Here is a 115343-nt window from a genome sequence, read left to right as displayed (position 1 = left end):
TTGTCCAGCCCAAAATTATTTTAATGTTAGTGCTTACATCCTCTATATTAGGCTTTAATTGGGGGTTGTTTATTTGGGCAGTCAATAATAACCATATGCTCGATGCCAGTTTGGGCTATTACATAAACCCATTACTGAATGTGCTGTTGGGCATGCTATTTTTAGGCGAACGACTGCGTAAGTGGCAAGGGTTTGCAGTGTTTTTAGCCTTTGCTGGTGTGGTACTGCAGTTGGTCAGTTTTGGTTCGTTTCCGGTGGTGGCGTTTTCGCTTGCCACGTCTTTTGCTATTTATGGCTTACTTCGTAAAAAGTTACCGGTTGAAGCGCTGCCGGGCATTTTACTTGAAGCGCTAATTTTATTGCCTGTTGCATTAATTTACTGGTGGGTGATGGCCCCAACGCCTACCTCTGATTTAGCCGTTAACGATTGGCAGACCAATGCGCTGTTAATTAGTGCTGGTATTATTACGACCTTGCCGCTGTTATGTTTTACCGGCGCAGCTAAGCGTTTGCAGTACACAACATTGGGCTTTTTTCAGTATATAGGGCCCAGTTTAATGTTTATGCTTGCTGTGGTGTTTTACGATGAAGTGTTTGATGCCGAGCGAGTGATCACGTTTGCGTGTATTTGGAGTGCTTTAGCTATATTTACGTGGGATTCTTATCATCAATCACGTAAGCGTAAAAAAGCGACGGTAACCGCCGCCGAAGTCTAATGCCAATGCGCAATAATAGTTTAAGCAAGTAGCTATAAAGCAGTGTTAAGGTTTAGCTTATTACTTTATTACGGCCGGTTTCTTTTGCATCATATAGCTTTAAATCGGCCTGTTTTAGCAGTTCATCTATCTGGTAAATAGGGCCGCTTGCAAAACCAATAGAAATTGTAAATTTAATTTTTTCTTGGCTAAACTCTTGGCTATTTAGCTCTATAAACTGCCTAAAGCCTTCTAAGCGTTTTAGCGCTTGTGCTGTGGTTGCATCAGTAAAGTAAACGGCAAATTCTTCCCCACCTAAACGAGCAACTAACTGCTTTTCGAAGTACTTTTTAAAACACACTGCCAACCCTTTGAGCACTTCATCTCCGGCATCGTGGCCGTATGTATCGTTAATCGATTTAAAATGGTCTATATCAAGCATAGCGAGTGCGCCATCTTGGTTCGATTTTTTTAAATACTTGAGTGACTTACTCGATTCTTCAAAAAAGTAGCGGCGATTAGGTAGATTTGTTAAGTAGTCTGTATTGGCCTGGCGTTTAATTGTGGCTATTTGCTCAAGCATGTCGACGTTTTGACTTAGGCGGCAGTAAAACTCTTCGCTGTTAAAGGGTTTATGGAGGTAGTCATTAGCACCATTTTTTAAAAATAGGCTCGATAATGCTGATGAGTCAGCCCCTGAAATGCCGATAATGGCTTTTTCATCATTACTGTAAAGCCGGCGAATTTCAGCGCATAACTCATCACCATTCATGTTTGGCATTTCGTTATCGGTAATAATAACAGACACGTCTTTTTGGCTTTCGAGCACCTCTAGCGCGTCTTTTCCGTCCTTTGCTTCGAGTATTTGATACTTATGGCGCTTTAGTAAGCTGCAAATGTATCTACGGGTAGACGTTGAGTCGTCGACAACCAGCACTTTTACGTTTTCGTTACGGGGTAAACGGCTCAGTTGTTTTTCTAGGTATTGGTAAGCTTGTTTGTTTTCTTTGATTATGTAATCAATGATTGGGTACTTTTCTACTGTGTCGCGAGTTTGCTTATCTATGTTGCCTGTCATTACGATGGTAGGAATGTCAGCATTAATAGTATACGGAATCGCCTCACCCGCAGGCGCATCAGGAAGGATAAAATCTACAACAGCACAAAAGTAGCTATTGTTTTTTATTAGTTCTTTTGTTGCCGCCAAAGACTCGGCTATATCAACTTCATAACCCACTTTGAGCGCGATATGCTTTTGCACACGCGCTATAGTAGGCGTATCTTCAATTATAAGTATTTTTCGCGTCACGTAACAACCTTGTTTGATATTTTGCAAAAGTGTTTGCTTATACAAGTTGTAACTGCTAAAACGCAAAAAAGCAAATAACTTAGAGGGTTATACGCTATCTGACTCGCCATAATCGTCTTGGCTTATTGGCATTGGCCCTGACATTTTTGAGCGACCAAAAAGTGTATGAAACTTGGTTTTACAAGTTGTTAGTTTTAAATATTTAACCCAGGCTTTTTCGATTGGGTTTGTAGGTTCTTTATTGCCACAAACTACATCAACAAATTGCGCTTGTAAGGTATTTTGTGGCGCTAACGTTTTATTATAAAGCCCTTTTAGTACTACGCCATGTTGCTCTAATATACTGGCTTCTAATAAGGTAAAGTTTCCGCTGCGGCTAAACCCGCGAGGAAAGTTTTGATCATCATAAAATTGACGCTGGCTAACAAACGCTTGGCGAAGTAGTGAAATATCGTTGCTCATAACTGTATCCTCAACCCTGTTTATTGCTGGAGTATGATGCAAGTTTGACAATTTATTAAACAAGTTATTTTTATCGTGAGGATAAAAAATTGGATATAGATTTATTAAAAACATTTGTAGAGGTTGTGCGCACGCGTCATTTTGGTAAAGCGGCTGAAAACCTATACATCACTCAATCGGCAGTCAGCTTCCGCATTCGTCAATTAGAGCAGGGGCTGGGTGTAAACTTGTTTATTCGCCAGCGGAACAATATTCAATTAACGGCGCCAGGAGAGAGATTGCTTCCGCATGCTAAAATGATCATCACCGGCATGCAGCGTGCCAAAGTGGATGTGGCATTGGCCGATAACATGCACAAGCAAATAAGCCTAGCAGGGACACCCAATATATGGGATGCCTTTTTACAATTTGGCATTACTAATATAGTGTCGGCTATGCCTGGGGTGTCGTTAGTTGCAGAGGTTAAAGCCCAGCAAGAAAGCACACGCTTATTATTAGAGCGGACGCTTGATTTAGCCATTTTATTTGACCCACCTAAAGTGGATGAGCTTGTGGTTGAGCGAATTTGCGAGCTACCTATTATTCCTGTCAGTGGCTATGACACAGCGACTAACGAAAACTTTTTTGATAACCAATATGTATATGTTGATTGGGGCACTACTTTTTCGCTGTGGCATGCGCGTCAATTTACGGGTAAAACGCCTCCTTATTTTAGAACCAGTACGGGGCGTATTGCCCTTGATTTAATTATTCAGTGTGGTGGCAGTGCGTTTATACCCGAGGTGCTTGTTGAGTCTCATTTAGAAAAGGGTGAGCTGTTCCATGTAAAAGATGTTGAACATACCTCGCGTGATATTTTTGTGGCCTACCACAGAGACAACGAACAAAAAGAGCTAATAGAAACCTTGATTAACTTATTACCTAAAATAAATGCTCATCAGCCTATTGATGAACACTAAATACCGACTATTATTTTTAGTGAGATTGAGTGGGTACAATTTTGTTTATTAAATATTCATGTCGGTTTGTTTTCAGAATTTAGACACTTTTATTAAAATAAAAAGACAAAAATGTTTCCTTTGTAATATACCTGTCATTTAACGATGACAAACTGCAGTTGTTTTAAAAAATTAGTTTTGTGATTATCGAGGAAATAACATGAATTGTGTAAAATCGAGCTTATGTATCGCTCTAGTAAGTGGTTTATCTTTTAGTGCGTTTGCAGATGTTGATGTATACGGTAAAGCGAATGTTACTGTGCAATCATCTGATGACGGTGAAGGGTCTTTCACTGAAATTAAAAGTAATGCATCTCGCTTTGGCCTAAAGGGATCTGAAAAGATTACAGATGGATTAGAAGCGGTTTATAAGTTTGAGTTTCAAGTTGATGTATCTGATGCTGACTCTAAAGGTGATAACGACGACAATATTTCTGCACGCAACCAATACGTAGGTTTAAAAGGTGCTTATGGTCAAGTTGTTGTGGGTCGTAACGATACGGCACTTAAGCAATCACAGGGCAAATTAGATTTATTTAATGATCTTGAAGGCGATATTAAAAACGTCTTTAAAGGTGAAAACCGCTTGGGTGATTCAATCACTTATACATCTAAAAGCTACGAAGGTTTTAAAGTACTTGCTACATTTATTGCCGAAGATGACGTAGATGCAGATAACGGTTATTCAATGGCGGTTACCTACGGTGACGCTGCACTTAAAAAGAGTGCGGTTTACGCCTCGGTTGCAGCCGATAGCGAAGTAAATGGCTACGATGTAGTGCGTGCGTCAATCCAAGGTAAAGTAGAGAGCTTTAAATTAGGCGCTATGTACCAAACTCAAGAAAAAGTAGACGGTAGCGCAGAAGCGGATGGCTACTTATTAAACGCAGCCTACAGCATGGGTAAAAACACGTTTAAAGTGCAGTACCAAGCAATGGACTTTGATGATAGCGATGACAAAACGGCAGTTTCTGTAGGTGTTGATCATAAGTTTAATAAAAACATTAAAGTATTTGGTTTTTACTCAAGCTTTGATATGGACAACAATGTTGACCAAGACTACGTTGGCTTAGGTATGGAATACAAGTTTTAACTATTCGCTAAATTAGTTAAAACGCTCCCTTTTTAACCGTGCCTAGGGCGTGCTGAACTTTGATGGTTGAATTTGCAGCAGCGTGTTTGGTTTTTAGGCAAGGCAGAGCCTATGAAGTGTGGTTATTCCACATAAATAGGCGATAACGCAGCATAAATGCCAAACATGCGCTGCCCTTCGGGTTCTTCTTAGGGGCGATAAACTCTTTGTTGCTCGATTTTCACTTAGCCCACTAGGTTACAAATCTCGCGCCGCGATTTAATCGCCCCTAGATTGAACAAATTTCAATCCGCAAAGAACAACACGCCCTGATGTGCGCGGTTTTTTTGCTTTAAATTATTTACTTACCCGCCCATAATAGACGCTCATTTGGAATGGGGTGAAATTCCTCAACTATTCCCGTAACTGTAATGAGCAGCGTGCTTTAAGTCAGATACAAATGAATGAAATATTTTAACGAGCGGGTAAACTCATTTTATTAGTGCACTAGTTTTTTAGCGGTGCCTTAGTGAGTGCGCGTTTTTAAAGGACTCACTTTGCAAACTACATTAGCGCCAAACACGCCTTTATTAGACATTCAAAATGTGTCGTGGGAAGTTGATAATCACGCCATTTTAAACACTATTAATTTGCCTATAACAAAGGGGAAATTTATTGGCTTAATTGGCCCAAATGGGGCGGGTAAGTCGAGCTTACTGCGCTGTTTGTATCGCTTTAATAAACCCACCACAGGCAAAATTACCTTTAATCAGCAGGATATTTGGCAGCTTAAAAGTGAAGATTACGCAAAATATGTTGCTGTCGTTCTGCAAGAAACGCCTGCTCAATTTAACCTAACGTTATTTGATGTGGTTGCCCTTGGGCTTACGCCTCATAAACCACTATTTAGCGCCACTACCCACAGCGACAAACAAAAAATTACACAGGCAATAAAAACCGTAGGGCTTGAGCAGCAGTGTAAGCAAAATTTTGAATCACTTTCGGGGGGCGAAAAGCAACGAGCATTAATTGCCCGCGCTATAGTACAACAACCGCAATTACTCATTATGGATGAGCCAACCAGCCATTTGGATGTTAAATACCAAATACAAGTGATGGAATTAGCAAAATCGCTAGGGGTCACTGTGTTTGCCTCATTTCATGATTTAAATTTAGCAGCTGCTATGTGCGATGAACTGGTGGTTATTAATAAGGGCAAAATAACACATACAGGCTCGCCTGAGCAGGTACTTAGTGAAGAAATGCTAGCAGATGTTTTTGGGGTATGTGCACACGTAACCAGCCACCCACAGCGCACAGAAAATGGCCAAACTATTCCTCATATTACTTACTTTTATGGCTATTAATTAAATGGATATAACAAACATAAACCCGTGGACTGTTTTTATAGCTGCCTTATTAATTGCGCTGGGCAGTCTTTTTAGTGCACTGAGCTTTGGCGCAGCAGATACGCCGTTAAGTGATGTACTCACCGGTGTTTTATCAGCAGGGGAGGGCTCGCTTAACGCACGTATTATTTATGAGCTTAGGTTGCCCCGTACTTTACTTGCCTTTATGGCGGGCGCAGGTTTGGCTATTGCTGGGCTTATTTTGCAAACGGTTACTCGTAACCCGCTCGCCGATCCATACTTATTTGGTATATCGTCAGGTGCGTCGTTTGGGGTTGTACTGCTTATGGCTGTAACAGGTATAAGTGCTGGGTTTATGTTATCGACTGCTGCCTTATTAGGAAGCTTTTTAGCTATGGGCTTATTGATACTTATTGCTGGGCGGCAAAAAAATACGCACGTAGAGTCTATGTTGTTAGCGGGTGTGGCGCTGTCGTTTTTATTTAGCGCATTTACCAGTTTATTGCTGTATTGGAGCGACCCGCAAGCAGTGGCTGGTATTTTATTTTGGACGTTAGGCAGCTTTGCCCGCGCGCAATGGGCCACGTTATGGTTGCCATGTGTGGTTATAGTGGTGTGTATTGGCTTTATGCTGAGCTTTAAAAGGCAGTTAAATGCGTTGCTTCTTGGCGATGAAAGCGCCATAACGCTTGGGGTGCGTGTACACCGGTTTAGAATTTTAATGCTGGTATTGAGTTCGTTAATAACGGCCGTGCTGGTGGCCTTATGTGGCGGTATTGGTTTTGTAGGTTTAATGGTGCCGCACATAGTGCGCTTTTTTATATCTCAAGGCAGTACTGCTGGCTTACTCATCACAAGCTTAGTGGGCGGCACGTTTATGGTGTGGGTCGATGTGCTTTCGCGCTCATTACTTAAAAACCAAGAGCTCCCTGTAGGGGTGATTACAGCAGCTATGGGTAGCGCATTTTTTCTAAGCTTGCTCTTTTTTAGAAAAACAAAGGCATAGTGCGGATGAAAACCTTAATGATTCAAGGCACTACGTCAGATGCCGGAAAAAGCACCTTAGTCGCTGCGCTTTGCAGAGTATTTGCAAAGCGGGGGGTAAAGGTTGCGCCTTTTAAACCGCAAAATATGGCGCTTAATAGCGCGGTTACAAAAGAAGGCGGCGAAATAGGCCGAGCGCAAGCTTTGCAAGCAATAGCGGCTAATGTAGAGCCTCAAAACGACTTTAATCCTATATTACTTAAACCAAATAGCGATACGGGCGCACAAGTTATTATTCATGGCAAAGCCATTAGTAATATGGAAGCGAGCAAGTATCACGACTACAAAAAAGTGGCGATGGATGCGGTGCTTGCCTCGCATAAACGCCTAGCTAAACAGTTCTATTTATTATTGGTTGAGGGCGCAGGCAGCCCCGCAGAAATAAACTTGCGCGAAAACGACATTGCCAATATGGGGTACGCAGAAGCGGTAGATTGCCCTGTCATTATTATTGCCGATATAGACAAAGGCGGTGTGTTTGCGCATTTAGTGGGCACACTTGCGCTGCTAAGCGAATCTGAGCAAGCGCGCGTAAAAGGCTTTGTTATAAACCGCTTTAGAGGCGATATCAGTTTATTGCAAAGTGGTCTAGATTGGCTTGAGTGCTATACGAAAAAACCTGTGCTTGGGGTGCTGCCCTACTTGCATGACCTAGCCCTTGATGCCGAAGATGCCGTTGCAATAGATAATAAAGTAACACATGCCACCATTAATATAGCTGTACTTTTATTGCCGCATATTAGTAACCATACCGATTTTGATGCATTGCGACTGCACTCAAATATTAATATAAATTATGTGCGCCATACTCAAGCAATTCCGCCGGTCGATCTGGTTATTATTCCAGGTAGTAAAAATGTGCTGGGTGATTTAAGTTTTGTAAAAAATGAAGGTTGGGATAAGCAAATAAAGCGCCACATACGCTATGGCGGTAAAGTGTTAGGGGTGTGCGGCGGTATGCAAATGTTAGGGAATAGCATTACTGATCCCATGGGGGTTGAATCGTCATTAAAGCGTGTTAAAGGCCTTGCATTAAGTGACTTTGATACCACTCTTAGCACCCAAAAAGTACTCACTAAAGTAACCGCAACTATGCAGTTAAATAATAATAAAACCCCCTTTAGTGGCTACGAAATTCATGCGGGTATTAGTGAAGGTGCAGCACTTAATAAGCCATTTTTAACGTTTAACTCGCACCCTAACGGATTTGTAAGTGATGGCTTTATTAGTGATGATAATGCCCTTGCTGGTACTTATTTACACGGTTTATTTGATGAGCCAGCTGCCACATCGCAAATTTTAAAGTGGGTAAAACCAGAGGCCGCAATAACGCCAATTAGTATTGCTAAGCACCGCGAACAGCAGTTAGAACGTTTAGCAACTATGTGCGAGGAACACTTAAACATACAACACATTATATCGATTTACGAAGGACATAATAATGACAGATAAAAGCAACGATAAGCATAAGCAGCGTCAACAAAAAGTAAAAGAGCAAGTAGATGCACGCGTTGCTGCAGCGCAAGATGTTAAAGGCATATTTCAGGTAATTACGGGTAATGGTAAGGGTAAATCTACCTCTGGGTTTGGTGTGGTTGCACGTTGTGTAGGGCATGGTAAAAAAGCCGCTGTTTGTCAGTTTATTAAAGGTACATGGGAGTGTGGAGAGCGTAACCTATTACAAAGCGCAGGGGTTGAATTTGCGGTGATGAATACCGGCTTTACGTGGGATACGCAAAACAAAGAAGCCGACACTGCCGCAGCGCAAGCAACGTGGCAAGAAGCCAAGCGCATGCTTGCCGATAGCAGTATAGATTTAGTATTACTTGATGAGCTTACCTACATGGTGACTTATGGGTATATTGATCTTGATGAAGTAGTAAGCGCTTTAAATAACCGTCCTCCCATGCAGTCGGTTATTATTACAGGTCGCGCAGCGCACCGCACGTTAACAGACCTTGCCGATACAGTAAGCGAAGTACGTAATGTTAAACATGCATTCGACTCAGGCATTAAAGCACTTGAAGGGTTCGACTACTAATGTACAGGGCATTTATAGTTGGCCTTGGGCTATGTAGTTTAATAGCTAGTGCTGTTGCAAACGAAACAACGCCCCCAAAAAAGCTGCGTGTAGTTGCACTTGCGCCGCATATAGTAGAAAACCTATTTGCTATAGGTGCGGGGGATAATATTGTTGGCACTGTTGATTATGCCGACTACCCTGCTGAGGCTAAAAATATTGAGCGCATAGGTGGCTACTATGGTATTTCCCTTGAAAAACTACTAGCGCTAAAACCCGACTTAGTGATTGGTTGGAAAAGCGGGAATCAAAGTGGAGACTTAGAACAAATTAAGCGCCTTGGTATAAAAATACATTTGAGTGATCCAAAAAAAATAGAAGAAGTAGCAAATGAGCTGATCACTTTTGGTAAATTTACTGGGCGTATTGAGCAAAGTAAGCAAGTAGCAAACACGTTTAATACCAAACTTAAAAACATAAAAAAACAGCAGCAAGGTAAAAAAATATTAACTGGTTTTTATCAATTATGGCCAGAGCCAATGATGACGGTAAGTGAAAATACATGGATAAACCAGCTTATTGAAACATGTCATGTAAGCAATGTATTTGCACACAGCCCAACCGACTACCCGCAAATAAGTATTGAAAACGTGGTAATGGCTAAACCGCAAATTATTATAACCCCTGATGAAAAATCAAAAACACCACAACCGGTAGTTAATTGGCAAAAATGGCCAGAAGTACCCGCGGTTAAAAATAATCATTTTATACGTGTAAACGCCGATTTATTACACCGTTTTTCACCACGCATGTTAGAAGGGCTTGCCGATATGTGTGATAAAATAGATGCATCACGCAAACAAATTAAGAGTACACAATGAGCGATTGGCCAGCCTTTTTAGAAGATGAATTACAGCACCCTTATATGCAGCAAACATTAGATTATGTAGCAAAACGCCGCGCAGAAGGGGTTGCTGTGTACCCACCCAAAGAGCAAGTATTTAGTGCCTTTGAAGCCACAGCCCTTAACGATATTCGCGTGGTTATTTTAGGCCAAGACCCATACCACGGAGAAGGCCAAGCCCATGGCTTGTGTTTTTCAGTATTGCCAGAGGTTAAAAAGTTACCGCCGTCATTAAAAAATATGTACAAAGAATTGGCAACGGATATACCTGGTTTTGCAATACCTGAGCATGGCTACTTACAAAGCTGGGCAGAGCAGGGCGTATTTTTACTCAATACGGTACTTACTGTTGAGCAAGGGCAAGCTCATTCTCATAAACACTTAGGGTGGGAGCAATTTACCGATAACGTCATTGCGCATATAAACGAGCACTGCCGAGGCGTGGTATTTATTTTGTGGGGCGCGCATGCGCAAAAAAAAGGCAAAAATATTAACTGCACTCGCCATCATATTTTAAAAGGGCCGCATCCGTCTCCGCTTTCTGCACACCGAGGTTTTTTTGGCTGTAAGCATTTTTCACAAACTAATAAATTGTTACAAGCCCAAGGGGACAGCCCCATTAATTGGCAGGTTTAATGGATATATTAAAAAGGCTTTCATACACTGAAAGCCTTTTGTTTATGAGCGTTTATAGAATTAAAAATCTAGCTCATCAATTTCGATACTGTCTGTAAAAAAGTCCAACTCCTGTAGTTCTTTACGTAACCGTTGCTTGTCTTTTATGGCCTCAATCTCGCGCCACTTTCTTTTTTTATTCTTTTGAGAGGTTTTTCTTGTTGTATCAGGACCTTCTAATATCTCTAATATATCGTTTAGGCTATCCATGACTATCTCCTATTGATTTTAGTGAACCTCGAGAATACCTATACCACAGGCCTAGCTAAAATAGAATAAAAAAGTGACAATAATGTTGCAAGTATGTGATGCCTTAATGAATGTTAACTTAGTTCAGCAAATAACGTAGGCATAAAAAAACGCCGCAAGTGCGGCGTTTAATAAAGCGTAATTAGCGTGTATTACATTGCTTTAAAGCGTGCTTCTAGCTGCTCTTGCGCATCTGCGAATGAGCGAATGCCTTCAGCTAGCTTTTCAGTGGCCATAGCATCTTGGTTATGTAACCAACGGAACTGCGACTCAGTAAGTGGAGCAGGCTTTGGCTCTTTAGGAATATCACTTTTTAGTAAGTACTCTTCTGCGCCTTCTAAATTGCCTAAGTCTTCTAGTAGATTAGGGCTAATTGTTAGCTTGTCGCACCCTGTAAGCGCAATAATTTCGCCGGTATTACGGAAGCTCGCGCCCATAACAACGGTTTTGTAATCATGGCGTTTATAAAACTCAAAAATGCTACGTACTGATTGAACACCTGGATCTTGTAGCGGATCGGTTGGTTTTTCCATACCATTTGCTACGTGCCAATCTAAAATACGGCCTACAAATGGCGATATTAAAAATACGTTTGCATCAGCACATGCACGTGCTTGAGCATCGCTAAATAATAAAGTTAGGTTACATTTAGTGCCTTCTTTTTCTAGTTGCTCAGCAGCTTTAATGCCTTCCCATGTAGACGCAACTTTAATTAAAATTTTGTCTTTGCTTACACCTTCTTTTTCATAAAGGCTAAGCAGGGTGTGTGCTTTATCAATAGTTGCTTGGGTGTCGAATGATAAACGAGCATCTACTTCAGTAGAAATATAACCAGGTACAATTTCGCTAATTTCTTTACCAATTAATACGGCAAAGTAGTCACATGCAAGTTCAAGCTGTTTAGCTGCATCTTGCTCTGTTTCTTTTGCATAGCTCCAAGCTTTATCTAGATAAGGCTTGTATGCTTCAATCTCGCTCGCTTTTAATAAAAGCGACGGGTTTGTGGTTGCATCTTCAGGTTGATGCTTTTTGATCGCTTCAATATCGCCAGTGTCGGCTACGATAGATGAATGTTGTTTTAGCCTTTGTAGAGCGCTAGTCATTTGCCTTCCTCATTCCAAGCAAGTTAAAAGAAAATCTAAACTACCTTAATATAAGTATTCAATACTGCAACAGTGTGACAATGCTTGATAGGTCTTATGTCCTTATCAATAGAAAAACGACGATGCATGATTTATTAAGGTAGGATTTAGGCCATTGCGATTAATTTTCAATGGTATTTTATAAACAAAACGTGCTTTTCGTCTCATTTAATGTTGAAATTGACATTAAATAAATTACAAGTCAATAGCTAACTATGATCACTGTTATTTCACCTGCAAAAAATCTTGATTACGAAACGCCACCCGCAACAGATAAGTTCACTCAGCCTGAATTACTAGAGCACAGCGAAGAGCTCATGAAAGTATGCCGTGAACTAACGACTGCACAAATTGGCAGCCTAATGAAAATTAGCGATAAGCTTGCAGGGCTTAACGCTGCACGCTTTAGCGAGTGGTCACAACCGTTTACGCAAAGCAATGCTAAACAAGCGGTGCTAGCCTTTAATGGCGATGTGTACGGTGGTTTAGATGCCGCAACACTCACTGCAGCTAACCTTGATTATGCGCAAAGTCACTTACGTATACTTTCAGGTTTATACGGCTTATTAAAGCCGCTTGATTTAATGCAAGCCTACCGCCTAGAAATGGGCACTAAGCTTGATAACCCTCGCGGGAAAAATTTGTATGAATTTTGGGGCAGCATTATTGCGAAGAAATTAAACGAGGAGTTAAAAGCGCAAGACGCACAATACCTCGTTAACCTTGCTTCAAACGAGTACTTTAAAGCAGTAGATAAAAAAGCGCTTAATGCGCAAATAATTACGCCGCATTTTAAAGACTGCAAAAATGGTCAATATAAAGTAATCAGCTTTTACGCTAAAAAAGCACGCGGCATGATGGCCCGCTACATCATAGAAAACCAAGTAACGCAGCTTAGCCAATTAAAAGAGTTTAGTGTGGCGGGTTATTACTTTAGCCCTGAAGCAACCACTAAAGATCTAGAGCCTGTTTTTATGCGCGACGAGCAAAACTAAGCGTTTATACTCAGCAAACAATGAGTTATACCAATCCGCGATAACACTTAATCATTTTAAGGGGCTAAACGTGTCGCTATCTGCGTTAAAAAATTCTCATTTAGAACAACTAAATAGCGAATTTTTTGCCTTGCTATCAATACGTTTTTCCATCCTCAAAATAGATCACTTAATTATACGGATTGGTATTAAAAAGCCATGCAATGCATGGCTTTTTTTATGCTGGCGCTAAACTTGCTAACTTCACCTACTATTAATGAAATAAAAAAATAGATAGGTGTAAAAATATGATCAGTATTCCTTCAGTTGGTGAAGCCGAAAAGCTTATAGAAGAAAAACTTGGCGGTTGGTTTGATGTTGTAATTAGCCATATTCCAAACTTTATTGTAGCTGTTGTAATTGCTATTTTGTTTTCAATAATAGCGCGCTTTGCCGGCCAGCTAATGAAAAACCTATTAAGGCGCTCACTCGACTCTAAGCAAATAGCTGATTTAATGGCCTCTATTTTTAAAGTGATTGTATTATGCGTAGGTTTATTTATAGCACTTGATTTTATGGGGCTAAAAGGCACTGTAACATCGTTACTAGCGGGTGCAGGTATTGTGGGTTTAGCCATAGGTTTTGCATTTCAAGACATGACCGAAAACCTAATTGCCGGTATTGCTATGGGAATACGCAAACCATTTAAAGCAGGTGATGTAATTGAAACCGACGACGTATTTGGCTCAGTGCATTCTATAAACCTGCGTAACACGCTAATAGAGAGCTTTTACGGGCAGTTAATACTGGTACCTAACAAAGTATTATTTAGAAACGTGCTAAAAAATTACACCACGCTAGGCGTTAGACGCATAGAGGTACCGGTGGGAATTTCATATGGCGACGACATTGAAAAAGCCAAAGAAGTGATAGTAGATAAAATTAACGAATTTGACTTTGTAATACGTAAAGATGAAACCGCTGTATACGCAGAAGGTTTTGGCGACAGTAGTATTAATTTACTGGTGTGGTTTTGGATTAAATACCCAGGTGAGCCAGACTTTATGACAGTTCGCCACAAGGGCGTAGTAGCCGTTAAACAAGCACTTGATGACGCTGATATTAGTATTCCATTCCCAATACGTACGTTAGATTTTGGCATTAAAGGCGGTGAAAAGCTCGATGCCATGATAAGCGATAAAATAAGCCAGCAATCAGCAAATAAAAAGGGTGATAATAATACTGATGCAAGCCAAGGTGAGTAAATAATTTAAAACTCACAACGCAAAAGCATTGGGAAATAGTTACCGACTATCAGCGCGTTTTTACAAAGTAAAAGCGCGCTTTTTGTACTAAAAAAAGGAATTGGTGAGCAAAAATATTTTAAGTTTTGCTACTTCTTTAAATACCCCGCGGTATATGCACACTTTTTTATCCGGTGTGCTTTCAGGCTCTAGCGCTTTCACATTGCTGCTAGTTTAAGCAAAGTAAAGCTAACCATCTACGCTGTTAATATTTCCAGCCTGCAACAATCCCAACCTGCAATAGTACCAGCCCATAATAATGCTTAACTAGTTTAAGAGCTCACACATGTGCTAGCTGCGTTAAAACTGCTGCAACTATAACAACTGCATCGGCGAGGTTACCCTATATTAAAATAGATTAATTAAATTACTACTGACGTTGGTTAAAGCTCTACAGGGTTTGTCGCTTCTTAAAGAACGTTTATATGAGTAGGGCACCGTGTTTTTTTGTGTGAAGGGAGCAAGCTAAAAGGCATTTACTAAGCTATTTAAACTGGTTTATGAATAGGTTTGCAGCCGTTGAGATTATGTAGACCATAAAAAGCGCCGCTTGTGTTGGAGTAACAAGCAGCGCTGAGGAATAAGTTAGGAAAAAGGTATATTAAATAACACTAATTTTGTTACGAATAATTTTAACGCCATCCATATTTTCTAAAAACTTTTGTGCAAGTGCACGCTGAAAACCTGTTTGTGCTTCACCGTATAGGTCAACTTCACCGTCTTCAACCTGCACGCGAATATCGTTTAGTGCTAAATTTGGGTTAGTGCGTAACGTGTTGGTGATTGTTTGTTGTAAGTTAGGTTGAGTAGCCACACTGCTTACTACGGCTAAGTTAGTTGCTGCACTTACTTTTGTAGCGCAAGCTAATAAAAATAAACAACAAAATGATACTAAAGCGATAGTTAACTTAAAGCGGTTCATAACTTTATCCTTACATTACGGTTAATTGTGCAGCTGTTCTTAGCTGAGTTACTATCTCAGTTACAATTTCGATGCCAAAATTAATGTATTGAAATATAAGGTTATTTTATTAATGCAGAATTCAGGTGGGCAATAATTACATTTTACTGAGTATGAGTTACATGCTTGGGTTACATTTGTAACAGGTACAAATAAGCCGGCAATGGCCGGCTTATTTAGGGGTTATTTCTTTTTGTTTTTAGCTTTGGCTTTTTTCTTGGCCTTCATTTTAACAGGGTCTTTACGCTTTTTAGCGGGTGGCTTAGCTTCTTTGTGTTGTGGCTCAAGCCCTTTAATTATACGACGCTTAAGCTTTTGCTCAGTGTAGCGTTCAACCTTGTATAAAATACCAATGTCGTGTGCTTCAACTAATGAGATAGCAATCCCTTTTTTACCAGCACGGCCAGTACGGCCAATACGATGCACATAAACATCGGCCGTGCGCGGCATGTCAAAGTTAATGACGTGGCTAATATCAGAAACATCAATACCGCGGGCCGCAACATCGGTTGCTATTAAAATGCGCGTTTTACCACTGTGAAAGTTTTCCATCGCTTTCATGCGCTTATCTTGTGGCATTTCGCCACGTAGCCATGCGGCCTTTACACCATTATTAGTAAGTTCACCAATAAGTGTTTCTAGGCGCTCACGGGTTTTTACAAACACAATGGCTTTACTTACATCTGGGCCGTTTAGGGTATTAACCAACAGCTCAAGCTTGTGGTGGTAGTCATCAGCAAGGTGAACCCATTGATGAATTTTTGCTTTTTCTTTACGCGACGATTCGGCTTCAAGTAAAGCTGGGTCGTTTAAAGTACGCTCTGCAAATAACTCAACGCTATCGCCTTCTAAAGTCGCAGAGAATAAAAAGCACTGACGACGATTTTTAGCTTCGTCACATATGCGCAGCATTTCTTTTCTAAAGCCCATATCTAACATGCGGTCGGCTTCATCAAGAATAAGCATTTCTACGTTTTCGGCATGGAAATTTTCGGTTTCAAGATATTCCATTAAACGCCCAGGTGTGGCGATTAAAATATCGTTATTGTTTTCAAAAATTTCTTTGTGGGTACCGTAGTTTATACCGCCTGTTACTACACCAATTTTAAGGTGAGTGCCTTTAGCAAGCAGTTCACATTGCTCATGAATTTGATAAGCCAGTTCACGGGTTGGGGTCATTATTAACACACGTGCAAAACCTGGGTCGCGACGCGGAAAATCCATTAAGTATTGAATAGCCGGAATTAAAAATGCCGCCGTTTTACCTGTGCCAGTAGGTGCTGATGCTAAAATATCGCGACCTTGCAGCGCTTCAGGAATAGCTTGTTGTTGAATGCTGGTTGGTGTCTCGTAGCCCATTTTATCAATGGCGTTGAGGAGTTTAGTATCAAGATCAAATTCAGAAAATTGCATAGAGTGTCTAAAATAAGGGACAATTACTTGCAATTATACGCGCTATACACCAGTTGGTGAATGAAAAGGTGAAAAAATGTCAGGGTTTACGTTTAAACAATTTAAGGTTGAGCACGATAAGTGCGCCATGAAGGTCTCAACCGATGGCATTTTACTTGGTGCATGGGCGTATTTAAAAGGGGCCAACACATTACTCGATATAGGCACAGGCACCGGTATGCTGGCGCTTATGTGTAAACAGCGCCAACCGGCACTTAGCATAACCGCAGTTGAAATTGATGAAGCAGCTTACAATCAGGCACAACAAAATATAGCCTCTAGCCCGTGGCCCAATATCAGAGTAAAGCACACCACTATACAAGCGTTTAAACAAGCGGCGCCATTTGATGTGGTGATTTCTAACCCCCCTTATTTTAACTACAGCTTAAAAGGGCTAAGCGATGCCCGTAACACCGCACGCCATACCGATGGTTTAAGTTTTGACGAGCTAATAAATGCCTATATGCGTTTAAGTCATAAACATTCGTGCTTTAACGTAATTTTACCCACCACAGAAGCGAGCCTATTTATTGAATTAGCAAAACAAAGTGGGCTTTATTTAAACGCGCATTGCCAAGTAAAAACCACACCAAGTAAAGCATTTAGCCGCAGCTTAATGCGCTTTAGCTTAATAAACACTTCGCCTGAGCTTACTTCCCTATGCATAAAAAATGAAACCAATTGCTACAGCGATGATTATATTGCGTTATGTAAAGCGTTTTACTTGAAGATGTAATTTTAAGGCAGGTAATTATCTAGTAATAAAGGATAGTTTACCCATTATGCATACGTATTCAGTTTTTATTTGAGCAACTCTCAAACTAGTGTTAATCACTTGTAAATAACGTCGAGTCTGTTGTTTAACTCGCCCAACACTGGAAACACACACTATGAAACTGAATAAAATGATCACCACTGCAGGTCTTAGCTTAGGTTTAACCTTACCAAGTTTAGTATCGGCTGCGCCTACAACATTTGTGCATTTATTTGAATGGAATTGGCAAGATGTAGCCCAAGAATGTGAGCAGTTTTTAGGACCAAAAGGGTACGCTGCTGTACAGGTGTCTCCGCCTAACGAGCATATTACAGGTAGCCAATGGTGGACTCGCTATCAACCGGTGAGCTACCAACTACAAAGCCGAGGCGGTAACCGTTCGCAATTTATAGATATGGTTAATCGCTGTAACGCCGCAGGCGTCGATATATATGTTGATACATTAATAAACCATATGGCAGCCGGCAGTGGTACGGGCACTGCTGGTAACACTTTTGGTAATAAACAATACCCTATTTATAGCCCACAAGATTTTCACGAAAGTTGCTCTATTAACCCAGAAGATTACGGTAATAACCGTTATCGCGTGCAAAACTGTGAGCTAGTAGGGCTGGCTGATTTAAACACTTCTTCAAATCATGTGCAAAATACATTAGCGGCATATATTAATGACCTTCAAGCTATGGGTGTTAAAGGTTTTAGGTTTGATGCTGCTAAGCATGTTGCTGCAAGTGATATTCAAAGTTTAATGGCAAAAATAAATGGCTCGCCTGTGGTGTTTCATGAGGTGATAGATCAAGGTACTGAAGCGGTTGCTGCCTCAGAGTATTTAAGTACAGGACTAGTTACCGAGTTTAAATACAGTACGCAACTTGGTAATACCTTCAGAAATGGCTCGCTTGCATGGTTAAGTAATTTTGGTGAAGGCTGGGGCTTTATGCCAAGTTCATCAGCTGTGGTATTTGTAGATAACCACGACAATCAGCGCGGCCATGGTGGTGCAGGTAATGTAATTACCTTTGAAGATGGCCGTTTATACGACCTAGCCAACGTATTTATGTTGGCATATCCGTATGGGTATCCAAAAGTAATGTCGAGTTATGATTTTCACGGCGATACAGATGCGGGTGGGCCAAGTGTACCGGTGCACAATAATGGTAATTTAGAATGTTTTGCAAGTAACTGGAAGTGTGAGCATCGTTGGTCTTATATTGCGGGTGGTGTCGATTTTAGAAATAACACAGCCGACAATTGGGCAGTAACAAATTGGTGGGATAACACCCATAACCAGATTGCATTTGGACGTGGTAGCTCTGGTCATATGGCAATTAATAAAGAAGACTCAACGCTTAATGCAACAATTCAAACAGATATGGCGCCTGGACAGTACTGCAATGTGTTAAAAGGCGAGCTTTTGGGTAATGCTACTAGCTGTAGCGGTGAAGTAATAACAGTTAATAGCAACGGCACCATAAATTTAAATGTAGCGCCATGGGATGCAATAGCAATTCATAAAAATGCTAAATTAACCCAAGGGACAGCGCCTAATAATAGCGACTGGCAAAGAACCGTTGTTTTTATTAATGCTCAAACACAAAGCGGACAAGACATGTTTGTACGCGGTGGTATAGACCACAACTATGCAAATACAAACCTTGCTAGAAACTGCCAAACAACAAATGTTGAATGTGCTATGCCAATTCGCCATAACAATCTAAAAAACAACACCACAACACCTTGGAAAGCAAACGATAACTACCTAGATTGGTATGGAATTGAACAAGGCCAAAACAGTGAAGCGCAAGGTACTGCCATGGATTGGACTACAAATGTTTGGCCAAGTGAATATGGCGCCCAAAAATCGGTAACAGTAGATGGCTTTGGTGTTACACCCCTTAATATATGGGGCGAACACTATTGGATGCTTGATGTTAATATGGATTGCAGTAAAGCGGTTAACGGCTGGTTTGAGCTAAAAGCATTTATAAAAAATGGCCAAGAGTGGGAGGGTGATATAAGCCAAGCAAATACCCCCTATACAAGTACTAACCATATGGCACAGTGTGGCAAAATTAATATGTTTGAATTTAACAGCTCAAGTGTAGAGGTACGTGACTTTTAAATACGTACTTTAAAACGCGTACATTAAAAAACTATCAGCCAATTTAAAAACCAAGTGGGTTAACGCGCACTTGGTTTTTTACTTTTATATGTATCTAAATAGCAGTTTAATTTAATAGTGCGTTTATAAATCAGCTGGTATTATCGTTTTATTCGCCATTTTAAATTTAGGCAACACAATGAAAAAGTTAAACAAATTACCGTTACTAACAACACTCGCTGCGGCTTTATTTATAAGCCAAGGTGCGCTTGCAAACATGACTCCTGTTGGGCTTTGGAAAACCATAGATGAAGACACCAACGAGGCTAAATCGTACGTACGCATTACTCAAAATGATAAGGTGCTCAGTGGTAAAGTTGAGACTATTTTAGACCCAGCTAAACAAACCGGTATTTGTAAAGAGTGTGATGGGGCATTAAAAAATCAGCCTATTTTAGGAATGACGATAATCACTGATGTAAAACCAGAAGATGATGGCGTGTGGGGCGATGGTGAAATACTTGACCCTACAAAAGGTAAAACTTATACCGTGCAACTAACGCCACAAGACGACGGTAAAACATTGGAAGTACGTGGCTATATAGGCTTTTTTTACCGTAACCAATATTGGCAACGTGTGGAGTAGCACTACTCGTTTGCTGTTTTTAAAAACTCGCGTTTAAGCCATGCTCGTAATGCGTTTACCTGTGGGTGATTAAGCATGGCGTGGCTCGTTGCAAAATAAAACTGCTGATGCGGATTTACAATGCTTTGGCCAATTTGCGTGAGCATGCCGTGCTTTATATCGTCGCGTACAAATTGTTTGTGGGTGACCAAAATGCCAAGCTGGCGCATCGCGGCTTGCGTTGCTTGCACTGAAATATTAAAGGTTAAGTTATTATGCTGCTTAGGCTGCGCTAAATTATTGGCCTCGCACCATGTTTGCCAATCGTTTTGCCTACGTGGGTTGGTAACGTAGATTGCTTTAAAGCGTTGCAGCAAATTTTGCGCGGTTAACTCATCTTTATTTAAGCCAACTAAAAGTTGTGGGTTACAGACTAAAATTAACTGATCGTCGGCTAGTTTTTCACAGTGATATTTTTGCCATTTATCGGGCTGGCCATGAATAATCGCTGCATCAATCCCTTCGCGCTCTAAATCAAATTCACCCACCAAGTTAGAAATACGAATGTCACTGTTTGGCGAAATGCGCTGAAAATCAGCCACCCTAGGGATCCACCAGTGCAGAGCTAGTGAGTTAACCATATTGAGTGTTAAATAAGTTGGCTCATTCGCTGTGTTACTTGCCTCTTGGCTGGCTGCTAAAATTTCAGCCATGGCTGGGGCTATGCGTTTGTAATAGCGCTCACCCACAGGGTTGAGCTCAACGCGGCGACCAATGCGATTAAAAAGCGGTGTATTAAGTTGTAACTCTAACGCTTTAATAGACTGACTTACCGCTGAGTGACTAATACTTAGCTGCTCAGCCGCGAGCACCATACTGCCAGTTTCGGCAACAGCTATAAACGTGTAGAGAGATTTTAACGGCGCTGATTTGATCATAGGTTGTTTATTAACAGTTAAGTTTTACTTACAGGTTGGTTTAATATTATTCGCTTTTAAATTTATAAAGTACACGTAAAATTAGCGCCATAAAAGCCAATGCCAATTTTTTGAAAATAATAAATAGATTAAAAAAATTAAGCCTTTAATTTTGCTTTTTACATTCATTTTTTATTCAAGGGATAACTGCGGTGACGTTAAATTCTCGTGCTAGTGTGTTTATGTTGCATTCTACATTTACCTTGGCGTTAAATAGCTTTATAGCCAAGTTACTTACCGATTACTTTAGCACCAGCGAAGTGGTTTTTTTACGGGTGTTTTTACCCGCGATTATTATGCTGGCATTGGCGGCAGGTATTAAATGGCAGCTACCTAATAAATCAGCATGGCGAACCTTTGCTATTCGCGCAATTTTTATAGTGCTGTGCCAAAACTGCTTTTTAGTGGCGCTAAATACTTTAACGCTGGTGGAGGCTGTTATTTTATTTAGCACTGGGCCGTTATTTATACCGCTAATAGAGCGGGTGCTTTTTAAAACTAAATTAAATTGGTTATTGCTACCTACAATGGCGCTGATGTTTGCGGGTGTGATTATTCAAAATATTCATAGCGACGGCATACAATGGCGCTGGAGCTTATTAATTGGCTTAGGGGCGGGGATTTTTAATGCCTGCTCGCAAATTACCTTGTTTCGAGCAAGTAAAATTAACCTTCCGATGATGGTTATTAACGGTTGGAGTTTTACACTGGCTGCCATTTTTATGGTGCCAGTATTAATGTTTACCAGCGAAGGTGAGCGCTTTTACCAAGGTTTTGCAATCGATATAAGCAATTACAGTTTATTACTGATGGTGGCATTAATTGGGTTTTCGACCGCTGCAACGCAGTTTTTTAGAGGAAAGGCGTACCGATTAGCCAGTTCTAACTCGCAGCTAGCACCGCTTATTTATTCTAACTTATTATTTGCGTTGTTATTTCAGCTAATTTTTTACGATACAACATTAAGTTTATCGCAAGTAATAGGCTCAGCGCTTATTGTACTGGCATGTATTATTAATACCTTTGCGCCTAATTGGCTATTGCAAAGGCAAGCAAAAATACGTGAAAAAAAGTGCGCTAAAAAACTTAGTTATTTGTAATGTATTGGCCTAAACATGGTTTAGGCCAAACTCGTTATAGCGTTTCGCTATACTCTGTCATTATTTGTTCAACCCAGCTGGCTATGCGCTCATCGCTTAGCTCGTATTGGCTGTCTTCATCAAGCGCGAGCCCAACAAAGTGTTTGCCATCGGGGGTAAGTGCTTTTGACGCTTCAAACTCGTAGTTTTCATCGTTTGGCCAAAAACCAAGTTGCGTAAACGACTGGGTATTTATTTCATCGTGAAGCATACCAAGGGCGTCTTGAAACCATTGTCCGTAACCTTGTTGGTCGCCCATGCCAAATAAAGCAATGGTTTTACCATTTAGGTTTACATCTTTAATGTCGTCCCACTTAGACTCCCAGTCTTCTTGTATTTCTCCAAAATCCCATGTTGAAATACCAAAGATGATAAAGTCGTACTGCTCTGCATTTTTTAGTGGTTCGTCTTTAATATTGTGTAAGGTCACTACATCGGCGCCAATAAGGTCGCGAATTTTTTCTGCTGCCATCTCTGTGTAGCATGTAGTAGAGCCAAAAAATAAACCAATCTGCATCGTATTTATCACTGTGTAATTGCCTGTTATGATAGGGCGCAGTTTACCGTAAGGTATTTTTAATTGATACCTTCTACCGTGGGTATTACCAACATGAGATCACAACGTGACAACGCTACCTGACGATTTACCTGAACCAAATACCGAGCTAAACAGCAATAGCGACTTTTTAGAAACCTTTTTAGATAGCTTGTACTTAGAGCAAGGTGTAAGCGAAAACACCCTTAGCGCGTATCGCAGTGACCTAGATAAGTTTTGTCAGTTTTTAAAAGGCGAAAGCTTAATGACGGTAACCAGCTTAGATATAGAAAGCTATCTAGCGTATCGCGTAGATTTAGGGTTAAAACCACGTAGCACGGCTCGCAGCATAAGTGCGTTAAAGCGGTTTTATCAGTATTTTGTACGTGAAAAACGTATCACAAGCTCACCGCTTGAAAACATTGCGCAACCAAAAGCGGGTCAATCGTTACCTAAAACGCTCTCAGAAGCCGAAGTAGAGGCATTATTAAGTGCGCCCAATATTGAAGGGCCAATGGGGCTGCGCGATAAAGCCATGCTAGAGCTACTTTATGCTACGGGCTTGCGTGTAACCGAGCTTGTAGGGCTGCGTATGGAGCAAATTAACTTGCGCCAGTCGGTGGTGTTTGTAAAAGGTAAAGGCAACAAAGAGCGCTTAGTGCCATTAGGCGAAGAGGCCATGTATTGGCTTGAGCAGTTTTTAAAAGGGGGGCGTGCGCAAATGATAAAACACGCCACCGATTTTGTGTTTCCTTCAAAACGCGGTGTAGGTATGACCCGACAAACCTTTTGGCATCGTATTAAACACTATGCTATTTTGGCGTCTATTGAGTCAGATTTATCGCCGCATACATTGCGTCATGCCTTTGCAACACATTTACTTAATCATGGTGCCGACTTAAGAGTGGTGCAGATGATGTTAGGGCACAGCGACTTATCGACTACACAAATTTATACCCATGTTGCCAATGAGCGATTAAAATCGGTACACTCAGAGCATCATCCGCGCGCGTAATATGAAATTTAATATCAGCTTAGCGGTCAATTTAGTACGTATTATTAGATAGAGAAAATTATGAAAAAATTAATGTTAGCAAGTGCAATGTTGTGCACAAGTATGAGTGCATTTGCAAATGGCGTAGCCACAACGCCAGATGCTAATGATCCTATTGTTACTAAATTTGCCACGTTAGGTGTAACAGTTAAGCAAATAAACCCAAGCCCCGTTGCCGGTTTAAAAGAGCTTATTACAAATAAAGGTGTACTTTACGCCAGTCCAGACGGCCAGTTTTTAATGCAAGGCACGCTAATTGATTTAAACAACCGTAGCAACTTAACCGAGCAAGCGCTAAATGGTGTACGTGTTGAAGGCATTAAAGAATATGAAGACTCAATGATTGTTTATAAAGCGCCAAACGAAAAACACCAAATTACGGTATTCACCGATATTAGCTGTGGCTATTGCCGTAAATTACACCGCGAACTAGACGACTTGCTTGATGCAGGCATTACTGTTCGTTATTTAGCGTTTCCGCGTGGAGGGCTGCAAGGTTCGGGCTATGCCGATTTAATGAATGTATGGTGTGCACGCGACCAGCAAGAAGCACTGACAGAAGCTAAATCGGGCGAAGACACAACAGTTGTTGCCGGTTGTAGCGCACCAGTAGCTGAGCATTACCAGCTAGGCCAAAGCTTTGGTATTAGCGGCACGCCAGCCATTATTTTAGAAGACGGTACAATGATCCCTGGTTATCAGCCAGCAGCCGCATTGAGTGCAGCGCTTGAGGCAAACAAAGCGTCTTAATAAGGCGTTTGCGTTTATTAAAAGGCCGTAATGGCCTTTTTTTGTTTTTATTTTGAATTTATAAGTACACCTCAGCATGAAAAAACTGATCATTGCGCGCGAAAATGTAGACGATTCTTACCTGCCAAGCGATCTGCACCCTGTTATTAAACAAATTTATGCCACGCGTAACGTGCAAAATGCACACGAGCTAAATAATAGTGCAGCCACATTAATCGACTTTAAACTGTTTAAAGACATCGACAAAGCCACCGAGCTATTAATTGATGCGCTGAATGCACAAAGCCGTATATTAATTGTGGGCGACTTTGATGCCGATGGCGCAACCAGTACCGCTACGCTAATGCAAGGTTTAGCCATGTTTGGCTTTAACAACTTAGACTACCTAGTACCAGACAGGTTTAGCTTAGGTTATGGCTTAAGCCCAGCGCTTGCTGAACAAATTGTTGATATAAAACCAGAGCTGGTTATTACGGTAGATAACGGTATTTCGTGTATTGCAGGCATAGACATATTAAAAAAAGTGGGCATTAAAGTACTGGTAACTGATCACCACTTACAAGGCGAGCAGCTCCCTAATGCCGATGCCATTGTTAACCCAAACCGCCATGATTGTAGTTTTCCTTCAAAATCTATTGCCGGTGTAGGCGTTGCCTTTTACTTGCTTATAGCCCTTAGAAGCACGCTGCGTGAGCAAGGCTACTTTGAAAACCACGCTATGCCAAACTTGGCTGACCTACTTGATATAGTTGCCCTAGGTACTGTGGCCGATGTAGTTGCGCTTGATGCAAACAACCGCACCTTGGTACACCAAGGTTTAGCGCGTATTCGCAGCGGCAAAACACGCCCAGGTATAACGGCACTTATTGAAGTAGCTAATCGCAATGCCGCACGTTTAAGCGCCAGTGACTTTGGTTTTTCGCTTGCGCCGCGTTTAAATGCTGCAGGGCGATTAGACGACATGAGTTTGGGCATAGCGTGCCTATTAAGTACCGATATAAACCAAGCAAGGCGTATTGCCAGCGAGCTTGATAGCTTAAACCATGCACGGCGCGAAATAGAGCAGGGCATGCAAGCTGAGGCGCAAGCTGTGCTTGATAGGCTTGCATTTAGTGACGACAACATTCCCGATGCCATTTGTTTATACCAAGAGGATTGGCACCAAGGTGTTATTGGTATTTTGGCGGGTCGCTTAAAAGAAAAATACCACCGCCCAACCGTTATTTTTGCCGGTGGCGAAAACGGTGAAATAAAAGGCTCGTGCCGCTCTATTGAAGGGCTGCACATGCGCGATTTACTCGAAGGGCTAAATACCGCCGACCCGCACTTAATTAATAAATTTGGCGGCCACGCCATGGCGGCAGGGCTAAGTATTGATGAGCAAAACTTTAATGACTTTAAAAACGCGTTTGATGCTGCTGTAAGTGCGCAGCTAAGCGAAGAAAGTAAACGCTGCATTGTATTTACCGATGGCGAGCTGCCAAGCGAGTGCTTTACTATGGACTTTGCTCAGTTATTAAAGCAATCAGGCCCGTGGGGGCAGCAATTTCCTGAGCCGGTATTTGAGCACACCTTTGAAGTTATTCAACAGCGTATAGTCGGCGAAAAACACTTAAAGCTGGTGCTTAAACATCAATCAGGACGCTTAGTAGACGCCATTGCATTTGGAATAGATGTAAAAGCATGGCCCGACACCGAGGCCCGTTATGTCAAAGTGGCTTATCAGCTCGACATAAACGAATTTAGAGGTAAGTTTAGCCTGCAATTAATAGTAAGAGAGCTTGAAAAAGTGCATTAAAAAATATGCACAATGCATGCATAAAAGGCTAATAAAGCGCGCGGTTTTTTGTTAAAATCGGGCGTTTTTATCATTTGACGATAATTTATTGCGTTTAGTGCTAATTTTAGCGCGCAATAATCTAGCCATTTTGGAGTAATGTACATGTTTGAAGTGAATCCTGTGATTAATCAAATCAAGGAAATTCGCGAACGTACTGAACTGCTTCGGGGGTACCTTTGACTACGCTCACAAACAAGAGCGCCTAGAAGAAGTAAACGCCGAACTTGAAGATTCAGCCGTATGGAATGAACCTGAGCGCGCACAAGCACTTGGCCGTGAAAAATCAGCTTTAGAAGCCGTTGTTGAAACAATCGACAACCTAGTTGCCGGTGCTGACGATGTAGAAGGTTTATTAGAGCTTGCAGTAGAAGCAGAAGACGAAGACACGTTTGTTGAAGCGCAAACTGAACTAGAAGGCTTAAATAAACAGCTTGAGGGTTTAGAGTTTCGCCGTATGTTTTCGGGCTCTCACGATGCAAACGACGCTTACCTTGATTTACAGTCTGGGTCTGGCGGTACTGAAGCACAAGACTGGTGTAACATGCTATTACGCATGTACTTACGCTGGGGCGAAGCAAAAGGCTTTAAAGTTGAGCTTGTAGAAGCAACTGACGGCGATGTAGCCGGCATTAAAGGTGCAACAGTGCGCTTTGTAGGCGAATACGCATACGGTTGGCTGCGCACAGAAACAGGTGTACACCGTTTAGTACGTAAAAGCCCATTTGACTCAAGTGGTCGTCGTCATACCTCGTTTGCCTCTGCGTTTGTTTACCCAGAAGTAGATGACAATATTGAAATTGATATTAATCCGGCTGACTTACGTATAGACGTTTACCGTGCATCGGGCGCGGGTGGTCAGCACGTTAATACCACCGAGTCGGCAGTACGTATTACTCACGTACCGACCAACACGGTTGTACAGTGTCAAAATGAACGCTCGCAACATAAAAATAAAGCCCAAGCAATGAAGCAGTTAAAAGCAAAATTATTTGAGCTTGAACTTCAGCAGCAAAATGCTGAAAAGCAATCACAAGAAGACGCAAAATCGGATATTGGCTGGGGAAGCCAAATTCGTTCTTACGTACTTGATGATGCACGTATTAAAGACTTACGAACTGGCGTTGAAAACCGTAATACGCAATCGGTACTTGACGGCAACCTAGATAAATTTATTGAAGCCAGCCTAAAATCTGGCCTATAACCACCAAGCTAAAAAAGAGCTAAAAAATGACTGATCAAATCCAAGACGAAAATAAGTTAATCGCTGAGCGTCGCGGCAAATTAGACGCTATTCGCGAAAATTGCCCAGCCAACGGTCATCCTAATCAGTTCCGTCGTGAACATTACACGGCTGATTTACAGGCTGAGTTTGGTGATAAGACTAAAGAAGAATTAGTAGAGCTTCAGCACGTTGTATCAATTGCTGGCCGTATTTTAGCTAAGCGTGGTCCTTTTATGGCCATTCAAGATATGAAAGGCCGCGTGCAAGCTTACGCATCTAAAGATGTACAAAAAGACTTAAAAGCAAAATATGGCCAACTAGATATTGGCGATATTATTGGTGTTAAAGGTGCGCTTAATAAATCAGGTAAAGGCGATTTATACGTAGAAATGACCGAGTACGAGCTACTTACTAAGTCACTACGCCCATTACCAGAGAAGTTTCATGGTTTATCAGATCAAGAAACCAAGTACCGTCAACGTTATGTTGATTTAATTACTAACGAAGCAACGCGCGAAACATTCCGCATTCGCTCACAAGTAGTTGAAGGTATTCGTCGCTTTTTAGCAGAACGCGACTTTATGGAAGTAGAAACGCCAATGCTACAGGTTATTCCTGGCGGCGCATCTGCGCGTCCGTTTGTAACTCACCATAACGCACTTGATATAGACATGTACTTACGTATAGCGCCAGAGCTTTACCTTAAGCGTTTAGTGGTAGGTGGTTTTGACCGCGTATTTGAAATTAACCGTAACTTCCGTAACGAAGGGTTATCAACGCGCCACAACCCAGAATTCACTATGATTGAATTTTACCAAGCGTATGCTGATTACATCGATTTAATGAACATCACCGAAGACATGTTACGTACAGTTGCAACAAACGTTTTAGGTAGCCCAATTGTTGTTAATACAACTAAAGATGAAAACGGCGACGTTATCGACTCAGTAGAGTACGACTTTGGCAAACCGTTTGAGCGCCTAAGCATGGCTGATGCTATCTTAAAATATAACCCTGAGTTTGATGCTGCGGTATTTAAAGACCCAGAAAACCACTTTGAAGAATTAAAAGCGTACGCTAAACAAGTGCACGTTAAAATTCCTGAAAATTGTGTATGGGGCCCAGGTAAGTTTTTATGTGAAATATTTGAAGAGACGGCTGAGCACATGCTTATCCAACCTACATTTATTACAGGCTACCCGTGGGAAGTATCGCCACTTGCGCGCCGTAACGACGAAAACCCATTTGTTACCGACCGCTTTGAGTTTTTTGTGGGTGGACGTGAGCTTGCAAATGGCTTCTCGGAGCTTAACGATGCACAAGACCAAGCTGAGCGCTTTACTCGCCAAGTTGAAGAAAAAGACGCCGGCGATGATGAAGCAATGCACTACGATGAAGACTACATACGCGCACTAGAGTACGGCTTACCGCCTACTGCCGGTGAAGGTATTGGTATTGACCGCTTAGTCATGTTATTTACTGATTCACCAACCATTAAAGATGTTATTTTGTTCCCGCATATGCGCCCACAAGCTGACTAAGCTTTAACAAAATAAACGTAAAAACGCCGCTAAATTTTAGCGGCGTTTTTGTGTGAGTATAAAAATAAGCGCCAATGCAGAAAAAGTTGGAGAGTAAATTGCTCTATAAAAATAGACGAAAGAGAGGATAAGATTGTTCGCTTTTTAATTAATTAGTACTAAACTAAATTTTAAAGCTAGTTATTAGTACTTATTAATAGTTAATTCAGATTGGGTTCTTTACTGTAGCTCTGTATTAAATATCCTTAATAACGGTGCTACAACGTAATTTTATGACTGTTTTTTAAACATTATGTTGTATTTATGTAAAAAACTTAGCTAGAATACGCCAAAATTTTGAGCTGGGTTAAAATAGCACGCTAAATATGAATTCTCAAATGGACTTAGAATATAATATGAAAGACAACCGAGTTGAAGAATCGCCAGAAACCGACACAACAGAACAAAAGCGACAAGCCTATTACAGAGCCTGTATTGCTGAGTTTCAGCAGTTAGGTTACCAAGAGCAATATTTAGCGCAGCTCAAAGATGATTTAGTGCCTTTAATGGGCGTTAACCCGCAAGACAAAAATATTTAAATCGTTTACTTTTCAAACCAATTATACAATTAAAGCTGACTTATGTGCGTTATGTAATCAGATAGTCATTTTTGACATAAAAGTGTTTGACATATTTTCTGAAATCTTTATTATACGCCCCACAAGACGGAGAGGTGTCCGAGTGGCCGAAGGAGCTCCCCTGCTAAGGGAGTATAGAGTTTGTAGCTCTATCGAGGGTTCGAATCCCTCCTTCTCCACCATTTCTTTTAATGGCAAGTCTTGTAAAGTAAAGATGGGCGCATAGCTCAGCTGGATAGAGTACCTGGCTACGAACCAGGCGGTCGGAGGTTCGAATCCTCCTGCGCCCACCACTCTTTACACACTCTACTTAGAGTATAAACAAGCTAAAGTGTTTGGTTTGTAACCAAATCGGTCGGAGGTTCATTCTTACAAGATACGTCCTGCTTCCAACACTTTTTACACACTCTGCTTAGAGTATAAACAAGCAAACAGTAAAAGTGGGCGCATAGCTCAGCTGGATAGAGTACCTGGCTACGAACCAGGCGGTCGGAGGTTCGAATCCTCCTGCGCCCACCACTTTTACACACTCTAACTTAGAGTATAAACAAGTAACTAATGAAAGTGGGCGCATAGCTCAGCTGGATAGAGTACCTGGCTACGAACCAGGCGGTCGGAGGTTCGAATCCTCCTGCGCCCACCACTTTCATAAATAAGCCGACAAAAGTCGGTTTTTTTGTGTCTGAAATAACATATAAGTTAAGCGCATATTTTACGGTGTGTACTTATATTTATTGTTTCAGAAACTCCACTTAGAGTATAAATAAGAAAAAATGAAAGTGGGCGCATAGCTCAGCTGGATAGAGTACCTGGCTACGAACCAGGCGGTCGGAGGTTCGAATCCTCCTGCGCCCACCACTTTCATAGATAAGCCGACATTAAGTCGGTTTTTTTGTGCCTGAATTTTGAGAAAGCTTTCAGCTATCAGTTAAGCCAAGCAAACACCCCTGCTAAAAATTTCAGCGTAGACGTAAAGCTTGCTCACGTTAGAAGCGCAGCGCCTCTTAACCTCTTTGTGAATCATTAGTCTTAAAAAATAACAGCACAAAGAGAAGTAAAAGAGGAATAAATGAGAAGCCTAAAACCATTCACTGCTCTTTAGCTTAAGCTGTGGTATTTTAAACAACTAGTTTAAAAGGATCTTGCTGTATGTTTAAAGCCGTATTTATCACCTTTGTATTATTATTTAGCAGCTTATTTAATGTAAGCGCTAAGCAAAGCGAACCGCAAAATTTACCCGTTGTTGGCGCTGCTCAATACAAACATTATTTGCCGCAGCTACAAAATAAACGTGTTGGGCTTGTGGTAAACCAAACATCACTTGTTGCTAACACGCATTTAGTCGATGCTTTACTCACTAAAAATATAAACCTAACTAAAATTTTTGCACCTGAGCATGGCTTTAGGGGCGATCACGATGCCGGTGCCCATGTTAAAAATGCAGTTGATAGCAAAACCGGTATCCCGCTTATTTCTATTTATGGCAAAAACAAAAAGCCAAGCGCCGAGGCCCTTAGCAATGTAGATGTTATTATTTTTGATATTCAAGATGTGGGCGTACGCTTTTATACCTACATAAGTTCTATGCATTACATGATGGAGGCCGCAGCGGAGCAAGGTATTGAATTTATTGTGCTTGATAGGCCAAACCCCAATATTGCCTACGTTGATGGGCCCATACTTGAGCGCGAATTTAAATCGTTTGTAGGCATGCACCCAATCCCCGTGTTGCACGGTATGACGGTAGGTGAGCTTGCAAAAATGATCAAAGGCGAAAGCTGGATCAATAAAGCGGCTGATTTAAAGCTGACGGTGATCCCGGTTGATCATTACACGCGCTCAACATCCTATAGTTTACCTGTAAAACCCAGCCCTAACTTACCGAACGATCAATCAATTGCGCTTTACCCGTCGCTGTGCTTTTTTGAGGCAACGCCAGTAAGTATTGGCAGAGGCACCGACTTTGCGTTTCAGGTAATGGGCTATTCGCCCGTTGCGCTTGGGGATTTTAGTTTTACTCCACGCTCTATTAAAGGTGCAGCTGCAAACCCTAAATTTAAAAATATTACGGTAAAAGGGCTCGATTTACGCACAGCAGACACGCGCGGGCTTGATTTAAGTTACTTGATTACGGCTTATAATCAATTATCTAAAAATAATATTACCTTTTTTGAACGCGCTGATTTTATGGATAAACTGGCTGGCACTAATAAACTACGTTTAGCTATTGAAGCAGGGCAATCAGAGGCACAAATAAAACAACGTTGGCAGCAAGGGCTTGCAGCATTTAAAAAGCAACGCGCGCCATATTTACTGTACAACTAAGGGTTATAAATGGCGTTAGTAATAAACACAACAGCAAGCACCTATTTTAAAGCCACCTTATTAGCAGTTACGGGTCTTTTACTTGCAGCGTGTAGTAGTAACAAGGCTAATAATTTTAAAGAAAGTGAGCTTAAACAAAGTAAATTAGTAACGCTTCCAAACGCCCAAGTTATTGCCACTTTTCCTGAGGCTAACCCAAGCAGCCGTGAATACGTAAATAACCGTGGCACATTTAAAGCGTACAAAGGGCGAGGGCAGTTATTAATTCAAAATAAAAATGCGATAAGCGCCGATATTTTTATAAATAACCAAAAGCTTAATATTACCAACCAACTCGCCGAGAATACTTTATATGAGTATTCGCTCGCAAGGCGCACTCATAACGGGGTTAATACTTTTAAGGTTGAAAATATTAAACCTAAAGGTGCAAGCCTTACCTTACGCTTTGAGTTTCCTACATTAAATACCGCCGCGCAAAGTAATATAGACTTTAACCAAGTAGATGCCCTTATTGAAAAAGACATACAAGCTGGTTTTCCGGGGGCGGTATTAGCCGTTGTTAAAAGTGGCGAACTCATAAAGCTTAGCGCCTATGGCGATGCCAAGCAGTACCAGCAAAGTGACTTAATGCTACTGCGCCCAGAGCCAATGCAAACACACACTTTGTTTGATTTAGCATCTAACACCAAAATATTTGCCACTAACTTTGCCCTAATGAAACTAGTAAGCGAAGGGCTTTTAAATATAAACAAGCCCGTGCAAAGTTATATACCCGAATACAAAGGCGATGGGCGCGAGCTGCGTACAGTAAAAGACTTACTCACACATTCAGCGGGTTACCCGCCGGTGTTTGATTTTCATCGAAAAAGCACTAAAAATGGTGAGGCGTATTTTTCACAAAATAGCCAAACTACTAAGCAGCTGTTACTGACGCAAGTACCGCTAAGTAATAAATACCCCGCACAAGCCGTTTACTCCGATATTGATTACATGATTTTAGGCGTACTAGTTGAGCGTATAACCGGGCAACCACTTGATGACTACCTAGAGCAAAACATTTATGCCCCACTAAAGCTAACTAATACGGTGTTTAACCCGCTTAAAAAGGGCTTTAAACGCGCTGAATTTGCAGCCACCGAGCTTAGCGGCAATACCCGCGATGGGCGTATTGCCTTTGATAATATTCGCACCAATGTTTTGCAGGGCGAAGTGCACGACGAGCGAGCATTTTATTCGTTTGATGGCGTAGCAGGTCATGCGGGTTTATTTAGTAATGCACCCGATTTAGTGGTGCTTTGCCAAGTGCTATTAAACCAAGGTGGTTTTGGCAATACCCAGTTATTTAGCGCATCAACCTTAGCGCAGTTTTTAACGCCACAATTAAACAACGAAACCTACGGCCTAGGCTTTAGGCTTGCAGGTAACAACCAAGCAAGGCGTTGGCACTTTGGCCCTTACGCAAGCCCACAAGCGTATGGCCACACTGGTTGGACGGGCACAGTTACGGTTATTGATCCAACCTACGATTTAGCCATTATTTTATTGACCAATGCGCGCCATACACCAATAAAAGGCACCCAAAAACACTACCAGTTTTTGGGCAAACAATACGAGACCGCGCAATATGGCTCGGTAGTATCGCTCATTTACGAAGCACTACTAAATCAATAAATTATCGTTTAGGTTAAAACGGCCTAAGTGCAGTGCCTTAAGTGATTTATTTGCAGGTGACTTAACTAAGCCAATCCATTAAGCTAAGCGGTTTACAAATTCAGGCCATATTTTTAAAACGGCCTGCAAAATAAGCGTTTCAACGTGAATAAGCGAACGCACTTCGCTATTAATAAAGGTTAATTTATGTCTTGGTATTCTATATTACCGCCGCTCATTGCTATCGCCATCGTGTTTTGGCGCAAAGAAGTAATAATGGCACTTTTGGTGGCTGTGGCTTCATCAGAACTTTTACTCGCTATGCAAGGCGAGGGTAATACCTTATTTGCTACATTTTTAAATACCATTGAGCGCATAATATCGGTAGCCAGCTCGCCAGGTAACACCCGCATTTTAATATTTAGTATTATGATTGGTGCCTTACTGGCCTACATTCGCGAATCAGGTGGCGTAGCAGCCACCGTTAATATGCTAATGAACAAAGGCATTGCAAAAAGTAAGCGCCAAGTTGGCTTTTTAACCATGTTTACCGGCATCGCGGTGTTTATAGAATCAAACCTAAGTGTATTAACCTCAGGTATTGTATCGCGCGGCTTGTTCGACAAATTTAAAATGAGCCGAGCGCGCCTTGCCTACATTATTGACAGTACCAGTGCGCCGGTATGTATTTTAATATTGCTTAACGGCTGGGGCGCATTTGTGCTGGGCTTACTTGGCAATTACGAGCTAAGCGAATCGGCTGTGTCTATTTTATGGGGTAGCGTAGGGTATAACTTTTACGCCATTATCACGCTAGTTATTGTGTTTTACACCATCGCGTTCGATAAAGTGCACGGCCCAATGAAAGACGCCGAGCAAAAGCTAGAGCTGCAAAAAACCGACCTAAAAGAAGAAGTAAAAGGCTCTAAAGCGCGCTTTATGCTAGTGCCACTGCTTACCTTAATTGTAAGCATGGTAGGCTTTATGTTTTACACTGGTAACGGTGTATTAGCAGAAGGTAGCGGCTCTAAATCGGTATTATACGCAACGGTGCTTGCTATTATTGTTGCCTACGTTTTAATGATCAGCTCGCGCCAATTTACTCACCATCAACTCGTCGACACCGGCTTTAAAGGCATGGGCGAGTTATTACCATTGGTGAGCATTGTATTGCTTTCACTTACACTGGGCGCAAGCTTAAAAGAGCTAGGTACCGGTGTATTTGTTGCATCGCTAGTGGGCGACTACTTACCTATTTACTTAATTGTACCTGTGCTGTTTGTCACCGGCGCGGTTATGTCGTTTACTACGGGTACATCGTGGGGCACATTTGCCATACTTATCCCTATTGGCGTACCACTTATTCAAGAGCTTGGCCTACCGCCATCACTTGTAGTAGGCGCTATCTTAGGTGGCGGCATATTTGGCGATCACTGCTCGCCTATATCCGACACCAGCGCCGTATCGGCACTCGCCTCGGGGTGTGACTTACTCACCCACGTTAAAACACAGCTACCGTATGCATTATTTGGTGGTGGTCTTACGTTTGTAGCGTACTTAGTAACAAGCATAATTGTGTTATAAAAACGTATTGTAAATACTGAGTTTTAATTAATTATAAAATGCCTTAAAAGCCTGCAAATATGCAGGCTTTTTTAGGGCATAAAACAAGGATTGTTAAAATGAAAAATAAAGCTTTTGTCCTTTTTAGTTTTTTATTGTTTTTGAACTCATGCTTTTACCAAGAAAGTGAAACAGAGCAATCTAATAGGTTAGCAAAAACATACCAGCTCGATATTAAAGCTGGCGATACTCGTTTATTTTTCCCTGAACAATTTTTAGGAGTTGGAGGCAACCCGCCTACACTTGAAATGCAAAGCACTTCTTTGAAGGATTCTTCAGAGTCACTTGATGGTATTGAAACCGCGTTGGAGGTTTATCCTGAAGGTTTTGTTTCCAAATTTATTAATGCTATTTATATTTCAGGGCCTATGCTTATTGAGGGGGCTGAAGCGGGGGGAACATATTCAAGAAATTCTATAATATTATCAAATATCTCAGATAAGAACGGTACTAACTTCAATTATGAAAATTCGTTACGGGGAGTTCATCACGAGCTTAGTTCTTTAATTTATTTACGCTCCCCTTTTGTTAATCTTGCATGGCAAGGTCTGTTGCCTGAAAGTTGGAGTCCTGCTTCCTCGAATTATGAGGCTTTAACGCAAGATAGAAGTATAGGGCCTGATTATGAAAATGGATTTTTGTCTACCTACGGTAAAACTAATATTGAGAACGACTTTAATATTTTCGCCGAATTTGCTTTTTCTGAGCCTGAAAAGCTACGAGACCTTGCAGCTAAGTATCCAACTATAGCTAAAAAGCTGAGTTTATTTATTACTGCATATAAGCAGGTTCTTCCTGAATATCAGCAGGGCTTCGAAGAGTATTTCACTAATACGGGTTTAAGCGATGTTGCTATAAAACCTGATAATGTAGAGATTACAATCCACAGTGATTTTAGTAATATTAAGCCTCAAATAATTCACTAAGTAAATTTAGTAAAGGGCTTATGTTTTACATATAGTCATGGTTCATACTTAAGATACTCCTCTGTTAAAGAAGCATAAATCGAATACTCTGAAGCAGCTTTTTATGTACCTTAAATCATTGTAATAGTAACTTGTCTGGATTTCTCTACGTAACTTTAAATGATATGATTTCACCAATTAAATAATAAATAAGGACATTTTTATGGATATTATGATTGGTCAGCAAGCTCTTAAAAAGAAAAATCAGCTAACTCAGTTATCAGAGCGAGCAATCGGTCGAGACTTCAAAGAGCAAGCAGCATTAGCTATACAAATGACTCAATGCAGTGCAGCTGTTTATAGGAGGTTACAGCGCACTTACAAATCAACTGTAACGCCACGAGATGAAAAAAGAGTTAAAGCCGGAGGCTTGAGTACACAGTCAGTAACTTTTTCCACAAGTAATAATAGCCAAAAATCTTTTAATAGCTTACTACCTGCAATGCGTGGTGGGAGAGCCGCACCAACTAATACTTCCAAAACATCCAATGATGTTGCCGTTGCTTCTAATCAACCACAAGCAGTTAATTTGTTAGCTTTATTACACCCTGTAATAAGTAGTGATATTATGAAAACAGGTAACGCAGTAGAAAAAACAGCTACTATATTAGGACTGGTCACAACTACAGTTGGTTTTGTTGTTCCTGGAGGTGGAGCAGTATCCTCTATTGTTAGTTGGGTAGGTAGTGGCGCTACTTATTCAGGTTTCACTATGTCAAGAATACGTCCTGATGCGCCGGATAGAGCCTATCATCAATTAACTAACTACATTACGTGTTTAGCGGCTTGGAATAAAAAAGCTTGTGAGCTAATTGATATAGCAGATCCAAATGGGCAATGGACTTTTCGGGATATTGAAAACGGATTCTCATAGAGTTAAGGCTGAAAAGACAGGTTTAAATACTTAAGGTGAGGACTCAACTAAATAAACGAAAGCCTGCTATAACGCAGGCTTTTTTGTTTTAAATATGCAGGTAAGTACCCGTATTTATATTTTTTAGGTTATTGTATAGCATGAGCCTTAAGCTTTTTTAATAGCTATAAATTCTTACTTTTTAACTTATACAAGGCTGTAAACCCACACTATGTTTGTAATAGATAATATCATTCTTGTTAGTGCCATTTTAATTTTACTAGGGGTTATCTCGAGCAAGCTATCTGCGCGCGTTGGCTTACCCGTGCTGGTGCTATTTTTACTGGTGGGCATGCTTGCAGGTGAAGACGGTATTGCCGGTATATCATTCGATAACGCAGAGGCTGCGCATGCTCTGGGCACGTTAGCACTGGCTATTATTCTATTTGATGGTGGGCTACAAACGCCAACCAGCTCTATTAAACAAGTGTGGAAACCTGCTTCGGCTTTAGCAACGGTCGGGGTGCTTTTAACGGCTGTAATTACCGGCCTTGTCGCTACTTATATTTTAGACTTACCCGTATTACAAGGCGTTTTGCTGGGCGCTATTGTGGGCTCTACAGATGCCGCAGCCGTATTTGCACTTTTACGTAGCGCCGGTATTCACTTAAATAAAAAGCTTAAATCAACCCTTGAAATAGAAAGTGCCTCGAACGACCCAATGGCTATTTTTTTAACGGTTGGTTTGCTCGAAATGCTAGTGAACGACATGCCAATAGGGCTGGGTTTACTGCAGTTATTTGCGCAGCAAAAGGGTGTAGGCGCTGTGTGTGGGTTTTTAATTGGTAAAGTATCGGTGTGGTTTATTAATCGAATTAAACTAAATGCATCGGGTTTGTATTTAGTGATGGTAACGGCATTTGGTCTGCTTTCTTTTGGCCTTTCCGCAACGCTTGGTGGCAGCGGGTTTTTAGCTGTATTTATAACGGGTGTTATTTTAGGTAACAGTAAATTTGTATATAAACGTGGTATTTTCCTGTTTCATGATGGCTTAGCCTGGCTTGGGCAAATAACCATGTTTGTTGTATTGGGCTTGCTTATTAACCCATCGTCATTGGTCAACGTATGGTTAGAAGGGTTGTTAATTGCACTGGCCCTTATTTTTGTTGCTCGCCCATTAGCTGTTGCGCCTATTTTAAAACTGTTTGGCTTTAATAATCGCGAAACCTTGTTCGTATCTTGGGTGGGCCTTAGAGGCTCAGTACCTATTATATTAGCTATATTCCCGCTGTTGTTTGGCCTCTCAGGGGCTGAGCTAATTTTTAATGTGGTGTTTTTCGTGGTGTTAATATCAGCTACTTTGCAAGGCTCAACTATGCCTTGGATAGCTAAAAAATTAAATTTAGTAGAGCCGCCACCCGATTTAGCAGCTGCAACACTCGAAATTACCGCACTAAACGATATTGATATAGAAATTGTAGAGTACACGTTAAGTGAGGTTTCTCGCGTTTCTGGGCGCAGTTTGTCACACGCTGCACTGCCTGAAAGTGTGGTTGTTGCTATGATCACTCGAGGGCCGTCAATCATACCGCCACGCGGTTCAACTAAGTTAAAAGCAAACGATCATTTATTTGTTGTTTTAAAACCAAATAACAGGCCGTTTGTAGACTTAGTTTTTACTGCAACCGATAAAACAAACCATCAAGATAGTCACTTAGCGCATAACGAACTTAAAGTGAAAGGGGTCACCTTGGTAGGAGACATATTTTACTCTTACCACATGCACATAGATGCCCCAGAGGACATAAGCCTAGAAGAGGTAATCAACCAAAAACTCGGTGAAGAGGTGACTAAAGGCTCAGTGGTTGTTATTGGTAATGTTCAACTGCGCGTTATAACCATGGTAAATACACGTATAGTGACCATTGGCTTAAAGTACTTGAGCAATCCAGAAAAGCGACTTTTAAAGCAGTAACTATTTACAATAATTTATTAGATGGTGACACCGCGTTTATAGCGGACGTACGTTGGGTTGAGTAACACGAAACCCAACGTATCTCCAATGTAGTTTGCACCTATAAAGCCAAGTATATGTATATTTTTGTAGGCGCATAGCTTGCTGGCGCGTCGGGCGTTAGCCCGAAATAAATGCAACTGTTGATAATTCGATATTTGGACTATTTAAAGGGAATTAAATGAAAGAGATTAAAGAATTCAATTGGAGTAAAGCAACTAAGCCCCCATTAGAAGAGTATTTTCCTGCTGATAAATTAGATCGTGCTCGTTACGCCACATTTTTATCAAGACTATTGGCTCAAGAGGGTTTTGACGAAACCAGAGCTGGCGAAGACCAAAAGAAAAACTATGTATTAAACTTAAATGCGGAGTGGGGGGCAGGGAAAACGTATTTTCTTAAGCGTTGGTCACAGGAATTAATAGTAGATTACCCCGTGGTTTATATTGATGCATGGCAGCAAGACTATTCAGACGATCCATTTTTAACTGTAATTTCGGGTATCATCAAGCAGCTTCAACTTCAGGCTAAGTTTAATATAACTATTCCTAAAAGCGCAGTTTCAATGTTTAAGGCTGTTGCCCCCGCGATTGCACAAGGCTTAACTAAAAAAATATCAGGCATAGATTTAGACGAGCTACACACATTATTATTTTCAGATGATGAAGTTGATAGCGAGCTACAGCCAAGCACTAATAAACCGTCTGGCAGTGATTTTTCGCCCGCTGTAAAGTCGCTTGCTCAAAACTTAATTAAAGATCATGAAGCTAAAAATAAGAGTATTGAAGTAATAAGATCTAAGTTAGCTGATTGGGTTAGTAAGTTTGAAAAGCAGAAAGATAAGTCGCTACCGATATTTATTTTTATTGATGAATTAGATCGTTGCCGCCCAAGTTATGCAGTAGAAATGTTAGAGACGATTAAACATATTTTTGATGTTAAAGGTATCGTGTTTGTTGTAGCAACAGATACAGAACAACTCCAACATACAATCAAATCAATTTATGGTGAAGGGTTTGATGCAAAGATTTATCTAGGCCGCTTTTTTAATAGTCGCTATAGTTTAAAGCGTCCTGTTTTAAAAGACTTTTTATCAGTGCATAGCGATACAACTAAATTTGAAAACGCGTATTTAGAAAGTATAAATATTGAGCTGCTCCCCCGTACAGAAACCCCAGAAACTGCCTTAGCTAATATTTCTGTTGTATTAGATGCCTTTCAGGTATCTCCAAGAACAGCTATTCAAATTACTGAACGCATTACTTCCATTATTGTAAATTTATCAAGTGGCAAAAAAGTAGATGTACTGATTTTAACCGTCTTATTTTGTATTTATGAGAAAGAACACTCACTTTATGAAGAGATAATTAGTGGTAAGTTCAAGAGAGCCCAATTAGACAATAAAGGCGATACTCAAAATATAAGGTTATCCGATTATTTATCTGAAAAAATATTACCTAATGATTTAGAAAGAGACGTTATATTTTTCATAGATCCAAAATTATATAGCAAAAATCCGGACTGTATAGTTAACCGGTACGAGGATGCTGAGAACAAAATGAAATTAAAGCATTACATTGAATATTTTTTCTGCAAAATTTTTGTAGATGAAATGCCACTTGTTTTTGCTGAATTCGGAAACACTGGTAGGAGGAAGTTAACTGAATTAGCGCAAGCTGACAAAGATTTAAGGGAATCTGATAATTCTAAACCTTATGAGGTAGCTAGGTTACTGGTTAAATATATCTACATAAAAGATAAATACAACAAAATTACTAAAGAGCAATATCGTGATTTTATAGAGCTTTCCTCTCCATTAGATTACATGGGCGATAGTTAATAACTATCTCCGTGCAGCGCGAAGCGCCTCTGTGTTCTCGGTGGTAATATTTATCTAAATTACCACTAACCTTAACTGAGCAGGCTATCCTAAGCCCCACATTGCCTAAGCCCATTTCCTGCATGTTTGAGCCCAATAATTTGCCCTTTACCATTATGTGTCATAGCTAACATATCACCCGTATTTATATCGCTTTCTACCGCATGTTTACCCTTTAAATCACTGAGCAGTGACTGCTTAATTTGTACCAGCACCTCGTCATTACAACTGGCTATGTACCAGTCGTTATCTACCTTTACGAGCGTGCCGTATTCTATGTGGCGTTGCTGGTGCAAGCGCAGGTTATTGGCATGTTGAGTATCGAGCGCGTGTTTTTGCTCGGTGATGGCGCTTGTGTAACTTCCGGATAAATCTATTTCGTGAGTTTTGATAATTGAATAGTCGTAAATGTCTATAGTTTTAAATGGGCTGTTAAGCACGGTTTTTGGCGCGTGGTTAATGCCATTGCTACTATCAAACACAACAAATGCGAACACGCCCAGTGCGCAGGCGAGGCTTGCAAGTTGTAGAGTAAAGCCAAGCTTTCTAGGCTTTGTGTGCATGGCTTTATTAAGTAGCGCTTTTTGCTGAGCAGCGCTAAGTGTAGTGCGTGTTTTTCGCTCTTTATAATGTTGTGTGAGCTTTTGGTCAAACTGCTCATCAGGCTTGTTCATTGTTTGCTCCTAATAAACGTTTAAGGTTTTGTTTGGCATAGCGCAACCGCGTTTTTACGTTTTCATGGTTGCTTTGGGTTATAAGCGCTATGTCGGCAAGGCTAAAGCCTTCTTGCTGTAAGGTAATGGCTTCGCGTTGTACAAAGCTTAGCTGTTTAAGTGCACTATCGAATGCCTGGTAACTTATATCGCTAATGCTACTACTTTGCTCATTTTGCTGCGCGGGGAGATGAGTGTTTTCGTCAAGTTCTACAAAGCGCTGCTGTTTGCGGTATTCGTCTATGAGTGTGTTGCGTGCGAGCTTAAATAACCAGGCTTTTGGCGTGGTTTGCGCTTGGTAAAGGTGGCGTTTTTCCATTACCTTTAGCCATGTTTGTTGGCTTACGTCGTATGCTAAATGTGTATTAGATTGCGTTACCAGATAATGGTACAAATCGTTACTGTATAAGGCAATAAGTTGCTCTAAGTGACGGTTGTCGCCACTTTTTGCGTAACTTGCCATGCAATCCTTGCTTGGCGTTTCAAATAACCATGACTTAATACTTAGTAGCATAGGCGTTTAGTCCGTTAAATAGAGTTATCTAATTTAAAATCGAGCTGTACAGTTTGATCTGTTTGTAATTGTGCCACACCTTCTATTACTTTGGGGCGATATTTCCAGCGTTTAATAGCTCTTATTGCTTCGCGGTCAAAAGTGCGTTTTGGCTCTGCGTTTATTACAACTGGATTTATTACTTCGCCGGTCGGTGAAATACTAAAGCTAAGTTGTACCCAGCCCTCAATGCCGTCACGAGCAGCAGACGTTGGGTATTTAGGGTTTATACGCACTATGGGCGTTGCATCTCCCGTAGGGCGGTTAATGGTGCTATTTATATCATCACCAAAATCGTCAATAGTGACCGGCATTACGTCGTTTATAGCAATTACAGGGTCGTTTGCTGTATCTATGGGTGGTGCCTTAGGCGGTGTTTTTGGCACCGGCGGTGGCGGCTGTATTTTTTGTATATGCCTTACTTGTGAATCCTCTGGTGCCTGAAAAATCTCTACAATAATATCGCCGCCGGGTTTAATCGGTGCGCGCTGCTCGCCAGATATTAAATATTGCATAAACGCAAAAGCCGCAAAGGTCATTACTGCACCGCCAATTACGGCGGTTGATGTTTTAATAAATGCTGAGTTATTGGGTACTTCAAGTGTATGCATAAGCCGCTCCGAGTAAATTTATTTGGGTTATTTAAAAGCTATAACGGAGGGCAAATCAAAAAGGGGTTAAATAATTTTATAAAAATTGCGGGGTTTAGTTACAATAGCGTTTTGTATTCTTTTACTTATAAACTTTTAGGCTGTTATGCAACTCATACAAATAGATAAAGCACGTTACCGTAAGCATTTAAATCGGGTAATTGTAGGTTGTGCAGCGGGTTTAGCTGTTGGCAGCTTGGCAATATCGCAAACATTAATTGCGCTATTTCCTGATGAAAGCGGGAGCCATTTTCATTGGAATTTAACCGGTGTTGTTATAACTAGTTTGGCGATTGGCTGGCTGTTAAATAAATACCGTACCCATAGTTTTATGACCGAAGTAGTGTACGTGTGGGAGCTAAAACAAGCGCTTAATCAAATAACCCGTAAAATGCCAAAACTAAAAGCGGCAGGGCGCGAAGGTAATGCCGATGCACTGTTAGCGATTCATTATAGTTATGCGGGCTCGCGGCTTTTATGGCAGCTTGACGATAACACCATTACCATGGACGAGTTAGCGATAAAACAAGCGGAGCTTGATAGTGTGGCGGCCAAGTATAACCTGACTTTAAATGCCGATGACTATAACGAGAGTATATTAAAACAGTTTTAAAGCCTAGGTTATTAAATTAGCGAAAGGAGCTCTAATGAAAAAAGTACTGATAGTGTGTTTAGGTAATATTTGCCGCTCGCCAACAGCAGAGGCGGTGTTAAAAGCGCGTGCTAAAAAATTAGGTGTAGAGGTAAAAGTAGACTCGGCAGGGACTATTGGCTACCACGAAGGTAAAACGCCAGATAGCCGCTCAATGGCTGCGGGTGAAAAACGCGGTTATAGCTTTAAAGGAATTTTTTCGCGCCCAGTACGTACTAGTGATTTTACTGAGTTTGATTTAATTTTAGCGGCCGACACACAAAATTTAGCTGACTTAAAAGCGCAGTGCCCCACCCATTTACATTACAAGCTGGCATTGTTTTTAGAATACGGCGAGCAAAGCCAAAGCGCCATACCCGACCCATACTACGGCGGCGATGACGGCTTTGAAAATGTGCTCGATTTAATTGAAGCCGCAAGCGATAAAATACTCGCAAAGCTTTGAATAAAACTACCTGAACAAAAAAGACGCGATTTAATACCTTGCGTGTTATCTGGCTATTTTAAAGTCGAGCTGTACTTGCGTACTTGCAACAACGGGTTGGCCGTCTTCAAATTTTGGTGCATAACGCCATTTTTTAAGTGCTGTAAGTGCTGACCTTTCAAACTCTTTACCCCCTTGTGAGCTAACTACCTCTGGGTTTTTAACAAAGCCTGCGGTATCTACATCAAATTCAACAACCACGATGCCGTCTCGCATTTGGCGCGCTTTGTTTTGCGGGTATGTTGGGTTTTCACGGTATATTGGCGTTTGCTCTTGTGTTTCTTTCCACGGCACCATTTTAGCAATTGCTAAACAATGCTTAGTGGCTTGTTCGCTTTGGCCTGTTTTTTCGTAAAGGTTAACTAGCTTTGAGTGCGCAGTAAGCTCAGCGCTGTGATCAAAGCTTAAGTTGTTATCAAATACCGATACAACACGGTTTAGTCGTTCAATGGCTTCATTGTATTTTTTCTTACCTTGAGCAAATGATGCCATTAAAAAGTCGGCTTTAATGCGCTCTACGGTGTTGTCGTCTAAGTTGTTACGGTAGTAGTCATCGGCTTGGTTAAGCAGTGTTTTAGCTTTATGGTATTTTTTATGGGCAAATTTTTTGGCTAGCAATGAGGCTGCTTCAAATTGCATGTCGGCAACAAATTTAGGGTTGTTTTGTGTTTTAGCTATTTTAATTACACGGTCGTAATCGTTATCGGCTTGATAGGCTGAGTCAGTGTTTTCTGCTTTGCCAATTAGCGCATCAATTGTTTCTATTGCATTTTCACCGTGGTTACTTGCCAGTATTGAATAGGCTTGCGAGTACAGCTCGTAACGCATTTCGGTTACGTTTTTTTTGCTGCTTATTGTGCGTGGCGCTGTGATTGCTTTGGCATAATTAATAGCAAGGCTTGCGGTGTTATCGCTTTTGTCACCATAAAACGTAAGCCCTGTCGTGTAGGCTAATTTGGCAGCTTGTTCTATATTTTCATCTTTTTTAACAGCCGTTAAATAACTTTGGTATGCATCAGAAAAGGCGGCTTTATCATCGCTAACTTGGCTTGCAATGGTCTGTGCTGTAAAAGCAGTAAAGGTTAATCCAATAACTAAGGCGAGGTGTTGTGCTTTCATAATAATCCCTATTAGTGTTCAATCTAGAAACAAAATACCACAAATGAGAATAGTAGTCATTATTGTCTACGCGCTTTGCTTTTACATTAATAAGCTCAAAACACAATTGTGAAGTAAATTTAAAATAGCAAAGCAGAGTTTGATTGTCACCTTTTTAGGTAAGTGCAGTCGCTGTTCAAGGCTGTACTTTTATTACGAGTAAATATTGAAAACAGTGGCTGCCGTCGCCATATATTTGCCATAAACTATGTTGTACTACGATCTAAATTTAAACGTTTGTGATATTATCACCTCATGGTGTCGTAGTTATTTAATTATTTGGATTTGTCGTGGCGCAAGTAAGAGCAAGAGCCCAGCTAAATGTTGGCAAAAATAGTGATATTCCCGCAGAAATAGTGTCTTTTAGTGGCTTAAAAGACGGCCAAGAACACGTTGCATTTGTGTTTAACAATGCCGACTCACAGCAGTCTGTGCCGCTTATTCGCATGCACTCTGAATGTTTAACCGGTGATGTGTTTCATTCATCGCGTTGCGATTGCGGCGAGCAGCTAAATGAGTGTATTGAAATGATGCACGAACAAGGCGGCGTGTTATTGTATTTGCGCCAAGAAGGCCGTGGCATTGGTTTATATAATAAAATTGACGCTTACGTACTGCAATCACAAGGTATGAACACCTACGAGGCTAACAATCACTTAGGCTTTGCCGATGACTTGCGTGATTTTTCGGATGCGGTATTAATGCTTAACGCACTTAATTTAAACCACGTTAAATTAATGACCAATAACCCTAAAAAGCTTAATGCATTAAAAGATGCTGGCATTGAAGTAGACACGGTTATTGGCACTCATGCGCACATTAAAGCAGGGCTTACAGGTAACAAAGCGTACCTAGAAACCAAAATTAAACACGGCGCGCATATGTTAGATATTAAAAAAATTAAAAAACCTTAACTATTTAATCATGTAGTGTCTGTTAATCCCCCTACACGCCAAGTTATACTTGGCGTGTTTTGTTTAATCTAAGAGCCAGTATGTCTAACGAATTACGAATTTTTAAAGCCGATGCCGGGCTAAAGTGGTTTAAAGCCGGTTGGCATATTTTTAAAACCCAGCCATTTACTTTTGTAGTTATGCACTTATTAATAGGCATAGTTGGCTTACTGTCGTTATTTTTACCTTTATTGCAAGTTGTAGCAGCTCTTGCTACGCCTTTTTTAACCGCCGGTTTTTACCAAGCGGTACTTAGCAAGCAGCAAGGCGGTAAAATTATGCTGGCCGACATACTTAAACCTTTTAGCGCAAAAGGAAACCGTTTAGGGCTATTACGTTTAGCGCTTTACCAAATGGGGGCGGGTATTTTAATGGCCTTGTTAGCCAATGGCTTATTTGCTGATGCCGTGGCTATTATGAGCCAAGAAGGACTTGATCCTAACGTTGCGCTTGAGCAAACCTTAAATAGTATTTCGGGTGCAAGCGTGGTGCTATTTTTAGTGGCAATGGCGGTGTATTTAATGGCGTTTGCTTACGCGGTACCGCTTATTTATTTTAGTAAAGAAAAACGTATTTTAACGGCGCTCAAAAATTCATTATTAGTTTTTTACCATAACTTATTTGCGCTAAGTGTGTTTGGCATTATTTGTATACTATTTATGGCGCTTTCTATGTTCTTATCGTTCTTACCGCTGTTGATTTTAATGCCAATTTGCTACATTAGCTTTTTTGTATCTTATCAGGCTATTTTTATGCCAGTTGTACCGCCAAGTGACGACAGTAACATTAAGCCACTTAGCAGTGAACAAAGCGGGCGCTTTGACGCTTAATGGATGATAAGTTAAAACAAAAGCTTAAAAACTATGTACTGTGGTTACTTGGGCGCCAAGAGTATTCGCGCCGCGAGTTAACCTTTAAGCTTCAACAAAAAGAAGCCAGCGACGAGTTTATAGAAACCCTGCTTAATTGGTGTGAAGAGCACAATTTTATTAACGAGCAACGCTACTGCGAAGGGTTTGTTAGAAAACACATTTTTAAAGGCCATGGCTTAAAGCGCATTCAAAGCGAAGCCATAGGCAAAGGGATTGACCGTTCACTACTTGAAAGGGTGGTTGAAGAGCTTGAAATAGACTGGTTTGAGCTTGCGCAGGAAGCGTACAACAAAAAGTATTCCACTACACCGGCAAACCTCGAGTATAAAGATAAGGCCAAGCGCGTGCGCTACTTAATGTACCGAGGATTTAGCTACGATGAAATTGATTTTGCAATGCAAGCACAGTAAATACAGGTGAGATTTTCACATGCAGCACATGACTACGGCACAACTTAGGCAACAGTTTTTAGACTTTTTTGCCAGCAAACAGCACCAAATTGTCCAATCGGCTTCACTTATTCCGGGTAACGATGCCACGTTGTTATTTAACAATGCCGGCATGGTTCCTTTTAAAGATGTGTTTTTAGGCGCCGAAACTCGCCCTTACACGCGTGCTACAAGTGCACAGCGTTGTGTGCGTGCAGGTGGTAAACATAACGATTTAGAAAACGTAGGTTACACAGCGCGTCACCATACATTTTTTGAAATGCTAGGTAACTTTAGTTTTGGCGATTACTTTAAACAAGACGCTATTAAGTTTGCGTGGGAGTTTTTAACAGAGGTTGTTAAATTACCACAAGAAAAACTACTTGTTACTATTTACCACGACGATGAAGATGCATTTGGCTTTTGGCACAACGATATTGGCCTAAGCGAAGATCGTATTATTCGTATTGCTACCTCAGATAACTTTTGGTCAATGGGCGATACAGGCCCGTGTGGTCCGTGTTCTGAAATATTTTACGATCACGGTGAGCACATTTGGGGTGGTCCTCCAGGCTCGCCTGAAGAAGATGGCGACCGCTTTATCGAAATTTGGAACCTGGTATTTATGCAGTACAACCGTCAAAGCGACGGGACTATGGAGCCGCTGCCTAAACAGTCTGTTGATACAGGTATGGGCCTTGAACGTATTGCTGCCATTTTACAGGGTGTGCACTCAAACTACGAAATCGACTTATTCCAAGGCTTAATTGCAGCTGCGGCAAGTGTGACTAACGCACAAGACTTAAACGACAAGTCATTACGTGTAGTGGCGGATCATATTCGTTCGTGTGCGTTTTTAATTTCTGATGGGGTTATGCCATCAAACGAAGGCCGTGGTTATGTATTGCGTCGTATTATTCGCCGTGCAGTACGCCATGGTAACAAGCTTGGTGCACAAGGCGCGTTTTTCTACAAATTAGTAGCTGCGCTTATTGAGCAAATGGGCCAAGCCTATCCAGAGCTTGCAAAGCAGCAAGAAATTATCGAAAAAGTACTGCGCATTGAAGAAGAACAATTTGGTAAAACCCTTGAGCGTGGCTTAGCTATTTTAGAAGAAAGCCTAAGCGAGCTTAAAGGCGATGTTATTCCTGGTGATTTAGTATTTAAACTATACGACACCTATGGGTTTCCGGCTGACTTAACAGCCGATGTAGCCCGTGAGCGCCAAATGACAATAGACCATGCAGGCTTTGAAGAGTGCATGGCTGTACAACGTAAAACAGCGCAGCAAGCGGGTAAATTTGGTGCCGATTACAACGAGCAGTTAAAATCAGAAAAACACACTGAGTTTAAAGGCTACGACAGCACACATCACAGCGCTACAGTAGTAGAAGTGTTTGCAAATGGTGAATCGGTTTCTATTTTAGAAGACGGCCAACAAGGCATTGTCGTACTTAACCACACGCCATTTTATGCAGAATCGGGTGGCCAAACAGGCGATACCGGTACAATTACTGTTGCTGGTGGCGAGTTTAGCGTGACTAATACCACGAAACTGGGTAATGCGTTTGCACACCACGGTAGCGTACAAGGGCGTATCGCGGTAAACGATAAAGTAGATGCCACTATTGATGATGCACGCCGTGAACGCATTAAGAAAAACCATACAGCTACGCATATTTTACACGAAGCACTGCGCCAATTATTAGGTGAGCACGTAAGCCAAAAAGGCTCGCTGGTTGAGCCTGATCGTTTACGCTTTGACTTTTCGCACTTTGAAGCGGTAACTAAAGAAGAGCTACGTGAAGTTGAGCGTGTAGTTAACGATGAAATTCGCCGTAACTTTGCCCTGAACACTGAGCTTATGGCGATTGATGACGCTAAAGCAAAAGGAGCAATGGCGCTGTTTGGTGAAAAGTACGACGATGAAGTACGCGTAGTCACCATTGGCGATTACTCAATTGAACTGTGTGGCGGTACGCACGTAGAGCGCGCTGGTGATATTGGCTTATTTAAAATTGTATCTGAAAGCGGTATTGCTGCGGGCGTACGCCGTATTGAAGCAGTAACAGGCGCAGATGCAGTAGCCTATGTGAGCGAGCAAGAAAAACAGCTTAACGATGTAGCGGCGCTGGTAAAAGGTGATAGCGCATCGGTACTTGAAAAAGTAACTGCGCTTCTTGAAAAGTCTAAAGGCCTTGAAAAGCAAATTGCACAGCTTAACGATAAGTTAGCCAGTGCAGCGGGTGCGTCTTTACTTGATTCGATTGTTGAAATTAATGGCGTTAAGCTACTTGTGGCAAATGTTGAAGGGACTGAATCTAAAGCGCTTCGTGGCATGGTTGACGACCTTAAAAACAAGATTGGTTCAGGTGTTATTGCTCTAGGTGTTGCCAGTGGTGAAAAAGTGAGCCTAATTGCCGGTGTAACAAAAGATTTAACCGGTAAAGTTAAAGCCGGTGAGCTCGTAAACCACATGGCTGGCCAAGTAGGCGGTAAAGGGGGCGGTCGTCCTGATATGGCACAAGCGGGTGGCTCTCAGCCTGAAAACTTAAACGCTGCGCTTGAGAGCGTGACTGCCTGGGTAAGCGAGAAAGTTTAAGCTTACGTGGCACTTATTGTCCAAAAGTTTGGCGGCACTTCGGTTGGCTCTATTGAGCGAATAGAAGCGGTCGCCGACCTTGTTGTTAAAACGAAGCAGCAAGGGCATCAAGTGGTTGTGGTTCTGTCGGCCATGTCGGGAGAAACCAACCGCTTAATCAATCTCGCCAAGCAAATAGATACTCGCCCGAGTAGCCGAGAACTAGACGTACTAATAAGCACCGGGGAGCAGGTTTCTGTTTCGCTCCTTGCTATGGCTATTATAAAGCGTGGCCATTCTGCTGTAAGCCTACTAGCCGACCAGGTTAATATTCAAACCGATAACATGTTTGGTAAAGCCCGTATTGAAGAGGTGGCTGCGACGCGTTTAAAGCATGAGCTTGAGCATAATCGAATTGCAATTATTGCCGGTTTTCAGGGGCGCGATGTAGAGGGGAATATTACAACCCTTGGACGCGGCGGCACCGATACCTCTGCGGTAGAAATAGCCGCGGCAATAAAAGCCGATGAATGTCAGATCTATACCGACGTTGATGGCGTATACACTACAGATCCTCGTGTAGAACCAAACGCGCAGCGAATGCGCCATGTAACGTTTGCCGAAATGCTAGAGCTGGCAAGCTTAGGCGCAAAAGTATTGCATATTCGTGCTGTTGAGTCGGCTGGTAATCATAAAATGCCGCTAAGGGTGCTTTCGAGTTTTGAGCCCGATGAAGGAACGCTAATAAGTTTTGAGGAGAGCGATATGCCAACTGAGGTTGTGTCGGGGATTGCATTTAATCGTGACGAATGCTTGATAAAGGTACATGGCGTACCATACTGTGTTCATTCTCTTACAAAAATTTTGAAACTTTTTGCAGAAAATGGCATCGAAATAGATATGATTAGTCAAGTTAATCATAACTTTGAAAAAATAGACTATGCTTTTACTGTGCATTCAAATGACTATTTGCAAGCACACGATTTACTTTCTCAACAACAGGTAAATCTGCAGGCTGATAGCATTTCTAGTGATACAACAGTTGCAAAGGTGTCGGCTGTTGGCATAGGAATGAAGTCTCACAGTGGTGTAGCGCATCAATTTTTTGATGCATTGGCGCAAGAAGGCATACACATAGCTTTAATATCGACATCTGAAACCAAGGTATCGGTTTTAATTGATGAGAAGTACTTAGAGCTAGCAGTAAGAGCGTTACACTCAGAATTTTTAACAGAAAATGGATAGTTTGGGAGTTTTTACTTACTTTTCAATCAATTTTTCATTAAAATGGTCAAGCGGAATCTTATAATTTATTGGAACATGGGAGCAAGAGAATGCTAATACTAACTCGTAGAGTAGGTGAAACCCTAATGATTGGTGACGAAGTAACTGTTACTGTATTAGGTGTTAAAGGAAATCAAGTTCGAATTGGTGTTAACGCACCTAAAGACGTTTCAGTGCATCGTGAAGAGATTTACATGCGTATACAAGCTGAAAAGTCTAACCCTAATCCGGGCAATGCTTAATCAACACGTATATTTAGCTGAGTAATGCACTTAGCTATACCAAAAGCCACTCACTGAGTGGCTTTTTTGTTTATAAAATCGCGCATTTCATCGGTTAATACACTGCTAGAAATATATTGCATACCTTTATTATGGTGCACTAAGTAGCCGTGGTTGGTTTTAATAATATGGGTTATTTCTGCCCACTTAAATGTATGGCTTTTATAATGATTCTCGGTGCTAATAGCGTCATCGGTAAACGAAAGAGTAACCGTTGAGCCCGAAGCACGACTAAACATTTGGCGCGTAACCCACCAAGGCCTACGGTAATAAAAGGCAATGCATTCTAAAACACCCAGCATTATTAAAAATGACCCTAGGTAATGATCGTCTATAACGTAAATACTAATTAAACCTAAGCACACCAGCAATGCCAGCAAAAAGTATTTTGGCTTGGCAGCTTTACTATAAGAGTGGGACTCGTCAAAGCATTCGTAGTAGTAGGGTTTATCGAGTGTGTAAGTGGTGGTCAGTGCCATAATTGCTAATAAATAATAGTTTTCGCTATTTTACCAAGCTAGTGTAAAAATCACACCCGTTAATATTTGCTATGTACTTAAATAGGTAGAAGCAGCTTTTTGTTTACGCATAAAAAAACGGCTTATTAAAAGCCGTTTTTTTACGTTACCAAGCAGATTAACAGTTAGTTTCTTCTGCGTTAACGCCTTCTTTTACATTTTCACATGCATCTTCTACAGAGTTTTGCACGTCAGTTACTGCTTCATCAATACGCTCACCTGCTTCTTCTGCGTGGTTGTCTTCACAGCCCATCATAAAGAAACCTGCAAATACCGCGATTAGTGCTGCTTTTAAAGTTGTAGAGTTCATAATGTAATTCCTTGTATGTGTTAATTAATTAGTGTTTTTAAGTGTTAGTGGCTACCTGGGCGATTTACCGCGCAGTGCACCTGATACTAAAGAAATCACTAAAAGTACTAAAAAGATAAAAAATATAATTTTTGCTATACCAGCTGCGGCACCTGCGATACCACCAAAACCTAACACTGCAGCGATTAAAGCAATAACTAAAAATGTAATTGTCCAGCGTAACATTGTTTTCTCCTTGGTTATCAAATTCGTTCGAAAGTAATAATGCGAGTTGCGTGCCAGAGTTTAATTTTGTTAATTTTCAATGTGTTATGGTTTTATGAGCGAAGATTGTAAATTTAGGATTGGTAAGTTTTACGTTTAACGATGTAACTTATTCACACTATTGTAAATAGAGTAGAAAAATTAATATTTTTTATATGCTGCCGCTTACTTTCTTGGTAAGACCAATTTACATTTTTAACCACAGTGGGTTTTTCGCTGTTATTTAACTTACTATTTTTTATGACTTTTAAGTTGTTTTGGATTTAACCATATAATCTTTGCCTATAACGGTTATTTATATCATCTATATCTAAGCTAATTTTACCCTTTATTAGCTATGTTAACTATTGTGACTGTATGTTAGTTTAATTTTAATTGGTTTTACCAATTGACAGGTGGTGGACAAAGTTAAAAGTTTTGTTATCATTTGGTGAATAATTATTTAAATAAAGCGATTTTTTATATCGCTATATAGTGCAGGGGGAGAAAAATGGATATAGGAGCTGTTCTCACAACCGCAGGTAGCTTGATGCTTACCGGCATGGTGGGTGTGTTTATATTTCTTTCAATATTGATTGGTGCTGTAACACTTATGTCTAACTTGGTTGCTCGTTTTGATGTGGCTGAAGTTGCAATACCGGTTAAATCACCATCTTTAAAATCTCAAGGTGTGCCAAGCGAGCACATCGCTGCTATTAGTGCTGCCATTGCTCAGTACAAATCAAATAATAAATAAGAGGCACACATGGCTAAATTAAAATTAACAGAGCTTGTTTTACGCGATGCTCATCAGTCTTTACTTGCAACTCGTATGCGCTTAGATGACATGCTACCTATTGCTAGCAAACTTGATGATGCCGGTTATTGGTCTATTGAGTCGTGGGGCGGCGCTACATTTGACTCGTGTATTCGTTATTTAGGTGAAGATCCGTGGGAGCGTATTCGTGCCCTTAAAAAAGCAATGCCCAATACTAAACAGCAAATGCTATTACGCGGACAAAATTTATTGGGTTACCGCCACTACGCCGATGACGTGGTAGAAAAGTTTGTAGAGCGAGCTCACAAAAATGGTGTAGATGTATTTCGTATTTTTGACGCCATGAACGATGTACGTAACTTAGAAACTGCAATCAAAGCGGCTGTAAAAGTAGGTGCTCACGCGCAAGGTACAATTTCTTATACTGTAAGCCCAGTGCATACGCTTGATATGTGGTTAACCCTTGCAAAACAGCTAGAAGATTTAGGTTGTCACTCTATTTGTATTAAAGATATGGCGGGCTTATTAAAACCTTACGATGCTGAGCAACTTATTAAAGGGCTTAAAGAAACGGTCTCAATCCCTATTGCTATGCAGTGCCATGCAACGACAGGACTAAGTACAGCGACGTATCAAAAAGCCATCGATGCAGGCATTGATATGCTTGATACCGCTATTTCTTCAATGAGTATGACTTATGGTCATTCAGCGACAGAAACCATAGTGGCAATTGTTGAGGGAACCGCACGCGATACTGAATTAGATTTAAACCAGCTAGAAGAAATAGCCGCTTACTTTAGAGATGTACGTAAAAAGTACGCTGCCTTTGAGGGGAGCCTTAAAGGTGTTGATGGCCGTATTTTACTCGCGCAGGTACCTGGTGGCATGTTAACCAACATGGAAAACCAACTTAAAGAACAAGGCGCAGCAGATAAGCTAAATGAAGTATTGCTTGAGATCCCACGCGTGCGTGAAGATTTAGGTTTTATCCCGTTAGTTACTCCAACATCGCAAATTGTAGGCACACAAGCAGTACTTAATGTGCTTACGGGTGAGCGTTATAAAACAATTACCAAAGAAACCGCCGGTGTTTTAAAAGGCGAATATGGTTTAACACCCGCACCTATGAACAAAGAGTTGCAAGAGCGAGTGCTTGATGGTCAGGATGTAATTACGTGCCGCCCTGCTGATAATATAGCCCCTGAACTTGCATCGCTTGAAGCCGAGCTACAAAAAGAAGCGCAAGAGCAAGGTTTAACACTTGCTGATGAGCAAATAGATGATGTGCTTACCTATGCATTATTCCCACAGGTTGGCCTTAAGTTTATTAAAAACCGTAACAACCCAGATGCCTTTGAAGCCGCGCCAAGCGCCGATGACACTAACGCTAAGCCTGCTGCAAAACCTGCAAGTAACAAAGGTGTTAGCGCTGAGCAATACAGCGTTAAAGTTGACGGTAAAGTGTATGATGTCGTGGTTGCGCAAGGTGGCGAGCTTAAAGAGGTAACGCTTAAAGACTCAGAGCATTTACCACAATCTGCATCGGTTGCATCAGGTGAAACACTGAATGCCCCATTAGCAGGTAATATTTTTAAAGTAAAAGTAAAAGCAGGCCAAGCCGTAAACGAAGGCGATGTGGTTGTTATTATGGAAGCAATGAAAATGGAAACCGAAGTTCGTGCAATGCACTCAGGTACTGTGGCTGAGGTCTTAGTGTCTGAAGGTGATGCTGTGACAACGGGCGATGCAATTATAGCGATGGCGTAGGAGTAGCTTTAATGGAAGGTATTTTAAACCTTTGGCATGCTACCGGCATTGCTAACTTTACGTTTCCTGGCTTGATAATGATTGCAGTAGGCTGTTTATTATTGTTTTTAGCAATAGCTAAAAACTTTGAGCCACTGCTTTTATTGCCAATTGGCTTTGGCGCGATATTAACTAATATTCCTGTTGCAGGGCTATCAGAGCCTGGTGGGCTTTTGTACTCAGTTTACTATGTGGGTATTGATTCCGGTATTTTTCCGCTATTAATATTTATGGGGGTTGGTGCACTAACTGACTTTAGTGCGCTAATAGCAAATCCTCGCATGTTATTACTGGGAGCTGCAGCTCAGTTTGGTATTTTTGCGACCTTATTTGGCGCAATTTTACTTAACTTTATTCCAGGTTTTGAGTTTACGCTTCAAGATGCATCGGCTATTGCGATTATTGGTGGTGCTGATGGTCCGACGGCGATATTTTTAGCATCAAAGCTTGCTCCTGATTTACTAGGTGCAATAGCCGTAGCTGCCTATTCATATATGGCACTTGTGCCAATTATTCAGCCACCAATTATGCGTGCACTGACAACGCCAGAAGAGCGCCAAATTAAAATGCCAGAGCTGCGTAAAGTGTCTAAAAAGGAAAAAATTATTTTTCCACTTATGGTACTTACTGCAACAGCAATGTTTTTACCAGCAGCAATACCGCTAGTAGGTATGTTTTGTTTGGGTAATCTAATGCGTGAGTCGGGTGTTGTAGATAGACTGAGTAACAGTGCCCAAAACGAAATTATTAATATAACGACTATATTTTTAGGGTTGGCGGTTGGCTCTAAGCTTGCTGCAGATGACTTTTTAACAGTAGAAACCATTGGTATTTTAGTACTGGGTGCGCTTGCTTTTGCTATTGGTACAGCATCGGGTGTGTTTATGGCAAAAGGCCTTAACAAACTCTCTAAAACACCTATTAACCCTTTAATTGGTGCTGCGGGTGTATCGGCAGTACCGATGGCGGCGCGTGTAGTGAACAAAGTTGGGCTTGAGAATAACCCACATAACTTTTTACTTATGCATGCTATGGGGCCAAACGTAGCTGGGGTGCTAGGAAGTGCCGTAGCCGCGGGTATATTACTGGCCCTTGTTGGCTAGTATTTAAGATTTAATCCAACCGATTAGCGCAGTTTACTGCGCTTTTTTTATGTCTATAAAACAGTGCATATTAAAGTTTGTTTGCAACCGTGTTTTTGTTTACAGTGAGGGCTATGCACACTAATAAGGATAGTCACCATGCTTAACACCCCTTTGGCAAAATATTTACCTCATGTTAGTAGACTCGTTTTTGGCTGTATGGGCCTAGGCGGCGGTTGGAATAAAGACGCCATAACCAAAGAGCATTTAAAACAAACTCACGAGTGTATTGATGCAGCCATAGCTGGCGGTATTAATTTTTTTGATCACGCCGATATTTATACTTTTGGCAAAGCCGAGCAGGTATTTGGCCAAGCACTTGGTGAACGACCAGAGCTGCGCGAGCATATGTATATTCAATCTAAATGCGGTATACGCTTTGAAGATGATAAAGGCCCTAAGCGCTATGACTTTTCGGCAAAGTGGATTGAAGAATCAGTTGAAGGCTCACTTAAGCGTTTAAACACCGATTACCTCGATGTGCTTATGCTTCATCGCCCTGATCCGCTAATGGAAGTAGAAGAAATTGCTCAAGTGTTTAGCTGCCTACAAGAAAGCGGCAAAGTACGTAATTTTGCCGTATCGAACATGCAGCAGCATCAAATGAACTTTTTACAACATGCCCTAGATATGCCTATTGTGGCTAACCAAATAGAAGCAAGTTTACAAAAACACCAATTTGTTGATGAAGGCGTGTATGCCGGTAATGCAGATGGAAAAGATCTTAACTTTACACCGGGCAGTGTAGAGTATTGTCGCCATTTTGATATTCAAATACAAAGCTGGGGAAGTTTATGCCAAGGGCTATACACCGGTGGGGATTTATCGAATGCATCGCAAGCCGATATAAATACCAGCATACTCGTAAATAAGCTTGCTGCACTTTACGATACTACGCCTGAGGCGATTGTTTTAGCTTGGTTATTACGCCACCCTGCAATGATACAACCTATTATTGGCACAACGAACGTTGAGCGTATTGCTGCTTCATGCGATGCGCTAAACGTGCAGTTAAGTCGCGAACATTGGTATGCATTGTATGTAAGCGCCAAAGGCCATGAGTTACCATAAATAAGGTTTAGAAATGAATATATTTGTTATTTTAATTTGCTTGTTTGTCGCTCTTGCAGTGCTGATACCTTTGCTTGAAAAGTACCAAGGTAAAATGGGGTTGGATGGCGCAACTAAATACAGCAAATATATTTGGCCACTAGTGATGGTTTCTTTAGTCGTACAGCTTATTTATGTACTGATGTATTAATGGTTTATAGCGTATACAAAAAGCCTTTACAGGGTAAACCTGCAAAGGCTTTTTTATTATCTATAACTTATACGTTACTTAAGTGCTAGCTGTAGTTCGCGATTGCGTTCAAGCTGTGCAATAAAGTTTTCTGCAATAGGCTTAAACTTAGCAAGTTCAGAGCGTGGTAACGGCTCAGACTTAGGTAACTTAACGGTTTTAGGGTTACGGTGTACACCATTGACTAAAAATTCGTAGTGTAGGTGTGCGCCGGTTACACGGCCGGTAGCACCCACAGTACCAATTTTTTCACCTTGTTTAACCTTTTGCCCTGTTTTAACAAGCTTTTTGTTAAGGTGTAAGTACTTAGTTACATACTGCGTGCCGTGGCTTATAAATACGTAGTTACCATTGTACTTACTGTAGCCTGCTTTAATTACTTTACCGTTACCTGAGGCTACAACCGGTGTACCTGTACGTGCTGCGTAATCAATACCACGGTGTGCTCTTACTTGCCCAGTTACTGGGTGTAAGCGACGTGGGTTAAAGCTCGAGCTAATATACTTAAAGTTTACCGGCGCACGTAAAAATGCTTTTTTCATGCTGCGGCCTTCAGGCGTATAAAAGTTTCCATCGGTATGGCGAATAGCCGCATAACGTTGGCCTTGGTTTATAAATTCTGCAGCAATGATTTTACCAGTGCCAATAAACTCGCCATCAACATAATGCGACTCGTAAATTAGCCCAAACTGATCGCCCTTACGAATATCGTTGGCAAAATCCACATCCCAACCAAATATATCAGCAAAGTTCATTATTTGGCGCTCGCTTAAGCCTGCCGCAATTGCTGAGGTCCAAAAGCTGCTAGAAATTTCGCCACCGGCTGTTTTGCTCAGTGTTTCTATTTCTTTGCTATCTATTGATGTGTCGTAATTACCTTCGTCATTTAAGGTAACAAACAAAGTATCTGTTTTTGAAATAACATAACGAAGCTGCGCTAAATCGCCGTTTTCTGCTGTTGCAAAACTCAGTATTTCACCTGGGTGGATTTTAGTTAGTTTGCGTGTTTCAGCATTGGTGTTAATTAGCTTATGAAGGGTTTGCGCTGAAAAACCAGCACGCTTGAAGATAATTGCTAAATTATCGCCGTTTTTAACTTGGTGATCGACTAAGTCGTATTCTGGCAGCTTTTCGGCTGCTTCTGGCGAATTTAATTCAGTTAATTTTTCGTTGTCTTCAACTTTAACTTGTAACTCGTAACGCTTACCAATTTCTAGTGCATTTGCACTATTGTCTTTGGATGCAGTCGCTTTTTCTGAAGGAAGAAAGGCTAAGCCAACAATAGCAGAAACCAAACCTAGAATAAGCAATTTGTGTTTTTTGGGAAGCGTGTTAACCACGTGAACCATAACGTGCCTTTTCTGCTGTCGTGAAAATAAAATGGATATTAATGCAGGATATACGTAATAAGGTACGAATACTAGTAAATATAGCTAAAAGCCCCGCAATTGTTAGTAAATTAGCAATTTATGATTGTTTAAGTTTATCGATTTAAACTGATTCTAAAGTGCGTTAAAATTAGTACTTAAACACCATTTCTAATTGCCTAGCACAGTAAGACTAAGTTTATTAAGTTTAGTTGCATTATTCGCATAAAAAATTGTTTTAATTAGGTAGAAATTTGTTATGTTAGCAACATAAGTGCTTTTGGTTTAAATCTGTTTTAAACCCTTATGTAGCAAGTCATCTAGTTGCCCCTTCGTTGGCAGAATTTTGGAGTAATACACAGTGGATTTACAAACCGCTCTAGCAGAGATAAAACGCGGTGCAGAAGAGATATTAATTGAAGACGAATTAGTTGAAAAACTAAAGTCGGGCAAAAAGTTAAAAATTAAAGCGGGTTTCGATCCTACCGCGCCAGATTTACATTTAGGTCACACTGTACTAATTAATAAAATGAAAACCTTTCAAGATTTAGGTCATGAGGTTATTTTCTTAATTGGTGACTTTACTGGCATGATTGGCGATCCGACAGGCAAAAATGTAACACGTAAACCACTGACTCGTGAAGATGTACTTGCCAATGCAGAGACTTATAAAGAGCAAGTATTTAAGATTTTAGATCCTGAAAAAACAACGGTTGCCTTTAACTCTCAGTGGATGGAAAACCTAGGCGCTGCGGGTATGATTAAACTTGCTGCCAATCAAACTGTAGCGCGCATGCTAGAGCGTGATGATTTTAAAAAGCGTTATGGCAGCGGTCAACCCATTGCTATTCATGAGTTTTTATACCCACTTGTACAAGGTTGGGATTCGGTTGCACTTGAGTCAGACGTAGAGCTTGGTGGTACCGATCAGCGTTTTAACCTTTTAATGGGGCGCGAGCTTCAAAAAGTAGAAGGTCAAAAGCCGCAAACAGTACTCATGATGCCATTGCTTGAAGGCACAGACGGCGTTCAAAAAATGTCTAAGTCGCTAGGTAATTACATTGGTATTACGGATGCGCCAAACGATATGTTTGGTAAAGTAATGTCGATTAGTGACGTACTTATGTGGCGTTATTACGATTTACTAAGCAGCTTATCAATCGAAGAAATTGCAGCGCAAAAACAACGCGTAGAGCAGGGCACTAACCCGCGTGATATTAAGATTGAATTGGCGAAAGAATTAATTGCCCGTTTCCACAGTGAAGAAGCAGCACAAGCTGCACACGATGACTTTATCAAACGTTTTCAGAAAAAAGCGCTACCAGATGAAATCCCTGAGCTGACTATCACCATTGCAGATGAGGGTATTTTAATTGCTAACTTACTTAAAGAAGCTAATTTAGTAGCCAGTACATCTGAAGCAATGCGCATGATTAAGCAGGGCGCAGTAAAACTTAACGGTGAGGATAAAATCACTGATACTAAGCTTGAGGTAGCAAAAGGCACAACCGCTATTTACCAAGTAGGTAAACGTAAGTTTGCGAATATTACTGTTGCGTAAGCGCAGTTAAAACTAAAAAACCAGCTTAGGCTGGTTTTTTTGTGCGCGTTAAAAAACTAAATAAGCTTTACAATTTCAATGCTGATAATGACTAACAGCCAAAATACACGCGCTTGATTTAACCTATTAATTATTACGGGCACATCATCGGGAGATGGCAGTCTATCAGTACCAATTCGCATTTTGTTAAAGCGCTTACCAAAATAAACTGCAGGGCCGCCTAGCTGTGCGCCCATAGAGGCGGAGCACACACTTAAAATCCACCCTGTATTTGTTTGATAAAAATGTCTGCCATAGTGCTTTATGTAATGCATACTTTGTTTACTGGCTTTGCTTGCGGCAATTGTTAATGCAAGTATGCGTACGGGGATAAATTCGATTACAAACAAAAGTATTTTAAGCGGTTTTAAAAAATGGCTATTAGGTGAAATATCGGCGCGCCACGCTTGCTGTATTAAAGTGAGGAGCCGATACGCTAAAGCGCCAATTGGCCCAAGCAATAAAAATATAAATATAACGGTAAAGTAATTGCGAGCTGTGCGTAAAATTAAGCTTTCAATTAAGGCTTTCATAATACCTGGCGCTGAGAGCTTATTAACCTCTCGGGCAAGCAGCGGCTTTACAAGTTCTCGTGCGGTAGATTTTTGGTTTTGTTTTACGAGCTTGGCAACACGCAGGGCTTTTTTCTCAATCGCTTTGCTTTCAAGGCACAAATATAAAATAAGACCTGCGAGCAGTTCAGGGTAAAAGGCAAATTCAAGCAGTAATACAATAATAATAAGAATAACGCTTAAAACTAATGTACTGGCAAGAATGGCGGCTAAATAAAGGTAGTTTTTAGGCTCATGTGGTTTATAAACCCGTTTTCCTATCGCACTAAAAACAGCGGTTAATACTGTATTAGGGTGATACCAGCTTTTTAACGGGAAAAAGCGCTCAGCAAGGAGCGCTACAAAAAAGGCAATAAAGTCCAAATGGTTTTGAACAATATTGCTTAGCATTTACAGTGTAACTTTTGTTAGTTTTTCTAATAGTGCAACAACCATTTTTGATGAGTTGATTGATGCCGTTTCTAGGTATTCTTCAAACGACTGCGGTGACTCTTTTCCAGCAATGTCAGACATAGAACGAATAACAACAAATGGGGTATTAAGCGCAAAACATGTTTGCGCAATAGATGCACCTTCCATTTCTACAGCTAGCATTGTTGGAAAGTCGCTACGAGCTTTATCAATACGCACAGGGTCACACATAAATGAATCACCGGTACAAATTAAGCCTACTAAGGTTTTTACTTCGCTGATTTGGGCAATGGTCTGCTCGGCAGCTTCAACAAGTTTTGGGTGTGCGGCAAAGCCTGCAGGCATTTGTGGAACTTGGCCAATTTCGTAGCCAAAAGCAGTTACATCTACATCGTGATGACGTACTTCTGAAGAAATAACAACATCGCCAACACTTAATGAAGGATCAAAGCCACCGGCAGAGCCTGTGTTAATAACACAATCAGGATTAAAGTTATCAATTAATAACGTGGTTGCAATAGTTGACGCCACTTTACCAATACCCGATTGCACAAGCGTTACTGTGTTACCAGCCAATTCGCCTGTGTAAAAAGTAAACCCTGCTTTAGTTAGCACTTGTGGGTTTTGCATTGCTTCACGTAAAATTTTAACTTCTGGCTCCATTGCGCCAATAATACCAACATTCATAGTGTTTGATTCCTGAGTTTGAATACGTAGATTATACGTGAAGTTAGCAATAAAAAACAAAAAAGCGAGCTGTTTTACGGCTCGCTTTAAATACCTTTAGGAGAGTATTTAATTCTATTTTAAATTTCGGCTAAGGCAGTGGTTTGCGCTTTAGCCTGAGAAGGTGACAATACCGCAGGTTTGCTGACGCGATTACGAGTTGGGCGAGCCGATTGCACGGCAGGTTTGCCTATTTTAAACATAATTGCATCGCGCACCTCAGAAGGACGGTAGCCTGATTTTACTTTCATACGAATATGTGGAATGCCTGCTGACTCTAGAGCACCGTTTACAAACCAGTCGCGCTGAGCTTTGTGGCCATCTTTGTTGGCATTATTAACTAAATCGACCGCAGCCACTATCGTCATTTTTTCTTTATCGACTAGCACAAAATCGAGTTGTTTATTTTTAGCTTTAGCTAAGGCTGCACGTTTTGATTTAGCAGATAGCCCTTGCTTACAGTCGATGACATCGATAAGTTTGACGCGGCTTACAATTTTATATTGATCGCCTACCGCACGCTCTAAAAGATTTAAAAATGCACCCTCAACCTGTGTAAACACGGTTTGTTTGCGGGTAAAAGGATACGGGTTTCCGCCATCATCATTAAATTTTGACGCAACCACAGAGGCCCCAACCACTAATACTAAAATTGATAATAAAGCGAATTCCATACGGTAACTCCATAACAACAAATTGACACTGCTCAAACAAAGCAATTTACGTGCCTAAAAATTTGGTGTTATGCGTTAATTACCGTATGTATTTAGTATTAATGCAGCGCTGATATTAGGCTTTGTAGCCGCCCTCAATACCTTTGACGGCGATAGCAACCGCATCATGTGCATGAAGTGATTCATAATGATTAATTTGTAGCCAGTAATCACTATAATTATTATGCTCAAGTACCGCTTTAATTTTCCGAGCAGCGTCTTCACAAAACATTAAATTTTGACCGTTAAGGCGGGCAAACTCTTGCTCATCTTCGCGTTTTACTGCCGCTTGTACAGGCGTTTTTAGCTCTGACTCTAAAGTATCAATTAAATTGACTACGTCAAACTCACTAGTGGTGCTATCTAGCTTTACTTTTACGTTTGCTATTGAGCGTTGTGAATGCGGTGTGGCTACAATGCCTTGCGTAGTGCCTAACCAGTCTAATACATCTTTTTGATTCAATGTTTCTTGGCTGAATTTTTCGCTAAATGCATTTTGAATTAGCTGGCGAGCAAGTGCTGCAGAGCACGGGCAAGTCGATGAGTAAGTAACATCAACGCTTAGCTCAAAATTAATTACGCTATTTTCAATGGTACTGGTTAGGGTAATTGGGTAGCTTTTCCAACCCGCTTTTCCACTTAGTAACGATTTACGTCGCAGTGGGAGCTCAAATTTAAACTCTATTTGGGCTTTGTCACTTAAGCCTTTATGGCTGGTAATAAAGGTATCGAGTGCTTGTGCTAAGGTTTGTGGGTTAACCTGTTGCTCTGTTGAGAGTAAATCAAGCGCTAAAAATAAACGCGACATATGAATGCCTTTAGCGTCTTCTTTATGCAAATTAACAAAGGCACGCGCTTTTGCATTAACGGTAACGGGTGCTAAATCTTTCGACTCAAAAATAAATGGCAGTTCTATCTCGCCCATACCAACCCAGTCTAACTTACCTGTTTGTAAGGCGGGAGCCGTATCAGCTATATCGGGCATGTTGGTTTGCATGTGCGCTACTCGTTATTGATCATAATAAAGCGCAGCATTTTACACTAAATAATTTATTGCTGAAATGATGAGTTTAACAAGTAGGCAAAAGTAAACATGAAAATTTTCTGTTTTTGTCGCACAACATGAATATAGCTAATAGAAAAATGCTAATATTTGCTGCACTATGCGTTTGACTATTAAGAGGCACTTTTTATTTATGCCTAGTAACGAGATACACTGACCTATGACCGATTCTTCTTTGAGCCCTTGGGCTCGAGTACTTTCTAGTTTAATAACCCGCTTTGGTGAGTTAAAAACCGCGGCAATGTGCTATGCGCTTTTATTAGGCGTGTCGCTTATATTGTCGAGTATGTTTTATTATGTGGCACTGGGTGAGGTTAATTTAGTAGATATTTTAGCTGTGGTATTTTTTACCGCGGTTGTATCTCCTTTTATGATCAGTATTTTACTCAATTCGATTAGGCAGTTAGAAGCCTCATACGCTTATTTAGACAGCGCCACAAAACAAGAAAAACTATTAAACCAAACATTAAAAGATAATATTAACCGCCTTAATATTGAGATAGATGAGCGAAAAATGGCGTTTCATGCCAAGCATCGCGCTATTGAAGAGCTACGCCGTGAAATCGCGGAACGTAAAAAAACTCAACAAGAACTTGCTCAACAAGGCATGCTTCTTCGCTCTATTGTCGACTCTTCCCCCGATTTATTTTATTACCGAGATAACAATGGTGTGTTTGCCGGCTGTAATAAAATGTTTGAAGAGGTTATGGGCAAAACCAGCGCCGAATTAATTGGTAAAACCGTAGAGCAAATTTTTCCAAGCTACTTTTTAGCAGAAGTACTCAGAACCGATAAACAAGTAGAGCAAACGCATCAAGCCCTTACAATTGACGTTGAATACATGGTTAATGGCGAAAACCGCTGGTTTGAGCTGCGTAAGTTACCCTTTATAAACGATCAAGGGGACTACATAGGTTTATTGGCGTTCGGGCGTGATATAACTAGCCGTAAAGAAGCCGCACAAGCGCTTGAAACAGCCTATAAGGATAAAGGTAAGTTTATAGCAACGCTTAGCCATGAGCTGCGCACACCATTAAATGGCATTGTAGGCTTAACCCGAATGCTACTTGATACAGAGCTTAATAAACAGCAGCGTAGTTGGTGTAATACAGTGTTTTCGAGCGCTGAAACGTTAGGTAATATTTTTAACGATATTATAGATTTAGACAAAATAGACCGCGAACAATTAGATATAGCAACCGATTCAATCAACGTTTCAGACTTTATAAACGATGTAGTGAACTTTGCTGGATTAATTGCGGAGCAAAAGGAGCTTGAGTTTTCAATTGAGCGAAACGGCACATTGGATGTTTATGCACTCCTAGACCCAACGCGTCTTCGCCAAGTAGTGTGGAACTTAATTAATAATGCCGTTAAATTTACCCAGCATGGCGAGGTAAAGCTCACATGTAGCCGAGAAGAGCGAAGTGATGGCCCATGGCTTGAACTTAAAATATCAGACACAGGACAAGGGATCCCAGACGATCAACTCTCGCGCATATTTGATATGTACTACAAAGCGCCCGACCTAAGCGGTAAAAATGCGATTGGTTCAGGTATAGGTTTAGCTGTAACCAAAGCGTTAGTGAGTGCAATGAAGGGGACTATTTCGGTAACGAGTAAAGAAGGTGAGGGTAGCTGTTTTACCGTAAATATACCGCTTAGCTTATGTGTAGCGCCTACCGAGCAAAGCTATGAAGGTAGAAGTTTATACATATTACTTGTTGAGGATGTGCCATTAAATGCCGAAATTGCGACTAACTTGTTAGAGCAGCGCGGCCATGAGGTGATTTGGGCCGAAACGGGTGAAGATGCACTTTCGTTTGTAGAAACCGAAGACGAGCTTGATTTAGTACTACTTGATATGCAACTGCCCGATATAAATGGTGATGAAGTGGCAAGACAAATACGTGCCGATAGTCACTTTGATAAATTACCTATTGTTGCGCTGACCGCGAATGTACGTAGTGCCGAAGAAGACCTAGAAGGTATATCGGTGCAAGGGGCGCTTGCTAAACCAATTAATACAATAAAGCTTGATAAGATGCTCGCTGATTTGTTCGATATTCAACAAAGTGAATCAGACAAACCGCTGCTAACGGTAAGTAAAGAAGCGCTTGAGGGCATTAATGCAGGTGTGCTTGATGTTGAAACCATTGAAGACTTTGTAAACTCTATGGGGCTTGAAGTATTTAAGCGCAGCAGTGGTTTGTTTGAAAAACTAAACCCGCAATATCAGCAAGAGCTGCAAAGCGCGTTAAATGAAAACGACAGGGAAGAGTATAAATCGGTGGCGCATAAGCTTAAAGGTGCTGCGGGCTCTGTAGGATTAAACGACGTACAGTTACATGCTAAAAAGATGGAACACGGTGCGCTTGATGAATCAAATGAAGTATTAAAAGAGTGGTTAGATATACTTGCAGATAAAATAAATGAAGGACAAATTGCCCTTCATTCGTTTTTAAAATTATTAGAGTAAACGGTTTACTCTAATTAAGCGTCTATTTTACCAATAAAGCGGTAACCTTCACCATGGATGGTGCTGATTAGCTCAGAAGTAGAATTATCACTTTCGAAGTGCTTACGAATACGACGAATTGTTACATCTACCGTACGGTCATTAGCGCGAAGCTCGCGGCCAGTCATATGTTTAATAAGTTGCTCACGGCTAAAAATACGCCCAGGAGAGTCAAGCATTAAACGAAGAGCGCGGTATTCACCTTTAGGTAAACGCTTAGCATCACCATTTGGTGATGTTAAACAACGGCTATTTTCGTCAAGCTCCCAACCGTTAAATGTAATTACACCGTTAGTTTCAAGCACTGACTCTTCGCCGCCTAGCGCAGTACGAGTAATTAAGTTGCGAGCGCGTATAGTCAATTCACGAGGGTTAAAAGGTTTAGTGATGTAATCATCAGCACCAATTTCTAAACCTAAAATACGGTCTACGTCGTTATCACGGCCGGTTAAGAAGATTAAACCGACTTTGCGTTTTTGGCGTAATTCACGTGCTAAAATTAGCCCGTTTTTACCCGGTAGGTTGATGTCCATAACTACAAGATTGACGTCATCATTATTTGTAAGCTTGTCATGCATATCATCGCCATCAATGGCTTCAATAACTTTGTAACCTTCAGCTTCAAATAAACTCACGAGGTTTAGTCGAGTTACGTCTTCATCCTCTACGATTAGAATGACTGGCGTTTGCATTATTAATTAACCTTTTTGGAATATTTTATTTACAAAAAATCGAATTTTAACTAAATAATTCGATTACTAGAGATTATAGGATTATACCCAAATGTTAACAAGAAAAAACAAGTTGGATAAAAATAAAACAGTAGGGGTGTTCCAAACTAACCAAAAGGCATTGTGCAAAAACTACTGTTTAATGATATATAACGGATGCAGCTTTTTGAATTATGAAAACGAAGCCATTTCCTTTAATAATTGATACATCCACCAATCACTTAAAGGTACTAAAAATAATCGCGCAAATTCAAAACGGAATTATATCATTTTATAACCTTTCATCAATGTATGTGATACTGCAAAAGCAATAAAGTTCATAAATTGTATCGTCCAATTATTAGATCAAGTTAAATAATTAAACATGAAATATCACATGCTCTCTCTATAAGGTCATTAAATAGTAATTCAAGTAAAAAGCGTAAATAAATACTCTTTTTTTAAACACTTTTTATGGAATTGTAATAACAAAGCGTACGCCGGGTTTTGCATCTAGGTCATACAGTATATGCCCGCCTAGCGCTTGGGTTACAAGGTTATAGACCAAATGCATACCTAATCCACTGGCTCCTTGGCCGCGCTTAGAGGTTACAAATGGGTCAAATATCCTATTTTTGACATTTTTATCAACGCCTTTACCGTTATCTGTGTAGATTATTTTTATTTGAGGACCTGTAATTTCTATATCAAACTGGATTTCGTTATTTTCACTACCCACAAACCCATGAATAGCTGAGTTTAAAATAAGCTGTTGAAATATTTGTTGTAGAGGTTCTGATTTACTTTCAATTGTTAAGTCACTTGGGCAATTGATCACAACGTTAGGTTTGGACTTTATCAACTCTGATTGAATCGACATTAACACGTCAGATATTAATTTATGGATATTTACATGGGTTTTAACCCCGTCATCTTGAATTACAGCTACCTTTTTAAAGTTAGAAATAAGGTCGGCTGCTCGATTTAAGTTTCGATAAATTAAATCAAGATTTTCAATACCTTCGTCTATAAAGCGTTTTAATTGGTTAGAAGTAAGGGATTTATTATCAAAGCTAAGCTGAACATCGGCAAGTTTGTCGCGCAATAAGGTTGAACCCGTGATACCTAAACCTATAGGGGTGTTAACCTCATGCGCCACCCCAGCTACCATTTGTCCTAACGAAGCCATTTTTTCGTTTTCTACTATTTGCTCTTGGTATTGATGCATTCGCTCAAGGGTTGAAAGTAATTCTTGGTTTGCCTCACGCAGGGCTATTGTTCTTTGATTTACCTTTTCTTCTAAGCTTTGGTTGAGTTGCTTTATTTCTAGTTTGTCTTTTTCATGGCGCTCTATTTGCTTACGCGTACGTGTAAGCATGATATTTAAGCTATTTGATAAGGCTGTAACCTCTTTTACTTTAGTCGCAGGGGCGCGTACATCGTAGTTGTGGTTTTTTGAAACGTCTTGTAGTAATCCACTCAAATGCTCAATAGGGTTTGCAATACTTTTTTGGGTGTTTATGGCAATAAAGTACACAAAAAATAATATGAATAGGGTGAGGAAAACATCTATGATTATTTTTTGTTTTATAAATTCATCTAGGCTTTCTAGGCTGCCACGCATATAAACGTAGCCAACTACTTGCTCATTGTTAAGTACAGGTGTTATCAGCTCAATATAATTATTGGTTACTCTAGGCTCTTTTAACTCTTCAATGCTGTCTACGCGCAAGGGCACCGGCGGAGTTTTTTTAGCATTAAAACTAATAAAAAACATAGGCTTGCTCGATACTTTTTCTATGGCGTAAATGTGGATGTTTTTTACAAGGGGGATTTTTTCAAATGACTTTAAGCGTTTTTCTTCTGTTTTTCTATCGTCATTTACTAGTGAACCCGATGCATCAAACGCAACAATATCAGAGAGGATCACAAGCTTGTTTATGATCAGTTCCTTTTGTTCTTTTACACCCATGTAAGTAGAAATCGAAACTGATAATGTTAAACAAATAGCAGTGATAAGCATGATGGTGTTGATCAGCGCTTTTCTAATACTTTTTTGGTGTACTTTTTTTGGCATTATTGCTGCATCGCCTAAGCAAGGATATTTACATTTAGAACTTTAGTTTAGCAAAAACCGAAGAAAGTGAAGGGAAATCGTGAAATTAATTCTGATATTTATTCGAAAGTTAGGCTAAGTGTTAATTACACTTAGCCTAATAAGTGTAATTAGTTAGCTACTGTAAACGGCAAATTTATTATTTTTGTACACAGTATGGAAGCTACCAAATTGCGCTTCTAAGATAGGTGGGTATTTTAAAAAGCTATTAGCCACTATGGATAGCTTACCAGCTTTGGTTAAATGCTGTTTAGCATTTGATAAAAATGCTTCAGCAATTGTGTAGTCAGTCGCGATACCAGTGTGAAACGGTGGGTTACTTACTATTAAATCAAACTTGCCGCTAATATTTTTTAAGCCATCACTTAAAATGGTGCTGCCTTTAATATTATTAAGCTTTAATGATTGTTCAGTTGCATAAGTTGCAAGTGCGCTTACATCGCTGCAGGTAAAAATAAGTGCTGGATTTTTAATACCTAAAAAAGTAGCAATCAAGCCTGCACCACAACCAAAATCCAGTACATTACCTTGTTTAGTGGTAGGGGCATTTTCTAATAACATTTTTGTACCAGCATCTAAAGCGCCGTGGTTAAAAACCCCTGGAACACTGATCGCATCAAACTCTACACCAGCTACATTTACGGTAAACGTTTTATGGTAGCGGCTGATGTCAAACGCAGTGGTTGTCTCTAGTTGCTCAAATGAGAATAAAATGCAATGCTTGGCAGAGTCGATTTTATTACTATAACCTGCTTTGCCCGCGAGCTGTTTTTCTATCGATTTAACGCCACTTTTATTTTCGCCCACAACAAGTAGCTGTGCTTCTTCGTTAATAACGGCGCGAATATTATCAAGGGCCATTAATACTTCAGGCTTTGATTTTGGGTAATAAAGAATGACTAAATCATAATCGTTGGCATCTATTTCATGATGAACACACACGTTTACGCCATCTACTCTTTTAGCAAATTCCCCATTAGCATGGTTATAACTAAATGCGGTGATGGTACTTTGAGGATTTAGTTGTTTTAGCTCTGCTAAAAAGCCATCTTGAACAAAGTTGACCACCAAGATAGATTTTCCCACTAGTTCCTCGCTATTACGAAGTAACAGTAAACTTGGGTTGGTTAATACGCTCATAAATGGCTTTGCCTTACAAATTATTGATTAGTAAAAGGTGTGGATTACTTTGTGCGCTCAAACATTAAGTCCCACACGCCATGGCCTAAACGGTGGCCGCGCTGTTCAAACTTAGTTAGTGGGCGCGAATCTGGGCGCGGTACGTAGTCGTTGGTAGATGACTGATTTTTATAGCCAGGCGCTGCTTGCATAACTTCTAGCATGTGCTCAGCGTAGTTTTCCCAGTCAGTAGCCATATGAAAAACACCACCAATTTTTAATTTGCTACGCAGTTTTTCAGCAAATTCTGTTTGCACTATACGGCGTTTATGATGGCGCTTTTTATGCCATGGATCTGGGAAGAATAATTGCAGCGTTGTTAAGCTTTCATCTGCAATGCAGTCCGCGAGTACTTCTACTGCATCGTGTTCAAATACACGTAAATTAGTAACTCCGGCTTCATCAGCGTCCATTAAACATGCGCCAACGCCTGGGCGATGTACTTCAATACCAATAAAGTTTAGGTGTGGTGCATTTTTTGCCATTTCAACTAATGACTTGCCCATACCAAAACCAATTTCTAATACTACATCATTGTTATTGCCAAATACTTGGGCTAAGTCGAGTAGGCCGTTTTTATGCTCAAGCCCCATAGTTGGCCAGCACTTTTCAATTGCGGCAGCTTGGCCTTTAGTTAAGCGGCCCTCGCGTTTTACAAAACTGCGAATTGTGCGGATATACTTACCTTCTTGCTTAGCTTGCTCAAGGTTGTTGTTACTTGATTCACTCATATTATTGGCCTGACAAAAACAATGTGTTTAAAAATGGTTGCGTATTATCCCTGACCACGCAGCTAATCACAAGTATTAGCGTGTTATAGCGCCTTCATCGCTTGATCTTTTTATTAACTGCAATAGACTGAGCCGCTATTGAGCATGAGTAAAAGTAGTATATGTTGGATTTAAATAAACAGCAGTCAGACAAGTTTGCTAACCGAGTGGTTGATTGGTATCACCTTTATGGGCGTAAAACACTGCCTTGGCAATTAGCTAAAACACCTTATAAAGTGTGGGTGTCGGAAGTAATGTTACAGCAAACGCAAGTTGTTACGGTTATTCCATATTTTGAAAAGTTTATGGCAAGCTTCCCAGATATCGTTACTTTAGCAAATGCAGACGAAGATTTAGTGCTGCATCATTGGACTGGCTTAGGTTACTACGCACGGGCACGTAACTTACATAAAACGGCCAAAATAGTGCGAGATAAATACCAAGGTAAATTTCCAACTACACTAGACGAAGTCATGGATTTACCCGGAATAGGGCGCTCTACGGCCGGTGCCGTATTATCGCTGTCGCTTGGACAGCACCACCCTATTTTAGATGGCAATGTAAAGCGAGTGCTTGCCCGATACTTTATGATTGAAGGGTGGTATGGGGTAAAAAAAGTAGAAAACCAACTTTGGCATTTATCTACCCAGTTAACCCCTAAAAACAATGTGACTGAGTTTAACCAAGCCATGATGGACTTGGGCGCCAGCCTTTGCTCGCGCAGTCGCTTTGACTGCCAAGCATGCCCACTAAATAGCGATTGCGGTGCGTTTAACGCAGGAAAAGTTAAAGAGTTCCCTCATTCTAAACCTAAAAAAGTGGTTCCTAAAAAAAGTTGTCATCAATTAATTATTCAACATGACGAGAAAGTTTTAATGGAAAAACGCCCAAGTAGCGGTATTTGGGGCGGTTTATTTGGCTTTTTTGAGTTTAACGAATACAGCGAAATGGTGTTATTTTTAAATCAGCAAGGCTTAAAAACCGAGCTGGAAGAGTTAACGCCTTTTACTCATGTGTTTTCGCATTTTGAGCTAACAATAAACCCGTATGTTCTTAATATTGATAGCGTACCGGATGTAGTAAATGATAAACAGCTCGTGTGGTATCCACTCGATCAATCAATAGAGGTGGGTTTAGCCGCACCAACTAAAAAGTTGGTTAAACAAATGAGCTCAATAGGTTAAACTATTTACATTTAGCGCTTAAGAGAGTCAATTATGGCACGTACAGTATTTTGTCAAAAGTTACAAAAAGAAGCCGAAGGGCTTGGATTTCAGTTATACCCTGGTGAACTAGGCGAGAAAATTTTTAATAATATCTCTAAAGAAGCATGGGGCCAGTGGCAGCACAAGCAAACAATGCTAATTAACGAAAAGCATTTAAATATGATGGACCCAGAGCACCGTACGTTTTTAGAAGAGCAAATGGTTGGTTTTTTGTTTGAAGACAAAGACGTAGAAATTGAAGGTTATCGACCGCCAGAAAAATAAAAGTACAGATACAAAAAAAGGGCTAATTAGCCCTTTTTTATAGCTATATTCTAGAGCGTTTCCTCATCAGTGCTTGCTGAGCGTACTTGTTCTTTTAAAAACTGTGCGGCTTTAGAGTATTCAATCTCAAGGGTGTCTCTTTGTGCGATTAGCTCATCAGTATCAAGCTCTGCATTTTTACACTTTTCTTCAAACTCTTGTGCACATTGTGCTACAGCCTCAGCACCAATTGTTTTAGAAATAGACTTAAGTTGATGACAGGCATCACTGATCTCATCTCTGTCATTAACCATAACACCCGAATTAATGCTTTTAATTAAGCTTTGGCTTTGCTCCAAAAACATTTTGAAAAAGCGTATTTGCTTGGCTTCGTCGCCATTTACATAAGTGGATACCGCATCCATATTAATGGGCATAGCAGGTTTTTGATGAATGACAACAGTTTGGTCTTTGTTATGTTTGTCATACCAACGCTTTAAGGTATCTTCTAGGGCATTAAGCTCTATAGGCTTAGTAATAAAATCATTAATACCAACAGCAAGGCAACGTTCTTTTTCACCTTTAAGCGCATTGGCGGTAACGGCAATAATATAAGGCTGTGAGTCTATAGACTCTAATAACTCTGCTTCATCACGAATTTTTTCAACCATGTCGTATCCCGACATTTTTGGCATGTGTAAGTCGGTTAATATGAGCGAGTAATTGTTTTGACGCCACATATCTAAGCCTTCTTCACCATTGTTAGCTACTTCCACGCCATAGCCTAAAATGTGCAGTTGATCAGTTAACACTTGCTGGTTTAGTAGGTTGTCTTCTACTAGTAAAATGAGTTTATTTGCATCGCGTGCTTGTTCAACATTTAAATAATTGTTGAGTGTTTTTGTTTTTTTGACTTGCTTAGGCTGATGCAAACCAGCTGACACCAAAATCGACATCATAAAGTTAGACTTACAAAGCGGGGAAGCATTTATATAAAATACATTTTTATGGTTTATAGCAGCTTCATCAAGCTTACTTAACACCACAACTTGCTGGTTGTTATCTTCAAGCGAGTATATAAGACGACGTAATAAAGAGTTAACCCTTTCCATATCGTCTATGCCATCAACAACCCATATAATATCGCGGTGCTCTTGTTGTGCTTCTATTTCTTGTTGATCGTGCACGTAAGTAATTTTAGCGCCCATAAACGATAAATAGCGGTACATCGCTTTTTCACGTTCTAAATGGTTACTTACAACCACAACGTGTTTACCATTGAGTGCATTTTTATGTGCGTATTTAATTTTTCCAGAGGTACCAAATGGCAGCTCAACGGTAAACTCGCTACCAATACCCGCATGGCTCGTTACATTAATAGTACCGAGCATAAGCTCTGTTAAACTTTTACAAATCGAAAGCCCTAAACCTGTCCCACCGTATTCGCGGGTAATTGAGTTTTCTGCTTGTACAAACGGATTAAATATTTCTCGCAGCTGCGCCTGGGTCATGCCCTTGCCGTTATCGGTTACACAAAAACGTAGCGTAAAATGATCCGCTGTATTATGAGCGACCTCTACCGATATTTTTACATGACCTTGGCGTTTGTCATCGGTGCTGGTGAACTTAATTGCATTACTGCATAGGTTATACAGCACTTGGCGAACTCGGATTGTATCGCCAGTTAGATTGGTAGGAATATCTGGTGCAATAGAAAGCTCTAAATCTAATTGACGTTTTTTAGCAACAGATGAAAGTACCCGAGCTACCTCTTCAATTGTATCGGTAACAGAAAAAGGCGTAGGGTCGATATTTAGTTTACCCGCTTCAATTTTTGAAAAGTCTAAAATGTCATCCAAAATACTCAGTAATGAAAACGCTGACTCACGGATAATGGTACTTAAGCGATGCTGCGCACCATCAAGCTCTGTTTGTCTTAATAAATCAATAGTGCCAATTACGCCGTTCATAGGCGTGCGGATTTCATGGCTCATAGTGGCTAAAAAGGTGGTTTTGGTTTCGCTAGCGCGCTGTGCCTTTAATGTAGCTTGCTCTAATGCAATCGTTCTTTGCTGTACTTCACTCTCAAGGCCAGTTTGTAATTTTTGTAGCTCCTTTTGCGCAGCCTCTTTTTCAGACATTACTGAGTTAACTTTACCAAGCAGTAAATTAATGTTTTTAGCAACGCCAGATAAGCCTAAATCTAGTTTTTCACTTACTTTACTTTCGTAATTGCCATTTTCAGTAATTGCTTGCAGTTCTTCATTTAATAAATGGCTGCTTTTACGCAAGCGGGTATTTATATAGGTATTAAATAGTAAGGCTAATGCAAATAAGGCAAACACGCTCACAATTGCAATAATATAGGCTATTACTTGCGAGTCTTGCTGCGTTAAAGGCACCGCTGGTAACTGCTGTTTTATTATTAGTTCACCAATGGGTTGGTCGTTTAATAGTAATATATGGTGTAATACGCCTTGCTCAGTTAAATGCTCATTTACTTTTTTAGACTCGATAGCGGGTTTAGTGCTGCTATATACAAGTTGGGTTTCTGAGGTGGCATTAAAGCGATAAAGCGTATATTCAAACTCATCATCTAATATTGAGGTAAGTTCAAGTAGCTGACGAACCTTACCTTGCCCATACATAGTAAGTGCATCTACCATTGGTAAATCAAGTTGCTGTGCAAGTTGCGTAATACTTACTTTTTGTTTGGCTGCTGGTGTAGGTTGTGTGTTTTGCGAATAAAACGCGAAGGCAACAATAGCAAGCGCTGTTACTGCAATATTAATTATTAAAAAAAGCGGCAGTAAGCCTTTCACAGGCGAAGAGAATTTACTCTGCATTGATTGTTCCCATTGGTATTTGTTATTACGATAAGCCCTTACCGCATTTCCAAAGTAATCGTATCATTTACGTAAAATAATTCACTACGTTTTTAGTCTGGTTTAATTGATTAAATTAAGGTTTTTCGTAATTTTTTGCTGGATAAATAAACATTAGTATATAAAAACTTGCATTGTTGTGTGAAAACCGTTCAAACAGTTATAAAGAGTAAAAAAAAAGTTGACTTGTAAGGGCAAAACTCGTTTAATACGCCGCACGCCCAAATGGCTCAGTCGATAACGCTGAGTGGGAATTGCATTAAAAATACTTTGTTATTTTTAATCAGCACTGTATAAGTGCCTCGATAGCTCAGTTGGTAGAGCAGAGGATTGAAAATCCTCGTGTCCCTGGTTCGATTCCGGGTCGAGGCACCATTTTACTTTAAGTTCTCAATCTTTAAAATTGAACGTGCCTTAGTACACGCTTTAGTGTGCCGACTTAGCTCAGCTGGTAGAGCAACTGACTTGTAATCAGTAGGTCAACCGTTCGACTCGGTTAGTCGGCACCATTTATTTAAATTAAATGTTTTAAATGTTTAATTGCACAGTTTATGTGCCTCGATAGCTCAGTTGGTAGAGCAGAGGATTGAAAATCCTCGTGTCCCTGGTTCGATTCCGGGTCGAGGCACCATTTACTTTAAGTTCTCAATCTTTAAAATTGAACGTGCCTTAGCACACACTTTAGTGTGCCGACTTAGCTCAGCTGGTAGAGCAACTGACTTGTAATCAGTAGGTCAACCGTTCGACTCGGTTAGTCGGCACCATTTATTTAAATTAAATGTTTTAAATGTTTAATTGCACTGTTTAAGTGCCTCGATAGCTCAGTTGGTAGAGCAGAGGATTGAAAATCCTCGTGTCCCTGGTTCGATTCCGGGTCGAGGCACCATTTATATTAAAGCCCTGCATACACTTGCAGGGCTTTTTTTTGCTTAAAATTTATTATGGATAAAACAGTCCATATTAATTGGGCTTATCCTCTCTTTTTCTCCCTTGTTTGCATGCGCATAATTGCCTCATTAAAAGGTTAGGTGCTGTTATTACTTACTCCATTTATTTACTCATCAATATGATTGATTTTAGTAATAAAATGCAGGGCACTTTTAGCCTAAATAATACTAATCCGCAAAATAGATCACTTAATTAAGCGTATTGGTATAAGTCATTTAAAGCTGGAGCTAATTATGATCACGCAAATTGTTAAGTTTGATATTAAAGACGAGCACATCGCACAATTTAAAGTGCTACTAGAAGAAGACAAGCAAGGCGCTAAGGCCGAAACAGGTCTTTTAGAGATGCGTTTATATCAAGATAAAAACGAGCCAGGCGTCTTTTTTGCTTATGAGCGTTTTGAAGATCAAAATGCAGTTGATTACCATGGCGCACAGGATTACACGCAAACCTTGTTAAATGCGTTGCCTGAAATTAGCCAATCGGCGCCACAGGTCATGTTATTAGAAAATACAGTGCCAGCTCCGCTGCATGAGCGTAATACAAAAGTTATTAACCCTGAAGACGATATATGTATTGTGTTTTTTATTTTTAAAATTAAGCCAAGTTTTAAAAATAAAGTTACTGAGCGTTTCGCAACTCACGTCGCGCAAACGCGCAGTCAGGAGCCTGGTAACCTAGTGTTTGATTTATATAGTATCGAAAATAACGACGATACATTAGTTGTTTATGAACATTGGCGCAATGAATCTGCGTTGTGGGATATTCACTTTAAGCAGCCGTACGCAGTAAAAACAAGCGAATTATTAGCGCAAGCAGTTGTTGGCGATATGCAGCAATACATGAGTTTTGTTAAAGAAATTTAAAGCTTGTATTTAACAACATTACATATCCCGTTTAGCAAATAGTGTATTACACGCTATTTGCTTTTTTGTATAAATACCCTCCAAATTTCCTGCCGGTTTTTATAATAACTGACTATTATGTTAATTCATCTCAACGTATGTAATGTTATGTAAAGTAAGTTGAGCAAAATTTGCCAAAGTGCTTGAATTACATTCATAAATGGCAGTAATTTAGGTTTAAATATGATTTGGCAATACAAGCCAACTTTATTGGCAATTAGCGTGATGCTGCTTAGCGGCTGTGCGAGTAGTTTAAACTCGTCTCAGCGTTTAGAACAGCCCGATGATGTACCAAAGCAGTGGCAAAAAAAAGCATCAAATTCAGTATTAGCAGTAAAAAACGATTGGCTTACACAATTACAAAACCCTACGCTTGATAAGTTTGTAAAACAAGCGCTTAAAAACAACCAGCAACTTTTACAAACAAGCTATGATGTTGAAATTCAAAAGCAGCAGCTAATAGTATCTGGCGCAGCACTTTGGCCAAGCCTAGATTTATCTGCCCGCACAAGTCGAAGTAAAGATAATCGCCCTGTTAGTTACGATAACGCAAGTTCAGTCAGTTTAGATTTATCTTATGAAGTTGATTTGTGGGGTAAATTGTCTGATTCTAAGCGTGAGGCTAATCTTAACTATTTAGCTCAACAAGCGCGCTTTGAGCAAGCTAAGCAGCAACTGGTCGCAGATGTTGTTACCAGTTGGTTTGATGTCGTTTCAGCGCAGCAGTTGCTAGATCTGTTTAAACGCAGAGAAGAAAACGCCCAACAAAGGCTCGAAATAATTGAATCAGGCTATCGTCAGGGTATTAATGAAGCACTTGATGTGTACCTTGCTCGAAACGAGCTTAACACTGAGCGCACTCGCATAGCGACGCAGCAAGCCAATTTATCGGCTTCATCGCGTATTCTTGAACGCCTGCTAGGCGAATATCCAAAAGGTGCTATTAGCGCTAATAGTGACCTACCCGTTATTAATACCGATATACCTTTAGGTTTACCATCAGAACTTATAACGCGCAAACCCACATTACGTGCTAGCTGGTATGATCTTTTAGCTACCGACGCAGCTTTAGCTTATGCACACAAACTGCGTTTTCCTAGTTTAAATTTAACGGCTTCTTTGAGTGATAGCACTGACAGAGTAAGCGATTTATTTTCTCCTTCAAGCCTCGCGTGGTCGTTATTAGGTAGTATTTCAGCACCGCTTTTTGAAGGCGGGCGCTTAAAAGCAAATGAAGAAATAGCGCGCCTTAATACTCAAAAGCAAGAGCAGCTTTATTTACAAACGCTTTATGACGCTTTTGGCGATGTTGAAAATGCAATTTCGCAGCAGCAGTCCCTTAAAGCTCAATATAAGAGCACATTAGAGGCACAAGAAAACGCCCTCGCAGCAGAGCAGCTTTCGTTTGAGCAGTATCAAAGTGGTTTGGTGACTTATACAACGGTACTTGATGCCCAAGACCGATCCTTTGACGCGCAAAGCTCTTTAATTGAGATCAAAAATCAATTAATAGCTAACAGAATTAACTTACACATTGCCCTTGGTGGTGATTTTGCAAACCCCTCAAGTGAACTAAAGAGCAATAACGATGAAAACTAAAACTGCAAAAATTTTAATTCCTGCCGTAGTTATTGTGGCGACTTTATTAATTGTTATGTTTATTAAAGGTAATCCACCTGAAGCTAGGCGTTCAGGTAAGCCACCTAAAGCAATAATAAGTGTTTCGGCTCTAGAGCTAAAACCGCAAAACTATCAAATTATGATAGACAGCTATGGCACGGTAAAACCGCGTACGCAAAGCTTATTGGTAGCCCAGGCTTCGGGGCAAATAATTGACGTAAGCGATGATTTTAGAGAAGGCGGTTTTTTTGAAAAAGGCGATGTGCTTTTAAAATTAGATGATAGAGATCATCAAGCTGAAGTAAAGTCGGCACAAGCCAATTTATTAAGTGCAGAGCAAAGTTTACTTGAAGAAAAAGCCCGAGGACAGCAAGCCATAGCTGATTGGCAACGTTTAGGTGGCTCTGAAAAAGCAAGTAGCTTAGTGCTACGTGAACCACAATTGGCAGCCGCTGAGGCAGAAGTTTTATCAGCACAGGCTGCACTTGAAAAAGCACAGCTTGATTTAGAGCGTACAAAAGTAACAGCGCCTTACGCTGGACGTATACTTAGTCGCAGTGTTGACTTAGGACAAGTGGTGAGTAATAACACGCAACTTGCCACAATTTATGCAATCGACAGTGTTGAGATCCGCCTGCCTATTAAAAATAAAGATTTGTCGTTTGTTAATTTACCAGAGCAGTACCGTGATGGCGCTAAAAACCAAGCCGGTTCTTTAGTTGAGTTTACCTCTGATTTAGTAGGAGAGCAGCAATGGCAAGGGCAGCTTACACGCACCGAAGGTGCTATAGATGAAAATGCACAGCAACTTTATGTTGTTGCTAAAATTGATGATCCATACAAAGCGACAGCTAATAATCAATACCCTATCAAAATAGGTCAATACGTAAAGGCGCAAATTACAGGTAAAACAGTGTCTAATGCACTCATAATTCCTAATAGCACAATTTACCAAGGCACTTACGTTTACATAGTGCAAGAGGGTGTACTTAAACGCAAAGACATCACGCTTGCTTGGCAAAACGCGACAGAGGCAATGATCAAAACAGGCCTAACTGCTGGTGATAAATTGGTGTTAACACCACTTGGACAAGTGAGTTCAGGTACTCAAGTGAGTATTTTAGGTGAGCAAAATGCAGAGCAAACTAAAGAAAAAAGTGCGCGGGGGCAAGGCAGAGGCAAGCGCATGTCACCAGAGCAGCTTGAGGAAAAAGCAATAGAGCTTGGTATTAGCGTTGAAGAGTTAATGAAAAAACGCCGCGCTGAAAAACAAGGAGGCAGACCATGATAGCTTGGTTTACTAAAAACCATGTTGCTGCCAATTTATTATTAGTAACATTATTATTGTCGGGGCTTTTTAGTTTATCAAATAAGATACCGCTTGAAGTTTTTCCGTCTTTTGAAACTGATATGATAAGCGTAAATGTAAGCTTGTTAGGCTCAACGCCAGAAGATGTAGAGCAAGGGGTGACTATACGTATAGAAGAAGCAGTTCAAGACTTAGAGGGCATTAAACAAATATTTAGTCGCTCATCAGAAGGGTCTGGTTCTGTTACTATCGAAGTAGAAAGCGGCTACGACCCTCGTGAGTTACTCGCTGATATAAAAAGTCGCGTAGATGCCATTAATACCTTTCCCGCTGATGCTGAAAAGCCTGTAGTGGCTCTTGCTGAGCGCATTAGAGATGTAATTGCTGTTACTGTATCAAGTGTTTATGGCGAAAAAGAAACCCTTGAATACGCCGAAAAGGTTCGCGATGATATTTTGCGTCTACCCAATGTAACGCAAGTAGAATTAAGCGGTGTGCGTGATTACGAAATTGCTATAGAAGTAAGCCAAGATACCCTTCGTCAGTACGATTTGAGCCTTGCTGAGATATCCAGCGCTGTCGCTAATTCGAGTAAAGATATTTCTGCCGGGAACTTAAAAACGCAAGGGGGAGATGTACTTATTAGCTCCAAAGGGCAAGCTTATCGTAAAGATGAATTTGCCAGCATCGTGGTAAAAAACCAAGCTGATGGCACCATTATTCGCCTAGGAGATATTGCATTAATCAAAGATGACTTTGAAGAAACCCCAGTGCGTACTCGCTTTAATGGTAAGCAAGCGGCCTTTATTGATGTGTATCGAATTGGTCCGCAAAGCGCGATTGCAGTTGCGGATGATGTAAAAAATTACATTAAAGAGGAGCAAAGTTCGCTTCCTCAAGGATTCGAACTTAGTTACTGGGATGATGACTCGGAGCTTGTAAAAAGCCGTATTTCAACCTTAACGACTAATGCGCTACAAGGCGGTATTTTAGTCCTTGCTTTACTTACTTTATTTTTACGCCCGGCGATTGCATTTTGGGTGTTTATTGGTATTCCCGTATCGTTTATGGGCGCATTTATTGCGATGCCTATTTTTGGTGTAACCCTTAATATTATGAGCTTATTTGGCTTTATATTAGTGCTAGGTATTGTAGTGGACGACGCCATAGTAACGGGGGAGAACGTTTATACTCATTTAAAAACAGCCAAGTCTGGCGAACAAGCTGCCATTATGGGTACTCAAGAGGTCGCAACTCCCGTCACTTTTGGTGTATTAACAACCGTTGCCGCATTCCTACCTTTAGCCTTTATTGAAGGCGCGCGGGGTGCCTTATTTGCTCAAATTCCGGTAGTGGTTATTCCGGTATTACTGTTCTCATTGATTGAATCTAAGTTTGTGCTGCCAGCTCATTTAAAATATATAAAACTGCGTCATGAACAAAGTAAGCCTTCAAAATTTGATGTTCTTCAACAGCGTTTTGCAGATGGATTTGAAAACGCTATCTTGAAGTATTACCAACCAATATTAAATTTAGCGCTACGCCATAAGCTGGCATCAGTTAGCTTATTTATCGGCGTGTTTTGTATCATATTAACGATGATCACCAGTGGTTGGACAAAGTTTGTATTTTTCCCACGCATCCCAAGCGAAACGATAAAAGTAGAGCTTACGCTACCTACCGGCACTCCGTTTGAAGTGACTAATAAATACGTGATTGATATGTCGCAAAAAGCGCAGCAATTACAAGAGAAATACCGCGACCCAGATACCGGCGAGAGCGTTATTTTAAATATATTAGCAACAACTGGCGGGCGTGGAGGCGTTTCAAATTCAGGCTCTGTGCGCTTTGAAATTACACCTGCTGAAGAGCGCGAATCAGACATAGGTTCAAGTGAGCTTGCAAGTGAGTGGCGTGATTTAATTGGGATTATACCTGGGGCAGAAAGCCTCACGTTCAGAGCTGAAATAGGACGCAGTTCAGATCCAATAGATGTGCAGCTAAGCGGTACCTCGTTAACTATTTTACAAGATGTAGCTGATCATATTAAAACACGCTTGGCGACTTACCCAACGGTATTTGATATTGCAGATAGTATGTCTGACGGTAAAGAAGAGTTACGCATAGAGCTTACCGATCAAGGTTTAGCGCTTGGATTAAATAGATCCGATGTTGCAGGACAGGTACGCAGCTCGTTTTATGGCTCTCAGGTACAGCGTATTCAACGTGGTCGCGATGATGTACGTGTAATGGTGCGTTTACCTATTGATGAACGTCGCTCAGTTGCTGATTTGAAAAACATACTAATAGACACCCCCTCAGGTGGCTCAGTACCGTTATCACATGTAGCTACGCTAAGTGCAGGGCAAAGCCCATCAACAATTAATCGAATTGATCGTTATCGTACTTTAAATATTACCGCTGATATTGAAAAAGATAATACCAACATGACGGTGCTTCAGGCAGATCTAGCTGAGTATTTAGATGGTTTAATGCAGCAATACCCAGGTGTTGATTACAAACTCGAAGGTGAAGCTAAAGAGCAAAGAGAGTCGTTTGGCTCACTTGGCTGGGCGCTCATTTTTGTGTTCTTTATAATTTATGCATTATTGGCTATTCCGCTTAAATCGTACATGCAGCCAATTATTGTAATGAGCGTTATACCATTTGGAATGATTGGTGCCGTGGTTGGGCATTGGATCATGGGCATGGATTTAACCATTATGAGTTTGTTAGGTATGCTTGCACTCATTGGTGTTGTGGTAAATGACTCGCTGGTTTTAGTTGATTTTATTAATAAAAAACGCAGTGAAGGCGGAAAAATTATTGATGCGGTTAAACTTGCAGGGGCTGCACGTTTTCGCCCAGTAATGCTAACCAGTTTAACCACCTTTATTGGTTTAATGCCGCTACTATTTGAAAAGGCGACACAAGCACAGTTTTTAATTCCAATGGCAGTAAGCCTTGGCTTTGGTATTGTGTTTGCTACGTTTATTACACTTATATTAGTGCCAGTAAACTATATGCTGATGGAGCGCTTTCAAAGTTGGTTTAGATAAATACCGAAATGTGTTCTAGGGCTAAGCTGTGGTTGATTAATGTCAATTGCAGCTTTTTTTTGCCAAAAAATTATAAAAATAATGTACGAAGGTATAGCAAAAAAATGATTAGGTAATAAGAGGGAGTATAAAAATAAGAAGGTGTTCCCCAAGCGTGTGGTGTCCGGCGTCAGTCCTGAAACCAGAAGGTTTCAGGGCGGAAAGCTGCGGTCTACCGTAGGCTTCTCGGTACATGCCGAGCTTGCACAATAGTAGACGAACAGAAATCCTGGTATAAAATTTATCGGCTCAGGGACTTAACCAAACTCCGACACCCCAGGGAACAAGTTCAGTATATAAGACATAATCCATTCCTTAAACCCCAAACGAAAAAAATTCAATCGTTCGAGCAGTTTTTGCCCGCTGGTAACGCGCTATTTACTTATCGTACTACTTTTTGAGCGGGATCATACAATTAATTGGAGTTGCTTTTTATCGAGTGGTAGCATTGCCATAACTTGCAAAGCGAAGATATAAACATGAGCGACTTACCAGATTACCAAAAAGCCCAGCTGCTTTTAGAAAAAAACGAAATTTTTGTCTCACCGGCAGAAGCGCACGGTGTAATTAGCGGACTACTGGCCTGTGGTTTAAGTATTGATGATAAAGAATACTTAGGTCTATTAAGTGATGTATTTAATGATGGCCAAGCGTTTAGTAACGACTTAAAGCAATTTTTTGGCACCATTTATAAGCAAGTCGTGGCTAGCTTTAACGATGAAGCTTTTGCGTTTGATTTATTTTTACCAAGCGATGATGAAACTCTCATCGATCAAGCCAATGGTCTCGTATCATGGGTTGCAGGGTTTATGCTTGGATTTGGTTTAAAACAAAAAGATTACGGTAAGTTATCGGCGGATGTAAAAGAAGTGATTAGCGATTTTAGCGAAATTACACGCCTAGATACTATGTTTGACGAAACCGAAGAAGACAGCCAAGCCCTTCATGAAGTGATTGAATATGTACGTGTATCGGCATTGCTTTGTTTTGCCGAGCTAGGTAAAGAAAAAGCACCTAAAAAAACACTACATTAATTTAAAATATAACGGGTTGTTAAAGCATGGTTGAAATACAAAAGTCAGAATTTAAAGCACGCCGTGAGCGCTTACTTTCACAAATGGACGCAAACAGTGTGGCTATTATACCTGCGGCCAGTGAAGTAACGCGTAGTCGCGATACTGAATATGCCTTTAGGCAAGACAGTGACTTTTTTTACTTAACCGGTTTTAACGAGCCCGATGCTGTTTTAGTGCTGTGTAATAACAGCGACACACCTAGTACGCTATTTTGCCTTGATAAAGACAAACAAGCCGAAATTTGGCATGGCCGCAGAATTGGCTTCGAAAAAGCTAAAACTGAGTACTTATTCGACGAAACTTACGCATTAAGTGAGCTAACTGAACAATTATTAGATTTGGTTAACGGTCAGCAGATTTTATTTTATGCACAAGGCGCTTACCCACACTTTGATACCAAAGTATTTACCTTGTTAAACACACTTCGCAGCGCGCCTAAAAAAGGCTATCAGGCACCGAGTACTATAAAAGATGTGCGTGGTCTTATTCACGAAATGCGTTTGTTTAAATCGCCAAGCGAGGTAAACATTATGCGCGAAGGCTGCGAGCTAAGTGCCCGCGGACATATGCGCGCAATGCGCTATTCACACCCCGGCGCTACTGAATTTCAGCTAGAGGCTGAGCTGCATCATCATTATGCAATGCACGGTGCCCGTCACCCAGCGTACGGCACCATTGTGGGTAGTGGCGATAACGCTAATATTTTGCATTACACACAAAATAGCGATGTGTTAAAAGCGGGCGATTTAGTATTGATTGACTCTGGTTGTGAGCTACAAGGCTACGCCGCCGATATTACACGTACTTTTCCGGTTAATGGCAAATTTAGCGAGACGCAAGCCGCACTTTATAACATTGTACTTAAAGCGCAAGAAGTGGCTTTTGAAGAAGTTAAATCCGGCGGTTTCATGTCGCACGCCAATAAACGAGCCATGGAAGTAATGACCCAAGGGTTACTCGATTTAGGTATTTTAACCGGCAACTTTGATGAACTAATGGCACAGCAGGCGTGTAAAGAATATTACATGCACGGCCTTGGCCACTGGTTAGGCCTTGATGTTCATGATGTAGGCGATTACAAGCAAAATAACGTTGAGCGCGCATTTGAGCCAGGCATGGTTTTAACCATAGAGCCTGGGCTTTATATAAGTGAAGATTCAAACGCACCGCAGCAATATAAAGGCATTGGTATTCGTATTGAAGATAACCTTTTGATCACCGAATCAGGGCACGAAAACCTCACTCAAAGTGTGCCTAAAACCATAAACGATATAGAAGCGCTAATGCAAAGCGCTAAAAGCGCATAAGCTTGGAGAGTAAAGTGGCTAAGCAGTTTGATGTCGTTGTTATTGGGGGAGGGCTTGCAGGGGCAAGTTGTGCGCTAAGCATTGCTAAAACAAATCCTTCACTGACTATTGCGGTGGTAGAGGCAAACCAAGTCTCGGGCGATTACCACCCAAGTTTTGATGACAGAAGTATTGCCCTTGCACAGCAATCGGTTGAATATTTACAGCAGTTAAATTTATTTGAGCCAAGTGCGCCATACACAGCAGCAATAAAAAAAGTAAGCGTGTCGGATCGTGGTCACTTTGGTAAAGCACATATACATTGCGACGAATTTGCTAAACCTTCATTAGGTTATGTAGTTGAAGTAAACCCGTTTGGCCGCGCACAGTATCAGCGTTTAACACAAGCGAGTATTACACTTTATTGCCCCGATAGCGTAAACAGTATTAAGCAAGGCTTAAACAATAATGAAGTAAGCTTGCAAAGTGGTGAAAAATTAAACGCTAAGCTACTTGTTATTGCCGACGGCGCGCAATCACCAACCCGAAAATTACTTGGTTTACGTTTTAATACTCAGCCTTATGAGCAAGGCGCTATTATTGCCAATGTTGAAGTTGCAGGTGGGCACAACAACCATGCCTACGAGCGCTTTACCGAGCACGGCCCTATGGCGTTTTTACCGATGAGCAATAACCGTTATTCATTAGTATGGTGCATGGCAAAGCCGCAAGTTGAGCTGCATACAGCCTTAAACGAAAGCGATTTTTTAAATACGTTACAAAGTGCATTTGGTTACCGAGCGGGGCAATTTACAAAAGTAGGCACACGTACAAGCTACCCGCTTGTTTATGGCCAAGCAGAATCATTAACGGCGCATCGCACGGTAGTTATTGGTAACGCCGCGCATGCTATTCACCCCATTGCAGGGCAGGGCTTTAATTTAGGCCTGCGTGATGTGCAGGTACTTAGTCATTTAATCGCAACAAGTAAAAACGAGTTAGGCAGTTATGCGTTTACACGTGAGTATTCGCTAAAGCGCAGTAGCGATATAAAAACGGTAATGACATTAACCGATGCACTGGTAAAGCTTTTTTCAAACTCGTCACGGGTTTTAGCATTTGGGCGCAGCATTGGGCTTTTCTCAATGGATTTATTTCCCGCATTAAAAGCACCGTTGGCAAAGCAGCTAATGGGGCAAGTTAAACAAGGTACACGTTTATGAAGCAAGCACAGGTTTGTATAGTGGGTGGCGGCTGCGTAGGGTTAACCCTCGCGTTAGGACTCGCTAAAGCCAATGTAAGTGTTGTGGTGTTAGATGCCGCGCCAAAGCAATTACCGCCAAGTGATGAGTACGGATTACGCGTAAGTGCGTTGAGCATAGCAAGCCAAACTTTGTTTGAGCAATTAAACGTGTGGCCACACATCATGGCAGAGCGAGCGTGTGCTTACACGCATATGGACGTACGCGACGCCGACAGTTTTGGTAAAATAACTTTTAATAACGAGCAACTTGAGATTGATCACTTAGGTCACATAGTAGAGAACGATATTATTCGTTTTGCACTTATAAAAGAGCTAGCGCAACAATCAAGTGCCACACTCATGTTTGATACGCAGTATCAACAAATACACCAAAGTGAGTCCGACGTATTTATAACCCTTAAAAGTGGTGAGCCTATTATTGCTAAACTGCTGGTGGCGGCTGATGGCGCAAAATCGGCTATTCGTAAGCAATTTAATATGGCGCTAAGCTTTAAAGATTACGACCACCATGCACTCGTTGCTACGGTTAAAACCAAAGAGCGACATGCAAACACCGCACGCCAAGTGTTTTTACCAACAGGGCCACTGGCATTTTTACCACTAAGCGATGCCAACACCCATTCTATAGTGTGGTCTACCAGCCCCAATCATTGCGATGAATTGCTAGCAATGGACGACACCACTTTTAACAAAGCCGTAATGGCAGCCATAGATGGCCAATGTGGACTGTGCGAAGTGCAAAGTAAACGCGCAGCATTTCCACTTAAAATGCGCTACGCCCAGCAATGGGTAAGCGGCAAAGTGGTATTAATAGGCGATGCAGCTCATACCATTCACCCCCTTGCAGGACTGGGTATGAACTTAGGCCTAAAAGACGCCGCGTATTTAATTGAGCTTTTAACAAGGGACAGTAAAGAGTTTGCAAGCACCCGTACACTTCGCGATTACGAGCGCACCCGCAAGCTCGACGCGCAAAAACACATAGCCATGATGCAAGGGCTTAAAGAGTTATTTGAAGGTACAAACCCGGTTAAAAAACTGATACGTGGAGTCGGGCTGTCACTCGTTGATAACCTAGGCCCAATAAAACACCTGTTCGCCAAAGAAGCGATAGGCAAATAAGTCGGTTGGGAAGAGCGAAGCGAAACCCAACGAGAAAGTAAAGTGGTCAGTTTTTAGTTGTCAGCTTTCAGCAAAGAAAAACCGATGTTTAGTTTAAACATCGGTTTTTTGTTTTTAAGTAGTGTGAAACAGATTAAAAGCTGCGCTTTTCACGCGAGCAAGCTCTGCGTCTACAATAAATTTTAACACCCAGTTTGGTTCTAATTGTAGGCGTACAGCTTGCTGACGCGACGAGCGGGGCTCGTAATTACTATCGTTAGTTAAAGCGCTTTGCGTTAAATCAGCTACAAATTATTTTGTGCTTCATTCACCATATCTTTGAGTGCATCAATTAACAGTGGGTCTCGCGAGTTTTTTTTAGCAAGTTTTAGTGCGTGTTTCATGCTAGTAACAGCTTCTTTAAATTGTTTGTCAGCAGTGTAGCCTTGTGACAATCGCATGTGGGAGTAAGCAGCATTAGGATAATCGCGAGTAAAGCGTTTTAGCGTAGTTATCGCTTTTTTAGTGTTACCAAATTTTTGCTGGCGATGGGCAAATTCTACGTACACATCTTGTGGAATTTTAAGCTTAAATCCGTACTTATCGCTCAATGCTTGGTAGTAACCGGTAATAAGTGATACATCGGCAAACTTTCCGTGCTCGTCAGTCACTTTAAATATTAGGTCGCTAAATAAATGAATTAGGCTATCACTTAAGGCTGGTAGTATGGTGCCCATATGAGTAAATGTAGGGTAATGCTTATATTCCCATTTTAGCTGCGTAGGCATTTGTTGTTCTAAATTTACTAACGTATTTAATACGCCGGTATAAAAACGTGCGCCCTCACTTGCTACACTAATAAATAACTCTTGAGCGCCTTTAGGGTATTTAGTGTATTTAATAATATTATTTTTTAACTCTTCATCACCCCACCAACCATTTGGGCTTATAGCTATGTAGTTGTTAAATAATTCAGGCTGATTAACTAAAGTATAAAGCGCTAATGTACCTGCGTTAGAGTGACCAATTAAGGTGTTGTAGCCGTTAGTTGAGTAATTGCTATTTATATAGGGCATGAGCTCGTCAGACACAAACTTTAAAAAATTGTCGGTTTGCCCAGCATCGGGCCATTTATTTTTTACAAAGGTTTGAAACTCAGTTTTTGGCTCACCCTCTACTTTAGGTAAGTAATCACGCACGCGGTTGGTTGTATCAATAGCAACAAGCATGGCATTAGGTATTTGCTCGTAATCAACAAGGGATTTAACTACACCAGAGGCGGTATGAAAGTGCTCAACACCATCAAGTAAATAAATAACATAAAGGGGCAGATCGTCTTTTACAGTCTCAGGTATAAAAATTCTGATTGGCCTGTCTTCGTTAAGTATTGTGGATTGTAAAATGACTTTTTTACCAACGATTATGTCGGTTGTAGCGGTGTTTGCGTAGCTTAAAAAAGAGGTACTAAAGGTAAGTGCAAACACGAGTGATAGTAAGAGCTTCATAAATATCCGTATTAAATAATGTGTTGTTTAATAATTGCACGCCTTTAGGTTTGAGTAAATGTTTATATTTTAGGGGCAGGGTTAAGGCTTACTTAATAAACCCCTGCGTTTTTATGCGAAAAGATTTGGCATTTTTAAAGGCTATTGCACTTTGCACTGACTTTTTCGGTGGGGGCACCGCTTTTAGGCGCGACTAGCGCTGCTGCTAATATTTTTCTCTAAAAACTTATCTAATAAAGCTTAAAAAAACCTGCTTGCTTAATTATCAATCTAAGCGTAAAATGCGCGCTCATTTCGGCTTTTAAACTATTAATTCCTTGCCTTAAACCGACCGGCCGAAACGGTAGAAGGCTCTATTAACCGTAAGGAATATCCATGCGTCATTACGAAATCGTATTCATGGTTCACCCTGATCAGAGTGAGCAAGTATCTGGTATGATCGAACGTTATACTGGTTCTATCACTGAAGCTGGTGGTACTATTCACCGTCTTGAAGACTGGGGCCGTCGTCAACTGGCTTACCCAATCAACAAGCTTCATAAAGCTCATTATGTTCTTATGAACGTTGAAGCACCTACTGAAGTAATCAGCGAGCTAGAAACTACTTTCCGCTACAACGATGCAGTGCTTCGTAACTTAGTTATGCGTACTAAAAATGCAGTAACTGAAGCGTCTCCTCTTGCAAGAGAAGAGAAGAAAGAAGCACCAGCTGCTTAATTGTTTTGAGTCCTAGCATGGCACGTAGTCAGCAGTTAGTGTAATGGTTAGCCCATATATGAATCAGCTGGTTATATCGGGGGTTGTTTGTAAAACACCCAAGTTTAGCCAAAGCCCTGCAGGCATACCGCATTGTATTTTTGTTGTAGAACATAAATCGATGCAAACCGAGGCAGATCTTAACCGTAATAGTTACGTTAGGCTTCAGGTTGTTGCCAGTGGTAAGCAAATGCAACAACAGACTCAACATTTGCACGTTGGGCAGGCATTGCAAGTGAGTGGTTTTTTAAATCGCCACGAAGGTCGTAACGGCCTTAGCCAATTGGTTTTGCATGCTCAGCATATAGAAAGAATTATTTGAGGAATTAATCTCATGGCACGTTATTTCAGACGTCGTAAGTTCTGCCGCTTTAAAGCGGAAGGCGTACAACAAATCGATTACAAAGATCTAGCTACTCTTAGAAACTATGTTACAGAAAGTGGCAAAATCGTACCTAGCCGTATTACAGGTACTAGCGCTAAATACCAGCGCCAGCTAGCAACTGCTATTAAGCGTGCTCGCTACTTAGCCCTTCTTCCATACACTGACTTACATAAGTAAGCAGCGGATTAACAGTTTTTAAAAGGTGTAGAAACATGCAAGTTATTCTACTAGATAAGATCGCTAACCTAGGTGGCCTAGGTGACCAGGTTGTTGTTAAATCTGGCTTCGCACGTAACTTCCTTTTCCCGCAAGGTAAGGCAGTTCCTGCAACTAAAGCAAACATTGAAACGTTTGATGCTCGTCGCGCAGACTTAGAAGCGAAAATCGCTGAACAGTTAACTGCAGCACAAGCACGCGCTGACAAACTAGAAGCATTAGCAGAAGTTACTTTAGTATCTAAAGCTGGTGACGAAGGTAAGCTATTCGGTTCAATCGGTACTCGTGACATCGCTGACGCTATCTCAGCTGTTGGTGTTGAAGTTGCTAAATCAGAAGTTCGTTTACCTCACGGTACTATCCGTGAAACTGGCGAATTCGACGTTGCAATCGCAGTACACTCAGACGTAACAGCTACTATTAAAGTAATCGTTATTGCTGAAGCTTAATTTTTAATTAAGCCCAAAAAGCCGTGCTTTTAGCGCGGCTTTTTTGTATCTAACATTCCTCTTTAATACCCATCTAATCCCTCTTTATAAAATTATTAAACTATTTTTATTATTAGTTTAAACCTTTCTTGTCTGTCTTTGCGTCTTAGTAATCAATACACTCATTAATACACGTTTTTAAATAAAAATAATTAAAAGGCGACATCACGGATGTTACACACAAAACCCGAGCACACGCCCCTATGCGACCTTGCACTCATTGAGCGTGTTAAAGCGGGGGATCAAAATGCTTATAAAGCATTGTATGAGCTGCATATAAAGCGTGTTTACGGTTTATGTTTGCGCTTATTAGCTGATGAAGCGCACGCTGAAGATGCCGCTCAAGAAGTATTTGTGCAGGTGTGGCATAAAATAGCGCAGTTTGATGGACGCTCACAATTTTCTACTTGGTTATATAGCGTAGCGAGCAACATTGCCATTAGTTATGTGCGTAAGCACAAAAGCTGGTTAAACAAAGTAGTGAGCATAGAGCAAAGCGGTATGGATGAGCAAAGCGCCCAAAGCTGTAAAGGGTTAAACGGACTCGATAAATTAATAGTTCGTTTACCTGAGCGTGCCCGCATGGTGTTTGTTTTATATGCCATTGAAGGCTACCGCCACGAAGAAATAGCCAAGCAACTGAATATGGCTGTAGGGTCGAGCAAGTCACAATATCATCGCGCAAGGCAGTTATTACAAGAGTGGTACGAACATGAGTAAACAAAATTTTGATGACTACTTAAACGAGTCTTTAAACAATTTAAATAAAGACATAGCGCCCAATAAAGCACTTTGGCAGGGTATTGAGCATGCCCTCGTTACAGCTAAGCCACCTGCTACTAAAGCGCCATTATGGCCTAAATTAAGCGCTATTGCTGCGTGCAGCGCTGCGGCGTTACTAGCAATCAATATATTTATGAGCAACAACGAGCCAAGCCAAGTGGTTGCTATGAGCGATTACTTTAAAGCACAAAAGCAAAGTTTATTAGTGCAGTACAAAAACCAGGATGCGCTTACCAATAACTGGCAAGCACAGTTACAAGAGCTTGAAGAAGCAGAGCAAGCAATTAAACAGGCACTTGAAAACGAGCCACAAAATCAGGCGTTACTGACCATGTTGGCGCAAGTTTACCAGCAACAACTCGACTTAATTAACAAGGTGCATGCACCGCGTTGGCAGCAAATATAGGGGAATAACATGAAAGCAATTTTACTTGGGCTAAGCCTATTACCACTGAGCGTTTTAGCGGGCGAAAAAATAGATAAGCAAATAGAGGTGCCAAACGGCGGCACTATTTTTATTGAAAACCAACGCGGCGATGTAAACATAACTGGCTGGGATAAAAACGAGTTTAAAGTCTCCGGCGAGCTTGATGACAAGGCTGAAGGATTTGAGCTTAAAACGACAGGCGATAAAACCGAGTTTATAGTAAAAATGCCACGTAATTTGGGGTGGGGTAACAATGGAGATGGCTCTAACTTAACGATATTTATGCCAAAAAACAGTCATTTAGAATTTGCTGGCGTAAATGTGTCTGTGACTGCAAAAACTCTTGAAAAAGGCGCTGAGGTTGATGTTGTTAACGGTGAAATTACGGTAAATGACATTAGCGGCATTGTTAAATTAAGCACCGTAAATGGCGATGTAAACGCACAAAACTTAAACGGTAATATTCAATTTGAAACCGTAAACGGTGAAATAAACGATAAGCAATCAAGCGGAGAGCTGCGCTTTAGCGCCGTAAATGGTGATATTAAATCAAGCACAACCGCAAACGACGTACGATTAGAAAACGTAAATGGCGATATCGATTTTACATTATCAAGCATTAAAAGCTTACGTATCAATACTGTAAACGGCGAAGCTGAAATACACATCAGTGAGCTGCTAAAAGGGGCTGATGTACGCTATGAGTCGGTAAGTGGCGATGCGGATTTTTACTTTCCGCAAAGTGTGTCGGCTCAGTTTGAGATTAAAGCACACGCCAATGGTAAAATTATTAATAAAATTACCAGCGATAAAGTAATTAAGGCTAAATATGGCCCTGCAAGCGATTTAGAGTTTAGTGCTAATGGTGGTAGCGCAAGTGTTGAAATGGATACCATAAGCGGGCGCATTGAGCTGCGTACTAAATAACGCTTAATACCGTTAATGATTACAAAAAGCAGGAAAAGATTTCCTGCTTTGCTATTTGCACAGCCCCGCCAAGTCGATAGAATAGAGCCATTCAATTTTAGTACTGTGAAGTTATGGCCAAACCAGATAAGCAAGTCGATACCCTTAAAGTCCCTCCCCATTCAATAGAAGCTGAACAATCTGTTTTAGGTGGCTTAATGCTTGATAACCAAGCGTTTGACCGCGTAGCAGAGCTGGTTGTTGCGCAGGACTTTTATACCCGCACCCATAAGCTTATTTTTGAAGCCATGACCGCACTTGCTGAAGTGGGCGATCCGATAGATTTAATCACAATTTCAGAAAGCCTTGAAAAAAATAACCAACTGGCAGGTATTGGTGGTTTTGCGTATTTGGCAGAAATAGCCAAAAACACCCCAAGTGCTGCCAATATTGATGCGTACGCTAATATTGTGCGTGAGCGCGCGGTAGTGCGCGAAATGATTGGTGTAGCGAACGAAATAGCCGAAGCCGGTTTTAGCCCAGAAGGGCGCACCAGCCACGACTTATTAGACTTTGCCGAGAGTAAAGTATTTAAAATTGCTGAGCAACGTACAAAAAGTACAGAGGGCCCGCAAAGCATTCATAATATTCTTGAAAAAACCGTCGATAAAATCGAAGAGCTATACCAGTCGCCGCAAGACGGTGTAACCGGTGTTAGCACCGGGTATGCTGATTTAGATAAAATGACAGCAGGTATGCAACCTTCTGATTTAATTATTGTTGCAGCACGTCCTTCAATGGGTAAAACCACCTTTGCGATGAACCTTGCAGAGCACGCCGCAATGACGCAAGACAAGCCTGTGCTTATTTATTCACTAGAGATGCCCTCAGAACAAATTATGATGAGGATGCTTGCATCGCTTGGTCGTATTAACCAAACCAAGGTACGTACCGGCCAGTTAGATGATGACGACTGGGCACGCCTTTCATCAACCATGGGGTTGTTGATGGAAAAAGGCAAAATGTATGTTGATGACGCATCAGGATTAACACCTACCGATGTGCGTTCACGTGCAAGACGTATAGCGCGCGACCACGGTGGTATTAGTATGATCATGGTCGATTACCTACAGTTAATGCGCGTACCTAGCCTATCAGATAACCGTACTTTAGAGATTGCCGAAATATCACGTTCATTAAAAGCGCTCGCAAAAGAATTACAGTGCCCGGTTATAGCGCTTTCGCAGCTAAACCGTACCCTAGAGCAACGTGCCGATAAGCGCCCAATCAACTCAGATTTACGTGAGTCGGGCTCGATAGAGCAAGATGCCGATTTAATCATGTTTATATACCGTGATGAGGTATACAACGAAGACAGTACAGAAAAAGGCATCGCCGAAATTATCATAGGTAAACAGCGTAATGGCCCCATTGGTAAAGTACGTTTAACCTTCCAGGGGCAATTTTCTCGCTTTGATAATTACGCGGGGCCAGCAGTTGATGATGAATACTAATGCGCCTAGCCACAGCCGAAATTAACTTAACCGCCCTTGCGCATAACTTATCGCAGGTAAAACATTTTTCGCCAAATAGCAAAATAATGGCGGTATTAAAAGCCAATGCGTATGGGCATGGCTTAGTAAAAATTGCTCAGCACTTAAATAGTGCTGATGCTTTTGCTGTTGCCCGAATTGACGAAGCCCTTGCACTGCGCGCCGGTGGTTTAACAAAGCCAATAGTATTGCTTGAGGGGTTTTTTAATAAAGCCGACTTGCCTATTTTACTCGCGAATAATTTTCAAACCATAATTCATGATGAAAACCAATTAGCGGCACTTGAAAACGCCAAGCTTGATGCGCCAATAACATGCTGGCTAAAAGTAAATACTGGTATGCACCGTTTAGGTATAGCACCTGAGCAGTTTGAAGAATTTTATAGTCGCTTGCAGCGCACACCCAATGCTAAAAGCACCATTAATTTGATGACCCATTTTTCGTGTGCCGATGATACGCATAATACGAAAACGGCGCAGCAAATTAGCTTATTCGATACGCTTGTAAAGGGCATAGACCAAGCGCATTGTTTATCAAACTCGGCCGGTATTATAGCTTGGCCAGCAGGGCACGGTGATTGGATACGCCCAGGACTTATGCTTTATGGGGTGTCGCCAATGGCAGACTGCATAGGGCAGCAGCACAATTTAAAGCCGGTCATGCGTTTAACCACAAAAGTGATTGCAGTGCGTGATGTTGCTGCACATGAGCGAGTAGGGTACGGAGGCCGTTGGCAAAGTGACAAACCAACCCAATTAGCCGTAGTGGCTATGGGTTATGGCGATGGCTATCCGCGTCATGCCAAAGAAGGCACACCGGTTATGATTGCAGGGCAGCGCTACGGTATTGTAGGCAGTGTGTCTATGGATATGATAAGCATTGATGTAGGCGCAAACGAGCATAATGTTAAAGTAGGCGACAGCGTTACCATGTGGGGGCCGGAGCTGCCAGTTGAAGAAATAGCCCACTGCGCTGATACTATCCCTTACGAATTACTATGTAATATTACACCGCGCGTAAGTTATGAGTATCAGCGGTAGTTAATAAGTGATATTTATTCTTTAATAAAGTAAATGTCACTAAAGCCCATACGGGCAAATTCTTGATCACGAAAATTACGTACAGCGGAAGAGCCTTTTGAGGTCATTTCTATTTGGCGTACCATGTTTAAGTAGTTAGTTAAATCAATACCTTCGGCAGCGGCAATAGCCTGATACATGTCGTGGTATTTGTCTTTTGCGAAGTTAATTTCGCGCGGTTGGTTTTTAAATGTATAGGTTATTCTGCGTGCCATAATAAGCTCAGCTAATTGAGTGTGAGTGTAATTTTACACTGTATTGAACTGGCATTGAACGATTTGTTGAAATCAAATAATTAAAAGTAGAGTTTAAAATGAAATTATCAGTAGAGATCAGTAAATACCCACTTCATCAAGATTACATCCCGTTTATTAAAGGTTTTATTGACCGCTTAAACGAATACGACAACTTAAAAGTGATCACCAATACCCTTTCTACGCAAATTTTTGGCGATTACGATTTAGTAATGCAAGTGCTAAACACCGAGATTAAACGCTCGTACGAAGAGTTTGGTAAGGCTATTTTTGTATGTAAGTTTTTATCTGGCGATTTGTCTCCAGCGTAATCGCCTTTATTTAACGTGTATTAAAAACGGTAACCTCACACATGGATTTTTTAACACAAACCTTAAGTGGTTTTACAGCAATGTCGCATTGGGAATATATTGCGGTAGGGCTGTCTATTGCTTATTTATTACTGGCAATAAAAGAAAGCCTATGGTGCTGGCCTGCCGCTTTTTTTAGCACGCTTATTTACACCATAATGTACTGGAATGGCGCGCTGCTTATGGAGTCGCTACTCAATTTTTATTACATGTACATGGCTGTATTTGGCTGGATGGTATGGCGCAAAGGTAAAGAAGATAATATTAGTATTACCTCATGGTCTACACAACGCCACGCCATTCTGATAGCCGCTACAAGCTTAGCGGCCATTATTATTGGCTATGTAATGCAAAACTACACCCATGCCGATTTTGCCTACCTAGATAGCTTTACAACCTGTTTTGCGGTGGTAACCACGTATTTAGTTGCTAAAAAAGTGCTCGAAAACTGGCTGTATTGGATTGTTATTGATGCGGCCTCTATGTATTTGTATTACGAAAAAGGCTATTACCCAACGCTCGCGCTATTTATTTTTTACACTATTATGGCCGCGTGGGGATTTAAAACCTGGTACGAAGAGTACGAGCAAAGCCAAGCTAAGCCATTAGCGCAATTATAACGCATGCACCGTAATCCAAATATTGCCGCGTTGTGTAGTGAGTTTGTGGCACCTGAGCAGGTGCTACAAACCACTAAATTAGTGAATGGTTTAAGTAACGACAATTACCTAATAAAAACTGCACAGCAAAACTACTTATTAAAATGCTACAAATCGCATTGGCCTAAAATAGGGCTACAAGCCCAAACTGCACTTAGCCAGCATAACGTTTGCCCTAAACCCATTTGGCTCGATAAGGCTAACAGACGAGCTGCATTTCGCTATATTTGTGGTGATATTGCTACTAATAATTACAGTATTGACCTAGTTGAAAAATTGGCTCGCGTTCATAGTTACCCTCTAGCTACGCAGCCAATGGATATTGCAAAAGAGCTTATGTATTACGCTAATAGCAACATATATCAACAGTACAGCCGCTTAATTGAGGATACGTTAAATGCCATTAGTGACATGCCCTACAACAGTGGCTTTTGTCATAACGACTTAGTTAAAGATAATCTAATAGTCAATTTAAGCGGCATGTATTTGATTGACTTTGAATATGCGCAAACTAACGACGTATATTTTGACTTAGCGGCGCTTGCAGTCAGCTTAGAGTTAAATACGCACGCAGAGCAAGCCTTGCTTGAGCAATATAGCGCCCAGCAAGCAACCCCCAGTGATTTTTATAGCGCTTATGACAAGCTACGTCACTTTAAAGTGGTATTTTTGGTACTGTGTATAGGGTGGTATGAGCAGCGCGACATAAATAATAGGTCAAGCACATTACGCGCGCAGCTAAATAAATTATTGAGCGATATGCACGGTTAAAGGCCGCCAAAACGGGCAGCAAGCTCTTTGTATTTTGCTACCTCGTCAGCATCAAATTGCGGTTCACCGTTTTCATCTTCAGACTTGGCAATAAGTAAGCTCTCTCGAGCAAGACGTTTTACACGCTCGGTTTTTACACCTAAAAACTCAGCCACTTGCTCAGTCGACATTAAACTCATAATTACATCCTCTATATAATCCGTAAGCATCCAAAAGATGTTGCTAAACGGTTACTATTTTTTATCGAATACCAATAAATAGCTTGTTTTTTGCAAGTTGTGAAGTGTTTTATCAAAAACAGTTTGATTTATAGGCATATAACTCAATGAAGCTGGTATTTATTTAAAGATCTCTTTATTATTGCCAGTGTTAAAGCATTGATATCGCGAGTTAGTGTTTTAGCAACAAATGTGCTCTTGTGGTGAAATGGATATCACGTGGCCCTCCGGAGGCTAAGTTCTAGGTTCGATCCCTAGCAAGAGCGCCATTTGCTTTTTATCATTTTCCTGTTTACGCCTAATCAAATTTAGTAGTCCTTTATAGTTATATAGTATTATCCTCAACTCAAAAAGTAGACTTTTATGCTTAAATAGTGCTATTTAGTAGGCATATTTAATTGTAAAAAACGCTTTTACCATGCTCATCGCGTTACCCATTTCAGAGCTTACCCCAGGTATGTTTGTTGACAGTGTTACCAAACAGCAGGAAGGGCTCAATAGTATAAAAATAAAAACCAGTGGTTTAGTGCGAAACCAAGCAATTATAAAGCGCTTAGTAACAGAAGGCGTTTTAGAGCTGCTTATCGACTTTACTAAAGGCGATGCAGCCGTACCTGATAAGTACAGACCCAAGGCTGCTGTAGTAAAAGAGCCCGTTACTTCCAGCAGCAAAGCTAAGCCGCCAGCAGTAAAACCTGCAATTACCCTTGAGCAAGAGTTTGCTAAAGCCAGCATTAGTTTTGAGCAACATAATCGTAAGCTACAAGCGTTATATGGCGATATTACTACTGGGCTTTCGGTTAATTTAAACCTTATTGATGAAATGGCTAACGATATAGTCAGCTCGGTATTTAGAAATACTAGCGCAATGACCATTTTAACCCGCATAAAAGACAAACATAGTTACAATTGGCGCCACATGGTTAACTGCGCTATTTTCACCGCTGTGTTCGCTAAATATTTAGGGTACAAAGAAGAAGCCGTACAGCAGCTTGCTATGGGCGCGCTACTTCACGATTTAGGGCAGGCTAAACTCCCGCAGGGGATTATTTCTAGACCAAGTAAGCTCACTAGCAGTGAAATGGATATTATTAAACGTCATGTCGCCCAAGGTTTAGGCCTGGTCAAAGGTGAAAAGGGCATTACCCCTCTAATACTCGACATGATAGTTAACCACCATGAACGATTAGATGGCTCAGGCTATCCGCGTGGTATTACAGCTGAAAAGCTTAGTCGCCCAGCGCGCATTATGGCAATTGTTGATGTGTACGATGCGCTAACAGCCGACAGACCTCATCAGGAGGGAGATGAACCCATTAATGCGTTACGTTATTTGTTAGCGCATAAAGAGCTATTTGATGCAGAGCTTGTTCAACATTTTATAAAATGCTTAGGTGTACATCCGGTAGGTACTATAGTCAAATTAACCAATGAGCGTTTAGCCTTGGTACTTGAGGGTAATAAGCTAAACCCAATAAAGCCAAAGGTTAAACTATTTTATAATGCAAAGCATGGCCATCACGTCACCCCTAAAGATCTCGATTTAAGCGAGCCAGATCAAAGTATAAAAATTGTATCGAGCATTAAGCCCCATGATTATCAAATTAATTTGGCTCGTTTGTTAAAAGAGCATTTGTTGAATTAGCTTTTTTACAGCGTTTAAGTTTTTCGCGCTTGGCAGAAATGTAAGCGCCTAAAAAACAGCTCGCCATTAACGTAAGCCATAGTAATGTTCCTTGCTCTACATGCAGTGCAATACAGCAAAAAGCTAACGACACTAATGCATTTAGCATGGCCCCCAACCAGTAATGGTTTACGGGGTTATCGCATTGGCCGGCCTGTGTGCAAGCACAATAGTTTGCTTTATAAAAACAATACACACTGGCGCCACAAAAAATGAGCCCCGCAATAATAAGTAATATGATCACCTATTTGCTTCCTTTGTGATTTTGTAACGAGTTTAAAATGCACGGAATTACAAGTCAATCTAAATGATAATTAATTACAATTAGAGTATAAGCTCTAATAACACATTTCTGCTCCGATGAGTTTTAAATAGTTGTTAAAATGTAGTTAAAAAACGTGTTTTTTGGTGTTTTTTGTCGCTTTGTTACAGTTTTTTATAAAGAATTAAGGTAGTGTAGCCAAGTTTAAAATCCTAATAACAACACATAGATACCCAAACGCCTGTTTGGTTAAGGACACAACAATGAAATTTTCTAAAACCCTAATCGCAGCTTCGCTTGCGTTAGTATCTGCAGATACATTTGCTGCTGCGTTTCAGTTAGCTGAGCAAAACGCATCAGGCCTTGGCCGTGCATACGCCGGTGAAGCATCTATCGCTGACGACGCCTCTGTTGTTGCTCGTAACCCCGCATTAATGACTTTATTTAAAGATAAGCAATTGAGTGTTGCAGCTATTGCTGTAGTGCCAGATGTAAGCATTGAAGGTGAGTCTACTAACAATGGTATAGACCCAAGTGCGTTAGATGACGACAGCATTGCGCCAAGCGCAGTGGTACCAGCCGCTTACTTTACTATGCCTTACAACGATAAAGTATCAGTAGGTTTTGGTGCGTTTTCTAACTTTGGTTTATCTACAGAGTTTAACGATGACTACGTAGCGGGCCAAATTGCTGGTGAAACAGAAATTTTGACCGTTAACTTTAATGCAAGCGTTGCATACAAAGTAACAGAGCAATTTAGCTTTGGTGTTGGCTTAAACTACATTTATGCTGATGCAACAGTAATTCGTAAAGTAGGCGCTAATACAAGTGGTATTGATTTTGGTGCTGATGCAGTAAACCTTCAAGGGGATGACACCGGCCTAGGCTTAAATGTGGGCTTAATGTACCAATTAGACGAAAACAGCCGCTTTGGTTTTAACTACCGCAGCGAAACAGATATTACCTTCGAAGGTGATTTCTCAAATGAGCTACCAGTACAAGCAGGCGGTACAGGTGGTGCACAATTACCTGGCTCAGTAGATTTAACACTTCCAGCAATTGCTGAATTTTCTGGTTCACACCAGCTAGATGAAAAACTTGGATTACACTACAGCGTATTATGGACAGGCTGGAGCAGCTTTGAGTCACTAGAAGCACAAGTAACGTTACCAACAGGCGACAAGTTTATTGCATTTGAAAAGCAAGAGCAGTTTGATGATGCATTCCGTTACTCTATCGGTGCTGATTACCAATACAACGAAGACTTACTTCTTCGTGCAGGTGTAGCGTTTGATGAGTCGCCAGTATCACAAACTCACCTTTCTATCTCTATTCCAGATACTGACCGTTTTTGGTTCTCGGTAGGTGGTAACTACGCAATCGATAAGCAATCAAATGTCGATTTAGGTGTAAGTGTTGTTCGCGGTAAAACACAAAACTTTACTGAAACTGATGATTCAGGCAGCCAGTGGGGCTTTGAATCAAAAGGCCATGCCGTTGTTATTGGCGCTCAGTACAACTACAAGTTTTAATGTAGAAATGCCTTGTGGTTATTCGCAGGGCACAAAAAAAGCCGCTCACTTTAACAGTGAGCGGCTTTTTTAATGCCTATTAAATGATGTTAATAGGCATTTTATGAAAGTTTATAAGCTCTCTATTTTAGTTTTTTGCTCAAGAAGCTTGGTTTTAGCATCAGTGAACTCAGCTAATTTAGCATTTTCTTTTGCAAGTACGGCTTCAGGTGCGTTGTTAACAAACTTTTCGTTAGCTAGTTTGTTTTGCACTTGCGCTAAGCCTTTTTCTGCTTTTTCGAGTTGCTTGTTAATACGAGCAAGCTCGGCTTCAACGTCAATTAAGCCCGCCATAGGGATCATAATTTCAAGGTTGCCAACATATGATGTTGCACACGCGGGTGCATCGTCTTTGTTTTCAAGCAGGGTGAACGATTCAAGTTTAGCAAGCGAGGCAATAAATGACTCGTTCTCGTTAATACGGCGCACATCATCGCTTGATGCGTTAGCCAGTAACACGTTAAGTGGCTTACTTGGGCTAATGTCCATCTCACCACGAATAACACGAATTGCTAAAATAAACTGTTTAACCCACTCTAAGTCGTCCATAGCTTGGGCATCAACGTTTGCTTCATTATAAACAGGGAAGCCTTGTACCATGATGCTGGTGCCTGCTGTTTCAAGCCCTGCAAGTGGTGCAACGCGCTGCCAAATAGTTTCGGTAATGTATGGCATCATTGGGTGCATTAAGCGCAGTAAGCTTTCAAGCACGGTTATTAGCGTGTTACGAGTACCGCGTTGCTGTGCTTCATTGCCTTTAAATAATACCGGCTTAGTGAGCTCTAAATACCAATCACAGAACTGGTTCCAAGTGAATTCGTAAAGCGTGTTAGCGGCTAAATCAAAGCGGTAGTTATCAAGGTGCTCAGTGTAGGTTTTAACTGTTGATTCAAATTGGCCTAAGATCCAACGATCAGCAAGTGAAAACTCTTTTTCAGCATCGCTTGCAAAACCACAATCTTGCTCTTCTGTGTTCATTAATACGTAACGGCTTGCGTTCCATAGTTTATTACAGAAGTTACGGTAACCTTCTAGACGGTTCATGTCCCAGTTAATATCACGGCCGGTAGAGGCCATTGCAGCAAGAGTAAAGCGAAGCGCATCGGTACCGTGAGCTTCAATACCATTTGCAAATACTTTACGGGTGTCTTTTTCGATTTTAGCGGCAAGTTTTGGCTGCATCATGTTGCCAGTACGCTTTTGTACTAAGTCTTCAAGCTCAATGCCGTCAATCATGTCTAGTGGGTCAAGTACGTTACCTTTTGACTTAGACATTTTATCGCCGTTGTCGTCACGTATTAAGCCCGTTACATATACGGTTTTAAACGGAACTTGTGGTTTGCCATTTTCGTCTTTTATAAAGTGCAGCGTCATCATAATCATGCGCGCAACCCAGAAGAAAATAATATCAAAACCCGTTACCAATACGTCAGATGGGTGGAAGGTTTTTAAATCATCGGTGTTTTCAGGCCAGCCTTGCGTTGAGAAAGTCCAAAGTGCAGATGAGAACCAGGTATCAAGTACGTCTTCGTCTTGGCTTAGCGTAACATCATCGGCAATGTTGTTGTCGCGGCGTACTTCAGCTTCATCGCGGCCAACGTAAACGTTGCCTTCGCTGTCGTACCAAGCCGGGATACGGTGACCCCACCAAAGCTGGCGTGAAATACACCAATCTTGTACGTCGTTCATCCACGAGAAGTACATGTTTTCATACTGTTTAGGTACAAATTGAATGTCGCCATTTTTAACGGCATCTTTAGCAGGCTCTGCAAGTGGCGCAACACGTACATACCATTGGTCGGTAAGTAGTGGCTCAATGACCACACCAGAGCGGTCGCCGTAAGGTACAGTTAACGCATGGTCTTCGATTTTTTCGAGTAAACCAAGTTCTTCAAATTCTGCGATAATCGCTTTACGCGCAGCAAAACGGTCTAGACCGTGTAAGCGCTCAGGAATTGGTGCATCAAATTCAAGCTCTTTACCGTCAAAGGTGTATGTTTCACCTTGGCTAAGAATGGCAGCGTTTTTATCGAAAATATTGATCATTGGCATTTTGTGACGCTTGCCAACTTCGTTATCGTTAAAGTCGTGTGCAGGGGTGATTTTTACACAACCTGTGCCTTTGTCTTTATCAGCGTGCTCATCTGCAACAATGGTGATACGACGATTTACGATAGGCAGTAAAATCTCTTTACCAATTAAATCTTGGTAGCGCTCGTCATCTGGATTAACCGCAACACCTGAGTCACCTAGCATGGTTTCAGGGCGAGTTGTTGCTACGACAATGTAATCTTTGCCGTCTTGTGTTTTAACGCCATCGGCAAGTGGATAGCGCAGGTTCCACATGTGGCCTTGTTTGTCTTTGTTTTCAACTTCAAGGTCTGAGATAGCCGTGTGTAATTTTGGATCCCAGTTTACTAGGCGCTTACCGCGGTAAATTAGGTTTTCTTTGTGAAGACGTACAAAGACTTCTTTAACTGCTTCAGATAAGCCATCGTCCATCGTAAAGCGTTCACGGTCCCAATCAACCGATGCGCCAAGACGGCGAAGCTGTTTAGTGATAGTACCGCCAGATTCGTTTTTCCATTCCCAAATTTTATTAATAAAATCTTCGCGGCCTAAATCGTGACGTGTTTTACCTTCTTCAGCGTGTAGTTTACGCTCAACCAACATTTGCGTTGCAATACCCGCGTGGTCAGTACCTACTTGCCATAATGTGTTGTTACCTTGCATACGCTTAAAACGCGTAAGGGTATCCATTATTGTATCTTGGAAGGCGTGGCCCATGTGCAAGCTACCGGTGACATTTGGCGGCGGGATCATAATTGAATACGGTACGCCTTGGCCAGATGGCTTAAAGTAGCCTTTTTGTTCCCAGTCTTGGTATAGCGACTGTTCAATATCTTGCGGATTGTAGGTTTTATCCATTACACAGAACCTTAAATAAGTACTTAAATTAGTTGGTTAGCTTTATCCTAAACGGCTAGCTATTAATCTCTTGCGTGCTGATATTGGCACCAAGTTGGCGCAGCTTTTTAAAGCGCTCACGAGCGGCTTGTTTAGCTACAGACTCTACTGGTACAAAATCAAAAACTTGGCTAAAGCGCCTAATAAAATCGGGCAGGTTATTAGCTAAGTTAATTAAAACGTTACGTTTGCCAACAGGAGGCGTGGTGCCTATTTCTACAGGCGCACCGGCTTTTGGGCCTTCGCCTTGCAGGTTATGCGGCACAAAACTGTCGGGATCAAATGCCCAAATGGTTTCGTCAATGGCATAGGCGGTGTGTTCGTTATCAACAAAAATAAACACACGGTTCCCTAAACGATACTGCTCTGCGGCAATTTGAGCTGCTAAAGCAAAATGATCATCAGCCTGCGCTTTAGATTCATCTTGTTGCTTTAGAACGAAAAATTGGGCATTCATGTTCATTGTATCGGGGTTTCCCATGACATTGAATGTGCACATAGTTGATACACATAAATTAAGAGGCAGATTTTGCCATATAACGGGGTTTGCTTCAATTAATACACAGATAATTAAGGCAATAAAAAGGCGCCAAATGGCGCCTTAAAACAAGCTAAGCAGATTATTAATCGTGTGCAGCTTCGCTTACTCCAGCTCGGTTTAATAAATACTGAGTAAGCATAGGAACAGGACGCCCCGTTGCGCCTTTTTTAGCACCACTGCGCCACGCTGTACCGGCGACATCTAAATGTGCCCAGTTATACTTTTTAGTAAACTTAGATAAGAAACACGCTGCGGTAATAGTACCTGCAGAGCGCCCGCCTAAGTTTGTAAAATCGGCAAATGGGCTATCGAGTTGATCTTGATAGTCATCCCACAGTGGTAACTGCCATGCGCGGTCGCCACTTTGCTCAGACGCTTTTAATAAATCATGCGCCAGTGGGTTGTGATTTGAAAGTAAACCTGTTGCGTGTGCGCCAAGGGCAACAATACACGCACCGGTAAGTGTTGCTACGTCAATGACTGTATCTGGGTCAAAACGCTCAACATAAGTGAGTGCATCACATAATACTAAGCGGCCTTCAGCATCAGTATTAAGCACTTCAACTGTTTGTCCCGACATGGTTGTTAAAATATCACCAGGGCGATACGCATTAGAGCTTGGCATGTTTTCACAGCCAGCTAACACACCAATCACGTTAATAGGCAGCTGCATTTGGGCCAGTGCACGCATAGCACCAATTACACCGGCTGCACCGCCCATGTCGTATTTCATTTCATCCATGGCTTCGCCTGGCTTAATTGAAATACCGCCTGAGTCAAACGTTAAACCCTTACCTACTAGCACAATCGGGGCTTGCTCATCGCTTGCACCTTTGTAGTTAATAACCGACATAACCGATTCGTTATCACTGCCGCGACCAACTGCTAAGTACGAGTTCATACTTAGCTCGGCCATTTTTTCTTCGCCAATAATATCAACGGTGATGTTGTCAAAATTGCTAGCCAGCTCTTGCGCTTGTTCGCCTAAATAAGCAGGGTTACAAATGTTGGGTGGCATGTTGGCTACGTCTTTACATAGCTTACTACCTGCGGCAATGGCTAAACCATGCTCAATAGCGCTTTCACCAATGGTCAGCTCGCGACGCGTTGGTACGTTAAACACAATTTTACGAAGTGGACGACGAGGGTCTACTTTTTTACTTTTTAGCTGGTTAAATGTGTATAAACAATCTTGTGTTGTTTCTACCGCTTGGCGAACCTTCCAGTAGGTATCACGTCCTTTAACGTGTTGCTCTGTTAAAAAGCACACTGCTTCCATAGAGCCGGTTTCGTTTAAGGTATTAATTGTTTTAGAAATTATTTGCTTATATTGCTTATCATCAAGCTCGCGCTCTTTACCACAGCCAACAAGCAATACGCGCTCGCTTAAAACGTTAGGTACATGATGCAATAATAAAACTTGCCCCGGCTTACCTTCTAAATCGCCACGGCGTAGTAAATTTGAAATATAACCATCGCTGATTTTATCGAGTTGTTCACCAATGGGGGATAACCTACGTGGTTCGTAAACACCAACGACAATACACGCGCTGCGCTGTTTTTCTGGGCTACCACTTTTTACGTTAAATTCCATTGTTACTCCTGGTTGTGAGTCATATACGTTATTAATAGGGGCTAAAAAAATAAAATCTAGTCTTAGCTACGTAACTTATGTAGGGATAATCTTAATTTTAGCTGATTTTTTCTGACTCTTACTGTGTAATTGAACTTTATATGTTTAAGGGCTACTAATGCAACAATATATCGTGCACTTAGGTAGGATAATTAATTTTGTTAGCTTATAATAACGACTTATTTACCAGATAAAACTGGGTAAAATAGCTACTTTATTATCAAATTATCACTATTGTAGTGAAATTCTATGTTTAACAGGGGCGAGCATTGCTTATTTTTCGTTATTTGACCGCTGAGGTTTTAAAATCGCAGGTCGCCGTATTTTTAACTTTAATGACCATTTTTGTGTCACAAAAGTTTGTGGTTATTTTAGGTGATGCCTCAGAAGGGAGCATTCCTGCCAAATTAGTATTATCGATGATTGCGCTTAAATTGCCGCAACTAGCCTCGCTGATCCTGCCATTAAGTATATTTTTGGGCATAATTTTAGCCTACAGCCGCATTTACGCCGACAGCGAAATGACTGTGCTCAAAGCGTGTGGAGTGAGCGAATGGTACGTGGTACGTGTTACGCTTATTTCGAGCGTGGGTTTGGCTATATTAGCAGCCTCACTGACCATGTACCTTGCGCCATGGGCCAGCGAGCAAGAGTACCAATTAAAAGAACAAGCTAAGGCCGATGCGGGTTTATCAGCCTTAAGAGCGGGGCGGTTTCAACAAACCGGTAACGAAAAAGCCGTGGTGTTTATTCATAACATTGAAAACGGCGGTAAAGAACTTAATAAAGTATTTGTAGCGCAGCTTCCCGATACTGAAAAAGATGACCTTGCACGTTTAGTATATGCCGAGCAAGGTGTGGTGGTAGAGGCTGTAAACGGCGAGCAGCAATTAGTGCTAACTGATGGCAAACGCTACGAAACCGATGGCCAAACACCGGCCCTTAATTTAACGCAGTTTGATGGCTACAGCGTACAAATACGCGAGCAAGAAATAGAGCATCAGCGCCGTAAATTAGAAGCGATACCTACTAATCAGTTATTACCACTTAACACCTCTGAGTCAATTGCTCAGTGGCAGTGGCGCATTGCCATACCGCTTTCTATTCCGTTACTTACCTTAATAGCAGTACCGCTAAGTGTGGTTAATCCGCGCCAAGGTAAGTTTGCTAAATTAGTGCCAGCCATTAGCTTGTACTTGGGTTATTTTATCTTACTCAATGCCGCAAAATTTGCTGTAGAAGATGGCAAAATACCGCCTTCAATCGGCTTGTGGTGGATTCACTTAAGTGCTTTGTTTATAGGCAGTTTATTAATTATAAAAGGTCGCCCACTAGGGGCCTGGCTTAAAGCCGTTGTAACAAAACGGGAGTTAAGCGCATGATGAAAACACTCGATTGGTACTTAGGCCGCAGCATTTTACAAACCACTGGATTTGCTTTGTTGGTGCTAGTAGGGATTAGTACATTAATTAAATTTATTGATCAGCTAAAGTCGGTAGGTCGTGGCAGTTACGATTTAATGACCGCTACTTTGTATACTTTTTACAGTATGCCAGGCGACTTAGTTATATTTTTCCCGATGGCTGCGCTTATTGGTGGCTTAACTGGGCTTGGTGCACTGGCTTCAAATAGTGAGTTAGTGGTTATGCAAGCTGCAGGTATGTCGCGCTTACAAATTATAGGCTCGGTAATGAAAACCGCCGTGTTTATGGCTGTGTGCATGATGGCCCTTGGTGAGTGGGGAGCACCCGAGGCGCAACAACACGCCAAAGAAATGCGTAATCAGGCAATACATGGTGGCGACGTGTTTAATGCACAAAAAGGTGTATGGGCAAAAGATGGCAATAACTTTATTAATATTGAAGATGTAGATCAAAGTGGCCGCTTAAACGGTGTACATATGTATCACTTTGACAAGTCACTCGATTTAACTCAAATCACTAAAGCTAAAGTTGCTATTGGCCGTGACGAAGGTTGGCTATTACGCGATGTAAATAAGGTTCATATTAGTGATGAGCAAATAAGCAGTGAGCATATAGATGAAGAGTTTTACCCATCGCAATTAACGGGCGAAAAGCTTGGGGTGGTATCGGTGAAACCTGAGTCGCTTTCGTTTACAGGGCTTTGGTCATACTTAGGGTACTTACAGCAAAATGAGCAAGATACCAGTACCTATGAGTTGGCTTTGTGGCGTAAGCTGATGCAGCCAGTCTCTGTTGCCGTTATGCTACTAGTTGCACTGTCGTTTATATTTGGCCCTTTACGTACCGTAACTATGGGCGCGCGTATCATTATGGGTGTAGTAACGGGGATTGTATTTCACTTAACAAATGAGATATTTGGTCCAGTCGTAATGGTTTATCAAATACCCGCAATTATAGGCGCGGTATTGCCAAGTGTACTGTTTATAGGCTTTGCTACATATTTAATGAATAAACGGGTATAGCCGTTTATACATTGCATTAAAAAGGGTGACCAAGAGTCACCTTTTTTGCTTTTACTAATCTAGCTCGCGGTAAATACGCTTGTTTTCTTCTTTTGTAAGGGTAACGACCTCTGTTTTTGAAATATAGTCTTGTAGCGCTTTTTTGCTTTTGAAATCAATTAATACCACCAGATTACCTAAGCCAAGCAGGGCACTTAGGCTGCGAACAATAGACTGCGGCCAACTAATTAAACATCCTTCGTTAGTTTGTACTTTTAAACGCCATGCGCGCATGCCAATAGTTTGCCCGCTTTTAGTCCAAAAGTAGCCAAAAAATACCAAGGCAACTGTAACAAGTAAGGCGCTGCGAATGCTTGAGAGCAATAACGATTCTTGAATAAGTGCCGATACATCCTCAGCTCCATTTAAGCTAATCACATCAAGAATAATAAGCCCTTGTACGGCAAATAAATAGAGCACAACCGTTAACATAGCAAACGCAATAATGGCTAACGTATCGTAAACTAAGGACGCAAAGCGGCGCCAAAACCCAGCACGTGGAAACTCACCCGACATAAATATACTCTCACTATTAATATGCGCGCTAGTTTAGCAAAAAAGCATCTAAATACTAAGTGCTATAGTTTAGCCTAACTGTTTTGTGTATTTAGGGGGGATGGAGCTAATCTTATTTATTGTGGGCTGCCTAAATGTTAAGCGATTGATCAGGCTAATGTCATAAAACGCTTGCTGCCACCCCTATTGTTTGTATAATGCTTGGCATAGAGACGAAGGCACATAAATAATCCTTAGCTCTAAAGTGGTTTTTCTTTATCTTCTCGTGTTTAGAAGGTTAAAGAAAAATGATGCCAGCGTGATGAAATTGGTAGACATGGGGGATTCAAAATCCCCTGCAGCAATGCGTGGCGGTTCGAGTCCGCCCGCTGGTACCACTTTTTATGACCCTAACCAAATTGGTTAGGGTTTTTTTATGCCTGAAATTTGAGTGGGGCGGACTCGAGCGCCACTCAAGGTGGCGCTAGTATTAGTTATAGCCCGCCTGCTGGGTGAGAGTGAACCGAAACGAAGTTTCGCAGTTACTTGAAGTGAGTTCATGGATGAACGATGGATGCTGCTTCAGGGATGAATTAAGTATTCGTAATAAAATTTGAGTAGGGGCGGACTCGAGCGCCACTCAAGGTGGCGCTAGTATTCGTTACAATTAAAAACTCTGCCTCTAAATCTATTGCTTCACCTTGGTATTGCAAGTTAGTAATGCGCGAATTGTTTTCACTTATTAATACGCCATCGTTGTCGTATCGTTTTGGCTGCGTTACGTCTATTTCAAAGGTAACGCCGTCAATAATGTCAAAGTTAAAAGTGGGAAAAGTGGTATCGAGTAGGTTTTGCTCAGCGCTGCTGTTTACATCAATCTGATTAAACTGACCCGCAGAGCGTTCAAGCCACTCTTTAACATCGCTACCTGTTACTTTTACCATACGAATAGTGTTTGGAAACACATATAAACTAACGGTATCTAGTAGGGTGATATCGCCTGCTTTTACATTGGTGTAATCTTCAATACCATTGCGGCCAACTCTAAAAGGGGCTGCTGCCGAAAGCACAGGTAAGCCATCAAGCTCAGTGCCTTGAATAAACGCTTTACCCCACGCTATTTGTGCATCTGATACTATTTGAATTGACGGATCGTCTTGCACCAAAGCAAAAAAGCTATAAATAGGGTTTGAAATTTCAGCAAGTGGTTCGCTTACCCAATCAATCGTTGCTTGGTGTTCAAGCTCAATGGCGGCAGCTACATCGGTATCTACAGCAGCTAAATCAAGAAAGTCGCCGTTTTCATCTGTACCACTAATGGCGCGGGTTTCTACTTATGGGCTGGCCACTTCCCAGCCGCCTTCATCGTTTGGCTCAATAATTAAATCTATAACCCCTAAGTTATTGCCAAAAAATCCAGGCATAACAGCGGGTACGCCATTAAGTTTTCCGTTTACGTTATCAATACCCGCCGACTCATAGCCATCGTACGACGCATCACCGGGAAACAAACGGTGGTTATGACCAAACAATATGGCGTCTACGTCATCTACTTTAGACAGGTAAAGGGCCGTATTTTCAGCGAGGTCTTCTTAGGCGCTGGCTGTTAACCCAGAGTGCGGAATGGCAATAATAATATCGGCGCCTTGTGCTTTCATTTGTGGAATGAACTTTTCAGCAGTAGCAACAATATCTTTTGCAATAACCTTACCTTGTAAGTGTGCGCTATCCCACTGCATAATTTGCGGTGGGGTAAGGCCTAAGTAACCAATTTTAATTGTTTGTTCGTTACCGTTTATATCAAGTACTGCTTTGTCTTGAATGTAATACGGGGTGTAACGGTTTCCATCGTTGTTGTCGTCATCATCCCCATCATCAACGTATACATTGGCATTAATATACGGGAAGTCGGCACCACTTAATGTGGCATCTAAAAACTCTAAGCCAAAATTAAATTCATGGTTTCCTAAGTTAGCTACATCGTAATCAAGTAAGTTCATCGCTTTAAAGGCCACATGGGTTGCGCCATTTAAAATATCGTCTTTACGTACAATCGCTTCGTAATCGCCAAGCGGGCTGTTTTGAATTAAATCACCATTATCAACCAGTACACTGTTTTGCACTTCATTTCAGGCTTCTTTTATAAGGGTAGCAGTATTAACAAACCCTAAGGTTTCTGATGGGGCTTGTGCAAAGTAATCGTAGTTAGATAAATACATGTGTATGTCGGTTGTTTCCATTATACGCAAAGTAACTGGTGCAGGCTCTGGTGTTTCTACAACGACAGGGTCGTTATTATCGTCATCATCAATGTCGCAGCCACTCAATGCGAGTGCAATAGTCAGTGCCAATGTTGATTTTAAAACGTGCTTTTTAGTGATTCGATTTTTCATGGTCATTCCGTGTAATTTAAAAAGAGTACAGTAAAAAAGGTTTATTAAAGTATGATGAACTAAAATGTGAATCCATATTTACATTTTTAGGTGGTGCTATTACAGTAAACAGTGTTTTAGTATTACTTTCAAACTTGTGTGCCTTAGCGCTCGCAGTAAAAAATAAATTTAAAAATGGTGTAGGCTATAACTTGTCAGCACTTTTCGATAACACTAAATCGGTTGTTGGGCTTTATACCAATCCGAAAAAATACTTAATCATTTTGAGGGGCTAAACGTGTCGCTATCTGCGTTAAAAAACTCTTATTTAGAACAACTAAATAGCGAATTTTTTGCCTTGCTATCAACACGTTTATCCATCCTCAAAATAGGTCACTTAATTATGCGGATTGATATTATAAAATAATAAAGGTAAACAGGATGAAAAAATCACTACTTTCAGTGGCATTAGGTTTTGCTGCACTTAGTGCGTTTAACGCACAGGCAAACCTTGATCAGCACGTTAAAAGTGTAGAGCAGCAGGTAATTGAATGGCGACGCGACTTTCACCAAAATCCTGAACTGGGTAATCGCGAAACGCGTACCGCAGGCATTGTGGCTAAACACTTAAAGTCGTTAGGTATGCAAGTACAAACCGATATTGCTTACACTGGTGTTGTTGGTATTTTAAAAGGTGCAAAGCCCGGTCCTACAGTCATGCTTCGCGCTGATATGGATGCACTACCGGTAACAGAAAAAACAGATGTGCCATTTAAATCAACCAAAACCACAAATTTCCGTGGCGTTGATGTAGGTATAATGCATGCCTGTGGTCATGATACGCACGTAGCTATGCTAATGGGCGCTGCACAGGTACTGGTAAACATGAAAGATGAGCTGCATGGCAACATTATGTTTGTGTTTCAGCCTGCTGAAGAGGGCGCACCTTTAGGCGAAGAAGGCGGTGCAGAGCTAATGCTTAAAGAAGGCATTTTTACCAAATATAAGCCAGATGTTGCCTTTGGCTTGCATATCACTTCAAGCCTGCATACGGGTAAAATTGGCTATCGAAGTGGGCCGTTTATGGCCAGTGCCGATCGCTTTGAAATAACCGTACACGGTCGCCAAGCACATGGCTCAGCACCATGGACAGGCGTTGACCCTATTGCTGCCGCTGCGCAAATTGTAACGGGCGTTAACCATATTGTGAGCCGCCAAGTAAATATAACCAAAGAGCCGGCTATTGTGTCGTTTGGTAAAATTGCCGGTGGTGTGCGTAATAACATTATTCCTGAAGAAGTTGAAATGGTTGGTACTATTCGTAATTTTGATATGGATAATCGCGCGCAAATCTTTGAAAATATTAAAACAACCGCTACGCATATTGCCAAGTCGTCGGGGGCAACGGCCGATGTGCATATACACGAAGGTTACCCTGTAACGGTTAATAACCCTGAGCTTACTGCGCAAATGTTACCGAGTCTTGAAAAAGCAGCTGGTAAACAAAACGTGCAAGAAATGGGTAAAATAACCGGCGCAGAAGACTTTTCGTTTTATGCCTTAGAAATACCCAGTGTATTTGTATTTTTAGGTGGTACACCTGCAAACCAAGACTTAAAAACGGTAGCAAGTAACCACTCACCGTATTTTTACGCCGATGAATCGTCGTTTAAAGTGGGGACCAAAGCGCTTAGCCAATTAGCGGTAGATTATTTAAATAGCCAAAAATAACGACATAGCTACCCAGCGAGTTAAGTAATTGCTAGCTGGGTTTTACTATTTATATTTACAAGCTGCACAGTGCGTGCGCTTTAAACCAACATGGTTGAATGTATGTCTGAACACCCTTTTTTGGTGCCCAAGCAACAACGTAGCCAACACACCAAAAAAAAACTATTAAAAGCGCTAAATCACAGTTTAAAAAGTAAGTTTTTTGAACACATAAGTATAAAAGAGCTGGCTGATTACGCCGAGGTGTCGGTTGGTACGTTTTACCGTCGCTTTAAAAATAAAGAGTCGCTGTTGCCTATGCTGTATCAAGACTTTGGTATTGCATTAGATAATTGGGTAACCGAGCTTGAGGCACAGCACTATGAAAACTTAGATGCTGTAGTTAACACTTTATGCCATAAAACGTATGTGTTTTTATTATCACAACAGGGAGTATTTAGAACGCTGCATTTAAATTCGCGTTTACACAGTGAGTTATTAGGCACTGATAAACACATAAACAGACGAGTTATTTATCAGCGTTTAGCACAATTAATTAGCCAAACCGATACCAAAGTGAGCGAAACGGCGGCAGGTACAGCAGTATTTTTAATTGTTAGCTCATTGCTTGATAAAGTACTTTACCACGATTTAACCCCTGCGATTGCGTGTGATTTATCGGCGCAGCAATACGCGCAAGAGCTGCCTAAAATTATTTTAGCTTATTTAGGGCGTGTTGATCTTT

The 115343-nt window shown here is 41.0% G+C and carries 108 protein-coding genes, 12 tRNA genes, 1 other RNA gene and 1 riboswitch (1 of these 122 running past the window's edge); of the genes, 83 read left to right on the top strand and 38 right to left on the bottom strand.

Translation table 11 applies throughout. The features are described from left to right. On the top strand, nt 1–716 hold the 3' portion of the coding sequence (gene rarD, locus CWC16_RS16220; RefSeq protein WP_138542250.1) for an EamA family transporter RarD. The gene continues 202 nt to the left of window position 1, outside the view; the window shows 716 of its 918 coding nt (coding positions 203–918); its start codon lies beyond the left edge, outside the window; its stop codon occupies nt 714–716. Between the two features lie 52 nt (nt 717–768). Here the strand turns inward: rarD and CWC16_RS16215 are convergent, their stop codons facing one another. Both CWC16_RS16215 and CWC16_RS16210 read right to left on the bottom strand, forming a co-directional pair. After that, nucleotides 769–2004, bottom strand: coding sequence for a response regulator (locus CWC16_RS16215; protein ID WP_138542249.1), 1236 nt, complete (start codon nt 2002–2004; stop codon nt 769–771). Nucleotides 2005–2091: 87 nt separating this feature from the next. Continuing rightward, nucleotides 2092–2466 carry a MaoP family protein gene (locus CWC16_RS16210; protein ID WP_138542248.1) on the bottom strand — a complete coding sequence of 125 codons (375 nt, stop codon included), beginning with the start codon at nt 2464–2466 and terminating at the stop codon, nt 2092–2094. A gap of 89 nt (nt 2467–2555) precedes the next feature. On the opposite strand from CWC16_RS16210, the gene CWC16_RS16205 reads away from it, so the two are divergent. The 8 genes from CWC16_RS16205 (at nt 2556) to ung (ending at nt 10510) form a co-directional block, all read left to right on the top strand. After that, complete coding sequence (locus tag CWC16_RS16205) at nt 2556–3425, top strand: LysR family transcriptional regulator (protein ID WP_055016331.1); 870 nt, start codon at nt 2556–2558, stop codon at nt 3423–3425. Between the two features lie 199 nt (nt 3426–3624). Continuing rightward, on the top strand, nt 3625–4557 hold the full coding sequence (locus CWC16_RS16200; RefSeq protein WP_138542247.1) for a porin: 933 nt from the start codon (nt 3625–3627) through the stop codon (nt 4555–4557). A gap of 331 nt (nt 4558–4888) precedes the next feature. Then, nucleotides 4889–5012: riboswitch (cobalamin riboswitch) on the top strand. 81 nt (nt 5013–5093) lie between these two features. Then, the gene (locus CWC16_RS16195) at nt 5094–5903 is read left to right on the top strand and encodes an ABC transporter ATP-binding protein (protein WP_055016333.1); all 810 of its coding nucleotides are present in this window, start codon (nt 5094–5096) and stop codon (nt 5901–5903) included. 4 nt (nt 5904–5907) lie between these two features. Next, entirely contained in the window at nt 5908–6912 is a 1005-nt protein-coding gene (locus CWC16_RS16190; RefSeq protein WP_138542246.1) for a FecCD family ABC transporter permease, read from the top strand. 5 nt (nt 6913–6917) lie between these two features. Next, on the top strand, nt 6918–8402 hold the full coding sequence (locus tag CWC16_RS16185; RefSeq protein ID WP_138542245.1) for a cobyric acid synthase: 1485 nt from the start codon (nt 6918–6920) through the stop codon (nt 8400–8402). Beyond that, a complete protein-coding gene (gene cobO, locus CWC16_RS16180; RefSeq protein ID WP_138542244.1) occupies nt 8392–8991 on the top strand; it encodes a cob(I)yrinic acid a,c-diamide adenosyltransferase in 600 nt (199 codons plus the stop codon). The genes CWC16_RS16185 and cobO overlap by 11 nt, the downstream gene beginning before the upstream one ends. Next, nucleotides 8991–9851 (top strand): cobalamin-binding protein, encoded by an 861-nt coding sequence (locus tag CWC16_RS16175; RefSeq protein ID WP_138542243.1) that lies wholly within the window; start codon nt 8991–8993, stop codon nt 9849–9851. The genes cobO and CWC16_RS16175 overlap by 1 nt, the downstream gene beginning before the upstream one ends. Then, complete coding sequence (gene ung, locus CWC16_RS16170; RefSeq protein ID WP_138542242.1) at nt 9848–10510, top strand: uracil-DNA glycosylase; 663 nt, start codon at nt 9848–9850, stop codon at nt 10508–10510. The genes CWC16_RS16175 and ung overlap by 4 nt, the downstream gene beginning before the upstream one ends. A gap of 60 nt (nt 10511–10570) precedes the next feature. On the opposite strand, the gene CWC16_RS16165 is transcribed toward ung, so the two are convergent. Together CWC16_RS16165 and tal are read right to left on the bottom strand one after the other, a co-directional pair. After that, entirely contained in the window at nt 10571–10759 is a 189-nt protein-coding gene (locus tag CWC16_RS16165) for a DUF3545 family protein (protein WP_004587992.1), read from the bottom strand. A gap of 191 nt (nt 10760–10950) precedes the next feature. Further along, the gene (tal, locus tag CWC16_RS16160) at nt 10951–11901 is read right to left on the bottom strand and encodes a transaldolase (RefSeq protein ID WP_138542241.1); all 951 of its coding nucleotides are present in this window, start codon (nt 11899–11901) and stop codon (nt 10951–10953) included. A 254-nt stretch (nt 11902–12155) separates the two neighbouring features. Between tal and yaaA the strand changes: the two genes are divergently transcribed. Next, the gene (yaaA, locus tag CWC16_RS16155) at nt 12156–12935 is read left to right on the top strand and encodes a peroxide stress protein YaaA (RefSeq protein ID WP_138542240.1); all 780 of its coding nucleotides are present in this window, start codon (nt 12156–12158) and stop codon (nt 12933–12935) included. Nucleotides 12936–13222: 287 nt separating this feature from the next. Continuing rightward, entirely contained in the window at nt 13223–14179 is a 957-nt protein-coding gene (locus CWC16_RS16145) for a mechanosensitive ion channel family protein (RefSeq protein ID WP_055016340.1), read from the top strand. Between the two features lie 640 nt (nt 14180–14819). Here the strand turns inward: CWC16_RS16145 and CWC16_RS16140 are convergent. After that, on the bottom strand, nt 14820–15140 hold the full coding sequence (locus tag CWC16_RS16140; RefSeq protein WP_054983750.1) for a BON domain-containing protein: 321 nt from the start codon (nt 15138–15140) through the stop codon (nt 14820–14822). Nucleotides 15141–15362: 222 nt separating this feature from the next. Continuing rightward, nucleotides 15363–16592: an ATP-dependent RNA helicase SrmB gene (gene srmB / locus CWC16_RS16135; protein ID WP_138542239.1), complete on the bottom strand. Its 1230-nt coding sequence runs from the start codon at nt 16590–16592 to the stop codon at nt 15363–15365. A gap of 76 nt (nt 16593–16668) precedes the next feature. Between srmB and CWC16_RS16130 the strand changes: the two genes are divergently transcribed. The 3 genes from CWC16_RS16130 (at nt 16669) to CWC16_RS16120 (ending at nt 20153) form a co-directional block, all read left to right on the top strand. Further along, a complete protein-coding gene (locus tag CWC16_RS16130) occupies nt 16669–17367 on the top strand; it encodes a tRNA1(Val) (adenine(37)-N6)-methyltransferase (protein ID WP_138542238.1) in 699 nt (232 codons plus the stop codon). A gap of 154 nt (nt 17368–17521) precedes the next feature. Then, on the top strand, nt 17522–19528 hold the full coding sequence (locus tag CWC16_RS16125; protein ID WP_138542237.1) for an alpha-amylase: 2007 nt from the start codon (nt 17522–17524) through the stop codon (nt 19526–19528). 178 nt (nt 19529–19706) lie between these two features. After that, a complete protein-coding gene (locus tag CWC16_RS16120) occupies nt 19707–20153 on the top strand; it encodes a DUF2147 domain-containing protein (RefSeq protein WP_138542236.1) in 447 nt (148 codons plus the stop codon). 2 nt (nt 20154–20155) lie between these two features. Here CWC16_RS16120 and CWC16_RS16115 read toward each other — a convergent pair whose 3' ends face one another. Further along, nucleotides 20156–21070 (bottom strand): LysR substrate-binding domain-containing protein, encoded by a 915-nt coding sequence (locus CWC16_RS16115; protein ID WP_138542235.1) that lies wholly within the window; start codon nt 21068–21070, stop codon nt 20156–20158. Nucleotides 21071–21261: 191 nt separating this feature from the next. On the opposite strand from CWC16_RS16115, the gene CWC16_RS16110 reads away from it, so the two are divergent. Next, a complete protein-coding gene (locus CWC16_RS16110; protein WP_138542234.1) occupies nt 21262–22209 on the top strand; it encodes a DMT family transporter in 948 nt (315 codons plus the stop codon). Between the two features lie 34 nt (nt 22210–22243). Here CWC16_RS16110 and fldB read toward each other — a convergent pair whose 3' ends face one another. Further along, the gene (gene fldB, locus CWC16_RS16105; protein WP_004588002.1) at nt 22244–22765 is read right to left on the bottom strand and encodes a flavodoxin FldB; all 522 of its coding nucleotides are present in this window, start codon (nt 22763–22765) and stop codon (nt 22244–22246) included. Nucleotides 22766–22871: 106 nt separating this feature from the next. Between fldB and xerD the strand changes: the two genes are divergently transcribed. The 18 genes from xerD to CWC16_RS16015 all read left to right on the top strand — a co-directional run bounded on the left by xerD (nt 22872) and on the right by CWC16_RS16015 (nt 41077). Next, a complete protein-coding gene (gene xerD / locus CWC16_RS16100; RefSeq protein WP_138542233.1) occupies nt 22872–23798 on the top strand; it encodes a site-specific tyrosine recombinase XerD in 927 nt (308 codons plus the stop codon). Nucleotides 23799–23858: 60 nt separating this feature from the next. Further along, entirely contained in the window at nt 23859–24587 is a 729-nt protein-coding gene (gene dsbC, locus CWC16_RS16095; protein WP_138542232.1) for a bifunctional protein-disulfide isomerase/oxidoreductase DsbC, read from the top strand. Nucleotides 24588–24663: 76 nt separating this feature from the next. Beyond that, a complete protein-coding gene (gene recJ, locus CWC16_RS16090) occupies nt 24664–26385 on the top strand; it encodes a single-stranded-DNA-specific exonuclease RecJ (RefSeq protein ID WP_138542231.1) in 1722 nt (573 codons plus the stop codon). 144 nt (nt 26386–26529) lie between these two features. Next, nucleotides 26530–27628, top strand: a protein-coding gene (gene prfB, locus CWC16_RS16085) for a peptide chain release factor 2 (protein WP_096041210.1) whose coding sequence is annotated in 2 segments (ribosomal slippage) — nt 26530–26604 and nt 26606–27628 — 1098 coding nt in all. Because the reading frame shifts where the segments join, the coding sequence is not laid out codon by codon here. A 26-nt stretch (nt 27629–27654) separates the two neighbouring features. Then, nucleotides 27655–29190, top strand: coding sequence for a lysine--tRNA ligase (gene lysS, locus CWC16_RS16080; protein ID WP_055020250.1), 1536 nt, complete (start codon nt 27655–27657; stop codon nt 29188–29190). A 395-nt stretch (nt 29191–29585) separates the two neighbouring features. Beyond that, nucleotides 29586–29768, top strand: a complete 183-nt coding sequence (locus CWC16_RS16075; protein WP_024031585.1) for a hypothetical protein — start codon at nt 29586–29588, stop codon at nt 29766–29768. A gap of 128 nt (nt 29769–29896) precedes the next feature. Further along, a tRNA-Ser gene (locus CWC16_RS16070) sits at nt 29897–29989 on the top strand. Between the two features lie 34 nt (nt 29990–30023). Beyond that, nucleotides 30024–30100 (top strand) — tRNA-Arg (locus CWC16_RS16065). A gap of 149 nt (nt 30101–30249) precedes the next feature. Further along, nucleotides 30250–30326 (top strand) — tRNA-Arg (locus CWC16_RS16060). A 47-nt stretch (nt 30327–30373) separates the two neighbouring features. Continuing rightward, nucleotides 30374–30450, top strand: a tRNA-Arg gene (locus tag CWC16_RS16055). 138 nt (nt 30451–30588) lie between these two features. Next, nucleotides 30589–30665, top strand: a tRNA-Arg gene (locus CWC16_RS16050). A gap of 291 nt (nt 30666–30956) precedes the next feature. Next, nucleotides 30957–32132, top strand: coding sequence for an exo-beta-N-acetylmuramidase NamZ family protein (locus tag CWC16_RS16045; protein ID WP_138542230.1), 1176 nt, complete (start codon nt 30957–30959; stop codon nt 32130–32132). Nucleotides 32133–32141: 9 nt separating this feature from the next. Continuing rightward, entirely contained in the window at nt 32142–33803 is a 1662-nt protein-coding gene (pbp4b, locus tag CWC16_RS16040; protein WP_138542229.1) for a penicillin binding protein PBP4B, read from the top strand. Nucleotides 33804–33989: 186 nt separating this feature from the next. Next, nucleotides 33990–35366, top strand: coding sequence for a Na+/H+ antiporter NhaC family protein (locus tag CWC16_RS16035; protein ID WP_138542228.1), 1377 nt, complete (start codon nt 33990–33992; stop codon nt 35364–35366). 98 nt (nt 35367–35464) lie between these two features. Next, a complete protein-coding gene (locus tag CWC16_RS16030; protein ID WP_138542227.1) occupies nt 35465–36331 on the top strand; it encodes a hypothetical protein in 867 nt (288 codons plus the stop codon). 202 nt (nt 36332–36533) lie between these two features. Next, nucleotides 36534–37244: a hypothetical protein gene (locus CWC16_RS16025; protein ID WP_104643284.1), complete on the top strand. Its 711-nt coding sequence runs from the start codon at nt 36534–36536 to the stop codon at nt 37242–37244. A 211-nt stretch (nt 37245–37455) separates the two neighbouring features. Next, on the top strand, nt 37456–39198 hold the full coding sequence (locus CWC16_RS16020; protein ID WP_138542226.1) for a potassium/proton antiporter: 1743 nt from the start codon (nt 37456–37458) through the stop codon (nt 39196–39198). A gap of 220 nt (nt 39199–39418) precedes the next feature. Continuing rightward, nucleotides 39419–41077 carry a KAP family P-loop NTPase fold protein gene (locus tag CWC16_RS16015; protein WP_138542225.1) on the top strand — a complete coding sequence of 553 codons (1659 nt, stop codon included), beginning with the start codon at nt 39419–39421 and terminating at the stop codon, nt 41075–41077. An 89-nt stretch (nt 41078–41166) separates the two neighbouring features. Here CWC16_RS16015 and CWC16_RS16010 read toward each other — a convergent pair whose 3' ends face one another. The 3 genes from CWC16_RS16010 to CWC16_RS16000 are packed head-to-tail and all read right to left on the bottom strand — an operon-like array spanning nt 41167 to nt 42993. Next, on the bottom strand, nt 41167–41790 hold the full coding sequence (locus CWC16_RS16010) for a hypothetical protein (protein ID WP_138542224.1): 624 nt from the start codon (nt 41788–41790) through the stop codon (nt 41167–41169). Further along, nucleotides 41777–42343 carry an RNA polymerase sigma factor gene (locus CWC16_RS16005; RefSeq protein ID WP_138542223.1) on the bottom strand — a complete coding sequence of 189 codons (567 nt, stop codon included), beginning with the start codon at nt 42341–42343 and terminating at the stop codon, nt 41777–41779. Before CWC16_RS16005 ends, CWC16_RS16010 begins: the two co-directional genes overlap by 14 nt. 14 nt (nt 42344–42357) lie before the next feature. Continuing rightward, a complete protein-coding gene (locus CWC16_RS16000) occupies nt 42358–42993 on the bottom strand; it encodes an energy transducer TonB (RefSeq protein WP_138542222.1) in 636 nt (211 codons plus the stop codon). 145 nt (nt 42994–43138) lie between these two features. Between CWC16_RS16000 and CWC16_RS15995 the strand changes: the two genes are divergently transcribed. Beyond that, complete coding sequence (locus tag CWC16_RS15995) at nt 43139–43645, top strand: DUF3087 domain-containing protein (protein ID WP_138542221.1); 507 nt, start codon at nt 43139–43141, stop codon at nt 43643–43645. Nucleotides 43646–43679: 34 nt separating this feature from the next. Continuing rightward, entirely contained in the window at nt 43680–44129 is a 450-nt protein-coding gene (locus CWC16_RS15990; RefSeq protein WP_138542220.1) for a low molecular weight protein-tyrosine-phosphatase, read from the top strand. Between the two features lie 45 nt (nt 44130–44174). Here CWC16_RS15990 and CWC16_RS15985 read toward each other — a convergent pair whose 3' ends face one another. Continuing rightward, nucleotides 44175–45287, bottom strand: a complete 1113-nt coding sequence (locus CWC16_RS15985) for a TonB family protein (RefSeq protein WP_138542219.1) — start codon at nt 45285–45287, stop codon at nt 44175–44177. 329 nt (nt 45288–45616) lie between these two features. On the opposite strand from CWC16_RS15985, the gene CWC16_RS15980 reads away from it, so the two are divergent. The 6 genes from CWC16_RS15980 to csrA all read left to right on the top strand — a co-directional run bounded on the left by CWC16_RS15980 (nt 45617) and on the right by csrA (nt 51686). Next, nucleotides 45617–46240, top strand: coding sequence for a GTP cyclohydrolase II (locus CWC16_RS15980; protein WP_055016555.1), 624 nt, complete (start codon nt 45617–45619; stop codon nt 46238–46240). Nucleotides 46241–46320: 80 nt separating this feature from the next. Beyond that, complete coding sequence (locus CWC16_RS15975) at nt 46321–47109, top strand: BPSS1780 family membrane protein (RefSeq protein WP_055020335.1); 789 nt, start codon at nt 46321–46323, stop codon at nt 47107–47109. Next, nucleotides 47109–47561, top strand: a complete 453-nt coding sequence (locus tag CWC16_RS15970; RefSeq protein WP_055016553.1) for a regulatory protein RecX — start codon at nt 47109–47111, stop codon at nt 47559–47561. The genes CWC16_RS15975 and CWC16_RS15970 overlap by 1 nt, the downstream gene beginning before the upstream one ends. Nucleotides 47562–47580: 19 nt before the next feature. Further along, nucleotides 47581–50181: an alanine--tRNA ligase gene (gene alaS / locus CWC16_RS15965; RefSeq protein WP_138542218.1), complete on the top strand. Its 2601-nt coding sequence runs from the start codon at nt 47581–47583 to the stop codon at nt 50179–50181. A 6-nt stretch (nt 50182–50187) separates the two neighbouring features. Continuing rightward, on the top strand, nt 50188–51405 hold the full coding sequence (locus CWC16_RS15960; RefSeq protein ID WP_138542217.1) for an aspartate kinase: 1218 nt from the start codon (nt 50188–50190) through the stop codon (nt 51403–51405). Between the two features lie 89 nt (nt 51406–51494). After that, nucleotides 51495–51686, top strand: a complete 192-nt coding sequence (gene csrA / locus CWC16_RS15955) for a carbon storage regulator CsrA (RefSeq protein WP_004587515.1) — start codon at nt 51495–51497, stop codon at nt 51684–51686. Nucleotides 51687–51736: 50 nt separating this feature from the next. Here csrA and CWC16_RS15950 read toward each other — a convergent pair whose 3' ends face one another. From CWC16_RS15950 to CWC16_RS15940, 3 genes are all read right to left on the bottom strand, one after another. After that, nucleotides 51737–52204 carry a YcxB family protein gene (locus tag CWC16_RS15950; RefSeq protein WP_138542216.1) on the bottom strand — a complete coding sequence of 156 codons (468 nt, stop codon included), beginning with the start codon at nt 52202–52204 and terminating at the stop codon, nt 51737–51739. A 157-nt stretch (nt 52205–52361) separates the two neighbouring features. Continuing rightward, nucleotides 52362–52553, bottom strand: coding sequence for a hypothetical protein (locus CWC16_RS15945; RefSeq protein WP_004587517.1), 192 nt, complete (start codon nt 52551–52553; stop codon nt 52362–52364). 51 nt (nt 52554–52604) lie between these two features. Next, nucleotides 52605–52778, bottom strand: a complete 174-nt coding sequence (locus tag CWC16_RS15940) for a DUF1328 domain-containing protein (protein ID WP_002961939.1) — start codon at nt 52776–52778, stop codon at nt 52605–52607. Nucleotides 52779–53307: 529 nt separating this feature from the next. On the opposite strand from CWC16_RS15940, the gene CWC16_RS15935 reads away from it, so the two are divergent. The 5 genes from CWC16_RS15935 (at nt 53308) to CWC16_RS19900 (ending at nt 57783) form a co-directional block, all read left to right on the top strand. Beyond that, entirely contained in the window at nt 53308–53553 is a 246-nt protein-coding gene (locus CWC16_RS15935; RefSeq protein WP_055018682.1) for an OadG family protein, read from the top strand. Nucleotides 53554–53562: 9 nt separating this feature from the next. Further along, complete coding sequence (gene oadA, locus CWC16_RS15930; RefSeq protein ID WP_055016548.1) at nt 53563–55341, top strand: sodium-extruding oxaloacetate decarboxylase subunit alpha; 1779 nt, start codon at nt 53563–53565, stop codon at nt 55339–55341. Nucleotides 55342–55352: 11 nt separating this feature from the next. Beyond that, a complete protein-coding gene (locus CWC16_RS15925; RefSeq protein ID WP_138542215.1) occupies nt 55353–56483 on the top strand; it encodes a sodium ion-translocating decarboxylase subunit beta in 1131 nt (376 codons plus the stop codon). A gap of 138 nt (nt 56484–56621) precedes the next feature. Next, nucleotides 56622–57593: an aldo/keto reductase gene (locus CWC16_RS15920; protein WP_138542214.1), complete on the top strand. Its 972-nt coding sequence runs from the start codon at nt 56622–56624 to the stop codon at nt 57591–57593. A gap of 13 nt (nt 57594–57606) precedes the next feature. Further along, entirely contained in the window at nt 57607–57783 is a 177-nt protein-coding gene (locus CWC16_RS19900) for a hypothetical protein (protein ID WP_162838354.1), read from the top strand. Between the two features lie 74 nt (nt 57784–57857). On the opposite strand, the gene CWC16_RS15915 is transcribed toward CWC16_RS19900, so the two are convergent. Then, nucleotides 57858–59171 (bottom strand): peptidoglycan DD-metalloendopeptidase family protein, encoded by a 1314-nt coding sequence (locus CWC16_RS15915; protein ID WP_138542213.1) that lies wholly within the window; start codon nt 59169–59171, stop codon nt 57858–57860. A 379-nt stretch (nt 59172–59550) separates the two neighbouring features. Here CWC16_RS15915 and tyrS point away from each other — a divergent pair, with 379 nt between their 5' ends. Then, on the top strand, nt 59551–60750 hold the full coding sequence (tyrS, locus tag CWC16_RS15910) for a tyrosine--tRNA ligase (protein ID WP_138542212.1): 1200 nt from the start codon (nt 59551–59553) through the stop codon (nt 60748–60750). A gap of 56 nt (nt 60751–60806) precedes the next feature. Here the strand turns inward: tyrS and CWC16_RS15905 are convergent, their stop codons facing one another. The 4 genes from CWC16_RS15905 to folE2 all read right to left on the bottom strand — a co-directional run bounded on the left by CWC16_RS15905 (nt 60807) and on the right by folE2 (nt 64208). Further along, nucleotides 60807–61751, bottom strand: a complete 945-nt coding sequence (locus CWC16_RS15905) for a cobalamin biosynthesis protein CobD/CbiB (RefSeq protein ID WP_138542211.1) — start codon at nt 61749–61751, stop codon at nt 60807–60809. After that, on the bottom strand, nt 61752–62459 hold the full coding sequence (gene mtnN / locus CWC16_RS15900; RefSeq protein ID WP_004587526.1) for a 5'-methylthioadenosine/S-adenosylhomocysteine nucleosidase: 708 nt from the start codon (nt 62457–62459) through the stop codon (nt 61752–61754). It lies immediately after the preceding gene. A gap of 119 nt (nt 62460–62578) precedes the next feature. Then, a complete protein-coding gene (locus CWC16_RS15895; protein WP_055016541.1) occupies nt 62579–63172 on the bottom strand; it encodes a DUF2726 domain-containing protein in 594 nt (197 codons plus the stop codon). Between the two features lie 115 nt (nt 63173–63287). Continuing rightward, nucleotides 63288–64208: a GTP cyclohydrolase FolE2 gene (gene folE2 / locus CWC16_RS15890; protein WP_138542210.1), complete on the bottom strand. Its 921-nt coding sequence runs from the start codon at nt 64206–64208 to the stop codon at nt 63288–63290. 226 nt (nt 64209–64434) lie between these two features. Here folE2 and arcB point away from each other — a divergent pair, with 226 nt between their 5' ends. After that, the gene (gene arcB / locus CWC16_RS15885; protein ID WP_138542209.1) at nt 64435–66753 is read left to right on the top strand and encodes an aerobic respiration two-component sensor histidine kinase ArcB; all 2319 of its coding nucleotides are present in this window, start codon (nt 64435–64437) and stop codon (nt 66751–66753) included. 14 nt (nt 66754–66767) lie between these two features. On the opposite strand, the gene arcA is transcribed toward arcB, so the two are convergent. From arcA to trmB, 4 genes are all read right to left on the bottom strand, one after another. Next, nucleotides 66768–67484, bottom strand: coding sequence for a two-component system response regulator ArcA (arcA, locus tag CWC16_RS15880; RefSeq protein WP_004587530.1), 717 nt, complete (start codon nt 67482–67484; stop codon nt 66768–66770). Nucleotides 67485–67974: 490 nt separating this feature from the next. Further along, complete coding sequence (locus tag CWC16_RS15875; RefSeq protein WP_138542208.1) at nt 67975–69579, bottom strand: HAMP domain-containing sensor histidine kinase; 1605 nt, start codon at nt 69577–69579, stop codon at nt 67975–67977. Nucleotides 69580–69732: 153 nt separating this feature from the next. After that, nucleotides 69733–70758 carry a methyltransferase gene (locus tag CWC16_RS15870; protein ID WP_138542207.1) on the bottom strand — a complete coding sequence of 342 codons (1026 nt, stop codon included), beginning with the start codon at nt 70756–70758 and terminating at the stop codon, nt 69733–69735. A 44-nt stretch (nt 70759–70802) separates the two neighbouring features. Continuing rightward, nucleotides 70803–71528 (bottom strand): tRNA (guanosine(46)-N7)-methyltransferase TrmB, encoded by a 726-nt coding sequence (gene trmB, locus CWC16_RS15865; protein ID WP_055016536.1) that lies wholly within the window; start codon nt 71526–71528, stop codon nt 70803–70805. Nucleotides 71529–71689: 161 nt separating this feature from the next. Here trmB and mutY point away from each other — a divergent pair, with 161 nt between their 5' ends. Further along, a complete protein-coding gene (gene mutY / locus CWC16_RS15860; RefSeq protein ID WP_138542206.1) occupies nt 71690–72751 on the top strand; it encodes an A/G-specific adenine glycosylase in 1062 nt (353 codons plus the stop codon). Nucleotides 72752–72784: 33 nt separating this feature from the next. Continuing rightward, the gene (locus tag CWC16_RS15855; protein WP_004587535.1) at nt 72785–73057 is read left to right on the top strand and encodes an oxidative damage protection protein; all 273 of its coding nucleotides are present in this window, start codon (nt 72785–72787) and stop codon (nt 73055–73057) included. Nucleotides 73058–73107: 50 nt separating this feature from the next. On the opposite strand, the gene CWC16_RS15850 is transcribed toward CWC16_RS15855, so the two are convergent. Next, on the bottom strand, nt 73108–75882 hold the full coding sequence (locus CWC16_RS15850) for a hybrid sensor histidine kinase/response regulator (RefSeq protein ID WP_138542205.1): 2775 nt from the start codon (nt 75880–75882) through the stop codon (nt 73108–73110). Between the two features lie 338 nt (nt 75883–76220). Between CWC16_RS15850 and CWC16_RS15845 the strand changes: the two genes are divergently transcribed. The 9 genes from CWC16_RS15845 (at nt 76221) to CWC16_RS15805 (ending at nt 83762) form a co-directional block, all read left to right on the top strand. Beyond that, a tRNA-Phe gene (locus CWC16_RS15845) sits at nt 76221–76296 on the top strand. 58 nt (nt 76297–76354) lie between these two features. After that, nucleotides 76355–76430 (top strand) — tRNA-Thr (locus tag CWC16_RS15840). A gap of 46 nt (nt 76431–76476) precedes the next feature. Further along, nucleotides 76477–76552: transfer RNA gene (locus tag CWC16_RS15835), tRNA-Phe, on the top strand. A 57-nt stretch (nt 76553–76609) separates the two neighbouring features. Beyond that, nucleotides 76610–76685, top strand: a tRNA-Thr gene (locus CWC16_RS15830). 46 nt (nt 76686–76731) lie between these two features. Continuing rightward, a tRNA-Phe gene (locus tag CWC16_RS15825) sits at nt 76732–76807 on the top strand. A 295-nt stretch (nt 76808–77102) separates the two neighbouring features. Then, nucleotides 77103–77735: a putative quinol monooxygenase gene (locus CWC16_RS15820; RefSeq protein ID WP_171037672.1), complete on the top strand. Its 633-nt coding sequence runs from the start codon at nt 77103–77105 to the stop codon at nt 77733–77735. Between the two features lie 222 nt (nt 77736–77957). Further along, entirely contained in the window at nt 77958–79373 is a 1416-nt protein-coding gene (locus CWC16_RS15815; RefSeq protein ID WP_138542203.1) for an efflux transporter outer membrane subunit, read from the top strand. Next, the gene (locus CWC16_RS15810) at nt 79363–80682 is read left to right on the top strand and encodes an efflux RND transporter periplasmic adaptor subunit (RefSeq protein ID WP_138542202.1); all 1320 of its coding nucleotides are present in this window, start codon (nt 79363–79365) and stop codon (nt 80680–80682) included. Before CWC16_RS15815 ends, CWC16_RS15810 begins: the two co-directional genes overlap by 11 nt. Then, the gene (locus tag CWC16_RS15805; RefSeq protein WP_138542201.1) at nt 80679–83762 is read left to right on the top strand and encodes an efflux RND transporter permease subunit; all 3084 of its coding nucleotides are present in this window, start codon (nt 80679–80681) and stop codon (nt 83760–83762) included. The genes CWC16_RS15810 and CWC16_RS15805 overlap by 4 nt, the downstream gene beginning before the upstream one ends. Nucleotides 83763–83903: 141 nt before the next feature. Here the strand turns inward: CWC16_RS15805 and ssrS are convergent. Beyond that, a non-coding RNA gene (ssrS, locus tag CWC16_RS15800) (6S RNA) lies at nt 83904–84087 on the bottom strand. 193 nt (nt 84088–84280) lie between these two features. Here ssrS and CWC16_RS15795 point away from each other — a divergent pair. Genes CWC16_RS15795 through CWC16_RS15780 form a run of 4 tightly spaced genes read left to right on the top strand, consistent with a single transcriptional unit; the run spans nt 84281 to nt 88549 of the window. Then, nucleotides 84281–84835 carry a UPF0149 family protein gene (locus CWC16_RS15795; RefSeq protein WP_004589599.1) on the top strand — a complete coding sequence of 185 codons (555 nt, stop codon included), beginning with the start codon at nt 84281–84283 and terminating at the stop codon, nt 84833–84835. A 26-nt stretch (nt 84836–84861) separates the two neighbouring features. Beyond that, on the top strand, nt 84862–86184 hold the full coding sequence (gene pepP, locus CWC16_RS15790; protein ID WP_138542200.1) for a Xaa-Pro aminopeptidase: 1323 nt from the start codon (nt 84862–84864) through the stop codon (nt 86182–86184). Nucleotides 86185–86198: 14 nt separating this feature from the next. Continuing rightward, the gene (gene ubiH, locus CWC16_RS15785) at nt 86199–87386 is read left to right on the top strand and encodes a 2-octaprenyl-6-methoxyphenyl hydroxylase (RefSeq protein ID WP_138542199.1); all 1188 of its coding nucleotides are present in this window, start codon (nt 86199–86201) and stop codon (nt 87384–87386) included. Next, nucleotides 87383–88549 carry an FAD-dependent monooxygenase gene (locus CWC16_RS15780; protein WP_138542198.1) on the top strand — a complete coding sequence of 389 codons (1167 nt, stop codon included), beginning with the start codon at nt 87383–87385 and terminating at the stop codon, nt 88547–88549. Before ubiH ends, CWC16_RS15780 begins: the two co-directional genes overlap by 4 nt. A gap of 284 nt (nt 88550–88833) precedes the next feature. Here the strand turns inward: CWC16_RS15780 and CWC16_RS15775 are convergent, their stop codons facing one another. Beyond that, on the bottom strand, nt 88834–90033 hold the full coding sequence (locus CWC16_RS15775; protein WP_138542197.1) for an alpha/beta hydrolase-fold protein: 1200 nt from the start codon (nt 90031–90033) through the stop codon (nt 88834–88836). 375 nt (nt 90034–90408) lie between these two features. On the opposite strand from CWC16_RS15775, the gene rpsF reads away from it, so the two are divergent. The 9 genes from rpsF to alr all read left to right on the top strand — a co-directional run bounded on the left by rpsF (nt 90409) and on the right by alr (nt 96587). Beyond that, complete coding sequence (gene rpsF / locus CWC16_RS15770; RefSeq protein ID WP_004588455.1) at nt 90409–90750, top strand: 30S ribosomal protein S6; 342 nt, start codon at nt 90409–90411, stop codon at nt 90748–90750. 43 nt (nt 90751–90793) lie between these two features. Next, nucleotides 90794–91111, top strand: coding sequence for a primosomal replication protein N (gene priB, locus CWC16_RS15765; protein ID WP_004588456.1), 318 nt, complete (start codon nt 90794–90796; stop codon nt 91109–91111). Nucleotides 91112–91123: 12 nt separating this feature from the next. Then, entirely contained in the window at nt 91124–91351 is a 228-nt protein-coding gene (rpsR, locus tag CWC16_RS15760) for a 30S ribosomal protein S18 (RefSeq protein WP_002962753.1), read from the top strand. 35 nt (nt 91352–91386) lie between these two features. Beyond that, complete coding sequence (gene rplI, locus CWC16_RS15755; protein ID WP_004588457.1) at nt 91387–91839, top strand: 50S ribosomal protein L9; 453 nt, start codon at nt 91387–91389, stop codon at nt 91837–91839. A 210-nt stretch (nt 91840–92049) separates the two neighbouring features. Beyond that, nucleotides 92050–92598, top strand: coding sequence for an RNA polymerase sigma factor (locus CWC16_RS15750; RefSeq protein WP_138542196.1), 549 nt, complete (start codon nt 92050–92052; stop codon nt 92596–92598). Then, nucleotides 92591–93067: a hypothetical protein gene (locus CWC16_RS15745; protein WP_138542195.1), complete on the top strand. Its 477-nt coding sequence runs from the start codon at nt 92591–92593 to the stop codon at nt 93065–93067. The genes CWC16_RS15750 and CWC16_RS15745 overlap by 8 nt, the downstream gene beginning before the upstream one ends. A gap of 9 nt (nt 93068–93076) precedes the next feature. Then, complete coding sequence (locus CWC16_RS15740; protein WP_138542194.1) at nt 93077–94015, top strand: DUF4097 family beta strand repeat-containing protein; 939 nt, start codon at nt 93077–93079, stop codon at nt 94013–94015. A 113-nt stretch (nt 94016–94128) separates the two neighbouring features. Beyond that, complete coding sequence (gene dnaB / locus CWC16_RS15735; RefSeq protein WP_055015261.1) at nt 94129–95508, top strand: replicative DNA helicase; 1380 nt, start codon at nt 94129–94131, stop codon at nt 95506–95508. Further along, the gene (alr, locus tag CWC16_RS15730; RefSeq protein WP_138542193.1) at nt 95508–96587 is read left to right on the top strand and encodes an alanine racemase; all 1080 of its coding nucleotides are present in this window, start codon (nt 95508–95510) and stop codon (nt 96585–96587) included. Before dnaB ends, alr begins: the two co-directional genes overlap by 1 nt. Nucleotides 96588–96601: 14 nt before the next feature. On the opposite strand, the gene CWC16_RS15725 is transcribed toward alr, so the two are convergent. Next, nucleotides 96602–96841 (bottom strand): DUF2960 domain-containing protein, encoded by a 240-nt coding sequence (locus CWC16_RS15725; RefSeq protein WP_004588463.1) that lies wholly within the window; start codon nt 96839–96841, stop codon nt 96602–96604. Nucleotides 96842–96939: 98 nt separating this feature from the next. On the opposite strand from CWC16_RS15725, the gene CWC16_RS15720 reads away from it, so the two are divergent. From CWC16_RS15720 to CWC16_RS15710, 3 genes are read left to right on the top strand one after another with little or no spacing between them, the layout of a single operon-like run. Continuing rightward, nucleotides 96940–97191 carry a hypothetical protein gene (locus tag CWC16_RS15720; protein WP_055015263.1) on the top strand — a complete coding sequence of 84 codons (252 nt, stop codon included), beginning with the start codon at nt 96940–96942 and terminating at the stop codon, nt 97189–97191. Between the two features lie 41 nt (nt 97192–97232). After that, nucleotides 97233–97850 (top strand): nicotinamide riboside transporter PnuC, encoded by a 618-nt coding sequence (pnuC, locus tag CWC16_RS15715; protein WP_138542192.1) that lies wholly within the window; start codon nt 97233–97235, stop codon nt 97848–97850. 3 nt (nt 97851–97853) lie between these two features. Continuing rightward, entirely contained in the window at nt 97854–98660 is an 807-nt protein-coding gene (locus tag CWC16_RS15710) for a phosphotransferase family protein (protein ID WP_138542191.1), read from the top strand. On the opposite strand, the gene CWC16_RS15705 is transcribed toward CWC16_RS15710, so the two are convergent. Then, the gene (locus CWC16_RS15705; protein WP_055015266.1) at nt 98657–98839 is read right to left on the bottom strand and encodes a hypothetical protein; all 183 of its coding nucleotides are present in this window, start codon (nt 98837–98839) and stop codon (nt 98657–98659) included. The genes CWC16_RS15710 and CWC16_RS15705 overlap by 4 nt on opposite strands. 233 nt (nt 98840–99072) lie before the next feature. Here CWC16_RS15705 and CWC16_RS15700 point away from each other — a divergent pair. Together CWC16_RS15700 and CWC16_RS15695 are read left to right on the top strand one after the other, a co-directional pair. Then, a tRNA-Arg gene (locus CWC16_RS15700) sits at nt 99073–99147 on the top strand. A 149-nt stretch (nt 99148–99296) separates the two neighbouring features. Beyond that, nucleotides 99297–100523: a cyclic di-GMP phosphodiesterase gene (locus CWC16_RS15695; RefSeq protein WP_138542190.1), complete on the top strand. Its 1227-nt coding sequence runs from the start codon at nt 99297–99299 to the stop codon at nt 100521–100523. Here the strand turns inward: CWC16_RS15695 and CWC16_RS15690 are convergent. Further along, on the bottom strand, nt 100483–100806 hold the full coding sequence (locus tag CWC16_RS15690) for a hypothetical protein (protein WP_055015268.1): 324 nt from the start codon (nt 100804–100806) through the stop codon (nt 100483–100485). The two genes, CWC16_RS15695 and CWC16_RS15690, sit on opposite strands and share 41 nt — an antisense overlap. 281 nt (nt 100807–101087) lie before the next feature. Between CWC16_RS15690 and CWC16_RS15685 the strand changes: the two genes are divergently transcribed. Next, entirely contained in the window at nt 101088–102356 is a 1269-nt protein-coding gene (locus CWC16_RS15685; RefSeq protein ID WP_138542189.1) for an outer membrane protein transport protein, read from the top strand. Between the two features lie 111 nt (nt 102357–102467). Here CWC16_RS15685 and CWC16_RS15680 read toward each other — a convergent pair whose 3' ends face one another. The 3 genes from CWC16_RS15680 to pepA all read right to left on the bottom strand — a co-directional run bounded on the left by CWC16_RS15680 (nt 102468) and on the right by pepA (nt 107497). Continuing rightward, entirely contained in the window at nt 102468–105323 is a 2856-nt protein-coding gene (locus CWC16_RS15680; RefSeq protein WP_138542188.1) for a valine--tRNA ligase, read from the bottom strand. 55 nt (nt 105324–105378) lie between these two features. After that, complete coding sequence (locus CWC16_RS15675) at nt 105379–105825, bottom strand: DNA polymerase III subunit chi (RefSeq protein ID WP_138542187.1); 447 nt, start codon at nt 105823–105825, stop codon at nt 105379–105381. A 160-nt stretch (nt 105826–105985) separates the two neighbouring features. Then, on the bottom strand, nt 105986–107497 hold the full coding sequence (gene pepA, locus CWC16_RS15670; protein WP_138542186.1) for a leucyl aminopeptidase: 1512 nt from the start codon (nt 107495–107497) through the stop codon (nt 105986–105988). A 308-nt stretch (nt 107498–107805) separates the two neighbouring features. Here pepA and lptF point away from each other — a divergent pair, with 308 nt between their 5' ends. After that, a complete protein-coding gene (lptF, locus tag CWC16_RS15665) occupies nt 107806–108918 on the top strand; it encodes an LPS export ABC transporter permease LptF (protein WP_055015273.1) in 1113 nt (370 codons plus the stop codon). After that, nucleotides 108915–109982, top strand: a complete 1068-nt coding sequence (lptG, locus tag CWC16_RS15660) for an LPS export ABC transporter permease LptG (protein ID WP_055015274.1) — start codon at nt 108915–108917, stop codon at nt 109980–109982. Before lptF ends, lptG begins: the two co-directional genes overlap by 4 nt. A 54-nt stretch (nt 109983–110036) precedes the next feature. Here lptG and CWC16_RS15655 read toward each other — a convergent pair whose 3' ends face one another. Beyond that, nucleotides 110037–110537 (bottom strand): RDD family protein, encoded by a 501-nt coding sequence (locus CWC16_RS15655; protein WP_138542185.1) that lies wholly within the window; start codon nt 110535–110537, stop codon nt 110037–110039. Between the two features lie 292 nt (nt 110538–110829). On the opposite strand from CWC16_RS15655, the gene CWC16_RS15650 reads away from it, so the two are divergent. Then, nucleotides 110830–110914 (top strand) — tRNA-Leu (locus tag CWC16_RS15650). Nucleotides 110915–111109: 195 nt separating this feature from the next. Here CWC16_RS15650 and CWC16_RS20290 read toward each other — a convergent pair. The 4 genes from CWC16_RS20290 to CWC16_RS20275 all read right to left on the bottom strand — a co-directional run bounded on the left by CWC16_RS20290 (nt 111110) and on the right by CWC16_RS20275 (nt 112909). Beyond that, on the bottom strand, nt 111110–111682 hold the full coding sequence (locus CWC16_RS20290) for a 5'-nucleotidase C-terminal domain-containing protein (RefSeq protein WP_502705077.1): 573 nt from the start codon (nt 111680–111682) through the stop codon (nt 111110–111112). Between the two features lie 168 nt (nt 111683–111850). Next, nucleotides 111851–112048 (bottom strand): hypothetical protein, encoded by a 198-nt coding sequence (locus CWC16_RS20285; protein ID WP_249929293.1) that lies wholly within the window; start codon nt 112046–112048, stop codon nt 111851–111853. A 60-nt stretch (nt 112049–112108) separates the two neighbouring features. Further along, entirely contained in the window at nt 112109–112639 is a 531-nt protein-coding gene (locus CWC16_RS20280) for a hypothetical protein (RefSeq protein WP_249929292.1), read from the bottom strand. 6 nt (nt 112640–112645) lie between these two features. Then, nucleotides 112646–112909: a hypothetical protein gene (locus CWC16_RS20275; protein WP_249929291.1), complete on the bottom strand. Its 264-nt coding sequence runs from the start codon at nt 112907–112909 to the stop codon at nt 112646–112648. Between the two features lie 420 nt (nt 112910–113329). Between CWC16_RS20275 and CWC16_RS15635 the strand changes: the two genes are divergently transcribed. Next, nucleotides 113330–114619, top strand: coding sequence for a M20 family metallopeptidase (locus CWC16_RS15635; protein ID WP_138542184.1), 1290 nt, complete (start codon nt 113330–113332; stop codon nt 114617–114619). Nucleotides 114620–114721: 102 nt separating this feature from the next. After that, nucleotides 114722–115343, top strand: a 622-nt coding sequence (locus CWC16_RS15630) for a TetR/AcrR family transcriptional regulator (protein WP_171037671.1), incomplete at its 3' end; no start/stop codon positions are given.

It is taken from the genome of Pseudoalteromonas sp. S3776 (genome assembly GCF_005886915.1).
Classification (GTDB): domain Bacteria; phylum Pseudomonadota; class Gammaproteobacteria; order Enterobacterales; family Alteromonadaceae; genus Pseudoalteromonas.
Note: the sequence above shows the minus strand (reverse complement) of the source record. Positions and strands in the feature narration are given on the sequence as shown.

What these genes read in the sequence shown, in the direction of transcription:
- CWC16_RS16210 (WP_138542248.1), bottom strand. Translation starts at nt 2,466, where the DNA reads ATGAGCAACGATATTTCACTACTTCGCCAAGCGTTTGTTAGCCAGCGT.
- CWC16_RS16200 (WP_138542247.1), top strand. Translation starts at nt 3,625, where the DNA reads ATGAATTGTGTAAAATCGAGCTTATGTATCGCTCTAGTAAGTGGTTTA.
- CWC16_RS16190 (WP_138542246.1), top strand. Translation starts at nt 5,908, where the DNA reads ATGGATATAACAAACATAAACCCGTGGACTGTTTTTATAGCTGCCTTA.
- CWC16_RS16185 (WP_138542245.1), top strand. Translation starts at nt 6,918, where the DNA reads ATGAAAACCTTAATGATTCAAGGCACTACGTCAGATGCCGGAAAAAGC.
- cobO (WP_138542244.1), top strand. Translation starts at nt 8,392, where the DNA reads ATGACAGATAAAAGCAACGATAAGCATAAGCAGCGTCAACAAAAAGTA.
- CWC16_RS16175 (WP_138542243.1), top strand. Translation starts at nt 8,991, where the DNA reads ATGTACAGGGCATTTATAGTTGGCCTTGGGCTATGTAGTTTAATAGCT.
- ung (WP_138542242.1), top strand. Translation starts at nt 9,848, where the DNA reads ATGAGCGATTGGCCAGCCTTTTTAGAAGATGAATTACAGCACCCTTAT.
- CWC16_RS16165 (WP_004587992.1), bottom strand. Translation starts at nt 10,759, where the DNA reads ATGGATAGCCTAAACGATATATTAGAGATATTAGAAGGTCCTGATACA.
- tal (WP_138542241.1), bottom strand. Translation starts at nt 11,901, where the DNA reads ATGACTAGCGCTCTACAAAGGCTAAAACAACATTCATCTATCGTAGCC.
- yaaA (WP_138542240.1), top strand. Translation starts at nt 12,156, where the DNA reads ATGATCACTGTTATTTCACCTGCAAAAAATCTTGATTACGAAACGCCA.
- CWC16_RS16145 (WP_055016340.1), top strand. Translation starts at nt 13,223, where the DNA reads ATGATCAGTATTCCTTCAGTTGGTGAAGCCGAAAAGCTTATAGAAGAA.
- CWC16_RS16140 (WP_054983750.1), bottom strand. Translation starts at nt 15,140, where the DNA reads ATGAACCGCTTTAAGTTAACTATCGCTTTAGTATCATTTTGTTGTTTA.
- srmB (WP_138542239.1), bottom strand. Translation starts at nt 16,592, where the DNA reads ATGCAATTTTCTGAATTTGATCTTGATACTAAACTCCTCAACGCCATT.
- CWC16_RS16130 (WP_138542238.1), top strand. Translation starts at nt 16,669, where the DNA reads ATGTCAGGGTTTACGTTTAAACAATTTAAGGTTGAGCACGATAAGTGC.
- CWC16_RS16125 (WP_138542237.1), top strand. Translation starts at nt 17,522, where the DNA reads ATGAAACTGAATAAAATGATCACCACTGCAGGTCTTAGCTTAGGTTTA.
- CWC16_RS16120 (WP_138542236.1), top strand. Translation starts at nt 19,707, where the DNA reads ATGAAAAAGTTAAACAAATTACCGTTACTAACAACACTCGCTGCGGCT.
- CWC16_RS16115 (WP_138542235.1), bottom strand. Translation starts at nt 21,070, where the DNA reads ATGATCAAATCAGCGCCGTTAAAATCTCTCTACACGTTTATAGCTGTT.
- fldB (WP_004588002.1), bottom strand. Translation starts at nt 22,765, where the DNA reads ATGCAGATTGGTTTATTTTTTGGCTCTACTACATGCTACACAGAGATG.
- dsbC (WP_138542232.1), top strand. Translation starts at nt 23,859, where the DNA reads ATGAAAAAATTAATGTTAGCAAGTGCAATGTTGTGCACAAGTATGAGT.
- recJ (WP_138542231.1), top strand. Translation starts at nt 24,664, where the DNA reads ATGAAAAAACTGATCATTGCGCGCGAAAATGTAGACGATTCTTACCTG.
- lysS (WP_055020250.1), top strand. Translation starts at nt 27,655, where the DNA reads ATGACTGATCAAATCCAAGACGAAAATAAGTTAATCGCTGAGCGTCGC.
- CWC16_RS16075 (WP_024031585.1), top strand. Translation starts at nt 29,586, where the DNA reads ATGAAAGACAACCGAGTTGAAGAATCGCCAGAAACCGACACAACAGAA.
- CWC16_RS16045 (WP_138542230.1), top strand. Translation starts at nt 30,957, where the DNA reads ATGTTTAAAGCCGTATTTATCACCTTTGTATTATTATTTAGCAGCTTA.
- pbp4b (WP_138542229.1), top strand. Translation starts at nt 32,142, where the DNA reads ATGGCGTTAGTAATAAACACAACAGCAAGCACCTATTTTAAAGCCACC.
- CWC16_RS16035 (WP_138542228.1), top strand. Translation starts at nt 33,990, where the DNA reads ATGTCTTGGTATTCTATATTACCGCCGCTCATTGCTATCGCCATCGTG.
- CWC16_RS16030 (WP_138542227.1), top strand. Translation starts at nt 35,465, where the DNA reads ATGAAAAATAAAGCTTTTGTCCTTTTTAGTTTTTTATTGTTTTTGAAC.
- CWC16_RS16025 (WP_104643284.1), top strand. Translation starts at nt 36,534, where the DNA reads ATGGATATTATGATTGGTCAGCAAGCTCTTAAAAAGAAAAATCAGCTA.
- CWC16_RS16020 (WP_138542226.1), top strand. Translation starts at nt 37,456, where the DNA reads ATGTTTGTAATAGATAATATCATTCTTGTTAGTGCCATTTTAATTTTA.
- CWC16_RS16015 (WP_138542225.1), top strand. Translation starts at nt 39,419, where the DNA reads ATGAAAGAGATTAAAGAATTCAATTGGAGTAAAGCAACTAAGCCCCCA.
- CWC16_RS16010 (WP_138542224.1), bottom strand. Translation starts at nt 41,790, where the DNA reads ATGAACAAGCCTGATGAGCAGTTTGACCAAAAGCTCACACAACATTAT.
- CWC16_RS16005 (WP_138542223.1), bottom strand. Translation starts at nt 42,343, where the DNA reads ATGCTACTAAGTATTAAGTCATGGTTATTTGAAACGCCAAGCAAGGAT.
- CWC16_RS16000 (WP_138542222.1), bottom strand. Translation starts at nt 42,993, where the DNA reads ATGCATACACTTGAAGTACCCAATAACTCAGCATTTATTAAAACATCA.
- CWC16_RS15995 (WP_138542221.1), top strand. Translation starts at nt 43,139, where the DNA reads ATGCAACTCATACAAATAGATAAAGCACGTTACCGTAAGCATTTAAAT.
- CWC16_RS15990 (WP_138542220.1), top strand. Translation starts at nt 43,680, where the DNA reads ATGAAAAAAGTACTGATAGTGTGTTTAGGTAATATTTGCCGCTCGCCA.
- CWC16_RS15985 (WP_138542219.1), bottom strand. Translation starts at nt 45,287, where the DNA reads ATGAAAGCACAACACCTCGCCTTAGTTATTGGATTAACCTTTACTGCT.
- CWC16_RS15975 (WP_055020335.1), top strand. Translation starts at nt 46,321, where the DNA reads ATGTCTAACGAATTACGAATTTTTAAAGCCGATGCCGGGCTAAAGTGG.
- CWC16_RS15970 (WP_055016553.1), top strand. Translation starts at nt 47,109, where the DNA reads ATGGATGATAAGTTAAAACAAAAGCTTAAAAACTATGTACTGTGGTTA.
- alaS (WP_138542218.1), top strand. Translation starts at nt 47,581, where the DNA reads ATGCAGCACATGACTACGGCACAACTTAGGCAACAGTTTTTAGACTTT.
- csrA (WP_004587515.1), top strand. Translation starts at nt 51,495, where the DNA reads ATGCTAATACTAACTCGTAGAGTAGGTGAAACCCTAATGATTGGTGAC.
- CWC16_RS15950 (WP_138542216.1), bottom strand. Translation starts at nt 52,204, where the DNA reads ATGGCACTGACCACCACTTACACACTCGATAAACCCTACTACTACGAA.
- CWC16_RS15945 (WP_004587517.1), bottom strand. Translation starts at nt 52,553, where the DNA reads ATGAACTCTACAACTTTAAAAGCAGCACTAATCGCGGTATTTGCAGGT.
- CWC16_RS15940 (WP_002961939.1), bottom strand. Translation starts at nt 52,778, where the DNA reads ATGTTACGCTGGACAATTACATTTTTAGTTATTGCTTTAATCGCTGCA.
- CWC16_RS15935 (WP_055018682.1), top strand. Translation starts at nt 53,308, where the DNA reads ATGGATATAGGAGCTGTTCTCACAACCGCAGGTAGCTTGATGCTTACC.
- oadA (WP_055016548.1), top strand. Translation starts at nt 53,563, where the DNA reads ATGGCTAAATTAAAATTAACAGAGCTTGTTTTACGCGATGCTCATCAG.
- CWC16_RS15925 (WP_138542215.1), top strand. Translation starts at nt 55,353, where the DNA reads ATGGAAGGTATTTTAAACCTTTGGCATGCTACCGGCATTGCTAACTTT.
- CWC16_RS15920 (WP_138542214.1), top strand. Translation starts at nt 56,622, where the DNA reads ATGCTTAACACCCCTTTGGCAAAATATTTACCTCATGTTAGTAGACTC.
- CWC16_RS19900 (WP_162838354.1), top strand. Translation starts at nt 57,607, where the DNA reads ATGAATATATTTGTTATTTTAATTTGCTTGTTTGTCGCTCTTGCAGTG.
- CWC16_RS15915 (WP_138542213.1), bottom strand. Translation starts at nt 59,171, where the DNA reads ATGGTTCACGTGGTTAACACGCTTCCCAAAAAACACAAATTGCTTATT.
- CWC16_RS15905 (WP_138542211.1), bottom strand. Translation starts at nt 61,751, where the DNA reads ATGCTAAGCAATATTGTTCAAAACCATTTGGACTTTATTGCCTTTTTT.
- mtnN (WP_004587526.1), bottom strand. Translation starts at nt 62,459, where the DNA reads ATGAATGTTGGTATTATTGGCGCAATGGAGCCAGAAGTTAAAATTTTA.
- CWC16_RS15895 (WP_055016541.1), bottom strand. Translation starts at nt 63,172, where the DNA reads ATGGAATTCGCTTTATTATCAATTTTAGTATTAGTGGTTGGGGCCTCT.
- folE2 (WP_138542210.1), bottom strand. Translation starts at nt 64,208, where the DNA reads ATGCAAACCAACATGCCCGATATAGCTGATACGGCTCCCGCCTTACAA.
- arcB (WP_138542209.1), top strand. Translation starts at nt 64,435, where the DNA reads ATGACCGATTCTTCTTTGAGCCCTTGGGCTCGAGTACTTTCTAGTTTA.
- arcA (WP_004587530.1), bottom strand. Translation starts at nt 67,484, where the DNA reads ATGCAAACGCCAGTCATTCTAATCGTAGAGGATGAAGACGTAACTCGA.
- CWC16_RS15875 (WP_138542208.1), bottom strand. Translation starts at nt 69,579, where the DNA reads ATGCCAAAAAAAGTACACCAAAAAAGTATTAGAAAAGCGCTGATCAAC.
- CWC16_RS15870 (WP_138542207.1), bottom strand. Translation starts at nt 70,758, where the DNA reads ATGAGCGTATTAACCAACCCAAGTTTACTGTTACTTCGTAATAGCGAG.
- trmB (WP_055016536.1), bottom strand. Translation starts at nt 71,528, where the DNA reads ATGAGTGAATCAAGTAACAACAACCTTGAGCAAGCTAAGCAAGAAGGT.
- mutY (WP_138542206.1), top strand. Translation starts at nt 71,690, where the DNA reads ATGTTGGATTTAAATAAACAGCAGTCAGACAAGTTTGCTAACCGAGTG.
- CWC16_RS15855 (WP_004587535.1), top strand. Translation starts at nt 72,785, where the DNA reads ATGGCACGTACAGTATTTTGTCAAAAGTTACAAAAAGAAGCCGAAGGG.
- CWC16_RS15850 (WP_138542205.1), bottom strand. Translation starts at nt 75,882, where the DNA reads ATGCAGAGTAAATTCTCTTCGCCTGTGAAAGGCTTACTGCCGCTTTTT.
- CWC16_RS15820 (WP_171037672.1), top strand. Translation starts at nt 77,103, where the DNA reads ATGATCACGCAAATTGTTAAGTTTGATATTAAAGACGAGCACATCGCA.
- CWC16_RS15815 (WP_138542203.1), top strand. Translation starts at nt 77,958, where the DNA reads ATGATTTGGCAATACAAGCCAACTTTATTGGCAATTAGCGTGATGCTG.
- CWC16_RS15810 (WP_138542202.1), top strand. Translation starts at nt 79,363, where the DNA reads ATGAAAACTAAAACTGCAAAAATTTTAATTCCTGCCGTAGTTATTGTG.
- CWC16_RS15805 (WP_138542201.1), top strand. Translation starts at nt 80,679, where the DNA reads ATGATAGCTTGGTTTACTAAAAACCATGTTGCTGCCAATTTATTATTA.
- CWC16_RS15795 (WP_004589599.1), top strand. Translation starts at nt 84,281, where the DNA reads ATGAGCGACTTACCAGATTACCAAAAAGCCCAGCTGCTTTTAGAAAAA.
- pepP (WP_138542200.1), top strand. Translation starts at nt 84,862, where the DNA reads ATGGTTGAAATACAAAAGTCAGAATTTAAAGCACGCCGTGAGCGCTTA.
- CWC16_RS15780 (WP_138542198.1), top strand. Translation starts at nt 87,383, where the DNA reads ATGAAGCAAGCACAGGTTTGTATAGTGGGTGGCGGCTGCGTAGGGTTA.
- CWC16_RS15775 (WP_138542197.1), bottom strand. Translation starts at nt 90,033, where the DNA reads ATGAAGCTCTTACTATCACTCGTGTTTGCACTTACCTTTAGTACCTCT.
- rpsF (WP_004588455.1), top strand. Translation starts at nt 90,409, where the DNA reads ATGCGTCATTACGAAATCGTATTCATGGTTCACCCTGATCAGAGTGAG.
- priB (WP_004588456.1), top strand. Translation starts at nt 90,794, where the DNA reads ATGGTTAGCCCATATATGAATCAGCTGGTTATATCGGGGGTTGTTTGT.
- rpsR (WP_002962753.1), top strand. Translation starts at nt 91,124, where the DNA reads ATGGCACGTTATTTCAGACGTCGTAAGTTCTGCCGCTTTAAAGCGGAA.
- rplI (WP_004588457.1), top strand. Translation starts at nt 91,387, where the DNA reads ATGCAAGTTATTCTACTAGATAAGATCGCTAACCTAGGTGGCCTAGGT.
- CWC16_RS15750 (WP_138542196.1), top strand. Translation starts at nt 92,050, where the DNA reads ATGTTACACACAAAACCCGAGCACACGCCCCTATGCGACCTTGCACTC.
- CWC16_RS15745 (WP_138542195.1), top strand. Translation starts at nt 92,591, where the DNA reads ATGAGTAAACAAAATTTTGATGACTACTTAAACGAGTCTTTAAACAAT.
- CWC16_RS15740 (WP_138542194.1), top strand. Translation starts at nt 93,077, where the DNA reads ATGAAAGCAATTTTACTTGGGCTAAGCCTATTACCACTGAGCGTTTTA.
- dnaB (WP_055015261.1), top strand. Translation starts at nt 94,129, where the DNA reads ATGGCCAAACCAGATAAGCAAGTCGATACCCTTAAAGTCCCTCCCCAT.
- alr (WP_138542193.1), top strand. Translation starts at nt 95,508, where the DNA reads ATGCGCCTAGCCACAGCCGAAATTAACTTAACCGCCCTTGCGCATAAC.
- CWC16_RS15725 (WP_004588463.1), bottom strand. Translation starts at nt 96,841, where the DNA reads ATGGCACGCAGAATAACCTATACATTTAAAAACCAACCGCGCGAAATT.
- CWC16_RS15720 (WP_055015263.1), top strand. Translation starts at nt 96,940, where the DNA reads ATGAAATTATCAGTAGAGATCAGTAAATACCCACTTCATCAAGATTAC.
- pnuC (WP_138542192.1), top strand. Translation starts at nt 97,233, where the DNA reads ATGGATTTTTTAACACAAACCTTAAGTGGTTTTACAGCAATGTCGCAT.
- CWC16_RS15710 (WP_138542191.1), top strand. Translation starts at nt 97,854, where the DNA reads ATGCACCGTAATCCAAATATTGCCGCGTTGTGTAGTGAGTTTGTGGCA.
- CWC16_RS15705 (WP_055015266.1), bottom strand. Translation starts at nt 98,839, where the DNA reads ATGAGTTTAATGTCGACTGAGCAAGTGGCTGAGTTTTTAGGTGTAAAA.
- CWC16_RS15695 (WP_138542190.1), top strand. Translation starts at nt 99,297, where the DNA reads ATGCTCATCGCGTTACCCATTTCAGAGCTTACCCCAGGTATGTTTGTT.
- CWC16_RS15685 (WP_138542189.1), top strand. Translation starts at nt 101,088, where the DNA reads ATGAAATTTTCTAAAACCCTAATCGCAGCTTCGCTTGCGTTAGTATCT.
- CWC16_RS15680 (WP_138542188.1), bottom strand. Translation starts at nt 105,323, where the DNA reads ATGGATAAAACCTACAATCCGCAAGATATTGAACAGTCGCTATACCAA.
- CWC16_RS15675 (WP_138542187.1), bottom strand. Translation starts at nt 105,825, where the DNA reads ATGAACATGAATGCCCAATTTTTCGTTCTAAAGCAACAAGATGAATCT.
- pepA (WP_138542186.1), bottom strand. Translation starts at nt 107,497, where the DNA reads ATGGAATTTAACGTAAAAAGTGGTAGCCCAGAAAAACAGCGCAGCGCG.
- lptG (WP_055015274.1), top strand. Translation starts at nt 108,915, where the DNA reads ATGATGAAAACACTCGATTGGTACTTAGGCCGCAGCATTTTACAAACC.
- CWC16_RS15655 (WP_138542185.1), bottom strand. Translation starts at nt 110,537, where the DNA reads ATGTCGGGTGAGTTTCCACGTGCTGGGTTTTGGCGCCGCTTTGCGTCC.
- CWC16_RS20275 (WP_249929291.1), bottom strand. Translation starts at nt 112,909, where the DNA reads ATGAAAAATCGAATCACTAAAAAGCACGTTTTAAAATCAACATTGGCA.
- CWC16_RS15635 (WP_138542184.1), top strand. Translation starts at nt 113,330, where the DNA reads ATGAAAAAATCACTACTTTCAGTGGCATTAGGTTTTGCTGCACTTAGT.